This window comes from Microvirga brassicacearum (assembly GCF_008757455.1).
Classification (GTDB): Bacteria; Pseudomonadota; Alphaproteobacteria; order Rhizobiales; family Beijerinckiaceae; genus Microvirga; species Microvirga brassicacearum.
Genome location: NZ_VCMV01000013.1, coordinates 194,908 through 310,250, shown reverse-complemented (window position 1 = coordinate 310,250; position 115,343 = coordinate 194,908). Strand labels below are relative to the sequence as shown.

The following is a 115,343-nucleotide window of genomic DNA, read 5'->3' as shown; positions in this document are numbered from 1 at the left end:
TCCACGACCGAGAGAGACGAGCCGATGGATCGCTTGTATGCGTCGAGTGAGGCAACAAGCAGGATCGCGGTAGCGGCAAGGGCAGACAGAGTCGCAAGGACGACGGTGATGTGAACGATTCCGATCCCGAAAAGCGTTGTATCCGCCCATCCGCGACCGCAGGCGGTTGACGTGACGCCATAGAGGACGGTGAACTGCGCCGCCCATGCAAGAAGACCGCCGAGCATCGCGACAACCTGCAGGGTCCGGCGGCCACTCATCGTCAGCTCCCGCCCGTCAGCCGAGGAAAGCCGTGAACGACGAGAAGCCCCGCGAGGCCCTGACCCGTCGTATAGTACCAAAACAGCATCATGTTATCGAAGGTCGTGCGCCTGACGGGATCGAGCTTCGACGCCAGCCATCGGGCGATCGTGTAGAGGCCCATGATGAACGTGGTCATCACGAAAAACACCTGCAGCGACAGAATAGCATAAACCGCCGCGCCGTAGGCGTGAACCGAAGGGCTCAGGCCCGTTTGCCATAGGGTCAGGAAGTCGACGGCGGAAGCGCCGCAGGTGAGAACCAAGGCCGTCCCTATGAGGATCGGAACGGGGCGTGGTGCCGACCGCGCATCCCCTCGCAGCAGCCGACTTGCGCGCATGATTGCGAACGCACCGGCCGCATAAAGCGTAGCGGCGAGAAAGGGCCAGACGGCCTCCGGCAGCGTGACGTGCGCCGGCGGCCAGGCACCCGGGTTGACGAGCCACAGAAACAAATATGAAAAGATGAGACAGGTGAAGATCATTCCGCAGACGACCATGAGGACGATCATCGCCCACCAGGAATGATTCATCGGGCCGGTGACATAGACCGGCACTGTAAAGCCTCCGCCGATATCAGCGGGTGGACGAACAGGTCCGGGATCGGTTTCCCATAGCCACCAGATCACGCATCCAACGGCGAGGACACCGCAGATGAAGGACGGAAAGATCAACTTCACCGTCAGAAGAAGAAAGAACGCGGCCGTGAACACGGCAGCGAGGACGGGCTGCCACCCGGGACCCGGAATCTGCAGAATGTACTGCGGACGAGCGTCAAATGGACTCGTAACAAGCGCCTCCCGACCGCCTGTCACTGTTCCGGGCAGATAGTAACGGCCCGCCTCAACCTCGCGAGATAGATTCGGTTGGTCCCACAGAGGCTCGCGGCTGTTGACCGCCGGGATGCTGCGCGTCCCGTAATTGCCGTTCGGCAGCCATTCCAGCGTGCTCGCATTCCAGACATTGCCCGCATTGTTTTCCATCGCGAAACGGAAATTGCGCACCATGTCGAAAAGGAAGATCGCAACGCCCGCGGCAATCATGAACGCTCCAACCGTCGAGACGAGATTGAGCGCGTCAAATCCCATTCCGACCGGATAGGTGTAGACGCGCCGCGGCATGCCGATCAGGCCGGTCACGTGCATCGGAAGAAAGGTGATGTTGACCCCGAGGAACATCAGCCCGAATACCCAGCGCCCGAGACGCTCGGACAACGCGCGACTGCTCGCGACCGGAACCCAGTAATAGAAGGCGGCAAAGAGCGGAAACACCATCCCGCCGACGAGCACGTAATGAAGATGGGCGACGATGAAGTAGGTGTCGTGTGCCTGCCAGTCGAACGGTGCCACCGCGACCATGACGCCGGTGAGGCCGCCGAGCGTGAAAATGAACAGGAAGCCAATGACGAAAAGTGATGGCGTCGTCAGCTTCATGCGTCCCGCCGCGATCGTCGTAATCCAGGCGAAGACCTGAATTCCGCTTGGCACCGCGACGGCCGTGCTCGCGGCGGAGAAAAAGCTCAGCGACATCTTCGGCAAGCCGGTCGTGAACATGTGGTGCACCCATAAGCCGAAGGAGAGAAAGCCGGTGGCGATGAGCGCGAGCACCACGAGGCGGTAACCGACGAGCGGTGTCTGCGCCATCGCAGGCACGATCATCGACACCATGCCGGTCGCCGGCAGGAAAATGATGTAGACCTCCGGGTGGCCAAAAAACCAAAACAGGTGCTGCCACAGGAGCGGGTCTCCACCGCGCGCGGCGATAAAGAACGGCCAGTCGAAGGCACGCTCCATCTCGAGCAGGAGCGTGCCCAGAATAATCGCTGGAAATCCCACGACGATCATGGCGGCAAAGACCAACATGGCCCAGGAATAGACCGGCAGTTTGTCGAGGCTCATGCCGACGGCGCGGGTCTTCATCACGCCGACGATGATCTCGATGGCGCCGGCAATCGCCGATATCTCGATAAAGCCGATACCGAGCAACCACCAATCCGCATTGTCGGCGGGGGAATAGGTAGTGCCCGTGAGCGGCGGATACATGAACCAGCCGCCATTCGGCGCGAGGCCGAAAAAGATGGTCGAGAAGAATACAAGCCCACCGACGAAATAAGCCCAGAACGCATAGGCCGATAGCCGCGGAAACGGCAAATCTCGTGCGGCCTGCATGTTCGGCAGCAGATAAACGCTTGCGGCTTCTACCGCCGGAACGGCGAAGAGGAACATCATCACCGTGCCGTGCATGGTGAAAAGCTGGTTGTAGAGATCGTGACCGATGAGCTCGTTTTCGGGCACGGCCAGTTGCGCCCGCATCATCAGCGCCAGAATTCCGGCGAGAACAAAAAAAAGGAACGCCGTGGCAACGTACCACAAGCCCACATAGGTGTTGTTGACTGCCGTAATGAAACTGATGCCGCGCGGTGGATGCCAAGTGTTCTTCAGCGCGTCGAACTCGCCTTCCGGCCGCGGGAGCGGGTTTGGAAAATCGGAAGGGGCGCGCTCGGCGGGTTCCGGAAATTCCAACGCGCTCATTTCAAGCTCTCCACGTATCCGGCGAGAGCCCGCAGATCTTCGCCCGACAGCATGCCGTAGGAAGGCATCCGAACCCCCGGTTTGATATGCTGCGTGTTGGCAATCCACCCCGCGAGCGTTCCGATGTTGTTGGGCAACTGTCCCGCTCCGATGGTGCGGCGACTTCCCACATGAGTCAGGTCCGGTCCGAACGTGCCGCTCGCCTCGATTCCCCGCACGGCGTGGCACGAGCCGCATCCGCCGCTGCGGAAAAGATCGCGACCCCGCTGCAGAAATGGCGTCGGCGGCTCTCTTGCGCCTTCAGCCTGCGCCGCACGCCAAGCGGCAAATCCGGCGGCATCGACGACCAGGACGTCGAAAGCCATCCGGGCGTGCTGGTCGCCGCAAAACTCGGCGCAAACACCCCGATAGCGTCCGGCGCGTTCGGCCGTGAAACTGAGACGGTTCACTCGCCCCGGAATCATGTCGATTTTTCCGCCAAAATTGGGGATCCACAAGCTATGGATCACATCCGTGGCCGTCACCGAGATGGTGATGGGCTGGCCCACCGGAAGCCGTAACTCGTTTGCCGTCACGATTTCCGGCTGCTCCCGCGAAGCCGGATAGCGCACGCGCCACCAGTATTGTTCGCCGATGATCTCGATCTGCAGCGCGTCCTCGGCCGGCGCATCGACATCCCGCATCACCGTCAGTCCGTACGGCAACAGGAGCGAAAGGGTCGCAATCGGGAACGCAAGACCGCCGTACACAATCGTGCGCCGCCCACCGAGCCATGCTCGCCGCGCCGGCGCGGCGAAGATGGCATAGAGAAGAAGCGCCGTGACCCCGACGAAAATGAGCGCGCCGCCAATCGCGAGAATGATGGTGAGCCAATAAATCCGCGCCGCGTCGGCGCCCGCCGGGTCGAGTGCCGACTGGATGCCGCTGCAGCCGGACCCCGTCACGCCGAGCAGCAACCCGCCCCAGTCTCCCGAGCGGGTGCGCAGCCTTCGAACGAGGCGAGACCGAGTCGATTCCACGCCCATGCGCTCTACATCAAGGTTTGCACGTCGAACGGAAAAGCTTGGCCGTGAAGGATAGTTCCCGATGCTGTGGAAAACAGGTTCATGAAAGCCGTCGTTAGGGTGATCGCGTGGACGACGGCCCTCGCGTCCAGCAGTTCCGCCCTCGCCCACGGCATCGCACCCGATGGCTGGCATGATGTCGGGACCCTGTGGTCCAGCGACCCGTTGGTGAGCGTGCCGCTGATTATTTCCGTCTCCCTCTACGCGGCGGGTGCGTTTCGGTTGCGGCATCGCCTAGGGCGGCTTTTGCCCGGTTTCGGCGCCCGCGAAATCGGCTGTTTCCTGACAGGCACGGCGGTGCTCGTCGCCGCGCTCAACTCGCCGTTGGAGGGAGCCGCCAAGGCTCTGCTGTCGGCCCACATGGTGCAGCACATTCTTCTCGTTACCATCGCGCCTCCCCTGCTCGTGCTTGGCAAGCCCGAGGTCGCTTGGCTCTGGAGTTTGCCCGAGGGTTGGCGGCGCGGACTAGCACATCAGGGGAAACTGCGGTCGGTCCTTTCGCCCCTATCGCCCTTGATGAAACCTGTTCCAGCCGCCGCACTCCAAATGGCGGTTCTTTGGATTTGGCACACCCCGGCGCTCTTCGATGCAGCCGCGGCGACCGAGTGGCTTCATTGGATCGAGCACGTCCTCTTCTTTGGGACTGCGCTGCTGTTTTGGCGGGCGGTCATCAAGGCCGCCGCCGGCCGGGAGGCCGCTGCCGCCGCCCTCATCGCATGTTTCATCACCCTGCTGCAGAGCGGCCTCCTCAGCGCCCTTCTCAGTTTTGCGCGCCAACCTTTGTATCGAAATCCTGGTACCGCAGCCTCGGGATTAACGGCACTGCAGGATCAGCAACTCGCAGGCGCAATCATGTCCATCCCCATGTGCGTCGTGTATCTGGTTGCTGGTCTTATGATGGCGGCCCGTATCCTGACGCCGCCCGCCGCCTTACGGGCTGCCCGATCGAGGCTGACCTCGGTAGAAGTGGCGTCGAGAACATGAATTCGCGCCATCTCCTTCAGGTTTGGATGACCCTCGCCCCAATGATGCTGGGAGCGTGCGGCGACACTTCACACCAGAATGTGCCAAACCAGATCGCCGGTGGAGAGCCCGAACGCGGCAAGTCTCTGATTCATGCTTATGGCTGCGGCGCCTGCCATACCATCGCGGGCATCAGGGGCGCGCGCGGCAAGGTCGGCCCTGCTCTCGAAGATTATGCGCAACAGCATCTCCTGGCAGGTTTCCTCCCAAATTCACCCCGCTACCTGATCGCCTGGCTGATGGACCCCGTTGCGTTGAGCCCCCGCACCGCGATGCCGTCGCACGGGCTGAGCGAAGCCGAGGCTCGACACATCGCATCTTACCTCTACACGCTTGGCGCGAGGCGTTCTGACGAAAACGCAACCAAGCCGCCGCTCCCGCTGGAAGAGCATGGCGTCACAATTGAACTTGGTGCCGCGGGGCAAGCGGGCACCGCATCGCGCACACGCCGGATCGTGCCTGCTGCAAACGGTACGCGCTCGCCGCCGGGTTCACTATAGCGGCGCGATCAACGCGTCTTCTCGACGCCAGCGGGACCGCAGCAGAACCATAAAGGCGCCAGTCCAAAGCATCGCTGTCCCAGCAGCAGGAACGAGGCCGAACGACACGGCGGGAGGCTGAAGAATCCAAATCATGTGCAGCCCGTGTTGCAGAAGAACCAATGCGCTTCCGATAATCATTCCGAAGCGGCTGAAACCGGATGGCACCAGAATGACAATGGCGAGGATCATCGTGGCCAATGCGCCTCCTGCCAAGCCAAGACCCGCCTTGCTTGCCCTTGCCAGATACCAAGCTGCTTCGCTGGGTAGATTGGCCATCCAGACGATCAGGAATTGCGCGAACCACGTCCAGAGGGCCAAGAGTGCCAGTGTCAGGAGCGCCCGCTCCAAACTCGCCATCCCCTGTGGCGACCCTCGTTCGCCCTTGAGCAGCGTGATCAGCATAGCGCCAGCGAGCGCAGCCAGTAGCTGGCTAACTGCGAAAGCGAAGCCGAACAGGCTGAACCACCATTGCGGTTCGCGTGAAAGAACCCAATCATAGGCCGCAAATGTCATGATCGGCGCGAGCAGCACCAACCCGATGGCGCTGGTGTGGCGCAAGTTGCGGGTGCGGATCAGCCAGAAAGCGATGCCGCTGCAGACGCCGAGGTAAATGATTGTCCGCACAATAAAGAAGCTCGGGCTCAAAAAACTTGCGCGCTCAGGGGGCAGGTCCGCTCCGCGAGCCCACGGGAAGAGTTGATCGAGGCCAAAGGCGAGCGGAATCCCGATGAACAGAAGCAATGGCGCAGTGAGTCCCGCGGCTTCTGCTTCGGCACGAACCGGAGCGAGCCATTGCTCTTGCATCAGGTGTCCGATCATCAGAAGCGCGATGCTGCCCATGGCGAGACCCGCAAGGCTGATGAACACGACGTATGTGGCATCGAGCGTGCTGGCCTGATGGAAGACGAGCCCTGCACCGAGAATTGCAAGGCCCATGGCAGCAATGATAAGCGGCCACGACCTTGGCGGCGAAAACAAAGCTTGTGCCGACGTGCTCACGGCGTGCGTTGCCGAGGAGGCGGCGAAGGTGTCGGCGTCCGCGCCTGCAGGTCTTTGACGTAATGGGCAATCGCCCAGCGGTCTTCCGGCGGCACGGCATCCGCGAAGGAAAACATCCGGCCCTTGCCTTGAGTGATCACCATGACGATCTGGGCTGGCGACAATGCACGAAGCTGCTCCTCGAAGTACGAAGATGATTGGAGGAAGCCGCGCGATGCCACCGTCCCGTTCCCCCCGCCATCTGCCCCGTGACACGGGGCGCAGAAGACGATGTGCCGCTCCGCGCCGCGCTCAACGAGTTCCGACCCAACCTGGGGGCCCGGCGCCGCGAGAGCTGCGGCCCGGGCTGCCGCGCCTCTCGGGACGACGCCGGTCGGAACGGGGACAAAAGGCCGCTGCACGACCCGCGTCGAGGCGACCTCGGTTCGTTCCTCGGTGCCGGAATCACAACCGGAAAGGAACAGCGCGGCGGCGAGGGTGAAGATCACTCGCATGCCGGCACGTCCGTCACCGTCACGGGAGAGAAGTCATCCAGGAGCCGCCGGGCGGCTTCCTGATCGAACTGAGGGTCGTCGCACAGGATGCACAGGAAGAACCGGTCCTCCGACGCCCGCTCGAAGCCGGGCACGTCGAAAACAGGATGGTGCAGTCTGGGTAGCCGCAGAATGAGCAGGAGACCCAGGAGCGTGGCGACGCCGGCCCAGAGAACGGTGACGATCAGGGTCGAGGGTATGAAAGCCGGCCAACTGTGAAGCGGTCGGCCGCCGATGTTCAGCGGGTAATCGACGGCATTCATCCAGTATTGGGAAACGTATTGCAGGATTGCTCCCGTCGCTCCGGCCGTGAAGGCGATCCACGGGATGGCCTTCGTGCGAACGCCGAGGCATTCCGCGACATCTCGGAGAGGGAACGGGCTGAAGGCATCGAGCCGCGTATAGCCGGCGAGTTTCAAAGCGGTCACGGCCCTCGCCAAACCTTGGGACGTCTCGAACTCCGCCATGATGCCGTAGGGCGCGTATGATGTCATAACTTCTCCAGGTGCTCGTCATGACGGGTCTCAAACATCGATACGACCGGGAGAAAGCGAACGAAGAGAAGCAGGAGAGTAGCGAAGAGCCCAAGCGTACCGAGAAACAGCCCGGTCTCGGGAAGCGTCGGAGCGTAGGTCCGCCAAGTCGACGGCAGGTAGTCGGTCTGGAGGCCGCCGACGATGATCGAGAAGCGGTCGAACCACACGCCTATGCCAATCGACACGCCGACGACGATTCCGGCCAGCACGCTCCGGCGGGCGAGTCTGAGCCAGAGCAATTGCGGGATGAGGACGCTATAGACGATTGCGCTCCAATAGAGACCCGCGTAGTCGCCGGTCATCCGGTTCAGGAGGGCGTCGCGTGTAAGCCGATCCGTAAAAAATGCAGCCGCGATCTCGTCGACGTACAGGTAGCCGGAGACAAGCGCGCTCGCCAGGACCAGCTTGCCGAGCAGTTCCACATCATGATTGTCGATATGACGCTCGAGATGGAGCGCCCATCGGAGCAGAACGGCGACCAGCAGGACGATCGACAGCCCTTGAGCGAGACCTGTGGCGATGAAATGAAGAGGCTGGCGCGTCTCATGCCAGTCAGGGACCAGAGTCACGGCGAACTCGAAGGCGACGACGCTCTGCATGATCAGGATCAGAGGCAGGACAAGAATGGCTACACCGCGATAGGCGCGCTGATGATAAGCCCAATGACGTACGGAGCTTCGCCAGCCGAGGGCAAAGATACCGTAGGCGCGCTTGACCCCGACATGCCGGGCTCGGTCGCGCAGCGTCGCGAGATCCGGGATCAGGCCGACATACCAGAGAAGGCTCGTGAGAATCGCATGAGTGCTGATTGCCCAGAAATCCCACGTCAGTGTGCTGCGGAACTGGGGCCAGACCTCGAAAGTCGCCGGATAGGGAAAGACCCAATAGAATAGCCACGGCCGCCCGAGATGGATGATCGGAAAGATCCCCGCACAAATGACTGCAAAAAAAGCGACCCCCTCGGCAAAACGATTGACCGCCGTACGGAGATCGTGCCGGCGCAGAACCAGAACGGCTGCAAAAAGACTTGCACCGTTGGCGATGCCGATCCACCAGGCGTAATTGATTAGATCGAATCCCCAGACGAAGGGAACGTTCACGCCCCACATCCCGACTCCCACCAGCGCAACCGAGACAAGCGTATAGCCGAGCAGCAGCACGAGCGTTCCGGAGACAATCAGTGCTATCCACCACGCGGCGCCAAACTGCGCCGATAGCGGCACCTCGGCGACAGCGGTCGTGGAAATCTCGGCGCCGCGGGCCATCGGCTATTCCCCGTCAAGTCCATCGGCTGCGGGATCGTCTCGCTGCATCTCGATTCTCGCCAGATAGGTCGTCCTCGGCTTGGTGTTCAACGACCCCAGCAGCGCGTAGTTGCGGGGATTGCGCTTGAGTCGGCTGACGGCACTTTCGGGATCGTTGACATCCCCGAAAACGATGGCTTGGGTCGGGCATGCTTGCTGACAGGCCGTGACCACCTCGCCGTCGTGCAACCGGCGTTCGCCCACCCGGGCATCGGCTCGCGCAGCGCCAATTCGTTGAACGCAGTAGGTGCATTTCTCCATCACTCCGCGTTCGCGAACGGTCACCTGCGGATTCATGGCGTCGAGCGCGGACGCATAGGGAGTGGCTTGGTAATCAAAGAAATTGAAGCGTCTGACCTTGTAGGGACAATTGTTCGAACAAGTCCGCGTACCAATGCACCGATTATAGACCATATCGTTGAGGCCTTCCGACGAATGCACCGTGGCGTTGACGGGGCAGACCACCTCGCACGGCGCCTCCTCGCAATGCATGCAGGGCACAGGTTGGAAGTACGTTGTCGGCTCTGCCGGGTCTCCCGCGTAATAGCGATCGACCCGCAGCCAGTGCATTTCTCGACCTCTCGCCACTTCTTCCGGCCCGACGATCGCGATGTTGTTCTCCGCCTGACAGGCAACGACACAGGCGTTGCAACCGATACAGGCATCAAGGTCGATCGCCATGCCCCAGGCGTAGTTCTCGTAGGGCCATTCGGGATAAAACGAGGGTAGCGCATCCGGCGGCGATTGGACCGGTTGCGCAGGCCCCGTGATGCGCACGACGTCACGCCCTCGAAGCGCATGATGATGCTGGGTCGTTACGATGGGGATCCGCTCGCCGGTCCGTCTAATCTCACCTTCGGCGATCCATGGTTGGGCTGAGTTTCTGGCCGCGTAAGCATTGAAGCCGATGTCATTGCCGATGCGGCCTGCTTCCTTCCGGCCATAGCCGAGGGGAAGCGTGACGGCTCCCGGTGCGTGGCCCGGAAGAATCCAGACCGGCGCGCGCACCACTTGCCCGGCGACCGTCAGATCGATCCCATCGCCGGAGGAGAGCCCGAGCGAAGACGCGGTCTCGGGGGCCATCAAGGCGGCGTTCCCCCAAACCTGCTTCGTCAGCGGTCTGGGAAGTTCCTGGAGCCAGCCGTTATTGGCATACCGGCCATCCCAAACAGATGGATCGGGGGCGAAGACCACATCGAGCGGGCCCGTCGGCGCTCGCTGGGTGCGGCCCTGGTTCCAGTCGGCTCGTGCCGCGATATCGATCGACGGCAGGGCGGAGTTCTCGACGACTCCGTCTTCCAACGTACGGTTCCAGCGTTCGTCGAAGTTTTCCATCCACCGCTCGCGCCAGGTGGCCTGAAGAAGCGCGCGGCCATCTCCCATCCGGCCTGCCAAGAAGCCGAGGAGTTGTTCGGAAGTGAGCCCGGGTTTCAACGGCATCACCGCCGGCTGGCGCAATCCAACAGTGCCGTCGAAGGCCCGCAGGTCCCCCCAACTCTCGAGGGGGTGGCTCTCGGGGACGTGCCACTGGCACGCGGCCGCCGTCTCGTCGCGGTGATAACCGAGATGAAGGGAGGCCGGGACGCGCCGCATGAGAGCGGGGAAATCCAGATCCGCCGGCGCCGAGTAAGCCGGATTGCCGCCCAGCACGATCAGCCGGGAAACATCGCCCCGCGCCATTGCGGCCGCGAGTTCGACGAGAGTCGAAAAACCGCCCAACGAGATTGGCTCGATGGCGCGGATCGTGGTTCCGAAAGCGCCGAGTCGCGCATTGATCGCCAAGGCGAGGGCGTGGACGCGAGGCGGCTGCTCGCGGCCAGCCACCACGAGGCCATTCGGACCGGCCCGCCGCAGTTCGCCAGCGAGGCGGCCCGGTGTCGGATGGGGCGCAGGAGATGAGATGCTCTCTGTTTCCAACGCTGCCGCGAGATCCTCGACAAAAATCTCGATGTCCCGCGGACGGAGCACGACCCGCTCATCCGCGCGCACGCCGACGAGACTTGGGCGCGTCTCGAGCGAAACGAGGCGCGGCAGCGGACGATCCGGGGTTCGCCGCCGCGACTGATGATCGGCCGCATAGCGAAGATGACCGGGCTCCTCCGCGAAGAGGTCACCCCCGAAGGTGACGATGACGTCGGCTCGGCTTAGATCGTAGACCGGTTCGATCTCACGACCAAAGACGGCGCGCGATCCAGCTCGCCGGTTATCGTCGTCGATCGGTGTGAAGACGTGCCATTGCGCGTTCGGAAGGCTCCGTTGCGCCTCGGCTACAAGCCGGATCAGCGTCGGCGATGTCGTCGGCGGTATGAGCACACGGAGTCCCCTGCCCCCATCCTGTGCGAGTTCGGTTTTCATCAGCCCGATGAAATCTGAGAATTCCGCCCAGCTACGCTCGTCGCCACCTCGCAGGGGACTACTCGAGCGGTCGGGATCATAAAGGGACAGGATCTCCGCCTGCGCGAAGGCATCGGTGGCGCCGAGACTCGCCGGGTGCAGCGGATTGCCTTCGATCTTTATGGGCCGCCCTTCCTGAGACTTTACCAGTACGCCCCGGCCATAGCCGTTCAACTCAAGGGAAGTTGCGACCACCAACGGAATTCCGGGTGTGTAACCCGGAGTGTTCCGGCTCTGTGAGACGAGCGGGGCATCCACCACCGCCTGACTGTATTCTTGGCAAGCCGAAAGCCCACCAAGCGCGAAGGAGGCGCTCATCAGCCGAAGCAAGGTGCGGCGGTCGATGACGCCGGATTGCACGATGTCGGGAAATTCCGCCTCCAGATACCGGCGCACTTCAGGCGCGTCGGCGAGTTCCTCAAGACTGCGCCATAGGCGAGGCCCCTGCTCAGTCGCGAGCCTGGCTCTCAGCGTTCCAAGGTCAAGGATATGTGGTTCACTCATCGCCTCTACCGGTGGCACGTGTTGCAACTGGTGAGGCGCTGGAACGCCTCACGATAAAAGACGCGCAGGTCGTCCGGCAGGTCCATGGCGTGAGGGCCGGATCCCATGGCGAGAACGGCTCCGCGTGGTCGAAGTTGCGGCACAGGGTCCCGATGGCAATCGAGACACCATCCCATCGACAGGGTTTCGGTCTTGACCGTCCTCGGCATCCTATCCACGCGGCCGTGACAGGTTTCGCAGGCAACGCCCTTCGTCACGTGCGCAGCGTGATGAAAATACACATAGTCCGGAAGCCGGTGCACGGAGGTCCATATGATTGGTTGAGAGAGTGCGAAGCTCGACCGGACCGGCTCCAGCACGGTCGCACCGATCCACACCTCGGAATGGCACGACATGCAGGTTTGCGCAGAGGGCATGCCAGCATCGGCGGCGCGCTCGACGGTTGAGTGGCAGTAGCGGCAATCGATCTTGAGCAAACCGCTGTGGAGATCATGCCGGAACGGCACGGGTTGGTTCGCCGGCTTGCCGATATTCCAGCTGCTGCCAGCCCTGGTCCAGATATACGCAAGCACCCCGGTCCCTGCCGCCGCCAGCAAAAACAGTACAATTGTAACGCGAAAAGCAGTGGTGGCCGCTGATGTGAAGAGTTGCCCCATCGCCGGTGCCGCACTTCCTTGTAAAACTTAACCCTTGAGCCCGCGATCAAACTTTGCCATTTAGACAATCGACCTACCGCTAGGTTCGTTCCGGGCACACCGCCCGGCCACGTCAACTTCAGCGAGGAACTATTTCGCACCCTTCAGGTTTACGGCTAAGTTGAACCTGTCGGCACACGCTTGCATGGCATCATGAGATCTCAGAAAGCCCTTCTGCTGACTGCCAGCATTGTCGCTCTGGCCGGTTGCGGCGAGACGGCAACTGTTCCCGTCGAGCAGGGATATGGGCCGAAGCCAGTTCTGCCCGAGCCGAACAAGACACTCATTCCAACTGTGAACATTGCCCCCGCCAAGGGTTGGCCCGAAGGATCGAAACCGACTGCTGCGGCCGGGCTCAGCGTAGCGTCCTATGCGACGGGCCTGGATCATCCTCGATGGCTGCATGTGCTCCCCACTGGCGACGTTCTGGTTGCGGAGAGCAATGCGCCGCCGAAGGAAGGCGGCGGGTTTGATATCAAGGGCTGGGTGATGGAACTCGTCATGAAACGGGCGGGGGCCGGCGTTCCCAGCGCAAACCGTATTTCGATCTTGAGAGATGCCGACGGCGATGGCGTGGCGGAACTCCGCCAGCCCTTCCTAGAGGGACTGTTTTCACCCTTCGGCATGGCGCTGATTGGCGATCAGCTATACGTGGCGAACGCAGATGCGGTCGTGAAATTTCCATACAAGACCGGAGATACGAAGATTGCGGCAGCAGCCGTCAAGGTGGCCGATCTGCCGGGCGGTCCAATCAATCATCATTGGACCAAGGACATCATTGCCGGTCGGGACGGCAGCAAGCTGTACGCCACAGTCGGCTCCAACAGCAACGTCGGCGAAAACGGCATGGAGGCGGAGACGGACCGCGCCAGTGTCCTGGAAATCGACCTGGCCACGGGTAACAAGCGCGTATTCGCGTCGGGCCTTCGAAATCCGAATGGATTATCCTGGCAACCGGAGAGCGGGGCACTCTGGGTGGCGGTGAACGAACGCGACGAGATCGGCAGCGATCTCGTGCCCGACTATATGACTTCGGTGAAGGACGGCGGCTTTTATGGCTGGCCCTATAGCTATTACGGCCAGCATGTGGATGCGCGCGTGGGGCCGCAGAGACCCGATTTGGTCGCGAAGGCGATCGTCCCCGATTACGCCCTCGGCCCGCATACCGCCTCACTCGGACTGACTTTTTACCAGGGCAGCCTGTTGCCGCCGGAATATCACGGCGGAGCCATCATTGGCCAACATGGATCGTGGAATCGCAATCCACCGAGCGGGTACAAAGTCGTGTTCGTACCGTTCCAGAACGGAATGCCCGCGGGTCCCCCGAAGGATCTCTTGACCGGCTTCCTGAACGCAAGTGGCGAAGCATTAGGTCGCCCGGTCGGAGTCGCCGTGGACAAGGCGGGTGCGGTTCTTGTGGCCGACGACGTGGGAAACGTCGTTTGGCGGATTACGCCGGCCCCCAAGTAATACTAGTCCCATCGCGCTCCCGGAAGAGCATCGAGCGGGATCCGGAGATACCGTCGCCCGTTCCCTTCCGGCGCAGGTAACCGCCCTGCCGCGATATTCACCTGGAGCGCATGCAGGATCAGTTTTGGCATGGCGAGCTTTGCGTCTCGCGACTGGCGGAGTTCGACGAACTCATGTTCGCTCTGGGCCTGCTGGAGGTGAACGTTCTTTGTCCGTTGTTCGATCACAGAGCTTTCCCAAGCGGGCTCTCGGCCGCCGGGCCTGTAATCATGGCCGGTGAAGAGGCGTGTATCGCCGGGCAAGGACAAGATCCGCTGAAGGCTGTGCCAAAGCTGCCCGGCATCGCCGCCCGGAAAGTCGCATCGGGCAGTACCATAATCGGGCATCAGCAGCGTATCATGAATGAAGGCTGCATTGCCGACGCAGTAGGTGATAGATGCGAGCGTGTGTCCGGGGCAAAATAGAACCTCAATTTCGAGCTCCCCGAGAGCGAAGCGATCGCCATCCGCGAACAAGCAATCCCACTGGGATCCATCGATGCGAAAAGCTTCCGGGAGATTGTAAATCTCCTTCCAGAGCTTCTGAACTTCGACGATTTTCGCGCCGATCCCCGATCGAGCTCCGGTCATCCGCTTGAGGTAGTCGACAGCAGACAAATGATCGGCATGAGGATGGGTGTCGAGAACCCATTTGGGTTTCAATCCTTCGGCGGAAACGTATCGCAGCAGTCCATCGGCAGAATCCGTGGCTATCGACCCCGACTTTTCATCATAATCGAGAACCGGATCGATAAACGCACATTCGCCGGTCGCCGGATCGGAAACCACATACTGGACACTGCAGGTGCGGCGATCGAAGAACGCCGCCACCCGTGGTCGACCTCCGAGGTTACCGTCGGGTGGAAGGGAGCGGACATCCGAACTCATCCGTCGTTCCTCTGCACGCCTGCATCCGGCAGACGCGAGGCAGCGTGTTCATGCCGTAGGCGCTGAGATGCGGCAAACACCCCGTCTCGGCTGTCGTTCGCTAAGATAGCGGATGAGGCACGATGCGAATGTACGGCCGCGGTGCCTCCCATCCCTGCGGATAGATCTTTCGCGCTTCGTCGTCGGTGACCGAGCCCGCGATGATGACGTCCTCGCCCGGTCGCCAATTGACTGGCGTCGCGACCCTGTGCTTCGCCGTGAGCTGGAGCGAGTCGATTACGCGCAGGACTTCATCAAAGTTGCGGCCGGTCGTCATCGGGTAGACGAGTATCAGCTTGATCTTCTTATCCGGGCCGATGACGAATACGTTTCGCACCGTCTGATTGTCGGCAGGCGTGCGCCCTTCGGCGGCGCCGCTCGTGCTGGCGGGAAGCATTCCCCAGAGCTTCGAAATGCTCAGGTCGGGATCACCGATCATGGGAAAGTTCGGCGCCTGCCCCTGCGTTTCCTTGATGTCGTTGGCCCATTTGGAGTGATTGTCGACGGGATCGACGCTAAGTCCGATGATCTTGACGTTGCGCTTCTCGAAATCAGGTTTGATCTTGGCCATATATCCCAGTTCAGTGGTGCAGACCGGGGTAAAGTCCTTCGGGTGGGAGAAGAGCACACACCAGGAATCGCCAATCCAATCATGAAAGCGGATAGGACCTTCCGTGGTGTTCGCCTTGAAATCCGGTGCCACATCGCCGATTTGCAGAGTCATCAGTGTCTCCTGTCAAAAATGCGCCTGTCCCCAGAAAGCAGGCAATATATCACCGAATGCGCGCCAGCGACATTCGCCGACGGAGTAGTTCCGCTAGGGGGACCCCGTTCGCCCGGGTTAAGCCGCACAAAGTAAGCTAGCGACAGCTTGGCAGCGGTCGCGTCGACCCACGGCACAAACGAGGCCCTATCGCGGGGGCGCCACGCTGTCTCTCTTCACTAGGGCGGTCTCGAGTAAAATTCGGTCGGCTGAAGGGCGCCCATTCAGGAGGTCGATCAATACCTTGGCCGCCGCCTGCCCGAGTTCGCGCCGTGGCTGATGGATCGTCGTCAGGGCGGGTTCAGCGGCCGCCGCGAACTCGATGTCGTCAAAGCCCGCCACCGACACCTCGGTGGGCACATTCACGCCCGCCAGCGTCAGGGTGCGGATGAGACCGATGGCCATTTCGTCGCTCGTGCAGAAGACGGCGGTGGGCAGGTTGGCGCGCGCGATCAATTGGCGGCCGGCGGCGACGCCCGTTTCCAGCGTGTAATCGCCAGGGATGACAAGATCCTGCTCGAATGGAAGGTTGGCGGCGCGGAGCGCATCGCGATATCCACGAAAACGCTCTTTCTCCAGGACATTCGCGGCTGGCCCGCTCACATAGGCGATTCGCTTGTGTCCGAGCGAGACGAGGAACTCCGTCATTTTGCGTGCGGCCGCCCGATTGTCGATCCCGATCTGCGGAATATCGGCGCCGGGAATGGCCTCGCAGAGCGCCACTAGAGGCACGGTGATGTTGGCGGGCTTACCTTTGCCATCCCGACTTTGCCCGAACAGATGACCATTGAGAAGGATGGCGCCATCGACGCGGCCGGCGGCGGTGAAGGCGGCAAAATGAGCCTCTTTGGCAGGTGACCCGTCGAGATCGCTGATGATCATCCCATAGCCGGCCGCGAAGAGCGTTTCCTCGATCCCATGCAGGATCTTGGAGAAGAACGTATTGGCGAGATCGGGCAGAACGACCAAGATCATGTTGGTTTTCTGCGACCGGAGCGAGCGTGCTGCCGGATTCGGCACGTAGCCAGTTCGCGCGATCGCGGCGAGAACGCGTGCGCGCGCTTCCTTGGAAACTCGTTCGGGGGTTGCCAGTGCCCGGCTAACGGTCGCAGTCGAAACCTCGGCCAAACGCGCCACGTCCTGGATTCTGGCGGCACGTTCTCCCGCCCGGTTTTTTGATCGGCCTTTGCGGGCCGCAACGTCGTCCATGGATCGGTTCCTTAGTCCCCTGTTTGACAGATGGGAGCATTGCGGTAAAGTTCGTGTAATCGATTACATCACTTTGCTGCCGTCTGCGGCAAGTGTTTGGTTGATTGCCAAGTCCCGTAAGAGGACCATTCACAAACCGGAGGAAACACATGCCAAACCAAAGCCCCTCAGTCTGATCCAGATCCGGCGCAATCGCGTCATTTGAACGTTCCTGGGCAACCGGAAAACGTATCGATGTCCACAAGGGCGATCCGGAGCAATCCATGGCTTCTGTTCTTCGTGCCGACAACCTCTCGAAATCCTTTGGCCCGATCGAGGTCCTGAGCGGCGTCTCGCTCGACCTGAAGACGGGTGAAGTCCATGCGGTGATCGGCGAGAACGGCGCTGGCAAATCCACCCTGATGCGCATTCTCTCGGGACATCTACAGCCGACGTCGGGTGTGATGCACCTGAACGACAAACCGACGGCTTTCGCCAGCCCCGTCGAGGCCGAGCGCGAGGGAATCGTTCTCGTCCACCAGGAAATTCTCCTCGCACCGGATCTCACGGTTGCCCAGAACCTGTTTCTTGGACGTGAATTGCGACGCTTCGGTTTTGTCGACGATGAGGCCATGCGCGAGCGCACCCGCACCGTGCTCGCGGAACTTGGGACCGCGATCGACCCGGATGTCGAGATACGCCACCTTTCCATCGCCGACCGTCAACTGGTCCAGATCGCACGCGCCCTTCTGGTACCCCACAAGATCGTGGCCTTTGACGAGCCGACGGCTGTCCTTACGCCGGTGGAGGCGGAAAGCCTTTTCGACATTGTCCGACGGCTGAGCCAGCAGGGTGTCGCGGTTCTCTACATTTCGCACCGGTTGAACGAGGTGAAGGCGATCGCCGATCGCGTCACCGTCCTTCGCGACGGGCGACTGGTCGCAACGCGCGAGATCGAAAGTCTGGAACCGATCGAAATGGCCCGCCTGATGGTCGGCCGGGACATGTCGAAGCTCTATCCGGAGAAGCCCGACACCGCATCCGCCGACACCATCATGACCGTTCGGCACATGACGGTTCCCGACTACGTCGACAATGTTTCATTCACTCTAAGACGCGGTGAAATTCTCGGTTTCGGCGGGCTCATCGGGGCGGGTCGAACCGAGTTGTTCGAGGGATTGGTGGGTCTCCGGCGCGCCAAGGGCACGATCACGCTCGATGACCGCGACGTTTATTTTCGCGATGCGCGCCACGCGATGGCATCCGGTATCGTCTATCTGTCGGAAGACCGCAAAGGCAAAGGCCTCCTGCTGCAGCAGGATCTTCGCACAAACCTCACGCTGGCCACCCTGGAGCGGTTCACGCGCGGTCCCTTCATCAACGTCGCGGCAGAGGACGCGGCGCTCGACGCCGCAATCGGCGATTTCGACATCCGCACTCGCCGTCGCGATCTGCTCGCTGGCCAGCTCTCCGGCGGAAACCAGCAGAAGCTCCTTCTTGCCAAGATGATGCTGGCGAAGCCACGGATCGTCATCATCGACGAGCCGACCCGAGGCGTTGATATCGGCACCAAGGAGCAGATCTATCGCTTCATCGCGTCTCTGGCCGAACAAGGATGCTCCGTCATCGTGATCTCGTCCGAGATGCAGGAGCTGATCGGCCTCTGCCACCGTGTTCTCGTCATGCGCAACGGCCGCATTGCCGGCGAATTAGCGCAAGCGGATCTTTCGGAAGACGCAATCGTATTTCTGGCCACCGGCGTTCATGAAGAAAGGGCGGCGGAAATCGCCGCGGGTCACGCATGACCGACACCCTGCTACGTACAGCCGCCGCCAAACGAATGTTCAACCCTGACATGCGCGCGCTCTCGCCCTTCATCGCGCTGATCGTCCTTGCCATTCTGGGTGCTGTGATCAATCCGGATTTTCTCACGGCCTCGAACATCCTGAACGTCGTCACGCGCTCCGCCTTCATCGCCATCATCGCGGTGGGAGCCACGTTCGTGATTTCCGGCGGCGGTCTCGATCTTTCCGTCGGCTCCATGGCGGCTCTGGTGGCGGGCTTCACGATCCTGACCTTGAACAACGGCGGGGCCGAGATAAGCACGTTGATGCTCGGTGCCCTTGTGGCGATTGGCCTCGGCGCGGCCTGTGGCCTCGCAAACGGTGTAATTGTGACGTTCGGGCGTATCGAACCGTTCATCGTGACACTCGGGACGATGGGGATTTTTCGATCGCTCATCATCTGGCTTGCGGCAGGCGGCACGATTACGATGCGAAATGCGGACCTGCGGGAACTTTATCGGCCGGTTTATTTCGGCAGCATCGCCGGCATCCCTGTGCCGATCGTCGTATTCCTCGCGGTTGCAGCCATCGGCGCCGTGATCCTCTACAAGACGGCGTTCGGTCGCCACGTCATCGCGCTTGGCTCGAACGAGGATGTGGCTCGCTATTCGGGAGTCCCGATCTGGCGCGTGCGAACGCTGACTTACATCATCCAGGGCATCTGCGTCGGGATCGCCGTTCTGGTTTATGTCCCGCGCCTCGGCTCCGCCACGCCCACCACGGGGCTGCTCTGGGAATTGCAAGCCATAACCGCCGTTGTGATCGGGGGAACGGCCCTGCGCGGCGGAATCGGTCGCATCTGGGGCACGGTCGTCGGCGCGATCATCCTCGAACTCGTTGCCAACATCATGGTGCTGTCGAACTTCGTCTCCGAGTTTCTCGTGGGCGCGGTCCAGGGCGCTATCATCATTATCGCCATGCTCGTGCAGCGCTCACTTCAGCGCGGGCGATGAGACCGGTGAGAGTCCACCGGGACGACAGGGGCTCACGCCAACCCTCAGGGAGGAACACATGAGAGAAACGGCACTGAAACTGGCAGCCGCGGCAAGCCTTCTCGCAGGGCTTACGACGGGTGCGGTCGCGCAGCAGAAAACCGTCACCATCGGCGTCTCCATCCCGGCCGCGACCCACGGCTGGACCGGCGGCGTTGTCTACCACGCTCAGGAAGCGGCCAAACAACTCGAGAAGACCTATCCGGGCCTAAAGGTCGTCGTGAAAACGTCGCCCGATGGGGCCGCTCAGGCGAATGCGCTGGAGGATCTCTCCGCACAGAAGATCGACGCGCTCGTTGTTCTTCCCTTCAACTCCGACGAGCTGACGAATCCGGTTCGTGAAGTCAAGAAGGGGGGTACTTTCGTGACCGTCGTCGATCGCGGCCTGAAGGACACCTCCATTCAGGACATCTATGTTGCGGGTAACAACCCTGAATTTGGCCGGGTCGCGGGCAAATACATGGCCGACACCCTGAAGACTGGAAACGTGGTGATCTTTCGGGGAATCCCGACGGTCATCGACGAAGAGCGCGTGACGAATTTTGAAAAAGCGCTTGAAGGTTCGGGCGTCAAGGTCCTCGACAAGCAATATGCCAACTGGAACCGTGACGACGCCTTCCGGGTGATGCAGGACTACCTCTCCAAACATCCGAAGATCGACGCCGTCTGGGCCTCCGACGACGACATGGCGCTTGGGGTCCTGGAGGCTGTCCGGCAGGCAAAGCGCGACGATATCAAGTTCGTGCTCGGCGGCGCCGGCATGAAAGAGATGATCAAGCGCGTCATGGATGGCGACAAGATGATCCCGGCGGACGTCTCGTACCCGCCTGCGATGATTGCCACTGCGATGACGGTAACGGCGGCGCATTTCTTCACCAACGCGCCGATGCGCGGCACGTATGTGTTGAACGCTCAGTTGATCACCAAAGGGAACGCGAAGGATCACTACTTCCCTGACTCGTCCTTCTGACATTCCCGGCGTCAAACCCCTCCCCGCAATGGGGAGGGGATCTCTGGAGTTGTTCGATGAAGACCATGAAGGGCCCCGGCCTATTTCTCGCGCAGTTTGCGGGCGATCAGGCACCATTCAACTCCCTCGACGCGATCTGCCGATGGGCCGCGTCGCTCGGCTACAAAGGGGTGCAGATCCCGACTTGGGATGATCGCCTATTCGATCTCAGGAAGGCTGCGGAATCGGACGCTTACTGCGATGAAATCCGTGGCGTGGTGCGTAGCCATGGCCTCCAGATCACCGAACTGTCGACTCATCTTCAGGGCCAGCTCGTCGCCGTTCACCCCGCATTCGACGAAGTCTTCGACGGTTTCGCGGCACCGGAAGTGCGTGGCAATCCGACGGCGCGTCAAGCGTGGGCGGTTGAACAGATGATGATGGCGGCGCGTGTTTCGCGTCGTCTCGATCTGACCACGAGCGTGACCTTCTCGGGGGCCCTTGCTTGGCCGTTCGTCTATCCGTGGCCGCAGCGGCCGCCCGGCCTAGTCGAGACGGCGTTCGAGGAGCTGGCACGAAGGTGGCGGCCCATCCTCAACGCGTACGACGAGGCCGGATGCAATGTCGCGTACGAAATTCACCCCAGCGAGGATTTGCATGACGGCGCCTCGTTCGAACGGTTCGTGGATGCCGTCGGCGGTCACAAGCGCGCCTGCATCAACTACGATCCAAGTCATTTTCTGCTGCAACAGCTCGATTATCTGGCCTTCATCGACCTCTACCATGAGCGCATCAAGGCATTCCACGCGAAAGACGCGGAATTCAACCCCAATGGGCGCGTCGGCGTTTATGGCGGATACGAAAGCTGGGTGAATCGCGCCGGGCGTTTCCGATCGCTCGGAGACGGGCAAGTCGATTTCGGTGCCGTGTTTTCGAAACTCGCGCAATACGACTACGAATCCTGGGCCGTACTGGAATGGGAATGCTGCCTGAAACACCCGGAAGATGGCGCCCGTGAAGGTGCTCCGTTCATCGCTGCGCACATCATTCGCGTGACCGACAAGGCCTTTGATGATTTCGCCGGCAGCGGCGCGGATGATGGCGCAAACCGACGCCTGCTCGGGCTGCAACCTGCGGGCAAGGTGGAGTAGAACCATGACCGTTACGGGAGCCAAGGACAGCACCGTCAAGCGGCGTTTGCGACTCGGCATGGTGGGTGGCGGACGCGGCGCCTTCATCGGCGCCGTGCACCGCATGGCCGCCCGCCTTGACGACAGGTGGGAACTGGTAGCGGGCGCCCTCTCTTCAGACCCGGAGCGTGCACTTCATTCCGGCGCGGATCTTCACTTGCGGCCCGATCGTATCTATGCCGATTTCAACGAGATGGCCCGCCGTGAGCCTCGCCTGAAGGACGGTATCGACGCGGTGGCGATCGTCACGCCGAACCACGCACATGTCGCACCCGCGCGGGCGTTCCTTAAGGCGGGCATTCACGTCATCTGCGACAAACCCTTGACGACGACGCGACAGGAAGCCGACGAGTTGTCTCGATTGGCGAAAGAAACCGGCCTGATCTTCGCCGTGACGCACAACTACACTGGTTATCCGCTCGTGCGCCAAGCGCAGGCAATGGTTGCAGCGGGCGATCTCGGCAATATCCGGCTCGTTCAGGTCGAGTACGCGCAGGATTGGCTCGGCACCCGCGCCGAAGATGCCGGCAACAAACAGGCGGAATGGCGCACTGACCCTGCCCGCTCGGGCCCCGCCGGAGCGGTTGGCGATATCGGCACGCATGCCTTCAATCTGGCGGAATTCATCACCGGCGACCAAGTTGCGATGCTCGCGGCCGATCTCAATACCTTCGTTGAGGGCCGCCGCCTCGATGACAATGCCCATATGCTTCTGCGGTTCTCGTCCGGCGCGCAAGGCACGCTTTGGTGCAGCCAGGTTGCGACAGGTCAGGAGAACGCCCTCCGCATTCGTGTGTATGGAGATAAGGCTGGTCTCGTGTGGCAGCAGGAAGATCCCAACGTCCTGACATTCATGCCGCTCGGCGCACCACCTCGCCTGATCCGCCGCAATGGGGCCGGAGCTGACGAGATCTCACGTGCCGCTTCGCGAATTCCCGGCGGGCACCCGGAGGGATATCTTGAGGCCTTTGCACAAATCTACACCGACATCGCCGAACAAATTGCGGCGCGACTCGAGAGCCGCGAACCGGACCCTTTCTCCCTCTTGGTGCCGACGGTCGAGGATGGAGTGCGCGGCGTGCAGTTCATCGACGCGGCGGTACGCTCGTCTCAACGCAACGCGGGTTGGGTCGAAGTCTGAAACAGAACCCGATTGTCATATCGCCGGATCAACCCCGTCCAATGAAAGGCATTCTGGTTGCCATGACGGTAATATTCTGAACGTTCGCCGAGAGAGGCAGCCCGGCCATGTACACCACGGCGTCCGCCACGTGCTTGGGATCAATCGTCGGTTCTGTGGCGATCGATCCGTCAGCCTGCAACACACCGGTCGCCATTTTGGAGGTCATGTCGGTCGCGGCGTTGCCGATGTCGATCTGGCCGCAGGCAATATCGTAGGCTCTGCCATCCAACGCGGTGGATTTGGTCAATCCCGAGATGGCATGCTTCGTGGCGGTGTAGGGAGCCGAATTCGGGCGGGGCGTGTAGGCCGAGACCGACCCATTGTTGATGATCCGCCCGCCACGTGGATCCTGAGTTTTCATCCATCGAAATGCTTCCTGGGTGCAAAGAAAGGCGCCGGTCAGATTAGTGTCGACCACCGTTCGCCATTGATCCCAGGTGATGTCCTCGAGCGGCACCGGCGGAATATTGGTGCCGGCATTGTTCACCAGAAGGTCAAGCCTGCCAAAAGCTTCCTTCGCCTTGGAGAAGAGTGCAGCCACGGATGAAACATCGGTGATGTCGGTCGGAACGGAAAGGGTCGAGCCCCCCGGCGTCGCTATCTCGCGCTCCACCGCTTCGAGTGCATCCTTCCGACGCCCTGCCAGAACGACCGTAAACCCCGCTTGTACAAGAGCTCTGGAAATCGCTTTGCCGACGCCGGACCCCGCCCCTGTGATGACGGCAATCCTGGATTGTTGCACCATATCTCTCCCCGTTCAAACCGTTGTCGTTTTCAGCGCGTCCTGCGGTGATCAATAGGTTGCCCGGCCACCCGAAATATCGAACACGCCGCCCGTCGTGAACGAACATTCGTCGCTGGCGAGCCAACAGATGAGAGACGTCACTTCGTCGATCGTCCCAAAGCGTCCCATCGGGATTTTCGACAGCATGAAATCGATATGGGCCTGGCTCATCTGATCAAAAATCGGCGTGCGCACCGCGGCCGGCGTCACGCAATTGACGGTGATGCCCTTTGCGGCCAATTCCTTGCCGAGCGACTTCGTGAGGCCGATCACCGCAGCCTTCGAGGCGCTGTAGGCTGACGCATTTGGATTGCCTTCCTTGCCAGCCACTGACGCCACATTGACGATCCGCCCATAGCCGCCCGCCAGCATCGAGGGGACGATCGCGCGGTTGCAATAGAACAGACCGTTGAGATTGACGTCGATGACTTGGCGCCACGCGTCAACCGGGTATTCCCAGGCGGTAGTGTTCGGGCCGGTAATGCCGGCGCTCGCAACAAGGACATCGATATTGCCGCCCAAAGCCGAAATGGCATCCTTGCACGCCCGGTTAACGGCTTCAGGGTCCGTAATGTCAAGGCGGGCGGCCACAAGATTCGGCCCGATCCTCTGCCGTGCCGCGGCGAGCGCGTCCTCATTCATGTCCCAGATGACAACTCGCGCGCCCTCTGCTGCAAGTCGAGCGCTGACACCTAGTCCGATGCCGGAGGCGCCTCCCGTGACGACGGCTCGCCGTCCTTCAAATCGCTTGTTGTTGCTCATGCCAGTTCCTTTCCGGGGTTCAAATCAGGCGGCAAACGCGCCGCCGAGCTCGTCCTCGATATGAATGCGGATGACGTCGTCGAAATTCTCCTCCGCCTGGAAACCGAGGCTTTTGGCACGACGGGAATCGAACCGTCGGGGCCAACCCTCCACGATCTTCATGATCGTGGAGTCAGGCTCACGTCGGATACGCGCGACGACTCGATCCCCCGCGATGCGGCGCAGCGCGTCGATCTGCTCGGCGACCGTGACCGACACCCCCGGCATGGTGAGGTTGCGCCGGGCGTCGAGCTTCGCACCGTCGAGGGTCGCGGCATGGATGAGGAAATCCACTGCGGAACGAGGGGACGCGTGAGTGTGCCGCACGTCGTCCGGAACCGGCAACACGGCTTCCTCCCCACTCAGCGGCTCGCGAATGATGCTGGAGAAGAAGCCGGAGGCAGCCATGTTGGGTTTGCCCGGGCGCACGCAGATGGTGGGGAGCCTGATGCCGATCCCGTCAAAAAACCCCCGGCGCGTGTAGTCCGCCAGAAGCAATTCGCCGATCGCTTTTTGCGTGCCGTAACTGGTGAGCGGGGTCAGGAAAAATTCGTCGCCAATCGCCTCCGGAAAGGGCGCTCCGAAGACCGCGATGGAGGACGTGAAGACGAGGCGCGGTCGATAGCCGTCGCCAACGGCGCGAATAGCGTCGAAGAGGCGACGAGTGCCGTCGAGATTGATGCGACTTCCCTTGTCGAAATCTGCCTCGGCCTCGCCGGAAACCACCGCCGCAAGGTGAAAGATCACGTCGGGACGGCTCGCAACAAGCTTCTCGGCCTCCCCGCCGGCAGAAAAATCCGAGGCCAACGTTTCGACGGCGAACGGGGAAAGTTGCGGTGCCAGTGGTTGGGCGATGTCGTGCAGGATCGCGCGCGAAATTTCGCGTCCTCCAAGATTTCCCGCTTCGACCAACCGTTGGATGAGCTTGCGGCCGACCATGCCTGCTGCTCCGAGTATCAGGATTTTCATCACGCGATTCCCCTGCGTTCGGCGTACTCTGACCGTTGGCTTTTGCCTTGGCAACGACATGCGCCAATATCGACGAAAGTATAAAGACGTCAAACTTTGCTTGCTGACTCGGTTGGGCGCGGTGCAGGCTTTGATTTCGTCACCAGGGGCCGAGATCATTTGCGGCATGCCTCTGCCCTGAACGCTTGATCTTGGCCCGATACTTCTAGAATAATGTCGTGCGGTCACCGCGCCAAGCTCGCATCAGACGAGCGATTGAACAAACGGGGGTTGGAGGAAGCGCATGCCGCAATGCCGTCCGATGGAAGCCACGTGCCGTTCGCCGACCGGTCCGGAAGGATCACGAGGGACCGGGATTTCCCTTGAGCCTATCAGTCACATTTTCGCAGATCCGGTGTCTCATGGCATCCGTTGAAATCCGGGACGTGACGAAGGCTTATGGGGCGACGCAGGTCATCCACGGAGTGTCGGTCGATATCGAGGATGGCGAGTTCGTCATTCTGGTCGGTCCCTCGGGCTGCGGCAAGTCAACCCTGCTGCGAATGGTGGCCGGGCTTGAGAACATCACCGGCGGCGAGATCCGTATCGGCCCCCGGGTAGTCAACAACCTGCCGCCCAAAGAGCGCGATATCGCGATGGTGTTCCAAAACTACGCGCTTTATCCGCACATGACGGTGGCCGACAACATGGCCTTCTCGCTCAAGCTGAAGAACGCTCCCAAGAGCGAAATTTCAACCAAGGTCAACCGCGCCGCCGAGATTCTCGGCCTGACCCCGCTTCTCGCGCGCTACCCACGCCAGCTCTCCGGCGGCCAACGCCAGCGGGTTGCCATGGGCCGCGCCATCGTGCGCGACCCGCAAGTCTTCCTGTTCGACGAGCCGCTTTCCAACCTTGACGCCAAGTTGCGCGTCTCCATGCGGGGCGAAATCAAGGCTCTGCACCAGCGCCTTGCGACCACGACCGTGTATGTCACCCACGATCAGATCGAGGCCATGACCATGGCGGACAAGATCGTGGTCATGCATGACGGCATCGTCGAGCAGATAGGCGCGCCGCTCGAGCTCTACGACCGGCCGATCAACCTATTCGTGGCGGGCTTCATCGGTTCCCCCGCGATGAACATACTGGAGGGACGCATTGAGGCAGGCGGCTTCGCGGTGGGCGACCTGCTGCTACCGATCGGCGACGCGCCGGCTGCCGCGGTCGGACGACCGGCCTATTACGGGATCCGACCGGAGCATTTCAAGCTGACCGGAGAAGGTGGGCTGCCTATCGAGGTGATCGTCACTGAACCCACCGGTTCCGAAACCCAAGTGGTGGCAAAGGCTGGCGGGCGGGAAATCATCTGCGTATTTCGCGAGCGCATCACCGCACGGCCGGGAGAGACGATCCACGTAATCCCCGACCCCGCCCTCGTGCACCTCTTCGACAAGGAGACTGGGCACCGGTTGAATTGAGCTCAAGCGCGCGGTCCAACCGGGATGACTGCGCCGCTCTTCATAGATCCCGGGTTTGCGGAGGAATCGACGATGACCCTGTCTAGACGTGATCTGCTGATCGGGACTGCCGGCATTGCCGCCGGAGCTCAGCTTCTTGGAGCTTCGCCGGCTCTCGCACAGGCTGCGGCACCAAGCTACAAACCAGAAGCCGGCGCTACCCTGCGCGTGCTGCGCTGGACTCCCTTCGTGAAGGGGGATGAGGATTCCTGGCTCGCCAACACCAAGAAATTCACCGAGGCGACCGGTGTCGAAGTGCGTGTCGACAAGGAAAGCTGGGAGGACATCCGCCCCAAAGCGGCCGTGGCGGCGAATGTGGGCGCCGGGCCGGATGTCATGCTGGTCTGGTTCGACGATCCGTTCCAGTATCCCGACAAGCTTCTCGACGTGACCGACATCGCGACGAGCTTCGCCAGCCGCTACGGCGGGTATTATCCGGGCCTTGAGGGTTATGCCAAGAAAGACGACAAGTTCATCGCCCTGCCGCTCGCGGCGATCGGCAACGGCATCCTCTATCGCGAGAGCCTGCTCCAGCAAGCTGGCTTCTCAAAATTCCCAGAGAAGACGGACGAGTTCCTGGAGATGTGCAAGGTGCTCAAAGCCAAGAGCAAGCCCGCGGGCTTCGCGATGGGCAAGGCCGTGGGCGACGGCAACAACTTCGCGCATTGGATCGTCTGGAGCCATGGCGGGAAAATGGTGGACGAGAGCGGCAAGGTCGTCATCAATTCTCCTGAGACGATCAAGGCACTCCAATATGCGCGCGAGCTCTACCAGACCTTTATTCCGGGCACCGAGAGCTGGCTCGACATCAACAACAACCGCGTGTTCCTGTCTGGCGACATCTCGGTCACGGCGAATGGGGTATCCCTCTATTACTCGGCCAAGAACGACCCGAAGATGGCCGACATCGCGAAGGATATCCGCTCGACCGTCTTGCCGACGGGGCCGGTCGGCCAGCCCGTGGAATTGCACCAGACGACCTCGGCCGTCATCTTCCGCTATTCCAAGTTCCCGAATGCAGCTCGAGCTTATCTGCAGTTCATGCTCGACAAGCCGCAGATGGACGCCTGGATTTCCGGCTCGAGTGCCTATTGCTGCCCGCCATTGAAGGGGATGATCGACAATCCTATCTGGTCCGCGGATCCGGTGAACGAGCCCTACAAACGTGCATCTTCCACACTTCGACCGAACGGCTATGCCGGACCGCTCGGCTATGCCTCGGCGGCAACGATGGCCGATTACGTGATGGTCGACATGGTGGCGGAAGCGGCCTCCGGACAGCGCACGCCTGAGGAAGCCGCAAAGCGCGCGGAGCAAAGGGCGAACCGTTACTACCGCGTCTGAGCCATTCGGGGCGGCACGCGAGCGCCGCCCTGAATCTCGCCCAAAGGAGGAGGCTCCCATGACCGAAACAACCCTCGCTCGTGCGGATGCGCTTTCTGCCCAGCCATCACCATCGTTGATGCAAAGCAAGGGCATGATCGGCCTGCTCTTCATGCTGCCGGCAGCCATCTTTCTCCTTGCCTTTCTCACCTATCCGCTCGGCCTCGGGGTCTGGCTCGGATTTACCGACACCAGGATCGGCCGCACAGGCGTGTTTGTGGGCTTGGAGAATTATCAATCGCTTTGGGATGACAGCCTGTTCTGGCTCTCCGTGTTCAACACCATCCTCTACACCGTCGCCGCATCGGTGCTCAAATTCGCCCTTGGCCTGTGGCTCGCGCTTCTTCTCAACGAGCACTTGCCGTTCAAAGCCTTCATTCGGGCGATCGTGCTTCTGCCGTGGGTAGTGCCGACGGTGCTCTCCGCCATCGCGTTCTGGTGGATCTACGACGCGCAGTTCTCGATCATCTCCTGGACGCTCATAAAGCTCGGCGTGATCCAGACGCCCATCAACTTCCTGGGGGACACGACCAACGCTCGCATCACGGTGATTCTCACCAATGTGTGGCGAGGCATTCCCTTCGTGGCCATCACATTGCTGGCAGGCCTGCAGACGATCTCGCCTTCGCTGCACGAAGCGGCCACTCTCGACGGCGCGACTTCGTGGCAGCGCTTCCGTTTCATCACGCTTCCCATGCTGTCGCCGCTGATCGCGGTAGTCATGACGTTTTCGGTGTTGTTCACCTTCACGGATTTCCAACTCATCTATGTGCTGACCCGGGGTGGGCCGCTGAATGCCACCCATCTCATGGCAACCCTGAGCTTTCAGCGAGCCATTCCGGGCGGGCAGCTTGCGGAAGGCGCCGCGATCGCGATCGCCATGGTGCCGTTCCTGCTGGCCGCAATTCTGTTCAGCTATTTCGGGTTGCAGCGCCGCCGCTGGCAACAGGGAGGGACGGACGAATGACCTCCACAGTCAAGCCACTGGGTCACACGGTCGCCGACGAGAGTGTCGGCATGAGCTATCTGAATCAGGCGCCACGCCGACTTGTGACCATTTATCTGCCTCTCTTGGTCTTTGTGTTCGTTCTCCTGTTCCCATTCTACTGGATGACGATTACAGCGCTGAAACCCAATCACGAACTCACCAACTTCAGTGACTTCAATCCGCTTTGGCCCGACAGTCCGACGCTCCAGCACATTCGATACCTTCTGTTTGAGACCTCGTACCCAAGTTGGCTACTCAACACGATGCTGGTGTCCATAGGGTCGACGATCATCTCGCTTGTGGCATCCATTCTTGCAGCCTACGCCATCGAGCGCGTTCGGTTCGCCGGTTCGCGCTGGACCGGGCTGGCGATCTTCCTCGCCTATCTGGTTCCTCCTTCGATCCTCTTCATCCCGCTCGCGGTGTTGATTTTCAAGTTCGGGATCTACGACACCAAGCTGGCGCTGATATTCACCTATCCGACGTTCCTCATCCCATTCTGCACTTGGTTGCTAATGGGGTATTTCCGGTCAATCCCATACGAGTTGGAGGAATGCGCGCTCGTCGACGGGGCATCCAGATGGCAGATCCTCACCCGGATCATGCTTCCGCTATCGATCCCCGGCCTCATCTCGGCTGGCATCTTCGCCTTCACCCTTTCCTGGAACGAGTTCATCTATGCTCTCACCTTCATCCAGTCGTCTGAGAACAAGACTGTTCCCGTCGGCGTGCTGACGGAGTTGGTGCGCGGCGACGTTTACGAATGGGGAGCGTTGATGGCGGGTGCTCTCCTGGGCTCGCTGCCGGTCGTGCTGCTCTACTCGTTCTTCGTTGACTACTACGTGTCGTCGATGACGGGTGCGGTGAAGGAATAGCTGGCGGATCGATCCCGACGGAATACGTCGGAGTTTTTTGATCAGATCGATTGACTAAGGATCTGTGGGGTCCTTGCGTATGACTGCTGTCACGGCAATCGCTTCGCATGTTGCAATTCGGCCGGTTCGGGTTTGATCCGTTCGGCCAGCCGGGCGTAAAAAGCACGAACCATCGGAAAGTATTGCTCGGCCAACCTAAGGCACTCCGCATAGCGTGCTCGGGCAATGGCAGGATTATTCATGTTTGCGATGAGCTCGGAGTGGCAATCCCTCAAGGCGATGAATTCCGGACTGCACGCTGTTTCTGCATCCCCGACCAGAACGAACAACCGTTCCTTTTCTTGCTTGCCGCGCAAGTCGAGAGCGCCCGCTTCGAGATAGGCGCATTCGCGCGCCGCTAGAGTGACGCTCTCAGCTACAACGGCGTCGACTGCCAGCGACTTCGCCTGTCCCTCGATGCGGGAAGCCACGTTCACCGTATCCCCGACCACCGAGTAATTGAACCGGCTTTCCGAGCCCATATTGCCTACGAGCGCTTGTCCGATATTGATTCCTATGCCGATGGCAACGTCCGGAAGGAAGTCTGATCGACTCCGAAAGCGAAATGCGTCGCTCTCATTGAGCTCTCGAAGCGTGCTGCGCATCCGCAACGCCGCCCGACACGCGCGGGAAGCATGGTCGGAGACGATGATTGGCGCGTTCCAAAACGCCATGATCGAATCGCCGATATACTTGTCGATCGTCCCACCCTCGGTGAGAATGTCCGCGCTCAGCCGTCCGAACAAGACATTTAGGAACTCTACGACTTCGGTCGGAGACAGCTTCTCGCTAAGGGTTGTGAAGCTTCGGATATCGACGAAAAGAATCGTCATCTGGCGCTCGTCTCCTCCGAGCCTGAGGCTCGCGGGATTTTTTTCTATCTCGTCGAGATACGATTGCGCGATATATCGGGAAAATGCCCGGCGTACGAACCGCCTGTCGCGATCCGAGACGAAGTAGCGGAACGAGATCATCGCCACATAGAGAAGAAGACCAGCTGCGCAAGAAAATGTCGGGTCGAGCAGAACGCCGCCCTGGCTGAACGCGATCCACGCTCCGAGATAAGTCACCGCGGCCATCGCTCCGCCATAGGCGAGCGCGGTGATCGGCGCGCACAAAACAGCGACGAGTGTCGTCAGGCCCGCGAGCAACAGCAACCATGCCCATTCAAGAGGATCTGCCCAATCAGGACGCACCAGATGATCGCCGCTGAGGATCTGCTCGAGCGCCTGCGCGTGGACAAGGACACCCGGAACCGTCTCGCCGAGCGGTGTGACCCGATGATCATAAAGCCCGGTTGCCGAAGTTCCGATCAACACCACATGACCTGCGATCATTTCTTGCAGGTCGGACGTTTCATCACCCGACAACAATCTCGCCGCTGAAATGACCCTCGCGGCTACCTCGTGACCAAACCTGATCCGCAATTCGCCCGAGGAGGTTGTCGGCACATCGAACTGTCCGATTCTGATGCCCGTGACCGCGAATGGCGCCGCGTCCCTGCTGTGGACGAGCAGGGTCGATTCCGTCTGCATCACACGAAGAAGTTCGATGACAAGACTCGGATAGATACGTTCGCCGCCATTCCAGAGCAGCGGGATCTGACGGACTATCCCGTGAGTATCGAGTGGGCTTACGGTGATCGCGCCGACGCCTTTCGCCGCGCGATCGAATTCCGGCAGGTTAAGGGTCGCGGCTGCAAATGAGGGAAGCGCGGCCCGCGGATCCTTTCCTGTAAAGGCCAATCCTGCCTTCAAAGGGGGCCGGCGGCCGTCTGCTCCGGGAATGGCCGCGAAACCAAGAACAACCGGCTTGCCTTGTATCGATTCTGCAAAAGACCGGTCGTAGTCCGGAACGCGCGAGGCGATGTCTCGAGGACCGGTTGCGCCGAAGGCTACCTGCAGATCCGGCTGCTTCACCAGCAGCGAAGGCGACAGCCGGTCGGGTTCCGGAAACACGATGTCGAAGCCGATCGCGGACGCACCGAGTTCGCCCAGCCGGTCGACCAAGCGGGAGAGCGTATTGCGTGGCCAAGGCCACTGGCCGATCTTCGCAAGAGACGCCTCATCAATGTCGATGACGCGGACGGGAACAGCCCGGTAGGGCCGAGGAAGAGCGCGCTGGAACGCATCAAAAGCCAGCTCACGCACGAGTCTCAGGTCGTATGGATCTGCGATGCGCAGGGCCGCGCACAGCAGGACGAGACTCAACCCAAGTATCAGCGCGATGCTCTGCGCCCGAGTGAGCGCGCGAAGCGTGGACTGCTTACCGAGCAGCCGCACTGCCCAGCTCATCGACTGTTGTCTCCCCTTTCTCCGTTTCTTTCATCAGCGCCCCAACTGTCTCGCGACACATCTTGTTGACTGTGTCCGCCGTCTTTCCCCCCGCGTCGTCCGCCATCCCGCGAACCTCGATCGCCGCGATGATCGTGTCCGCCCCGATCGCGGCCATCGTTCCGGTTTCCCCATCCATCTCCACCACGGCCGCCACCATGGAAACCGCCGTGACCGTCTTTCCCCCCTTTGTCACCCTTCCCATGTCCACGGTTATTCAGGCTTCGACTTGGCTCTGGCGGGCTTGGTGTGGTGTCGATGCGGGAAGGCTGAGCGGGCGCTGCCGGGGCCACCGGGTCCGGCCTCGAAGGCTGCGCCGGAGGCGCTGGATCAGGACGGGAAGGAGGAGCCGAAGGGGGATTCGGCGTCGGGGCCGGCGGCGCGGACGCAGATGGACCGGCCGGGTCCTTCGCGTCTGGTCCTGGATTCGCAGCGGCGATGTTTCCGCACGTGCGCACATCCGTCCTGAATTCCGGCCTCAGACTGGCGTTTCGCGCAAGAATATAAGGAAAGTTGGCACGGAGCCTCGTGTTGCGCTCCTCCCGATCAAGCAGGGAGCGCATCGGACCGGACGAAGGAATGGAAATCGCGTTGCAGGATCCGCGCACCATCGTGCAGTTCCCGGAGCGGTCGCAGACCTGCGCCTGACCTTTGAAGAGAACAAATTCCGTACCGCCATCCGGCAACACGGCGAAGTCGAATTCCGTTCCTCGAACACCGATGGTCGCGGTCGGGGTGCGGATCGCATAGGCAGGTTTTGGGCTCGAGCCGCTGATGAACCGGAAGGTTCCGCGCAGGGCGCTGACGACGAAACTGCTCATCGTCTTGCGATTGCGCATGACGGAACTGTCGATCAGCAGAGATGAGGCCGGCCCCACGACGAGGCGTGTGCTGTCGATGAAATCGATTTGCGCCTCGCCGCTGGCGCCCGTCTGGATCCTGTCTCCCATATAGACAGGTTGCTGAAGCGCGAGGGGTTGTCGACCCGCGGATCGGAGTGCAGAGGCGTCGGGGATGACACCCACAGCTCGACCAGAGGGCTGTTGCGCAAGCGCGGGGCCCCAGAAATCGACATGGAGGAATAGAAACGAAAAGGCGGTCACCCATACGCTAAAACGACGAGGCATCTGTGCCTCCAGTCCGGTCAGGGGTTTCGACCCGGACGATACGCTTTGCAAAGCTCCTCGGCAACGAATGTGCCCCGGAAGAGTGGTTTAGCGCCGCTTATCCAGAATAGTGCTTGCTCGAAAGGGGTACGACTGATCGCTTCGCACCAACGGGTTCCCCGCGTACCATTCAAAGGATCACGTGGTCCGCTTTGCGTTTCGCGCCGTCGCTGCCAGACATAGGATTTCAAACAGCATCTGCGCTCCGGCTTGAGCTGTGTTCGTGGTCGCATCGTATTGCGGCGCGACCTCGACCACGTCGCCCCCGATAACATTCAGCCCCGCAAGGCCGCGGAGAATTTCGAGAACCTCGCGTGGCATCAATCCGCCGATCTCGGGCGTCCCCGTTCCGGGAGCAAAGGCCGGATCAAGACTGTCGATATCGAACGAAACGTAGACCGGCCCGTCTCCGACAACCTCTCGTGCCCTCTGGATAATTGCCGCAATGCCAAGCTTCGCCACTTCGTCGGCGTGGATCACCGTCATGCCAGAGACGTAGGAGAACTCCCAGAGATATTCAGCGCCGCCACGAATGCCGATTTGGATGGTGCGCTCCGCGTCGAGCACTCCATCGAGGACGGCCTGACGGAAAGGCCCGCCATGGTGAAATTTCGAGCCTTCATATTCGCCGGCCGTATCACAATGTGCATCGATATGGATCATTCCCACCGGCCTGTCGCGTCCGACCGCACGCAAGATTGCGCGGGTCATGGAGTGATCACCGCCGACAGCCAGCGGAACGACCCCTGCGCCAACCACCTTGGAAAAAAAATCCTCGATGTCTTCATGGCAACTTTCAAGGCTGAACCTGCTTCGAAACGGCACGTCGCCGATATCGGCGACCTTGCACTCGGCCATGGGCGTCATCCGCAGAACGTGTTCGTAAGGCCCGATCCGTTCGATCCCTCGCACTGCACGCGGTCCGAGCCGCGCGCCCGCCCGGTTCGTCACGCCGAGGTCCATGGGAACACCGATCAGCGCAATGTCGATGCCGCCCAGATCTGCCGACTCCATGGCTGTGGGATGGAAGGGCGCATCAAGGAATGTTGCGGGATCAGCAAAGGGCCACTTTCTCCGGTCGCTGCCCGAAAACTGCAAGCTGGCGGCCTTGCGAAAATCCGCGTCGTCGATATCGGCACCGCTCGCATTGCGGTAGCGCGCGCGAAGCGCCTCCAGTTTTACCGGGTCCATCGAAGCGTTCTCCTGTTTTTCTTGTGGCGCTCTCGCCTGAATTCGGCTGGCTTATTCTGCCGCCTGGCAGTCGCGTTCACAACGTTCGTAATGCGCTGCAATTTCCTGCCCGGTGGCGAGCCAGACATCGTCATAGCGGCGCACATAGGTCAGAAATTCGTCCAGGATCCGATACCGCATCGGCCGCCCGGTCACTTGCGGGTGCATGATCATCGTCGTGACACCGCCCCATTCCCGCATCTGATCGAACTCGTCGCGCCAGATCGAAAGGACCTCCTCACGTCCGAACAGCGCGCGGGAGCCCGAGCGATGCGTCATCCCGAAGTTCCAATCGTCGAAACTGTAATTGACCGGAATTTCAATCGGTCCAGGTCCATTGGGAAGAACGTGCCGATAAGGCCTGATGTCATCGCGCCAAGAGCTTGAATATTGAATGCCTCGATCGGTCAGCAGTTGCAGCAATCCGGTCGAGCTTTCGCCGGAGGGAGCGCGGTATCCTTTCGGTTTGACGCCAAGGACGCGCATCATTGCGTCAAACCCGCGATCGACCTCCTCTACCATCACATCCTCCTGCCCTGGCTCCGGTCGCAGGTGGAGATACCCGTGGTGCGCGACCTCGTGTCCGTGTGCAAGAATCGCCTCGCACATAGCGGGATGGGCCATAATCGTCCAGCCGGTGATGAAGAACGTCGCTTTGACTTCGTGGCGCGCAAGCAGCTTGAGGATCTTCGGAACGCCGACGCGGGCTTCATAGCCACCATAGGACATCGTCACCAAGCGATCGACATTCCGTTGATCCATGCCGATCCATACGGATTCCGCATCGACATCGAAGCCCGGAAAAAGAACGCAGCGAGCACCGCCCGGCCAAGGAAAGGACGGAGCGGGCGGTGCGGGATTTGCTGGATGCGGTTCACGATCGAACATGATGGTCTCTTTTCGAAATTGGCTTATCTCAGTTCAAAACCGCAGGGCGCGACCTTTTGGCTGACAACGCTTCGCCGAGCCAGCGCATATCCGTATCGCCCCACAGTTGCAGCACGCCGGTCACAAGTCGTTCCGTTTGCACTCCGTCGAGAGATAAGCCGGCAAGGCTACGGATCTTTGCGAAATAGAGTTCATCAGAAATTGGGTTAGCGGGAGATCCCAGAGGCGCCGTGACCCTTGTCTCGTGACTACGCCCATCTCTCATCATGACACGCACATAGGGTTCATCGGTGGCTGCGATCCTCGGATCGACGGCGAGCGTAATCTTTTCCATTGCCGCATGCAGGGCAGGATCCTGCCGACGTTCCGCCCGATAGGCGGCAAGATCCGCACGACCGGTCACAAGGCGCGCCGCAAGTGCATAAGGAAGACTCATCTGTGCAAAAGGCAGCGTCGAGATATCGCGCCCGCCGCACATGTCGAACAGGAACTGACTCAATCGAATATCGATTCGCTCGACTTGCTCCAGTCCGACGGCGTTACCATCGATCAACTCGCCCAACGCATCTATGGCCGAATGCGTGCCCCGGCAGGAAGCGTAAGGCTTCAAGGACACGCGTTCGAGGCGCCATTGTCCACCAAGACCCACCGTAAGCGCCTCGGGGTTCGCGGATTGGGGAGCGAACGTGGAAAGAAACCCGCCCCAGCGGTCCTCGAACACGGTTGAAGGCCCCGTGATGCCCGCGCGCGCGAGCATCGCGGCAAAAAGGCCACCCTCCGCCGCACGACCCGCGTGGATGCGTTTGGTCTGGCTGCCGTCGTGGATGAATCCCCAGAGCCCACCGCTGAAACTCGCCGCATGCCCGAGCGCGTGTGCCACCTCCGCCGCATCAAGCTGAAGAATTCGCGCCGCCGCTGATGCGGCGCCGAATGTGCCGCACGTGGCCGTCGAATGCCAGCCGGCTTGGTTATGCGGCTCATATCCGCCGCACGCTTCAAGAACGCGGCGGGCGACTTCGTAGCCCAACACCACCGCGAGAAGGAATTCCGAACCGGAGACCGGCCGGTCAACCAGCGCCACGGCTGCGAGCGCGGCGGGGAGGACGACGGCGCCGGAATGGTCGCAACCCCCGGTATCGTCGAGTTCGAACGCATGGCACGCTATGCCGTTTATGAGGGCTGCCGAACGGGGGGCGAGCGCGTGAGCGGTGCCCCAGACGGCGACGCTCCCACTCTGCTCCGTCGTGAGGGCAAGATCGAGGCAGGCCTGTGCTTCTTGAGACGCGGCGCCCGCAACGCCGCACGCCAAGGTGTCAAGCGTATGCCGAGCCACCTTCTGCCGGATCAGTTCGGGCAGATCGGTAGGTCTGGCAGAGGTTACAAAGCGCGCAACCGCCGCCACTCCCGTCGTCTCAACATTATCAGCCATGACTAGACTCTTCCGAGGTGCAATCTGGAGGCGGGCCAGCGCTACCGCCGGCCCGCTAAGGGTGCGGTCGATGTTTACTGCGTTTTGGCCGGCTCGCCGTTGATCATCAGCTTGTCAACCTTCGCGGAGGAAAGCTCCCACTTCTTGAGGACCTCCGCATAAGAGCCGTCAGTCATCATGCCGCTGAGGGCCTTGGCGATCGCGTCACGAAGCTGCGTGTCGTTCTTGGCGATGCCAATGCCTTGATAGACCGAGGTGAAAGGCTCGCCAAGGATGACGTATGTGTTGGGCTCGAGATTGAGCAGGTAGGGCAAGGTCTCGCTGCCTTGGACAGCGGCATCGAGGCGCTTCTGGCGCAATTGCGTCCGCGCGTCGGCGGAGCCTTCAGTGCCGACGATTTTCAAAGGCGGTTTGCCGGCGCCCTCGCAAGCGGTCTTGCTCCAAGTTTCCATTTCCTTCGGAAACGATGTCCGCCGACTTGCCCCCACCGTCTTACCGCAGAGATCAGTCAGGGTCTTGTACTCGTCCTTGCGATCTGCCGTCGTGTAGAATTGAGCGCCCGATTTTAGGTAGTCGACAAAATTAAGCGTGTCGCGTCGACCCGGAAGGTCGCTCATACCACTCAGGATGATGTCCGCACGGCCAGTGGTGAGGGCGCTCACCATCTGCTCAAAGCTGATTTCTTCCCATTTAATTTCGATGCCGAGTTTTTTGGCGAGAGCATTGCCAAGATCGATATCGAGTCCTGTCAGCGTCGCGGTCTTCGGGTCCTTGAATTCCAGCGGCGGATAGTTCGGGACGTTGGCAACGACGATGACCTTCTTCGACGCAATACGTTCCGGCAGTTCCTGGGCGACACTGACACCGGCTGCGGTCAGAAGGGCGACGAACGAGCAGAGTATTGTGGCGGTCTTCATCTCATCTCTCCATTTCTCTGGTATGTAGGTCTTTTGATCGACTTATTTGTGCACGGCCGAGATGAACTCCCGGGTGCGCGCCTGTTGCGGATCGGCCAGCACTGATCGGGAATCTCCAATCTCCACCAGTTGTCCTTGATCCATGAACGCCACACGATGGCTGACCTCGCGTGCAAAACCAAGTTCGTGCGTGACGACAATCATCGTCATGCCACTCTGCGCCAGATCACGCATTACGTTGAGCACTTCACCTACCAACTCCGGATCGAGAGCGGATGTAGGTTCGTCAAAAAGCAGAAGCTGCGGCCGCATCGCGAGCGCGCGCGCGATGGCCACGCGCTGCTGTTGCCCCCCTGAAAGATGAGCCGGATAGGCGTTCCGCTTGTCGCTCAGTCCCACCTGCTCCAGGAGCGCGTGTGCGCGTTCCTGCGCTTCAGCCGGCTTTTCGCCGAGAACCTGGATCGGACCCTCGGTCACGTTCTGCGTCACGGTGAGATGCGGGAAGAGATTGAACCGTTGGAACACCATGCCGATCGAGCGGCGCTGCCGCGCGATCTGCACGTCGTCAAGTTCATAGAGATTGTCACCCTCACGACGAAAGCCGACGAGCTCTCCGCCCACCCAAATAGCACCGGCATCGATACGTTCAAGCTGGTTGATGCAGCGCAGGAATGTGCTTTTTCCGGAACCGGATGGGCCGATAATGCACAAAACCTCGCCTTGCGGGACTTTGACGTTGATGCCTTTCAGCACTTCCAGCGTGCCAAAACGCTTGCGCACATCGGCAGTGACGACGATAGGCGCATTCGGAGAAAGGTTCTGCGTGTCCATGTCCTTCACCTCCGTCACTTCGCATTCGCCGGTGAAGCAACGCCCTTTGAGTAATATTTCTCGACGCGACCTTGAATAAGGCTGAGAATTGTAACCACCAGGAGATACCAGATCGATGCGACGATCAGCAGTTCTATGACCCGCGAATTGGCGTAGTAGATATTCTGAGCGCTGTGCAGGATCTCGGCGTATTGGATGACACTTGCGAGCGATGTCAGTTTCACCATGCCGATGAACTCGTTGCCGACTGGTGGGACGATCACACGCATGGCCTGCGGCATGATGATCCGCCGCAGCATCTTGAGACGCGTCATCCCGATCGTCTGCGCCGCTTCGTATTGTCCCTGATCGACGGAGAGAAGACCGGCGCGCACCACTTCGGCCGTGAACGCGCCCTGCTGAATGCCAAGTCCCAGAAGCGCGGCGACAAACGGCGTCATCACGGCAACCGTCGGCACGGAGAAAATTCCGGGGATGCTGATTGTTGGAAAGACCAGCGCGAGGTTGAACCACAGAAGCAGCTGCAACAGTGCCGGGATCGCACGAAAGAGCCACACATACCCGAGTGCCGTCACTGACAGGACGGGATTGTGGGACAATCTCATGATCGCAAAGATGACGCCGAGTACGATACCCAGAACCATCGCCAAAAGCGCCATGACGACCGTGTTGACGAGACCGCTCATGATCGCCGGGACAGTGAGGAACTCCGCCACATAGTTCCATTCGATCTGACCGACCGCAAAGGCGTGCACAATGGCGGCAAGTGCCGCGCAGACGAACGCCGCTCCGATCATCCTCCCGTAATGGCGGCGCGGGACGAGCGTGAGATGGCTGACTTGATAGACAGTATCGGTCATCGGCTGTGCCTCCCTCGGGTCTTCTTCTGAACCAGTCTCATCGTTTCACGCTTATGAGGATTTTTCCAATGTGCCGCCCGTCTTCCATATATCGATGGGCGTTGGCCATCTGCGAGAGGCCAAAGGTCTTGTCGACCGCTGGCAAAATCCGGCCCGCCTCAAGGTGAGGCCACAGATCGCGGTTGACGCCGGCAACGATCCGCGCCTTCGCGGCCGCCGGCCGATCGCGCAGGGAGGTCGTGAACAAGGATCCGCGTTTGCCCATCATGCGGCCCAGCGGGATCTGCCCCTCGCGCCCGCTTTGAAGCCCGATCATTGCGATCCGCCCGTCTGGTGCAAGCGCATCGATGTTCCGGGCAAGATATGAGGCACCCATATTGTCGAGGATCACGTCGGCCCCGCGGCCGGCTGTTTCCTCGTGCATCACAGCGACGAAATCCTCCGTCCGGTAGGAAATCGCCCGCTCCGCGCCAAGTTCAAGGCAACGCTCGAGCTTGTCGGCACTGCCGGCGGTTGCAAAAACCCGAGCGCCCATCGTCCGCCCCGTCTGCGTCGCGAAGGTGCCGATGCCGCCTGCCCCACCATGGACGAGAAGGACATCCCCGGCCGCAAGGCCGGAAATGTCGATAAGATTCGACCACACCGTGCACGCGGCCTCGGGCAAAGCGGCCGCCGTCATCAGGTCGATGCCACGGGGTCTCCGTAGGAGCTGCGTAGCCGGGACGGCCACGCGTTCCGCGTAGGCTCCACCCGAGGTCAGCGCGCAGACCTCGTCGCCCACCGCCCAACCTTCCACATCTGGCCCGATCTCCAATATCGTTCCGGAGCATTCGATCCCGAGGATGCTGGGGAGTTCCGCCGGAGTTCCATAGGTCCCGCGACGCTGGAGAAGGTCCGCGAAGTTCAATGCTGTCGCATGAACGTCGATGACGACGTGGCCGGTCGCCGGCCGAGGATCAGGCACCTCGGCCAGAGAAAGAGCGTCCGGCCCGCCGACGTGAGTGAGGATCACGGCGCGCATATTGGTCTCCGCTGATGAGTGTCGGTGCTCAGGTGCCGGCGTCGATCGTCACGTCAGTGATCGCCTGTCGCTCGAGACCGTATTTCTGCAGCACCTGCTTGTAGGCTCCGCTCTTCATGGTCGCTGTCAAGGCAGTGGCAACCGCGTCGCGCAAGGCTGTCTCGTTCTTGTTGAACGCAAACCCGAACAACGTCTTGATCAACGGCTCGCCCGCCAGCGCGTACACGCCCGGCTCATCCGCCATCAGATAGGCGACGTATTCCGGCCCGAGAACGGCAGCGTCGAGTCGGCCCTGCTTGAGATCAAGGCGCGTTGCGGTGGCGCCTGCCGTGCCGTTGACGGTCGCCGCCGTCTTGCCGGCGCCGACGCAGTTTTTATCGCTCCAGGCGATCGCCACCGGATAGTAATTGGTGGTGCGGGGTGCACCTACTGTCTTGCCACAAAGATCGGCCTCGGTCTTGATGCTGTCTTTCTTGCCGCTCGTCGTGAATGGCTGAGCGCCGGTTACCAGGTAATCGACGAAGGTGAGCTTCTCGCGGCGCGACGGTAGATCGCTGATCGCAGTGCCGATCATATCGATGCGTCCTGTCGTGAGAGAGGTCATGAGCTGTTCGAAGCTCATCTCTTCCCATTTCACCGAAACGCCGAGTTCCTTGGCAAGTTTTTCGACGAGGTCCACGTTAACGCCGATGCGCTCGTTGGACTTCGGATCCTTATAAGCCATGGGCGGATATGTGGATTCGATTCCGACGACGATAGAGCCAGAGGTCTTGATCTTCTCAGGCAAGGCCGCTGCCGCCGTCTGCGCGGAAGCCGCCAGAGGAATCGACATCACGAGAGCAGTTCCAAGACCGATCGAGAGCGACCGGACCGCGCCAAGCGAATAGCATGTCATCATCGTAGTTCCCTTTGGTTTGAATGAAGGTCGCGGTTGGGCCGCAACTCTGTTGTTGGTCTTGTCGAAGGGTCTCTCTGCGCTAGCCAGTCACCCACTGGCGCTGCCGAGCAAGCGTTTCTTTCAGCCGGGCGATCTGCTCGGCCACTCGTTCTGGTGCTGTCCCGCCGTATCCCCTGCGGGCTGCTACCGCCGCTTCCGCGGTCAGGCATGGCAGCACGTCGGCTGTCAAACGGGCATCAACCGCGGCCAGATCTGCCGGCGAAAGCGCCGACAGGTCGAGGCCCTTTTCTTCGCAATAGCGGACGAGTGAACCGGTGATCTCGTGAGCCTCGCTAAACGGGACGCCGGTTCGCGAGAGCCAATCCGCGACCTCGGTCGCGAGCGTAAAGCCGTCGGTCGATTGCAGCTTCAGCCGGTCGCGGTCGACCGTCATCGTTGCGATCATTCCGGACATCGCCGGCAAGACGAGATCGAGCGTATCAATGGCTTCGAAAGCCGCCCATTTATCTTCCGAGAGGTCGCGATTATACGCGAAGGGAAGACCTTTCAGGGCGGCGAGCATTGCGTTCAGCCCGCCGATCAGCCGCGCCGCGCGGCCGCGCGTAAGCTCGGCAATATCCGCGTTCTTCTTCTGCGGCATGATCGACGAGCCGGTGGCGTAGCCATCGTCGAGCACGACCCATCGGAATTGCTTGGACGACCAGAGGAAGATCTCTTCTGCCAACCGAGACAGATTGACGCCGAGCATGGCGGCGACGAACAGAAATTCCGCCACGTGGTCTCTGCTGCCGACCGCGTCGATCGAATTCTCACACGGCGCATCATAGCCAAGTTCCCGTGCGGACAATTCCGGGTGCAGCGCGATGGCCGAGCCGGCCAAAGCAGCGGCACCGAGCGGCGAACGCGCTGAGCGGCGATCCCAATCCTGCATCCGCTCGACGTCGCGGGAGAAACCCTGCGCATGGGCTAGAAGTTGATGCGCAAACGAGATCGGTTGCGCAGGTTGCAGATGCGTAAAGCCTGGAGCGAGCGTCGTCTGATGCTCGCTCGCCTGCGCGATCAGGGCGTCCTGCAGAGCAAGTACGGCCTCAACGATCCGGCGTGCCGCACCGCGGAGGTGAAGCTTGAGATCGTTTGCAGCCTGGTCATTGCGCGAGCGCCCGGCGCGCAGCTTGCCGCCAATGGTCCCAAGCCGTTCTGTCAGGACCCGCTCAAGGAACGTATGAATATCTTCGTCGGCCTGAGAAGGCGCGATCTTACCAGCCGCGAAATCCTCGCCAATCGCAGCCAACACTTCTGCAATCTTGTTTCCTTCGCCCTCCGTCAGAATCCCCGCCCGCACCAGTTCACGCGCGTGGGCGATCGAAGATTTGATGTCCTCGGGCACAAGGCGAAAATAGCTCTCCGGGGCGCGGGAGAGCCGCATCAGTGCCGGCGAGGGCGGTGTGCGGAACCGGGCTCCCCAAAGGCGGACGGGCTGGGTCATTTGCATTTCTCCTGATGTTCAAATGCTTGCACCGGCATCAGATGTGGACAATTGAATTGATTTCCTCGAAGGTAGTCCGAAATGGAATAGCCGCATTGCGGCCTCCCCTCTCGGTCGAGGCGGACACAATGACGAGAACACATCTTCCGACCACGGTTGCACTGCGCGTGGTCGTTTCCCTCGCGCAGCATGGAACGGTTTCGTCTGCGGCGCAGGCGCTGCACCTCACGCAGAGTGCCGTGAGCAAGCAACTCAAGAGCATCGAAGAGCTCGCGGGCATGTGCCTCTTCACGCGCACCAGCCGCGGCCTTGCGCCCACCGAAGCGGGGGTCATCTACATCGAGCAGGCGCGCCTCGCGCTCGGCGCGCTGGAAACAGCCGCAGTGCGCTTGGCGGGATTGCGTTCGTCGCAGCCCACCATTCGCCTGCATGTGCTACCTATTCTTGGAGACCGGTGGTTCATGCCGCGGTTTTCGCGGTTCGCGGAACTCCATCCGAGAATCGATATTCAATTCACCACCTTCGCGCCGAGCGACACCCTGGAGGAAGCCGATGCGGTGTTCCGTTTCGGAGATGGCACGTGGCCCGGCTGGGATGCGAACTACGTTCTCGGGCGCGACGTCGTCCTCGCCAGCTCCCCGCATCTCATCGCGCGGAACGGCGGACTGAACGCTGCCGACGACGTTCGCAATTTTCCGGTTCTCGACCATTTACAGACACCTTTGCGCTGGAGCGATTTCGGCGCAGCCTGTGGATTTTCGGACTTCAGGCCGCCTCGCGTCATCCGATTTGGCTACTACGCGCTGGTCATTCGCGCGGCAATCAGTGGCCAAGGACTTGCGCTCGTCCCTCGCAGCTTGATTCTCGACGAGCTTGCGAGCGGTCAACTCGTCAACCCTCTCGGCCTCGGCTTCTCGAGCAAGAATGGCTATTGGCTGACGACTCCCGCTTCCCGCCCGTTGCACGCAGACCTCGCCATCTTGCGCGACTGGATCTTGAGCGAAGCCCGCCAATCTGAAGGCCGCGTTTAGCGAACGCGCTAAAAATCCGCCGACGGGCCGCCGTCTGCGAGACGTCGCAATGCATCGACGGGAAGAGTATAATAGACCTTCTCCTGGACGACGGCGCCGAGGGATGCATAGAGGCGTTGCGCCGCGAGATTGGCGCGGTCCGTCGTAAAATCCATGCGTGCAATCCCGTTTTGCGTCGCGAAACGCGCGAGAAATCGCAGGAGCCGGCTTCCGACTCCCTGTCCGCGCGCCTCGGCAACGACAAAGAGATCCTTCAGGTACAGCAATCCCTTCAAATCTCGGCCGGGACGCATGATCGTGATGCATGCTAGTCCGACGGGTCGATTGTCAGGCGCTCGTGCCAGGAGAAAGCGGGTTCCCTCCTGCTGTTCCAGCGTCTGCGCCACCATGGCCGCGTAATCTGTCTCCGGCAGCAGGTCCTCACCGGGTCGGTAGTATCGATCCATCGTTCTTATCAACGCGCCGACGATTGCGGCCTCGGACGCACGGGCGAATTCAATATTGTTATCCGACATCACGTGGTTCGTTTGAGTTTCTCGTGCCGCGGAAGGTACCCAATCATTTCCGGAAAGGAAACGGATGTGACGGGCACGATCCTCGCGCATTTCCAATGCACGAGATTGCCAGCGCGTGCCGCACCGCCGGTGCTCGCCCGTCGCAATTTCGGCACCTCGGAAATTCAGGCCACCGGCGGCTTTCCGCGCTTCATTGTTTCCAAGACTGCTGCATGCCACCCTGATGTAGTGGCCACCAGAAGCAGATCCATGTTGATTTGCGCGACGACTTGTATACTAGAGTACATGCCAAAAAGCACGGCTTCCGCTCAAGCTCCGAGCCGATTGGCGTCAAGCCAGTCTGCCGCGTCCAGCCATCAAAGAAGATAGGGAATAACGCTCATGCCGTTTTCACGAACAACTCGTCTCTTTGCCTCCGCCGTCCTCGGTCTCGGAGTGGCGATGGGGGCCGCGCACGCGCAGGACGTGCCCGCCCCGGGATCGAGCGCGCGGATCGACGCGATCAAAAAGGCCGGTCAGTTGCGCGTGGGCGTATTGTCAAACCCGCCGTGGCTGATTGAAGATACCAAAGGGTCGGGCGAAGCATGGGCCGGGCCAGCATGGACACTGTCGAAAGAATACGCCAAGCGCCTCGGCGTGAAACTCGTCGCCGTTCCAGTCTCCCATGAGACCAAGGTTCCGGTTCTGGCGTCCAATCAGGTCGATCTCACCATCTCGCCGCTCTCCGTCACGAAGGAGCGCCAGAACGTGGTGGATTTCGTTACCTACTCCAAGACCAGCCTGTGCGTCTTTGGGCGTGCGGACAATCCCAAGGTGGCGAATGCGAAGTCGGTGGACGATTTCAACAGCCCAGACGTCACGATTGCGTATTTCACTGGTGGCGGTGAGGAGAATTGGGTGAAGCAGCGTTTCCCAAAGGCAGTTCTGCGTGGCGTCTCGAGCGCCGGCACCGCGGCACCCGTCGAGGAAATCATGGCCCGCCGTTCCGATGTCACGCCCATCAACCGCATTCCGTGGATCGCGTTGAACAAGAAGGTGAAGGGTCTCGCGGCTCTCCCGCATGGCAACAATTGCCAAGACAGCACGGAAGCCGCCAACGAGATCGGTCTCGCGCTCGATAAGAACCAGCCGGAATTCCTCAAATGGCTGAAATCCATCTCCGAGCCGATGCTGCCGGCCCTCCAGAAGGAAGAAGAGCACATCGTCGAAACGATGTAATTCGCGGCCGCGCAATCGATCAGCCGATGCCGGGCAATACGTCCGGCATCGTCGCCTTCTCGCCGGTCCTGTCTCGGTCTCTGAAGCGGTTCCTCTCATGGACTTCAACTACGATCCCGTCCTGCAAAGCTGGCGCTTCCTGCTCGACGGTCTGCAGGTTACGCTGCTGCTTTCCGGCGGCGTTGCGGCGTGCAGTCTTATCCTTGGGACGCTGGTGGGGCTCGCGCGGCGCTATGGGCCACAGTGGCTCCGCGTTGTGCTTGTCTTCTACATCGATTCGATGCGCGCCATCCCGGTGCTCGTCGTCTTGGTGTGGATCTATTTTGCCCTCCCTGCCATCACGGGTTGGAACCTGCCCCCATTCTGGTCGGCGCTTTTCGCATTGTCGTTCCACCTCGCCGCCTACGTGGCCGAAGTCATCCGTGCCGGTATAGAATCGGTCCGTCCCGGCCAAGTCCGCGCGGGCCTCGCACTCGGGATGTCGGGGCCGCAAATCGTCCGCAAGATCGTGTTGCCGCAAGCGATCGTCCGCATGATGCCGGCCTTTGGATCCCTGCTGTCGCTCGCCATCAAGGACACCGCCATCGCGGCCGTCATCGCCGTGCCGGAACTGATGCGCCGTGCCGATGCGGTGGCGGGCCAGTCTTATGCGCCTGTCGAGGTCTTCTCGACTGTGATGATCATCTATTTTCTCATCATCTTCCCCGTCACTCGCGCCGTCGACATGGTCTACAAGCGCATCGCGTTCCTGGGGCGGTCATGAACCTGGATTGGACGATCATTCCCGCTAGCGCAGGCGCGCTCGCTCGCGGTGCGCTCATCACCATTGCGCTCACCGTCCTGACGATGGCGATTGCGGTCCCATGCGGTATCGGCGTTGCGATGCTGCGCGAGTCGCGCCTTCGGCCGGTGGCGCTTCTCGCCACTTGCTTCGTGGAACTCTTCCGCAATCTGCCGATCATTCTCGTGGTCTATTGGGCATTCTACGTGATGCCGGTTGTATTCGGCATCGCCTTTTCGCCATTCATCACCGGCCTCGTGGCCTTGTCGCTGAACAACACCGCCTACAATTCCGAAACCTTTCGTTCCGGCATCAAGTCGATCCGCAAGGGACAAACCGAGGCAGCGCTCGCGCTGGGAATGAGCGAAGCCCAAGCCTTTCGCAAGATCGTTCTTCCCCAGGCGTGGCGACGTGTGCTGCCGGTACTGGCGACGACCTGGGTGACGTTGTTCAAGGACACATCATTGGTTTCCGTTATCGCCGTGGGCGACCTCGCCCACACCGCCATGCAGATCCGGTCACAATCGTTCCGCGTGATCGAAATGCTGACCGCCATGGCCGCCATCTACTGGTTGCTGGGATACCCGCAGGCCAAGATCGCGGATTGGATTCACAAAAAGTTCGGGGTCACAGAATGACAGCCGCCACCTTAGCGATGCAGCCCGCTCCTCGAGTCGTCCTGCAATACCGCGACGTTCGTAAACTCTATGGTGACTTCGTGGCCCTGTCGGGCGTTTCGATGGAGGTAGAGAGAGGTCAGGTCGTTTGCCTCATCGGCCCCTCCGGCTCCGGGAAGTCGACTCTCCTGCGTTGCACGAACGCGCTGGAAACGCTGGATGGCGGCGAGTTGCTGTTCGATGGCGTTCCCTTGCCAAGAGATCCCGCGTCCATCCGCAAAGTGCGCCAGCGCATGGGCATGGTGTTTCAGAATTTCGAGTTGTTCCCGCACAAGACGGCGATCCAGAACGTCATGATGGGACCATCGACCGTCCTCGGGCTGTCAGAGCAACAATCGCGAGCGCGGGCAGAAGCTTTGCTGGTCAAGGTCGGATTGTCCGACAAGGCCGGCAACTACCCGGCCAATCTTTCTGGCGGCCAGCAGCAACGTGTCGCCATCGCGCGCGCATTGGCGATGGAGCCTGAAGTCATGCTGTTCGATGAGCCGACCTCCGCGCTCGATCCAGAGACCATCGGGGAAGTGCTCAACGTGATGAAGGCTCTCGCGGACGACGGCATGACCATGGTGGTGGTTACTCACGAGATGACCTTTGCCCGTCGGGTCGCCGATCATGTGGTGGTCTTCGAAAGCGGCCAGATTATCGAACAGGGGCCGCCTGCGCAGATTTTCGATGCACCGATTCAGGCCCGGACACGCGATTTCCTCGGCCATCTGGGCTGGGATGCATGAGAGAGGTTCCCGCCGTCGTGCCCGAACTGCCGCCGGAAAACGCCCCGACTCCGAAGCGTGCCGGGGCGGACGTGGCGCGGCCTATGTCGGCTCCTTTGAGTGTCGCCACGATCCACGCCACCATTCGGCAGGACATCATCCTGCTGCGCCTTCGGCCTGGCACGCGGGTCTCCGAGAATGAGCTTGCTCGCCGCTTCGGGACAAGCCGGACCCCCGTGAGGGAAGCGCTTTTGCGGCTCGTGGAGGAAGGTCTGATCGAGGTCTGGCCTCAGCGTGGCACCTTTATCACCCCCATTTCCCTGCAGGCCGTACGCCGCGCGCGCTTTGTGCGCGAAGCGATGGAAGTCGCGATTCTGCGACGAGCCGCGGAACAGGGACTTTCCGCCGAAAGCCGGAAGGATGTGGACAGGGCGATCGCCGAGCAGGAGGCGGCGCGCGACGAACCTGAGCGCTTCACCCGCGCCGATGATGCGTTCCATCGGGCATTCGCCGACGGTATCGACGTGGGCAACATTTGGGCGGTGCTGGAACGGGAGAAGGCGCAGTTCGATCGTTTGCGCTTTCTCAGCCTGCCGGACGTGACACCTGTCTCAACCCTCATATCCCAGCACAAGGCGATGCTCGTCGCCGTTAGCAAGGGCGATGTGGCTGCGGCCGAACATGCGGCGCGAGAGCATCTCTCTGAGGTGCTGAAAGTGTCTGATACGCTTGCGGCCACGCACCCTGAGCTCATCGTCGACGATACCTGAGGCATTCGACACGGGCCGACTGAACGACCCAGGGTTTTTTGCCTCTTCTGATGAAATTGCGACAAGCCCCTTGCGGCGACGGTGTCAGACCGGCGATGCTGACGAGAATTTTTGGAAGTGGAAGGAGCAACTCGCTCATGGAACAGACTTGGCGTTGGTGGGGACCGGACGATATCATCAGCCTCGCTCATGTGCGGCAGACCGGTGCCACGGGCATCGTGACAGCGCTGCACGAGGTTCCCGCAGGGGTCGTATGGATGCGCGACGCAATCGAAGCGCGCAAGCGCTTCATTGAACGCGATCGCGGGCTCGGCTTGCGGTGGAGCGTGGTCGAGAGCTTGCCGGTGGTCGAAGCCATCAAAATTGGCGATGGCGACCTCGAACCGCTCTTCGAGAATTACCGGATTTCGCTCCGTAATCTCGCGAGCTGCGGCATCCGGACCGTCTGTTACAATTTCATGCCGGTTCTAGACTGGACCCGGACTGACTTGCGCGCACCTGTCACCGGCGGCGGCCGGGCTCTGCGTTTCAATGCGCATGAATATGCGGCCTTCGACTGTTTCATGCTCGAACGCTCAGGCGCGCAGAACGACCATGCGCCGGAGGTACTCGAACGGGCACGCGCCTGGTTCAAGGCTTCCACGCCGGACAATCGTGAAAAGCTTCTGGCCAATATCATGGCTGGACTTCCCGGCGCTTTCGACCGCTATGACCTTCCGGGCCTGCGCACGATGCTCGCGCGCTTCAAGAACGTTTCGTCGGACCGGCTGCGGGAGAATCTTGGTCGGTTCCTCCGCGCGGTCATTCCGACCGCCGAAGAGGTCGGCATTCGCATGGGGATTCACCCCGACGACCCGCCGCGCCCGCTGCTCGGATTGCCGCGGATCGTCAGCTCGGAGGAGCACCTTGCAGCCATTCTCGCCCTTCATCCCTCGCACAGCAACGGGCTCACGTTCTGCACCGGCTCGCTCGGCGCACGGCCGGGGAACGACCTTCCGGCCATGGCAAGGCGCTTCGCTGATCGCATTCATTTCGCTCACCTTCGAAATGTGACCAAGGATCCCGATGGATCTTTCGAGGAAGCCGATCATCTCGGCGGCGACGTGGATATGGTAGCGGTTGTGCGTGTGCTGTTGCAGGAGCAGAAGCGTCGGCGCGATGCGGGAGCCGAAGACTGGCGAATTCCGTTCCGGCCCGACCATGGACGGGAACTGCTCGACGACGTGGGCAAGCCGACGCATCCCGGTTACCCGGCCATCGGTCGCCTCCGCGGTCTTGCCGAAATTCGCGGCGTCATGATGGCAATCGCACAACTCGAAGGGCTTCCGACCGAGCCCTGATACCGGAACGTGGATTTTGAGCTGATCTGCTTGAATTTGGCTGGAGGAACGATGAGCACCGAAGCCCTGAAGACGGAAGTGGCGCGTCAATTCGGAACACCCGCTGTCGTGATCGACCTTGACATCGTGGAGCGCAACATCGCCCGGGTGCAGGCGCTCTGCGACGCGGCCGGAACTGCAAACCGCCCTCACATCAAAACCCACAAAAGCCCTGTTCTCGCCAGCATGCAGCGCGATGCTGGCGCGCGCGGCATCACCTGCCAGAAAATCGGCGAAGCCGAGGTCATGGCCGATGGCGGGCACGACGACATCTTGATCTCCTACAACATCCTCGGGGAGCAGAAACTCGATCGCCTCGGTGCGTTGCTGTCGCGGGCAAAAATTACGGTCGCGGCGGATAATCCGACGGTCATTGCGGGGCTTCCGCGCGCCGCAGAAATTGCAGGCCGCGATCTCGACGTGCTGGTGGAATGCGACACGGGCCGCAAGCGCGCCGGCGTGACGAGCGTCACCGAGGCGGTTGCGCTCGCGAGGGATATCGCCTCTCGACCCGGGCTCTCGTTCGCGGGATTCATGTTCTACGCTCCCGAGGATGCGGTTACCGGCACACAAGCCTTTCTCGATTCCGCGCTTGCGGGAATTCACGAGGCCGGCCTGACTGCCAGAATAGTGTCAACCGGCGGAACTCCGAGCCTCGTCAACCTCGGAAAGATCAAGGGCACGACAGAACATCGCGCCGGAACCTACATCTTCAACGACCGGATGATGCTGGCGGCCGGGATGGCGACCCTCGCGGATTGTGCCTTGACCGTTTACGCCACTGTCGTTAGCCGCGCAGAATCCGACCGCGGCATCCTCGATTCCGGATCAAAAACCCTGACCAGCGATACCGGTGGGCTCGAGGGTCATGGCCTTATCATTGAGCATCCGGAAGCCAAAATAGCGCGCTTTGCGGAGGAGCACGGCTTTCTCGACCTCGCAGCATGCAACCTACGCCCCAATGTCGGCGATATCGTGCGTATCGTGCCCAACCATGTTTGCGTGGTGGTGAACATGGTCGATCGTCTTATCACCGTCAGAGGGGGTGAAATCGTCGGAGAACTGCCAGTTGCAGCGCGCGGGCGATTGACCTGACCGACGTGCCGACCTCCAACCGCGCGGTGACGCTTTCACCGCGCGCCTCGCCGCTCAGCCGATCATCATCAGGCTGGCGTTCCCGCCAGCTGCTGCCGTGTTGATGCTCGTGGACGTTTCTTCGATCAACCAATCGAGGCAATAATCTTCTGCGCCGGATGCCAGGCCGGCACTGGATGCTCCTTGCACGACGACGATCCGACCCTCCAGTGCAGCAACACGGCGGTTGATGTCGAGCAGGGGTTCCTGGTCGCCCTCAACCAGCACTGCAGCGATTGGATAGGCCCTCCCCCAATCGGCGATCCTCAGGATTCGATCGGCAAGGTCTGCGGGCATCTCACGCAACACACCGAAAAGGGCATCGGAGGCATCAATCGCAATGTCGTTGCCGGTTGCAAGCGCAGCGCCGACCTGGAGGAGCAGTCCGGTCTCCGTTTCGGGTACGAGCAGGACCCGCCCACGCCTGCGCAGCGCATAGATGTTGCGCTCGCCCACAGGCCCGGGAAGTTCCATGCTCGCGCCAACAAGCGAACGATCGAGGTAATCGCGAACGCGGGCGGCTTCCGTTTTGCGGCCATTGCGGACAAGCCACTCGCAATACGCTCGCGCGGGGACCTGATTCGCCTCTGGGGAGTCCAGTTCCAGCGCGATCTTCGGCCGGACGCTCAAGAGGCGCAGCAGATAGAGCGGCCCTCCCGCCTTGGGCCCCGTACCGGAGAGGCCGCAGCCGCCGAAGGGCTGGACGCCGACGATGGCCCCGATAATATTGCGATTGATATAAATGTTGCCGACCTCGATGCGGTTAGAGACACGTGCCATCGTGTCGTCAATCCGCGTGTGAAGACCGAAAGTCAGACCGTAACCGGTAGCGTTGATGTCATCGATAAGCTGATCCAGGTTCTCGCGCTTATAGCGAATCACGTGAAGGACGGGACCAAACACCTCGCGCTCCAGCTCATCGAGGCTCTCGATCTCGATGAAGGTCGGCGCCACGAACGTGCCGTGCCGTGCCTCTTCGGGCAGGGGCACCGCCTCGATGCTGCGGCCGCGCGCTGCCATCGCTTGAACATGCTGGCCGATCGTGCGGCGTGCTTCCTCGCTGATCACAGGCCCCACATCCGTCGCTAGGCGATCGGGATTGCCGACGCGCAGTTCACGCACCGCGCCTTTCAGCATCGCAAGGGTGCGATCTGCAATTTCTTCTTGAAGGCACAAGACCCGCAACGCGGAGCAGCGCTGACCGGCGCTGTCGAAGGCCGACGCGATGACATCGCCTACGACTTGCTCTGCCAAAGCTGAGGAATCGACAATCATCGCGTTCTGGCCCCCGGTTTCGGCAATGAGGGGGATGGTTTGCCCGTCCGGGGAAAGGCGCTCCGCCAACTGGCGCTGGATCAGGCGTGCCACCTCTGTCGAGCCGGTGAACATCACGCCGCGCGTGGCGGCATTGCCCACCAGGGCGGCACCCACCTCGCCTGCGCCCGCCAGCAACTGCAATACGCCTGCCGGAACACCGGCCTGACGGAGGATGCGCACGCCTTCGGCGGCGATCAGGCATGTCTCTTCGGCGGGCTTGGCAAGCACTGGATTGCCCGCCGCCAGGGCCGCTGCAACTTGACCGGTGAAGATCGCAAGTGGGAAGTTCCAGGGGCTGATGCAGACCACCGGGCCGAGCGGCCGGTGGGTCGAGATATCGAATCCCTCGCGAACCTGCCCTGCGTAGTAACGCAGGAAGTCGATGGCTTCGCGCACCTCGGCGATGGCGTTGGGAATCGATTTTCCCGCCTCGCGCACGATCAAGCCGAGCAGTGTCGGCATGCGATCTTGCATCAGATCGGCCGCGCGCATCAGGCAGGCCGCCCTGTCTGTCGCTGGCGTCGCGGCCCAACCGGACGCGGCTGCGATCGCATGTCCGAACGCTGCTTCGATCGCCTCAGGAGAGGCCTCCACGACGGTGCCGACCTGATCGCGATGGTCGGCCGGATTGAGCACCGGCTGCGGCTCTCCTGCGCCCTCCCCATCACCCAGCAACGGAACAGCCGTCCAGGCGATCTCAGTGCTTGCGAGCAGCATCTCCGAAAGCGCGGCAAGCTCCTGTTCGTTGGAAAGATCGATGCCGGAGGAATTTTTCCGCGAGACGCCATAGAGATCCCGCGGCAGCGATATTCTCGGGTGCGGAGCGCCCAAAGGCTTGATGCTATTTGCGATCGTCACTGGATCGGCCACGAGTTCACTGATGGGAATGTTCTTGTCGGCGATCTGGTTCACGAACGAGCTGTTGGCGCCATTCTCCAGCAGGCGGCGCACCAAGTAGGCAAGCAGCGTCTCGTGAGTGCCAACCGGGGCATAGATGCGGCAGGGGCGGTTCAGTTTGGCGGGGCCCACGACCTCCTCGTAGAGAGGCTCGCCCATGCCATGCAAACATTGGAACTCGTATTGCCCCGCATGGTAGTCGTCGCCTGCCATCTTGAAAATGGTCGCGAGAGTCTGAGCGTTGTGGGTGGCAAATTGCGGGAACACCGCATCGGGCGCGTCAAGGAGCCTGCGGGCACACGCGATGTAGGACACGTCCGTGTAGATCTTGCGGGTATAGACAGGAAAATCGTCGAGACCATCGACTTGAGCTCGCTTGATTTCGGCGTCCCAATAGGCGCCCTTCACCAGCCGGACCATCAGCCTATGGTTGCTTCGCCGAGCGAGGTCCACCAGGAAGTCGATTGCCGCGGGGCAGCGCTTGCCGTAAGCCTGCACGACAAAGCCGATGCCGTTCCAGCCGGCGAGTTCCGGGACAAAGCACAGTTCTTCCATCAGATCGAGGGAGATCTCGAGACGATCCGCTTCCTCGGCGTCGATGTTGAGCCCAATGTCGTAGCGACGCGCGAGGATCGCCAGCGCCTTCACTTTCGGCAGCAATTCTCCCATGACGCGGTCGGCCTGCGAACGCGCGTAGCGCGGATGAAGTGCCGACAGCTTGATCGAGATGCCCGGCCCCTCATGGATGCCGCGTCCGGCCGAAGCCTTGCCGATGGCATGGATGGCCTGCTCGTAATCGGTATAGTAGCGCGCCGCGTCCTCGGCCGTGGTCGCCGCCTCTCCCAGCATGTCATAGGAATACCGGAAACCCGCCGCTTCAAGTTTACGGCTGTTCTCGATCGCCTCCTCGATGGTCTGGCCCTTCACGAACTCCTCGCCCATCATGCGCATGGCGACATCGACGCCTTTGCGAATGACCGGCTCGCCGCAGCGCGCCACCAGGCGCGTGAGGGCGGATGAGAGGTCCTGTTCGCTCGTGGCCGATGTCAGTTTACCGGTGACGACAAGCCCCCACGTGGCGGCGTTCACGAACAGCGAGGGGCTGTTGCCCACATGGGAATGCCAGTCCCCAGGGGCGATCTTGTCGCGGATGAGCGCATCGCGGGTGGCTCGATCCGGGATGCGCAACAATGCCTCCGCGAGACACATGAGGGCGACGCCCTCCTGGGTCGAGAGAGAGTATTCGTGAACGAGGCCCTGGACGCCGCCGCCGCGATGCTTGGCCCGCAACCTTTTGACGAGCTTTGCCGCGACCTTCCCGGCTGCCTCGACAGTCATCGCCGGCAACGTGGCCTCGGCGATGAGACCGGGCAGGATTTCAGGCTCGGGACGACGGTAGGCACGGGTGATTCTCGCTCTCAAATCGCCTTGCTGACGGATCGGCGGCGCAAACTGCGAGAACGGACCTCTCTCCGGCCCGGCAGCAGGCCACTCGGCGATCGACGAGTCATGGGGAAAATTGTCGGCTTTTGCGATGCTCATACGTGTTCTCTGTGGTGCGTTCCCATCCCCAGCATCTGTGCGGTCCCGCGTGGGAATCGAGCACGCTGCGGCCATTCCTATCGGTGGGGATGAAGTGAAGCTACGCTCGACAGGACCGAATTTCGATAGTCGATTTCGGCGGCCTCCCCGCGTATAATCCGCTTTTTGCGCGGGAAACTGGATTTATGACAGAAATCGACAGAATTGACCGCCGCATCCTCTCCGTGCTGCAGGTGGACGGTCGGATCGCCAACAACGAGTTGGCAGACCGGATCGGGCTCTCCCCGACGGCGACGAGCGATCGCGTCAAGCGCCTTCAGAAGGAAGGCTACATCCTTGGGTTCAGTGCCCGACTTGATCCTCACCGCCTGGGATTCGGTCTCCTGGTGTTTGTCGAGGTTCTACTCGACAAGACAACGCCCGACGTTTTCGACAAATTCGCCCAGGCCGTCCGTCGTGCACCGGAGGTGTTGGAGTGTCACATGGTGGCGGGTGGTTTTGATTACCTCATCAAGACGCGGCTCGCCGACATGGCGACATATCGGCGGTTTTTGGGCGAAGTCCTGCTGTCACTCCCCGGGGTCAAGGAAACACGGACTTATGCGGCGATGGAGGAGGTCAAGAACGACGGGCCTCTGCCGATCTGAGCCCATCCGCAGCAATCACGTCATCTTGCGGTGGCGGATTGCAGGATCGTCGGCAGCGAGGATAATGCCCAACGCTTGGGTGGCATCGTGTCCGATATGATCGACTTACATCTTGGCCAATTCGTGCGGGGTCGGTTTGGCCGCGACGTTACAAACCCCGTGTCCGGCCGGATACCCGAAGAACGACCTTCTGTCTCGAAATCGGGTACGATTAGAAGAATTGCGCGGTTTTGCGCCTCGTTCGGCTGTTTGCTCTTCAGCATCGCCGCAGCAGTGGCCTCGCCCTCTACGGAAACAGTCGAGCAGGCGCTCTGCCGCTTGATCGAAGATAGCGCGCGATCGCACGAAATCCCTATCGAGTTTCTCACCAGGCTTATCTGGCAGGAAAGTTCGTTTCGAACCGGCGTCACGAGTCGCGCCGGCGCACAGGGCGTCGCGCAGTTCATGCCTGGCACCGCACACGAGCGCGGCTTGGCAGACCCGTTCGATCCCGAGCAGGCGATCCCCAAGGCGGCGGAGTTTATCGCAGAACTGACAACGCGCTTTGGCAATCGCGGTCTAGCGGCGGCGGCCTATAACGGCGGCCCTGCCCGCGTGACGGACTGGCTCGCAGCCCAGCGAAGCCTCGCCCCTGAGACGCTGGATTATGTGTACGCGGTGACAGGACAATCGGCCGAGGATTGGGCAGCGATCCGCAAGGGCGAGGGGCAGAAGCAGCCCGATCCGTCGGAGGAACCGTCACTTTCATGCCTGCAGGTGACGGCGCTTCTGCGTCGCCCAAGCCAGGATGGTCCGGAGGAGGCACCGTTTGCGCCGTGGGGCGTGCAGCTTGCCGGAAATTTCTCGAAGGACCGCGCATTGCGCGCCTTCTCTCGGGCGAGCCGAAGCTATGCGGCAGCGCTCGGCGACGTGCAACCGATGGTGATCGGCACGCGCCTGCGAAGTCGAGGAACCCGAACATTCTATCGCGTTCGGGTACCCGCGGCTTCGCGAGAGATTGCTGATCGGTTGTGCGGGAAGATTCGTTCTCTTGGCGGTAGCTGCATCGTGCTGCCAAGCTGAAGCGAGATCGCTAGCCGATCAGCCAAAAATTCGATCGCCCTGCTCGTCGACGATCTGCTTGCCTTTCGCCAGCGCAAACGACACCGCATCCTCCATAGTGGAATGGGTTTCGGCTCGGACGAACCGGTGCTCTTTGCGACCGGACTCGAAATCTTTCTCGATCAGCCCGGCCGTCTGATATTGGCCCTTAGCCGGATAGGGAGCAGGGGTGATAAGATAGCCCTTATACTCGGTCGGCTCGACGGATGGCGGGGCCTTTGCCGCATTGCCCTCCCCACTGCCGAAGAGGCGGGTCATGAATGATCTGAATGTCGTGGCCATGAATGACTACCGCCCGAAAGAGTTGATTCGCCCCTCATTATACGCTGCCCTGCCATCCCACGTAGATGGTCATGTCTAGCAGGAGGTGCCATCCGGACCCGATTGTCAGTTCGGGAAGGGCATGGAATGAATATCGACATGAGCCTTCATGACGACATCACCGACCTCGAAACAGAAATCGACAGGCTGGCGGAGGCCGCCGAACGATGTCGGAAAATCATGGTTGTGGCGAGAGGCGCGATGGCGACAGGCTCGGTTGTTCTCGCGGCCCTGGTTCTTGGCCTGTTGCGATCCGACGCGCTGATTCTCCTGACTAGCGTCACAGCTATTCTGGCGGGGATCGCTGTATTCGGATCGCACCGGAGCACGCTCCAGGAACTCAAGGCCAAGATTGCCGCCCAGGAGGCGCGCCGCAGCGGGTTGATCGACGCGATGGATCTTCACGTCGTGAAAGAGGCATGAGATCGCAGTGGCGCGGGGCGGGAAATCTTTCCTTGCGCCGATTGAGTTTCAACAGGGCCGACGAGCCTTCGCCAGTCGGATCTCCGCCGATGCCCATGCGACTTAAGGATGAAGCCTTGCTGCCGTCCGGGTGACTGAAACCGCCTTTAGCTTCCTTGACCGTCGCCGCTCGTAGTTTCACGATGCGGACCTAACAGTCGGGCTGGTTCAACTTTCGATAACAACAGGGAGAAAAGCCTATGAAAGTTCTCAAGAAGCTATTGTTCGTCCTGAGTTGCAGCGTCCTGGCACAATCCGCCTACGCGCAGCAGGCATCGGACGGCGTGGTCAAGATCGGAATTTTGAACGACCAATCCGGCGTCTACGCGGATTTCGGCGGCAAATGGTCCGCTGAAGCAGCCCGAATGGCCGTCCAGGACTTTGGGGGCAAAGTGCTCGGGGTTCCCATCGAGATCGTAAGCGCCGATCACCAGAACAAGCCTGACGTCGCCTCCGGCATCGCGCGCCAATGGTACGACACCGAGAAGGTGGATGCCATCATGGAACTGACCACCTCTTCGGTGGCGCTGGCCGTACAGGGCCTGTCGAAGGAGAAAAAGAAGATCACGATGGTCACCGGCGCGGCAACCACGGACCTGACCGGAAAGCAATGCTCCCCCTACGGGTTCCACTGGGCCTACGATACCCACGCGCTGGCAGTGGGAACGGGCGGGGCGCTTGTCGAGAACGGCGGGAACAAATGGTTTTTCCTCACCGCCGATTATGCATTCGGTTATTCGCTCGAAGGCGAAACATCGAAGTTCGTGAAATCGAAGGGTGGCCAAGTTCTCGGCGCGGTCCGTCACCCGCTCGCCGCCAACGATTTCTCATCGTTCCTGCTGCAAGCGCAGAGCTCGGGTGCCAATGTGATCGGCTTTGCCAACGCAGGCCTTGATACAGCGAACGCCATCAAGCAGGCTTCCGAGTTCGGCATTACCCAAGGCGGCACGCGCCTCGCCGCACTTCTCTTCACCTTGGCCGAGGTCAAGGGACTCGGCCTCAAGGCCGCACAAGGCCTGACGCTGACCGAGGGCTGGTATTGGGATCAGAATGATGAGAACCGCGCATTTGGCAAACGGTACATGGAAAAGACCGGCCGCATGCCGAACATGATCCACGTTGGCACCTATTCGACGGTCCTGCAGTATCTCAAGGCGATCCAGAAAGCCGGAACGGATGCAACCGAGCCTGTCGCGAAACTGCTGCACGAAATGCCGGTCGAGGACGTCTTCGCAAAAAAGGGCAAGGTGCTTCCGAACGGCCGCATGGTCTACGACATGTATCTTTTCCAGGTGAAGAAACCGGAAGAAAGCAAAGGCGAATGGGACATGTACAAGCAACTCGCCAAGGTGCCCGGCGATGAAGCATTCCTGTCCGTTGCGGATAGCGGCTGTCAGGTAACACAGTAAGTCTCGGCGGAAGCGGGAATGGTTCACCGTTCCCCGTTCGCGACGCTTCGATAGTCCCTCGAAATCCGACGGGCATGCACCACCATCCGGCGTGCCCGCCTGCTCATTACCCGAGATTGACGAGCGCATGATGGTCAATTCCCAACCGATCCTGAGTGCGACGGGTCTCTCGATGGAATTCCGCGGCTTTCTCGCCGTGAAGGACGTGACGCTGTCGGTGAACGAGGGGACGGTTCATGCGCTGATCGGACCAAATGGCGCCGGCAAGACGACGGTTTTCAACCTCCTCACCAAGTTCCTGACGCCGACTCGAGGTCGGATTATGTTTCGTGGAGCTGACATCACGCGTTTAAAACCCGCGGAAGTCGCCCGCCTCGGTCTCGTCCGGTCCTTTCAGATTTCGGCCGTGTTTCCCCACCTGAGCGTCCGTGACAACCTGCGCGTGGCCCTGCAGCGCCCGTCCAATCTCGCGACGCAATTCTGGCGCTCATCGAACGTACTGTCCAAGGTCGACGATCAGGCAATGTCGCTCATCGACGCCGTGGGGCTTTCTCGCTATGAGCATCTGCCGGCGGTCGAATTGTCCTATGGGCGCAAGCGTGCCCTCGAAATCGCCACCACCCTCGCGTTGGATCCGACAGTCCTGCTTCTCGACGAACCGATGGCCGGGATGGGACACGAGGACATCGGCCGGATTTCCGAACTCATCCGTCGCATCGCCAAGCAGCGAACTGTTCTGATGGTTGAACACAATCTCAATGTGGTTGCCGACCTCTGTGACCGCGTCACCGTCCTGGCTCGTGGAGAAATTCTGGCCGATGGCGCTTACGACGTCGTGAGTGCGGATCCGCGGGTGCGCGAAGCCTATATGGGAACCGAGCATGAGTGATGCACCGCTCCTCGATGTTCGCGGACTTCAAGCTTGGTACGGGGAAAGTCATGTCCTCCACGGCGTCGACCTCGCTATCCGCGAGGGCGAAACGGTGACGCTGCTCGGGCGCAACGGCGCCGGCAAGACCACCACGCTTCGCGCGATCATGGGCATTCTGGGAAGGCGCCAGGGTGTCGTCAACCTGCGAGGGCACGATCTTCTCAGGCTGCCGCTCCATCGGGTTGCCCAGGCCGGCTTGGGATATGTACCCGAAGAGCGCGGCATCTTTGCCAGCCTGAACGTCGAGGAAAACCTCATGCTTCCGCCAAAGGTCGCCGAGGGTGGCATGAGCGTGGCTGAGATTTACGAGCTCTTTCCCAATTTGCTCGAGCGGCGATGGAGCCAGGGCACGAAACTCTCTGGTGGCGAACAACAGATGCTCGCGATTGCGCGCGTCCTGCGGACCGGCGCGAAAATTCTGCTTCTGGATGAGCCGACCGAAGGGCTTGCGCCGGTCATCATCCAGCGGATTGGCGATGTGCTTGTGACGTTGAAGGCACGCGGGATGACGATCCTGCTCGTCGAGCAGAATTTCCGGTTTGCCCGCAAGGTCGCCGATCGTTTCTATCTGATGGAGGACGGCCGGATCGTCAATTCCTTCGCCGGACACGAACTCGATTCGCATACGAGCCAGTTGCATGACGTTCTCGGGGTTTAAGATCGCATGAGCACCATCTTCGGCATCCCGACCCCCGCCCTCTACGGGCAAATTCTCATCGGCTTGATAAACGGCTCGTTCTACGCGTTGTTGAGTCTTGGATTGGCCGTCATCTTCGGCTTGCTCCGGGTCATCAATTTCGCCCACGGCGCACAATATATGCTGGGCGCGTTCGCAGCTTATCTGCTGCTCGAATACGCGGGCATCGGCTATTGGCCCGCCCTCATCGCCGCTCCTCTGATCGTCGGTGCTTCGGCCATCGTTGTCGAACGCACGATGTTGCGCCGTCTCTACGGGCTTGATCCGCTCTATGGGCTCCTGCTGACGTTCGGGCTCGCCCTCATTTTCGAAGGCGCGTTCCGATATTGGTTCGGGGCAGCCGGCAAGCCCTTTTCGCCGCCATCCCAACTTGCCGGAGGCGTCAATCTCGGATTCATGTTCCTGCCGATCTATCGCGGATGGGTTGTCATCGCATCCCTCGTGATCTGCGTGGGGACATGGCTTCTCATCGAAAAGACCCGTCTTGGGGCCTACCTGCGCGCCGCCACCGAGAACGCCACATTGGTGCAGGCTTTCGGCGTAAACGTGCCGCAACTTCTGACGCTCACTTACGGATTGGGCGCCGCACTTGCCGGGCTCGCAGGGGTGCTCGCTGCGCCTGTCTATCAGGTAAGCCCGCTCATGGGGAGCAACCTCATCATCATCGTCTTCGCGGTGGTGGTTGTCGGAGGCATGGGCTCAATTCTTGGCGCCATCATCACCGGGTATATGCTCGGGGTGCTAGAAGGCTTGACAAAAGTGTTCTACCCAGAGGCCTCAAGCATCGTGATTTTTGTCGTGATGGCCATCGTTCTGCTCGTCAGGCCGGCAGGTCTCTTCGGTCGGGAGGAATGACATCATGACTGTTGAAACCGGCCTCTTAACATCCCAATCCAAACTGCGAACCTCGACGGCGCTCCTCGGCGCCATCGTTCTGGCGCTGCTTTTGGCAGCTCCTTTTTTCCTTTACCCGATTTTCCTGATGAGCGTTCTGTGCTTCGCGCTCTTCGCGTGCGCGTTCAACCTGCTGATCGGCTATGTGGGGCTACTCTCGTTCGGCCACGCGACATTCTTCGGCGGCGCTGCCTACATTACTGCGCACGCCGTCAAGGTGTGGGGATGGGAGCCTCTTTCCGGCATCCTTCTTGGCGCTACCGGCGCGGCAATCCTCGGCGTCTTCGTCGGATTCCTGGCGATCCGGCGCCAAGGCATCTATTTCGCCATGATCACGCTCGCACTCGGACAAATGTTCGCGTTCATCTGCCTGCAGGTGCCTTTCACTCATGGCGAAGATGGCATTCAGGGTGTCCCACGCGGCCATCTTCTCGGGCTTCTCGATCTCAATCACCCGTTGCCGATGTACTATGTCACGCTGGCGATTTTTCTGGCCGGCTTTTTCGCAATCTGGCGCATCGTGAACTCGCCCTTCGGGAATATTCTCAAAGCCATTCGGGAAAACGAGAAGCGGGCGGTATCGCTGGGTTATCGTGTTGATCGCTACAAGCTTGGCGCCTTCGTGATGTCGGCGGCATTGGCAGGTTTGGCAGGAGGCACGAAGGCGATCGTCTTTCAGTTCGCGACCCTTACCGACGTACAGTGGCAAATGTCCGGTGAGGTCATTTTGATGACGTTGTTGGGGGGCATCGGAACGCTGATCGGGCCAGTTGTCGGTGCTGGACTCGTGATTGCCCTGCAGAATTATCTGGCGGCTTCCGATTTTCCCGTGACCGTGTTGATCGGCATCATCTTCGTGATCTGCGTGCTGCTGTTCCGACGCGGTATCGCGGGCGAGGTCATGGAACTCCTGAAGAGGAAAGCGCCGCAATAAGTTCGACGTGGGAGCGGCGAGAACCGCAACGCGGCGGTCCAATTATCGAGGTTACCCATGCCGATGAATGAAACGTTCGACTACGTCGTCGTTGGTGCGGGCTCTGCCGGGTGCGTTCTGGCGAACCGATTGTCGGTCAGTCCACGTGATTCAGTGTGCCTGCTGGAGGCTGGCGGCAAAGACAACTGGATCTGGTTTCACATCCCAGTGGGATACCTTTTTGCCATCGGCAACCCGCGCGCCGACTGGATGTATAAGACCGAGAGCGAGCCGGGCCTCAACGATCGCGTCCTCAACTACCCGCGCGGCAAGGTCCTTGGCGGCTCGTCCGCCATCAATGCGATGATCTATATGCGCGGTCAGCGGGAGGATTATGATGGCTGGCGTCAGCTGGGGCTCACCGGCTGGGGCTGGGATGACGTCAAACCGATCTTCCGGCGGCAGGTGGACCATTATCTCGGTCAGGGCGAGCATCATGGTGTTGGCGGCGAGTGGCGCGTTGAGGCGCCGCGTGTGCGTTGGGACATCCTCGATGCATTCGTCGAAGCCGCGGTCGAGGCGGGCTTTCCGCGAACGGATGATTTCAACACTGGAAGCAACGAAGGCGTAGCCTATTTTCACGTCAACCAGAAGAGCGGACGCCGCTGGTCCTCCGCTCGAGGTTTTCTGAGACCCGCTTTATCGCGCCCGAACCTGAAAGTTGAGACGCACGCGCATGCGACCCGGATTCTCTTCGATGGCAAACGCGCGGTTGGCGTGGAGTTTCGGCAGAATGGCGGTGTGAGACGCGTGATGGCGCGGCGGGAAGTCATCGTATCGACAGGTGCCGTCGCAACGCCTCAACTCCTGCAGCTTTCGGGGCTGGGCAACGGCGCTCTTCTCCAGCAGCGCGGCATTGCGGTGATCCGGCATCTGCCGGGCATCGGCGAAAACCTGCAGGACCACCTGCAACTCCGCCCCATTTTCCGCGTCTCGGGAGTGCGGACGCTGAACGAGGAGTATCGCTCGCTCATCAGGAAGGGCCACATGGCGCTCGAATACGCGCTCTTCCGCCGCGGTCCTCTCACCATGGCGCCGTCCCAACTGGGTGCCTTCGCACGCTCGTCACCGCGCTACGCGACCCCGAACCTGCAGTTTCACATTCAGCCCCTCTCGCTCGACAAGTTTGGGGATGCTCCCCACCCGTTCCCGGCCTTCACGGCGAGCGTCTGCAACTTGCGGCCAACCAGCCGCGGATCCATTCATATCACCAGCGACGATCCTGCCACGCCTCCGGCGATCCGGCTTAATGCGTTGTCGACCGTGGAAGACCAGGAGGTAGCCGTCGAGTCGCTCCGGCTGGTACGGCGGATCGTGTCGATGCCCGCACTGAAAAAGTATCATCCCGAAGAGTACAAGCCGGGTCCCGAGCTCCAAACGGATGAGGAACTTCTCGCTGGCGCGCGGGACATCGGTACGACGATCTTCCACCCGGTTGGCACCGCCAGGATGGGGATTTCTGAGGATCCATTGGCCGTGACGGACGCCCGGTTACGCGTCCGGGGGGTCGAAAATCTCCGCGTCATCGATGCATCGATCATGCCCGCGATCACGAGTGGGAACACCAATTCCCCAACACTGATGATTGCCGAGAAAGGCGCCGAAATGATCCTTGAGGATCATCGCAGCTGATCGGCATCCTGATAGCGGATGAGAGGCATTTTCGGTTATGGGGAACTGATTGGCTTCTAATTCGGAACCAACTCCGATCCATGTGACGTCGCAAGATCTTCGATGGACCGTCCTCCCGTCTCTCGGCCGGCCTCTCGTTCACGAGTTCCAAAACGAGCCGCATGTTGAGAAACCGGGAGAAATTCGGGCGCATTTCGCGCTCGTCATTAAATGTCGTTGCGCGACGCCGAGGTGCGTCGAAATAGGTTTCGACATCGGGGCAAGGCACCATCGCCCGGCGGAAGCAACTGCTTGCTTGGGCGGCAGTCGACATACCACCACTCGCGGCATTCTCGGCATACATCTGATCTGCTGTTAGAGCCTCGTCCGGAGGATCCGGCATCTGCCAAAATCGTGCGGCAAACCCAAACGGTAGAGCTGGATTCGGGAGGGCGGAAATCCAATTCCGAACCAGTTACGACAAGATCCCCCTCGGCTTTCGCTGAGGGGGATCCTTGGTCTTGCCTCAACTAGATGAAGAAGAAGTCCTTGTAGGTCAGTGTCGTCGACTCGCCCTTCTGCAACTTGATGGTGGCGATCTCGAGCATTCCCTTCGATCCCGAGCCATCGACGTCCCAGTATAGCTTGCCCTTGGCTTTATTGAAGATGAGGAAGTCGTCCTTGTCCAAGGCCTTGTCGCCGACCTTGAAGAAACTGCTCTTGAATTTCAGTTTCTTATCAAGGGAAACACCCTTTCCTTTCGCATATTTTGCGATTGTCTTGTTGGTGAATGCGGCGTCGTCGAGGTAGATCGAGTCGTATTTCGGCCCGAAGTCGTAGATCACGTCCTTGTGCTTGTTCGCCACCGACTTGCTGGTGAGCTTGGTGTCGAAGACGAAGGCATCTTTGCTCGCCGATCCCTTGAAGCCATAGAGCTTGTCCTTCCCGTCTCCGCCACCGATGACGTCGTTGCCGCGCTCGCCCTTCACAATGTCGTTGCCGGCGCCGCCATAGAGCCGATCGTTGCCGAAATTGCCTGAGAGCCGATCGTTGGCTGCGCCGCCGTAGAACACGTCGTCGCCGACCGTGCCGAGGGTGAACTCTGGATTCACATCGCCGACATTGATCGTGAGGTTCTTCGTAAAGGTCAGCCCAGTCGCGTCCTTAACCTGGACGGCGACCTGATGCGACCGAGCCTGCTCGAAGTCGAGTTTGAAGCCGTTCTTCACAAGGAGGCGGCTGCCGACGATCTCGAACCGGTCATCCGTGAGCAAGAAGGTGAAAGCTCCCGCTCCGTCTGGGTCTGTCGCAGTCAATGTGCCGATTTCCGTTCCCGTGGCAGCATACTCCAAGGCCGTCGTGCCGCTGAGCTGGATATCGTTCGGAGGTTGAGCTGGCTGATGGCCCACGGGATTGACCGTGACATCAACCTGTTCGGTATGTGACGCACCAGTCCCGCCCATATCGGTGATCTTGACATAAACTGGGATCACCGTCTGGACCGCTACATTGGGAAGTCCGCCAACGCCGACCTTGATCTCGCCGGTCGTATCATTGATCGTGAAGCTATTACCAATGTAATTGGTGCCGTCAGCATTGACCAAGCTGTAGCGGAAGTTGCGGTTTGCCTCCACCGTGTCGGGATCTGTCACTGTCGGAGCAACCGCAATGGTTGTTCCAACAATGGCGTTTTCGATGATCGCGTTCGGCGTATAAGTCGCATCGGTCGGTCCCTCGTTCAAATCGTCGAGGTAGACCTTCACCGTCGTGTTGCCCGAGGTTAGGCCGCCGCCGCTCTCCACGGCGCGTACCACAACGTTGAAGTACTTGCGTTCGTTCGGCTGACCGGCATTCTCGGTCTGGAGTCCGATGGTGGACGACTCGTAGTTGGCACCGCCCGCGAACGAGATCACCCCCGCATTGTTGATCGTGAAAAGGTTGCCGGGATTGGTGACGATCTCGTATTGGAGCGTCGTGCCGCCAAAGTTGTCGTCGCTTGACGCCACCGTCGCCACCGAGGCAACAGCCGTCCCGTTCTCTGTCAGATCTACCGCTGCTACCGAAATCGTCGGCGCGGTTGGGGGAGAATTTACGCTTGCGGGGTTGACGGTGACGTCAACCTGCTCGGTGTAGGAGAAGCCGGTACCACCCATGTCTATGATCTTCACATAGACCGGGACGACCGTTTGGACGGCTACGCTGGGTAGCCCCCCAGCACCGACCGAAATCGCGCCCGTTGTAGAATTGATGGTGAAGCTGTTACCGCTGTAGTTGGTGTCGTCAGCATTGACCAGGTAGAAGCGGAAGTTACGGTTCGCCGCCGCCGTGTCTGGGTCGACTACAGTCGGAGCCGCAGCGACGGGCGTTCCCGAAGGAGCGCTTTCGCTCATCACATTCGGCGTATAGGTCGCGTCGCTCGGCCCCTCGTTGAGGTCGTTGAGATAGACCTTCACCGTCGTGTTGCCCGAGGTGAGGCCGCCGCCGCTCTCCACGGCGCGTACTACAACGTTGAAGTACTTGCGTTCGTTCGGCTGACCCGCATTCTCGGTCTGGAGTCCAACGGTGGTCGACTCGTAGTTCGCGTTGGCAGCGAACGAGATCACGCCCGCATTGTTGATCGTGAACAGGTTACCCGGATTGGTGACGATCTCGTATTGGAGCGTCGTGCCGCCAAAGTTGTCGTCGGTCGACGCGACCGTCGCCACCGAGGCAACCGCCGCCCCGTTCTCCGCCAGGTCCACCGCCGCAACCGTAATCGTCGGATTGGTCGGAGGCGTGTTAATCGGGTTGACGGTGACATCAACCTGCTCGGTGTGGGAAAAGCCGGCGCCGCCCTTGTCGGTGATCTTCACATAGACCGGGATGACCGTCTGGGAAGACACATTGGGAAGTCCGCCCGCGCCGACCGAGATCGCGCCCGTGGTGGCGTTGATGGCAAAGGCAGTTCCGCTGTAATTGCTGCCGTCGGCATTGACCAGGCTGTAGCGGAAGTCCCGGTTTGCCGCCACCGTGTCTGGGTCGACGACGCTCGGTGCCGCCGCAACGCTTGTCCCGGCTGCCGCGTTCTCGCTCATCACATTCGGCGCATAGGTTGCGTCGGTCAGCGCCTCGTTCAGGTCGTTGAGATAGACCTTCACCGTCGTGTTGCCCGAGGTGAGGCCGCCGCCGCTCTCCACGGCGCGTACCACGACGTTGAAGTACTTGCGCTCGTTCGGCTGACCCGCATTCTCGGTCTGGAGTCCAACGGTGGACGACTCGTAGTTTGCACCGCCCGCAAACGAGATCACGCCCGCATTGTTGATCGTGAACAGGTTGCCCGGATTGGTGACGATCTCGTATTGGAGCGTCGTGCCGCCAAAGTTGTCGTCGGTCGACATAACCGTCGCCACCGAGGCAACCGCCGCCCCGTTCTCCGCCAGATCGACCGCTGCAACCGTAATCGTCGGATTCGTCGGAGGCGCGTTGTCGTCGTTGTCGATCTGGCCCGACGCGGTGCTGTTCGTGGCGAGCACCGTGGCATTGCCGCCGGTTGTGAGAGGCGTCAGCGTGACGGTGAACTGCTCGTCCGGCTCAACCGCGGTGTCGCCCGTTACCGTGACATTGAACGTCGTCGTCAAATCGCTGCCAAAGAAGGTCGCCGTTCCGGATGGGAACGCGCCGCCAAAATCCGCCGTCGTCGCCGCGTTGGCGCCGGTCGCCGATACCGTCCAGTTGACCGTCGAGGAACCACCCGTGGCGCTGTCCCGCGAGAGCGTGTAGGTGTAGGTGACGGCGCCCGAATTGCCTTCGTCATGCGTCACTGTCGGCGCAGCTGTGCTGAACTGCACCACCGGAACCGCTTCACTGGCGTTAGTGACAAAAACTCGAACTATCGTTTCGGAATTGGCGCTCGTGCTGGAATCGAGCTGATTTCCGTCGATGTCATATCCACCACCATCTGTGGCCTTGATTTTCACTTCATAGTAACGTTCCAAAGTGACCGGATCGACCTTAGCGGTCTCATAATCGAGCTTCTTGTTCGCCTTCAGCTTAAGAGACCTGTTGTTGGTTCCTGTCAGTTCAAAAAAATCGCTGTCCAGGCCGGTGACAATTGAGTACACGATAGGATTGGTGCCACCCCAGTAATCGTCGTCTTCATCAAAAGAACTCAGGTCACCGATCGACAGATTTACTTGTTCTTCAACGATCGTATTGTTTGATAATGCAACATTTTTCGGCCCCTCGTTCAGATCGGCCATTGGAAGACCGAAGCCTACATTGTACGTGTCCAGAGCCGTATATCCTGGAGCCGAGGTGGAAGAATATTTGATTGCGTTGATGTAATCGTTGGCAGTTTCGTAGCTGGTTTTCGTCGCATCATCGATGACCACGACCAGGTCGCCTGCGGCGTACCCGACCCCTCCAGATGTTGCCTGAATAATTTTATATCGGCCTGAATCGCTTCCCGGCTGGCCAGACGCCGTGAGCGGATTCCACACCAATTTGGATAGATCTTCGCCGGCGACGAAACCTACCAGCTTTCCTAATACGGTTCCGGCAGCCAAATTCTCGGGAATTTCGACGCTCAGCAAATTGGCCTGAGTAAAACCATTGCAGGCTTGGAATGTGAGGTTTCTTGGCATACTGGCCTCCTGAAAAAAGTTAGAAAACTGTGAAAATGCGTAATGTAACGTAGCATCATAACACTACATTCGCAACTCGGAAAAATGCGCAAAAAAAACGCCTGCCGCTTTTCAGCTGACAGGCGTCTTTGCATTTCAATAGGCCGAGTTCGCCCCTTTCGAGATGGGGACGTCAGATCACCAAGAAATCACTGAAAGTTAGATCGGGTTTAATCGTCGTGAAGGATGCGATCTCGACCCGTTCCCCAGCCAGATTTCCATCCCGATCATAGTACAGCTTCGCGGTTGTTCCGGTCTTCTCGTAAATGATGCGCGTCGTGGCCTTAAAGGTCGTGCCATCGGCTCCATTGTAGAAGGTTGCGTCATTCAACGCTTGGCCCTTCAGCGAATTCAGCCTGAAGATCGACCCCAAGAGGTGGATTTTATCTTCTCCCACATGGAAGTCGGTGACCGTGTCGCGGTTTGCCGAAGTGGGGTTCTTGTCAAATACAAAAGCATCGTTTCCACCGTTGCCGGTTAACGTGTCACGACCAAGCCCTCCGGACATGATCTCGTCACCATCGCCACCCACAAACTTGTCGTTGCCGTAATTGGCCATGATCACGTTGTCGGACGTGTTGCCGAAAACGGATTCACCAATCAGGTCGATAACGTCGATGTGGAACGACTGCTCCGTGTACGAAGAGCCATCTCTCGCGCGGATGACGACATCGTGGAAGAAACCGTGCTCGTAATCGAGCTTGAGGCCGTCAGCTACCTGAAGCTGATTGTTGACGATTTTGAACCGGCCGTCATTGGCGACTTCGTTGCCGTTCGAATCGACAATCCAGTAAGTTAAGGGATCAGCATCGTTGGCAGAGAGTTGCCCGACAAAGTCATTGGTCGATGCAAGCTCCATGACCCAAAGCTGCGACAATGTGAGATTCGTTGGCGGAGTGTTCGTCCCCTCCGGCGTCACATCGATCACGAAGTTCTGATCCAGGTAGCCGCCATGGCCGTCCCATACCCGCACTGTCACCGTATGCTGCGGTGTTGAGACATCGAGGCTTTCGGTGGCTATTACCTTCAACACCCCGTTTACCACTTCGAACTTTCCGCTCGGATCATTGATGAGCCGGTAGGTCAGCAATCCGGTATCATTCGCGTCCGGATCGGTGCCGAGCAAGGTTCCAATCGTGGCACCAAGCACGCCCTCGACAGAATCCGCCTGCGTCGTCGTGTCGGTGAATGTCAGGCTGCCCGGATTGTTGTTGGGCGGATCGACGGGATCGTTCGACACGTTGATGGTGAAGATCTGATCGAAGTGGGCTCCTTGGGTGTCCGTCACCCGCACCTTGACGGTGTAGAACTTCGCGCCGTCCGGCAGGGTATCGTAGTCAAGAGCCACGCCGTCGATCAATTTCAACACGCCGCCGACAACCTCAAACCGATGGCTCGGATCGCCGTTCTCGGGTGAGATCGCGTATTGCAAGCTCGATGCCGGATCGGTCGCATCGGGATCGCTGCCCAGCAATATGCCAAGCTGCTCACCCCGCAGGTTTTCGGCGACGGTGACCGCTGTGAGGCCGTTGTCGAAGGTCAAGGTGTCGGGCGCCTTGTTGATATGGTCGATCGAGATGACCACCGACGCCGAGGCCGTACCGCCCCGTCCATCGGAGGCCACGATCACATAGGGGATATCGGTGTCTTGCGAGACCTGGATTGCATCCTGGCTGGCAACCCGGATCTCGTACTTGCCGGATGTGGTGTTGAGCACGATTTTGAACGCGCCGTCGTGGCTGGTCGCCGATCCCGAATCCGCGAAGGTGAACGTCACCACGTCGGAGTCGATATCGGACGCGTTCAGCTCGCCCACATAATCGTTTAGAGCCGCTGTTTCGGCGATTGCGCCGTCCGTCAGCGTCGGCGCCGACGGAGCATTGTTGTCCGTCGGGTCGTCGGTCACGTAGACGATGAGGGTCTGTTCGTTCGAGGTCCCGTTCGGATGGCCATCGGACGCGGTGACCTTCACCTCGTACCAGCGAACGCCATTGGGAACCCCGTCGCCATGCGGCGCGGTTTCATAGTCGAGCTGGGCTTCCACCATAAGCTGATAGACGCCGGTGACCTGATCGAAGTCGAGCCGGAAGTGGCCGCCGGCATCGTCCGTCAACGCGAAGGTGAAGACGGTGTCACCCTGGTTCGTATCCGTCGCGCCGAGAACGCCGACAGGTGTTCCCTGGCCATTGCTTTCATTGATCGAATTCGCCGACAGGGAAATGTTGGTCGGCAGGCGGTTTGCAGCCTCGGATGTGACTGTCACGGTGGAGATCGCGAAAGTACGCGCGTCGAAGACCGTAACCTCGAAATGGGTGACAACCGGGTCATGATAGGGCGCGTTGGCCCGATCATCGGGGTCAAACGTCAGGGCGTTGACCGCATCCGTCACGAGATCGGCAGCGCCGGTTACCCAATAATAGCCGCTCAGATCATCGTATCCGTACGTGACACCATTCGCCAGAAAGTTATCCAGCACACCAGAGCTTGGAATATCAAGCTGGATGGTGACCGTGATGTCTCCGCCATCCTGGTCGGTGAATGTGAGTTCCGAGAAAGGTGAGGCGATCGCCGTATCCTCGATCGTCCAGTCGGTCTGACCTTCCTCGATGACCGGCGCGCGGTTGTCGGGATTGACGTCCGTGACGAAGACTTTCACGAGCTCAGGCGGAGAGGTGAGGGCTCCGTCGGACGCCGTGATCAATACCTCATACCAGCGGTTGCCATTCGGGATGCCATCGCCATGAGGTGCAGTCTCGTAATCGAGCAGCCCGTTGACCACAAGCACCGGACCCCCGTTTATTATGTCGATGCGGAAGAGGTTGCCGGGGTTGGCATTGGGATCATTGGCGAAGTCAAAAGTGATCGTGTCGCCCCCGTTCTCGTCGGTCGCCGTCAAGTCTCCGATCGAGACCCCTACACCGGTATCCTCGAAGAGCGGTCCTGCATTCAGCATGATATTGGTCGGCATCCGGTTGGCTGTCGTGGACGTCACGACGACGGGCACCTGCGCGGTCAAACCACCAGAATCCGTAACCGTAACGGTGAAGTCGGTATCCACCGCCGTGCCGACGGGATCGTTTGGACGATCCTCCGGATCAAACTTGAGCGCCTGCAGAATAAGGGAGACGTCCTGGGCGCTGCCTTCGATGAAGAACTGCGTGTCGCCGGGTGCATAGGAGCCGATGATCGCGTTGGGGAAATCGGTGGACAGGGGAATGTTTGCAAGATTCCCCGCACCACCCGTCCAGGCAACCCACACCGACAGAATGCCGTCATCGATGATGTTGATCCCGGCGAACAGCGACGCCAGCTCGTTATCCGGCGTCGTAACCCCGTTCACGATGCCTGTGATGGTCGGGTTCATGTTCAGTGGATCTGCAATGGTGAAGGTGTGGCTCTCGGTGTATACGAGTGCGCCGTTGCCTTCGTCATACGCTTCCACGCTCAACGTCTTGCTGCCCACATCCGCAGCCGTGATGGCATCGTTGGTCGTGATCTGGCCAGTGGTGGCGTGGATCGTGAACTTGCCATCGATCTGCGTCCCGTTGGCGAACCGGTACAGGTTGTTCGTGAACGCCGTATTGAGGATGTCCGGGTCGGACGCCGTGGCCAACGCGACATTCTCACCGGCACCCGTTACGCCTGCTTTGATTGTCTGCTGGCCGGTGAAGGCAAGATCCGCCGCGGCCTCGTTGACGTCGCTGAGAGTGATGGTGATGGTCCGTGGCGCAGAGGACAGGCCTGTCCCGTTCGCATCCGTCGCCGTGACATCAACGCTATAGGTCTGCGTCCCCCCTTCGTAGCTCAGATTGGCCGTGCCCTTGACAAAGATCTGGCCCGTGGTGGCGTCGATGTCGAAATTCGCATTGCTCGCAATGGAGTAGCGAAGCCCTGCCGCACCGCCGTTGTCGTCAGCCGTGACCGTGCCCACGACCGTGGAGTTTTCGGCCACCGTCACCGCGGCGCCGCCCGTCGTCAGGCGCACGTTGGTCGGCGCAGTGTCGGCTGACACGGTGAACGTGACGGGCACCGTACTGGATCCTGGCGTGTTCGGATCGTACGCCACGACCTGAAGCGTGACCAATCCTGCATCCGCTGCCGTGAGCGGCACATCCGTCGTGATCTGGCCAGTATCGGCATGGATCCTGAAATGTCCGGAGACCTGCAGCCCATTGGAGAACATGAACTTGTTGGTCGCAAACCCGCTCCAGGTCGAATCCGGATCGACGGCCGTCGCCAACACTACGTTGACGCCCGCACCTGTTGTCCCTGCCCGCAGAGTCGTGTTGACGGTGCCGAAGGTCACGCCGGTTGGAGCTTCGTTGACGTTGGTGATGTAGGCGGAGAGATTGGTGGCGAGCGACCGCAGGCCGGAGATGCTTTCCAGAGCATAGACCTTGATGGGGAAATACTTTGTCTCCCCCGCCGTTCCAGACCCGGTGGTGATCACGCCGGTGGCGCTCTCGTAACTCACTCCCGCCGCCAGCCTGATCTCGCCGGTTGCAGAATCAATCGTGACCTGGCCGTTGAAATCGTCCACGAGTTGATAGCTGATATCGCCGCCATTGCCGTCGTCCGTCGACCGCACCGTGGCGAACTTGTCCGTTTGATTTTCGGCAACGGCAGACATCACGCCCTGCACGACAGGAGCGTCCGGACGGGTATTGGCCAGCGGATTGACGGTGATCTTGACGGTCTGAACGTGGAAAAGGCTGCTATCGCCGCTATCCATGACCCTCACCTGGATCGTGTATTCGGTCGGCGTTTCGATGTTCGGCAGTCGGGCCGTACCAACCTTGATAGTGCCGGTGAGCGAGTCAACGGCGAACATGCCTTTCCCGTCGAGGATATTGTCCGGAGCGCCGACGAGAGCATAGCGGAAGTCGCGGAACGCCGGGGGTGTATCAGGATCGGACACGCTCAGGACCGAGGCAATTTGCTGCCCTTCCGGTCCGCCCTCGACGATCTGGGTGGGCGAATAAGTGATGCCGGTTGGCTTCTCGTTGATGTTCGTGATGAAGACCTGAACGGTGCCGTTGGGCGACTGGAGGCCCCCGACTTCGGTCTCCACAGCGTAGACCTGGAGGTTGAAGTATTTCTTCTCGGTCGACTTACCTGCGTCGATGACGATGAGGTTGGGGTCGGTCTCGTAGTTGACTGCAGCCTGCAAAGCGATCTTGCCGGTCGTCTTGTCGATGGCAAACTTGCCGCCAAAATCGTTCACCAAGTAGTATTCCAGAGCGCCGCCGTTGCCGTCGAGGTTCGTGGACACAACCGTGCAGACGGGCCCACCGAAATTCTCGTTGATGGGCAGCAGGGCGCCCTTCACGACGGGTGCGTCGGGCGGGAAGTTGATGCTGGCGTCGGGTCCGACCAGAACGATGTTTTCGATATTCGCCAGTTTACGGCCGTCGAAATTCTTGACGGACACATACGCAGTGTCGGTTCCGCCACCGGTGCCGTTCAGTTCGGTCGCGAAATCGCCGAGGTTATCGATGTAGAAGATATCGTCGCCGTTGCCGCCGGTCATGATGTCGGCACCGACACCGCCATTAAGCCTGTCATTGCCATTGCCGCCGACCAATACGTCCGCGCCGTCGCCGCCGTCGAGCGTGTCGCTGCCGTCACCACTGGTGAGGTGATTGACCGAATCGTTGCCGGTGATGGTGACGCCTGCGGAACCACCCACGATGGCATGCTCGATGAAGGAGCCCAGCGAATAACTGATGGTGGTATGGACCGTGTCGATGCCGTTCTCGGCCAGGTCTTCTTTTACGACGTCGCCCACATTGTTGATGTAATAGACGTCGTCCTCAGTGCCACCCTCCATCGTATCCGCGCCGATGCCGCCGTCGAGCGTGTCGTTGCCGGTGCTTCCGTAGAGTTTGTCGTCTCCCATGCCGCCGATGATGCTGTCGTTGCCGGCATCGCCATGAAGCTGGTCGTTGAGTTCCAAGCCTTCGATGGTATCGTTACCCCAGCGGCCGTTGATGTAGCTGCCGCCATCGATGTTGGCGCCGATGATGTGGTCGTCGAAGTTCGACCCATCCACATCCTTGATACTGTAGAAGGTATCGGTGCCGTTCCCCAGTTTGACGGCCGTTCCGGCGACGAGGTTTACCTCGACGGAATTATTGAGACCGGTGTAATCGAGGCTTCCGCGATTTTCGCCAGCATCGATGACATCATTGCCGGCCGTGGCGTGGAACACGTCATAGCCTGAGCCACCGACCAGCGTATCGTTTCCAGATCCGCCCCAGAAGTTGTCATCCCCCCCGCCGCCGTTGAAATAGGCTCCGGTGGTGCCGGCGATGAAGGTGTCGGCACCGTTTCCGGTTTGAGCCCAGAACACGCCCTGAAGGATGTCGACCCCAGAGGCGTGATAAGCCCGAGAGGTCGAGAGGTTGACCGTGACGGGCGTCGTGAAATCGTAGAGGATGTGGCCGCCGATCAGCGTGTTGCTGCCGTTGCCGCCTGTCAGATAATCTTCCGCGGAGCCTTCGAGGGTATCGTTGCCGTTGTCACCGTAGAGCTGATCAATGGTGCCATCGGAAGCGGCCCCTTGCGACGCATAGATGCGATCACCACCCTCACCGCCGTATATCGAGTCCGCGCCATTACCACCATCGAGCGTGTCGCCCTCAAGAACATACTCTCCGCCGGTGATTATATCGTCGCCCCCACCGCCAAAAAAAGCGAACGTGCGGCTGCCATTGCCCGATGCATAAATGTTGTCACCGAACGAGGTGCCGAGCACGCCCTCTACACCGTCGAGCGTATCAATATGTCCCCAGGTATCAACAGCTCCATTCGACGCCAAAGAATAGGGATCTCCGCCAGTCATAACGACTTGCTGAGACCAAGGGGTGAAATTGACGAATACCGCACCCTGCCAGAAGCCGGTACCATTACCCGTGCCCTTTTCCTGGGCGTAGGATATGTAGTCGAACCCGTTGCCTCCGTCGAACGTGTCGTTCCCCTTTCCGCCAACCAGCGTGTCGTTGCCTTCGTTGCCGAGGAGTTCGTCGCCGTAGTTTGAGCCGCGGATGAAGTCGTGTCCCGCGAGCCCATCATATATATTATGGCCGAAAAATGGGGGCTGGGAATCGTTGGACCCGTCCAGGGTATCGTTGTTGATTGTACCTTCGTGCCTCGAGTTCGCCAGCTGCTCCATGCCGCCGCTGGTCTGCATTGCCGTGGCGTCTGGTTCGAGCGTGGAGAAACCGCTTTCCGAGTTTGATTCGACAAACGGGGGAGCGATGGCCGCGGTGCCGGTGTGCAAATTTGTGGACGGGCTATACGCCGGCGCCACTGTTTTCTTCGTCAAGAAGTTCTGCTGCGAATCTGACTTGACCGGATCCTGAGCGCCCTTGGCGGTTGCTGCGGTTGCCATCTCGCCACCTGTGAGAGCAGCGGCCTCGGCTGTGCGGAACGCGTCCAGGGAGCGCCGTCCGTCTCGCGCGTCTGCGAGGAGATCGAGCCCGATTGCATTCGCGTTCGGACGCTCTTCGGCCGGATGGGGATATCCGATTGGCAGTTGTACTGCAGTGGATATACTGCGATCAGACGTTGTAAAGTCATCATGCTCACGCGCCACGTTGTTGGCTTCTGAATTCTCATAATCAGATGATGTTGCCATCGCGACTTCCTCCACAGATTGCACAGCCGAGCCTGGAGACTCTTAAGCTCCTATTAAATGTTGTAACATTCCTTGGTTCCGCACGCAATACGGTTTCTGCCGCAAAGACAACCGTCCTATCGGCGGGCGCGCATGTGGTTAATCCCGTTGCGGCACCTGCAGCGGTGCTCGGCCGCGATGCGGAGCCGGAAGGAACATTGTCGCCTGCCAGCGCTCGGACACAGCCGCGGAACCTTGTGGTGACCCGGCTGAGTGTGCGCCGCGCGGCCCTCTGGCGACCCGGTACTCTGCTCCGCGAAGCAGCTCTGGCGGGACCGCGAGTGCGCACAGCGAAGATTCCAGGGCGGAGAAAGTGGCAGATGCCCAGCCTGCGGTTGAAATCCTTCGTCTTCACCTTCGCTCGGAGACCAGCCTCAACCCGGAGCGGCCGCCGGCCACCTCTGGCCGCGTGATCGCCGGCTGCATGGCTCGCGAGCCCTCGTTCGCAGGAGAGACTCGCCAGCACCTCGATCTGGCTCTCACGCTCGCGAAACCAGACCGCATTTTCGAGAAACCAACCAAAAAAGCGCGCCCGGAATCGCGGACGCGCTTTCTCGATGAGGTCGATTTTCTAGCACGAGCTCTACGGCCGTCAGATGACGAAGAACTCAGCTGCCGTCATCTTGAGGTTCTTCTTCATGGTGGCGATCTCGACCTTCGCCTTGCCGCCCGAACCATCGCTGTCGTAGTAGAGCACGCCCTTCGACTTGCTGTAGATGATGTAGTCGTTTTTGTCCTTTGCCGCCTCGCCGACGGTGAAGAAGGCCTTGTTGAGCTTACGTGGCGCGGTGGGCGCGCCCTTGCCGATCTTGCTCGAGAACGCAGCGTTATCGAGCCAGATGCTGTCATCCCTCACGACGTAATCGGCGATCTTGTCGAGGTTCGTCCTTTTGTTGGACCGTGAATCGAACACGAACACATCCTTGCCCGAGCCGCCATATAGCGTATCCTTGCCGGTGCTGCCATAGATGGTGTCGTTGCCGGTTCCGCCGTTGAGCCGGTCGTTGCCGCCGAGGCCCATGATGATATCGTTGCCGCCGAAGCCATTGAGCACGTTCGCGGCGTTGTTTCCGGTGAGCGTGTTTGCAAGCTCGCTTCCGTCGAGGCTGAACGCGCCCGTCGAAGACAAAATGACGTTCTCCACATTGGTGAAGTTGGCCAATGAAATGCTTGCCGCCAGCACGACGGTATCAATACCCGACGAGTCGACGATCACGTCGCCGGCATTGTCGACGTAGTAGATGTCGTTGCCGCCGCCGCCCGCCATGATGTCGGCGCCGCCGCCGCCATTGATGACGTTGTCGGCATCGTTGCCGGTGATCGAGTTGGCAAGGTCGTTGCCGGTCAGCGAGATGGCGCCTGATCCGGTTCCGACGAGGTTTTCAACAAAGGCTGACAGAGTGTAGGTGGCACTGGTATTGACAGTGTCGATCCCGCCGCTCGCCGCCTCGGCGACGTAGTCGCCGGTGTCCTGGACGAAATAGATGTCGTTGCCGGCACCGCCGGAGAGGACGTTGATGGCACTGTTTCCGGTAAGCGTATCGTTGCCGTCGGTTCCAATGACATTCTCGAAGTTTTGCAGCACGTCGCCGTCAGGTCCCGTTCCCGCCGCGAGATCGACGGTTACGCCCGGCGCGTGGCCGGCGTACGAAACGGTATCGCTGCCGCCGCCTCCATTGAAAATGTTGGCGTTGTTGTCGCCGATGAACAGATCACCATAGTTCGACCCGAGGAACCCTTCGATGCTGAGATAGGTGTCACCTTGTGCATCGCCAGTGTTGAGGGTTCCATCGAGCAGGTTTATCGTCACGCCGGCGCCCGCGTCCTGGTACGAGGCTAGATCGGTATCGCCCCCCCCGTTCAAAACGTCCGCGCCGGCTCCGCCGAGGAGCGTGTCGTTGCCTGCATCGCCATTGAGAGTGTCTGCGCCGTCTTGGCCGTAGAGACTGTCATCGTCTGCGCCCGCATTCAGGGTGTCGTTGTCGGCACCGCCGTACATGGCATCATTTCCGGTTCCACCGAGGAGTGTATCCGAACCTGCTTCGCCGAAGAGCGTGTCGTTGTCCGCGCCGCCATCGAGCGAGTCGCCTCCAAGGCCCCCATAAAGAACATCGCCGCCGGCAAAGCCGTTGAGCACGTCGCCGGAGTATTCGGAGCCATAAAACTCATCGGCGTGGCCCGTTCCGTTGACAGTCACTGCGCTCGTGCGCGCATCGACGATCGTGGTCGAGATATTGCTGCCGTTGCCCGCGCTCCCCGTCCCATCATACCAGGAAACCGCCGAACGGCCGTCCGCCATTTCAACGATGGATGAGGTATGCTGCGCGCCGATACCGTCCACATCACCAGCGCGGGCATTGATCCTGACCGCAGTGACATTGGCTTCAATGTCACCCGGATGATAAGCTTTGAAGTAGATGTCTCCGGCGTCATTCCTGCTAGGACCGTCTACGGTCTGGGCGGTGTAAGTCACCGCGAACCCGCCGTCACGGAGCGCGGACACGCTTACGAAATCGCCAGTGCTCGGCCTTACGTCAGTGGAAATCGAGAATGTTCTTATTTGTGCACCGGACGAATCGAATTCGTATGCTCTCAGCGCATGAGCATTGCTGCCGTCGTCGGTAACGATGACGAACTTGCCGTTTGGTGTCCCGTCAACATTCTTCAAAGCAACGACGTCCGCAATAGTACCGATCATAGTTCCCGAAGCAGGGAAGGTTGCGACTGTCGTGCCGGTGACAATGCTATACTTGACGGTGCCGCCCGCGCCCGTATACGCGATGACGTGCTTGGACAACCCGCTCGATTGTCCGAGATAAGCCATGTCGAGACCGGGCGTCGCCGCGCCCGTCGCCACGGGAACGGTGCTCGTCACACCGGCTTCGGTGTAGTGAGAGAGAGAGATCGTTGTGCCATCCACGTGGGCGACGGCCCATCCGTTGGCGTCCTGGCTCGTGGCTGCCCCGTGCTTTGCAGTGGTGCTTCCAACCACAATCTTGGCATCGCCCAGAGGCTCGCCGGTAAAGTTGTAGGCTCGCGTGTAGGTGGTCTTGACGACATTCGGACTTTGACCACTCTCCTGGCTCCAGGTGACGGAGAAGTTACCCTCCGAGCCAAACGCTTGAATCTCAGTCGCTGAGTTCGCGTGGAGCGCGTTTGTGACGTACTGTGATCCGCCGATCTTGGCGCCGTGACTGGTGTAAAGCTGGAAGCCAAGGTTTCCGTTGCCCTCTGCCCACGTCACCACATAGCGGCCATCCGGGAGAGTCGTGAGGGACGGTCTCGCCACCGTGATGTTTGGGATGGTTTTTACGACGTCTTCGGTGCCCCAGATCTTATTCGTCATCGGTTGTCTCCCGGGAGTAAGGCGGCGGCATCCAAGCGCGCCAAGGGTTTGTCAGTAGGCGGAATTCATTGGTAAAGGCGCTGAGTGCGCCGTCGCGAAAACGGCACGACAGTTCCCTGCGTCGGCGCCCGAACATCCAAGCGAATCCGCAAGTGCACGTTGGGTCAAGCGATGTACATTTGCGGAAATCAGCCCACAACTCTCCATTCATGTAGGAGAGACGCAATCAAGATGGGCAATGCTGCTTTGGAAGGCATCTTGGAGCCGACATGACCTTACAGCGTGCGCTGCCGCACTCGTCCCGCAGCAAGCCTTCCGGCACCTTGGTGCCGCTCTGAGCCGAGCCGACTGGCGATTCGTCTCAATGAGTCGGTTACGCTGTCACAGCGTCAAAAGTTGAATGCCGTCGCGGCTATCGCGGGCTGGCCTGCCCCATCGCCATATCCCGCACCGAGGCAGCGATCTCGCGCATTTCTGGGGGAACAGCAGGATACATCGCCGCCAGCTCATTCAAATTGGCGATCTCCGCATCGGCCGGAATAACGCCCGGCCATTCGGCGCTGTCGCCCAGGAACCAGCGGCCGTTGCCGAGCAGGCGCGCGGTGTGGGATGTGCTGCCGGGGTTCAGCAATTGCACCCGGTGACCGTTCCGCGGGTCGGCCCCATGATGGCGCGCTCCCTGGTGCCGCCGCCGCGCAGCATGAGCATCTCGAGCGAATAGACACACGCGAGGGCACAAAAAAAACCTGCGGCGAGCCGGAGGCCGCCGCAGGCCATTCGTGGTGAATGAACTGGATGCCGAGCGGATCGTCTAGACGACCCGAACCTCAAGCCTGCCCACGCCCTCGACAAAACCTTCGAGCACGTCGCCCTTGACGATGGCGCCGACGCCTGCCGGCGTGCCCGACATGATGATGTCGCCGGGCTGCAGGGTGAAAAGCCTGGACAGATAGGAGATCATCTCAGGCACCTTCCAGATCATCTGGTTGAGGTCGCCCTCCTGGCGGAGATCGCCATTGACCTTCAGCGATACCGCACCCGAGGCCGGGTGGCCGATTTCGCTCGCAGGCACCAGCGGCGTGCAGGGCGCGGAGGCCTCGAAGGCCTTGCCGACTTCCCAAGGGCGACCGAGTTTTTTGGCTTCGCCCTGGAGATCGCGGCGGGTCATATCGAGCCCCACGCCATAGCCGAAGACATGGTCGAGCGCCTTGTCGACCGGGATGTCGACGCCGCCCTTGGCCAGCGCCACCACCATCTCGATCTCGAAATGCACATCCGACGTCATGGTCGGATAAGGGAATTGGCCGTCCGTGACGACGTTGTCCGGGTTCTTCTGAAAAAAGAACGGCGGCTCCTTGGATGGGTCGTGTCCCATCTCGATCGCATGTTCGGCATAGTTGCGCCCGACGCAATAGATGCGGTGAACCGGGAACAGCTTGTCGCTGCCCTTCACCGGCAAACTCGGGATCGGCAACGGCTCAACAACATAGCCAGCCGTAGAGATAGGCGCATTCATCATCTTACTCCTGCGTAATAATCGACTTTTTTCTCAACGTGTTCGATGGCCGCCGACATCAGCATCGCCGCAGCGAAGAGGATGATGGTCAACGCCCAGAAGTTCTCCATGTCGAAGCTGCGCGAATAAAGCTCGAACAGTTCGCCATATCCGATGATCGAAACCAGAAGCTGGCCGATCACCACGCCCTTTACGCCACGGACCAACCCCAGCCTAATCCCCGCGAGGATTTCCGGGAGCGCCGCAAGGAGAACGATCTTGCTGTAAAGAGCGAAGGTGGTGGCGCCGTAGCTGCGCCCCATTTCGATCAGTGAATTGGGCACGTGCTGGATGCCGGCCCGCGTGTCGAGCACAATGATCCAGACGGCGAAGAGGAACACCGTGACGATCACGGTGGTTTCGCCGATCCCGAAGAGGATCATCAGCACCGGCACGAGCGCAGATAACGGCGCGCTGACGAAGATGTTGACCCAGATGCCGAACAGGTCGTCCACGGCCTTGAACCGCCCCATCAGCACGCCCAGTGTGACGCCGACGACGATGGCGAGCACCATGCCGACGACGAAGCTGTGCAGCGTGATGAGAGCAGCGGCTTGCCACGTCCCGGTCTGTACCAGGGCGGCGGCCGCGACCAGCACGCTCGAGAGCGGCGGGATGAGAAATATCAAGCCGGCCTGGCCGACCAGTTCCCAGATCACGCACCAGACCATGAGCGAGGCCATCATCGGCACCCGATATCCGAAAATCATCATGGTCGCCTCCTCAATCCACGTAATGCTTGAGGCCCTGCCAGATCTCCTCGACCGTGTCGAGATAGCCCTGGTCGCGGCGGATGGCGTCGGGAGATGCCGTGCGATCGATCTTCGGTTCGATGATCTGCGAGACGCGGCCGGGGCGGCGCGAGAGAAGCACGATGCGATCGGACACGTAGACGGCTTCTTCGATGCTGTGCGTCACGAAGATGAACGTCTTCCGCTCCTTGTCCACCAGCCGCAGCAAGTCTTCCTGAAATTTGCGGCGGTTCTGCTCATCCACCGCGGAGAATGGCTCGTCGAGGAGCAGCACCTCCGCGTTGACGGCAAAAGCCCGCGCGAGGCCGACGCGCTGGCGCATGCCGCCGGAGAGTTCGTGCGGATACTTGTCCTCAAAGCCGGTGAGCCCGACCTCCGCGATGTAATTGCGTGCGATGGACTGGCGCTCGGCCTTAGCCATGCCCTGGAGTTCCAACCCGAAGGCAACGTTGCGCATCACCGTCGCCCATGGCATCAGCGCGAAATCTTGGAACACGAATGCGCGCTCCGGCCCGGGCCCGGTGACGGTCCTGCCATTCACCCGCACCTCTCCGGATGTCGCCTGGATGAGCCCGGCGATGATCTTGAGCAGCGTGGTCTTGCCGCAGCCGGATGGTCCGAGCAGCGTCGTCAGCTTGCCGCGCGGAAAATCGAGGTCGATGAGACGCAGGGCCTCGACTTCGCTGTATTTCTTGCAGATGCCCCGGACCTCGACGACCGTCTCGGACGTGGGGTGCAAGGTTTGAACGGCGGCGGGAATAGTCACGTCAGCCCCTCCTTTTCTCTGGACGCAGGACACGCATCTCGAAAGCCTCGAGTGCCGCGAGCGTCAGGGTGGAGACAAGAATGATCGACACCACGGCAGCATACATCTCCGCGTAATTGGCGACCGAACGATGATAGGTGATGAGATCGCCGATGCCGGTCGGCGTGATGAGAAGCTCGGCGAGGATGACGCCGATGAACCCGGCTGCAAGCCCAAGGCGCAAACCTGCAAAGATCACCGGGCTGGCATCGGGGATGATGATCTTGGCGATCTGCTGGAGTTTCGTTCCCTGAAAGGAGCGGCACATCGCGACAAGTGACGGGTTGGCGTTCCGCACGGCCTTGTAGCCGTTCAGCACGATCACCGGCAGAGCAAGCATGATGACCGCCAGCGTCTTTGCCACCAGGCCGATCCCATAGACGAACGTGATGAGCGGGATGAGAGCCGCCATCGGGGCTGCCTGCAGCACGATGAAGAGCGGCGCCACAAGCCACTCGGCGGAACGCGACAGCCCCATCACGATGCCGAGCACGATTCCGATCACGCCCGAAATTGCAATGCCGATGATCAGCGGCTGAAGAGTTTCTCCGTAGGCCGCAAACAGACTTCCGTCGAACAGCATGGAAAGGAACGCCGCAAATGTCGCGGAGAAGGTCGGGAACGCATAGCTGATCGGCACGCGCCCGGCGATTTCCCACGCGAGAAAGAAAAGCGCCAATGATGCCATTCGCCAGAAAGCCGGATATTGCCGCAGGCTGAAGCCGCCCTCGACTGGCGGGTGAACGGCCCTCACGGGACCGTCCACTTGAGTGGGAGCCATCATGTCGGCTGCCTCACTTGGTGCCGAGCTTGGCGAGCGCCCGATCGAGCGAACGCGTATCCCAGAAATCTTCGACCTTGAGGCTTGCAGGATCGCCGGTGAGCTGGCCCGAAAGCGTATAGAAGGCGAAGTCGTCCTTCGCCGCCGCCGCGCCGCCGCCATTGAGCGGGAACGCCTTGCCTTGTGCGAGCTCTTGGAAATAGGGGACGATCTCGGCCACCTGCGCTGCAGGAAGATCAGGCAGCAATTTGTACTTGGCACGCAGGTCCGTCACGACCGCCGGGTTGGCCGTGACTTCGCGCCATGTGGTGATGATCGCCTCGACGATCTTGTCCACGTCGGCTGCGTTCTTCTCAAGAAACGCCGTGTTGGCAAAAAGCGCTTCGTCGGTTGCGCTCACGCCTTCGAGCGGCAGGATGACGAACTTGCCGGGGGCCTGCGTCTCAAGCAGTCGGCGACCGGCAGAATCCACGATCGTCGCCTTGACGTTGCCCTGCAGCAGCGCGCCCGTTCGGACTTCAGAACCGGGAATGTAGCTGATCTTCGAGAACTTGATGCCTTGGCGGTCTTCCATCAGTTTCATGATGGCTTCGGTGCCGGAGCCCCGCGAATGCACCGCGATTTCCTGCCCGTCCAGATCCTTCCACGTTTTGTAGAATTGCGCGTTCACCGCGGGGTAGAAGCGCAAGGTCGAGAGTTGGAGGAACATGCGAATGGGCGCCTTGACCTTCTGCACGAGCGCATAAGGGCCGCCGACGCCGATATCCGCCTGTCCGCCGACAACGGCCTGCGCGGCGATGTCCTCCGATTTCAGATACGTGACCTCGATATCGACGCCCTGCTCCTTCGCTCGCTCGAATGCCGCGAGGAGATGAAGGGACTCCACGCTGGCGATATCGCCGAACGCCACGCGGACCTTTGCGGCCTCCGCCGCTCCGGACACAACCAGCGCCGCGCCCACGGCGAGCGCGGCTGCGCTCGCCTTTAGACCTGAGAACATCTTGAACATTTCCATCTCCCGAGGTTCCGGCGGTTGCTCCGCCCTATCGCTGAAGGTCCGCGTTATTCACGACCAATTCCATAATGGTTACAATTGGGTCGGCAAACTTGTCAAGGAACTTCGCTCTTGACTGGCCGTGCACAGTGTTTCATACAGCAACCAATTTGTAATTGGTTGGATCAGATGTCGACTTTTGATGAAATGACGGTGGAGCGCGGCGTGGTCACGCAACTCCGCGCCTATCTGGCTCAAGCCGAACTGCCGGAGGACGGACGGCTACCGCCGGAGCGGGAATTGTCGGATGCGCTGGGGGTCTCACGCACCGAACTGCGCAAAGCACTCGCGTCGCTCGAATCGGAAGGGCAGCTCTGGCGCCATGTCGGCAAGGGAACCTTCATCGGAAGCCGTCCCATCGACACCTTCGCCGATATCGCCGCATTGGCCAGACGAACCAATCCAGCCGAGGTCATGCGCGTGCGGCTGATCATGGAGCCGGAAATTGCCAGGGCGGCCGCTCTGACGGCGACACCGGTGCACCTCAGCGAGATGCGGACATGCGTCGTGCGGATGCGCGATGCCGGCAGCTGGCGGCAATACGAGAGTTGGGATAATCGGCTGCACCGAACCATCGCGGAGGCAACCCAGAACAGCTTGTTGGTCGGCTTGTTCGATACCATCAACGCCGTTCGCCGCGCGGTGACGTGGGGGCGGCTGCGGACGACGCCGCTAAAACCAAGCAGCGACCATCATAGCTTTGCGGAGCACGATATCATCGTCGAAGCGATCGCAAATCGCGACATGAGCGGCGCCGCCTCCGCAATGCGCGCCCATCTGCAGACCGTGGAGCGCAAGCTGCTGGAGCGCCAATCGGACGCTGGAAGTTAGATGCAGGTCATCGAGGACCGCAGGCTCTAGCAGAAGGGTGATCGCGCCCTTGCTGTGTGCTCCTTCAGCGTCGCTCCCGTGGAAGGATCGATCTCCTTCAAAACGATGCCATAGCCCCAAAGATCCGCCAGGTGCTGCAGAACCTGTTCGGCCTCGTCCGGCTGCAGGAGGATTCCGTTGAACACGTTGTGGTGAAGCTCGAGGCGCCGGTCTCCGGCGAGGTCCACGTCGACGACCTGGATATCGGGATCAAGCCAGGCCATGTCGTAGTGTCGGGCGAGTGATTGCCGAACGCGCCTGTAGCCTTGCTCATTGTGAATGGCCCCGACGCGAAGCGCCGGTTCGTCGGGGTTGTCCACCAGGTGAAACATGCGCCACTCCCGCATCAGGCGGGGGCTGAGGAACTGCAGCATGAAGCTCTCATCGCGATAGTTTGCCCACACGTCCTTGAGGACGCCCATGGGATCCTTGCTTCCCGCGATTTCGGGAAACCATTGACGGTCTTCATCCTCCGGTTGGCGGCAGATCCGCTCGATATCCCGCATCATGGCAAAACCCAGCGCATAGGGATTGATCTCGCCGTAATGGGGATCATCGAACTCGGGCTGCCGGACCACATTGGTGTGGGATTGGAGAAATTCGAGAAACGACCCGTCGGTGATCCGACGTTGATCGTGAAGGCGGGTCATGATGGCGTAGTGGCAATAGGTGGCGCACCCCTCGTTCATCACCTTGGTCTGCCGCTGCGGATAGAAATACTGCGCGATGTGCCGCACGAGCCGCAGGATCTCGCGCTGCCATGGCTTCAGACGGGGCGCGGTCTTTTCCAGAAAATACAAAAGATTTTCCTGTGGCAATTCCAGCAGGGCCCGCAGATGCTCCTCGTCCGTCTTCTTGTTGTGACCGCGTTTCTTGCCCGGAACGGTTTTCCAGAGATCGTTGTAGGTTTGCTCCTGATGCAATTGCCGCTCCCGCTCGCGGCGTTCTTCCGAGCGAAGATCAGGACGCTTCTTGCGAGGATAGCGGTGGACGCCGTGGGACATCAGCGCGTGAGCGGCATCCAGAAGACGCTCGACTGCGGCCTGTCCATAACGCTCTTCGCAACGCGCCACATAGTTTTTTGCAAATGCGAGATAGTCGAGGATGCCGTCGGCGTCGGTCCATTGACGAAACAAGTGGTTGTTCTTGAAAAAATGATTATGGCCAAACGCCGCATGCGCAATCACGAGCGTCTGCATCGTCGCGGTGTTTCCCTCCATGATGTAGGAAACACACGGGTTGGAGTTGATCACGATCTCATAGGCCAACCCCATGAAGCCTTTCCGATAGACAGAATCGTGCGCCGCGAAGTGCTTTCCAAACGACCAGTGGCGATAAAGCAGGGGCATGCCGGTTGAGGCATACGCGTCGAGCATCTGCTCCGCGGTGATCACCTCCACCTGGTTCTGATACACGTCGAGGCCCAGATCGCCGCTCGCGACCTCTTCGACGGCATCATAAATGCGCTGGATCGTCGCGAAATCCCAATCGGGTCCGTCGAACAACACGCCCTCGCGTTGCCGCCTCATCATGAGGCACCTTGCTCGACGGGATCGCTTCGGCGGCGAAACAGTTCGCGGAAGACAGGGTAAATCTCCCGGCGATGGTTGACCTTGCGCATTGCGATCTCGCTTCCGGCCTCCACGAGAGCCTCGTAGGTCTGCCAAAGCGCGGTCTTATGCGTCGCGAATCCAATCCGATGACCCTCATCCTCCGCGCCGACTTCGAGATAGGCAAAATATTGGCACAGGGGCAGGATGGCGTCGCGCAGCAGCACCGTGCATGTGCCTCGATCGGCACTGGAATTGTCGCCATCCGAGGCCTGCGCCGCATAGATATTCCAGTTCCCGGGGGGATATCTCTCCGCAACGATCCGCTTCATCTCGACAAGCGCTGACGACACCAGCGTACCACCGGTCTCCGGGCTGTTGAAAAACGTGTCCTCATCAACCTCCTTGGCTTCGTGCGTGTGCCTCACGAAGACAATCTCCACGTGGCGGTAGCGCCGCTTCAGGAAAACGTAGAGCAGCATGTAGAAGCGCTTGGCGAGATCCTTCATGTGCTCCGTCATGGAGCCGGAGACATCCATGAGGCAGAACATGACGGCCTGGGTCACCGGGCGGGGAACCGGCTCAAACCGGCGATACCGCAGATCGATCGGATCGATATAGGGAATCTGGCGGCTGCGGCGGTCCATCTCTTCGAGACGCCGGCGCAAAGAGGTCAGTTTCTCGGCACTTTCCGGAGGGCCATTTTCAAGCTCTTCGATCTTCTCCTTCAACTGCGCCAACTCGGTTGCGCTGGGGCGCCGCATGGCGATGCGCCGAGACAAGGAATTGCGCATCGTCCGCGTCAGCGCGAGGTTGGGCGGCGACCCTGTCACGGAATAACCGGCGCGCCTGATTCCAAACGCCTCGCTGGTCATGAGCCGCCGCTTTGCCAGATTGGGAAGATCAAGGTCGTCGAGGAAAAGCTGAAGGAATTCCTCGCGGGAAAGGACAAACCTGAATTCGTCTTCGCCCTCCCCGTCGCCGGCATCCGAGCCCCTCCCCGAGGCGCCCGGTGGCCGCTCTAGAGTGTCGCCTTCGACGAACTTCTTGTTTCCCGGCAGGACATAGTCCCGCAGCCCGCCCGAGTTTGCGCGTCGCAGCCGAGGCTCACCGACCCCGCCTCTCGGGATCGCCACTTCGGCGGACGCGTCGATGTCGGTGATGTCGCGCTCGGCTGCCTTATCGGCGACGGCGCGCTGCACAAGCGCCTTGGCGCGACGGAGAAACCGCTGGCGGTTGGGAAGGCTTTTTCCTCCAGCATTGAGGCGTCGGTCAATGATGTACATGCCACGCTACTCCTGACCGACCGAACGTTAATCCGATTGCTTCATTCTCATGTACCATTCGACCAAGCGACGAACCTGCCGCTCAGTATATCCACGGGCCAGCATCCGCTCCACGAATTCTCCGTGCTTCTTCTCAGTCTCGGTATCCTTCTTCGATCCGAAGCTGATGACTGGCAGCAATTCCTCCACCTGCGAAAACATGCGGCGTTCGATGACTTCGCGGAGCTTCTCATAGCTGGTCCAGGATGGATTGCGGCCATGGTTCGCAGCCCGCGCTCGCAGCGCAAACTTGACGACCTCGTTGCGGAAATCCTTCGGATTGGCGATCCCGGCCGCCTTCTCGGTTTTGCTGAGTTCCTGATTGAGGAGTTCGCGATTCAGCAATTGCCCCGTATCCGCATCTTTGAAATCCTGGTCCTCAATCCAGGCGTCGGCATAGTCCACGTAGCGGTCGAACAGGTTCTGGCCGTAATCGTGATAAGATTCGAGATAGGCCTTCTGGATCTCGTGCCCGATGAACTCCGCGTAACGCGGAGCAAGCTCAGCCTTGATGAACTCGAGGTAGCGCTTCTCGGTTTCGGGCGGCAGCTGTTCCCTGTGGAGGGCCTGCTGCAACACATACATCAGATGGACCGGATCGGCCGATACCTCGACCGTGTCGTGATTGAAGGTCGCGGCCAGGACCTTGAAGGCGAAGCGCGTGGAGATTCCATCCATTCCCTCGTCGACACCTGCCGCGTCCTTGTACTCCTGCAGGCTGCGCGCACGCGGATCGACCTCCCGAATGCTCTCGCCATCGTAGACCCGCATCTTCGAGAACAGGTTGGAATTTTCGTGTTCACGAAGCCGTGAGAGCACCGAAAACTGCGCCAGCATCTCCAATGTGGCGGGGGCACAGGGTGCCGTGGCCAATTCGGAGGAACGGATCAGCTTTTCGTAAATTTGCTGCTCTTCGGTCGCACGAAGGCAGTATGGGACTTTGATCACATAAATGCGATCAATGAATGCCTCGTTGTTCTTGTTGGCCTTGAAACTCTGCCACTCCGCCTCGTTGGAATGCGCCATAACGATACCGGAGAACGGGATAGCGCCGATATTCTCCGTCCCGACATAGTTTCCTTCCTGGGTCGCCGTCAGCAACGGGTGGAGCATCTTGATCGGCGCCTTGAACATCTCGACAAATTCGAGGATGCCCTGGTTGGCGCGATTCAAGCCTCCCGAGTAACTGTAGGCATCGGGGTCCGCTTGCGAGAGCGTCTCCAGTTTGCGGATGTCGACCTTTCCGACCAAGGACGAGATATCCTGATTGTTCTCGTCGCCGGGTTCGGTTTTGGTCACTGCAATCTGCCGCAGCCGCGACGGATTGATCCGCGACACCCGAAAGCGAGATATGTCGCCGCCGAACTCGTCCAGCCGCTTCAGGCACCAGGGACTCATGACGGTGGTCAGCCGCCGAGACGGGATGCCATAGCGGTCCTCGAGGACCGGACCCATCTGGGCCGGATCGAAGAGACCCAGCGGGCTCTCGAAGACCGGGCTGAGGTCGTCGCCGGCTTTGAGAACGTAGATCGGTTGAAGCTCGACCAGGGCCTTGAGCCGTTCCGCCAGCGAGGACTTGCCGCCGCCAACCGGGCCGAGCAAATACAAGATCTGCTTGCGCTCTTCCAGGCCCTGCGCAGCGTGTCGGAAGAAACTCACGATCCGCTCGATCGTCTCCTCCATGCCGTAGAACTCGGCGAAGGCCGGATACGTCCGGATGGTTCGGTTCATGAAGATGCGGCCGAGGCGCGCATCCTTTGCCGTGTCGACAAGTTCGGCGTCGCCGATGGCGGCGAGAACGCGCTCGGGCGTGCTCGCATACATCATCGGGTCGTCGCGACACCCTTCCAGATACTCGGCAAGAGACATCTCGCTATCGCGGCGTGTCTCATACGATCTTGCGTAATTCGCGAAGAGGTCACTGTGAGGAAGCATCGGCACCTACCGAATCTACATCGTCAACATAATAACTTAAATCCACCGCTGAGGTTGCCGAAACTTATGGGTTTAGGCAGCTCTACAAATGGGCAGAGGATTTTTTCCTCTCATCGTAATGAGCAGAAGTGCTTCGCCGGGGTCAAATAATCGTCGGAGCGACCGAAATGGCAACCCAAAGGGGGACGTCGAACCGTTACCGGACAATTTTGTGCACCACCTTCGTTTAACCGGAGTTACCATTTGCCGAATGTGGCCGCGTGCCGCCGATTTGTGCGACCATGTGCCTCGCTATTCTGGAGCGACTGCCTCGTCGCGCGTTTGCTGTCACGCGCAGGCAACGTCAGGCGGTCGCTCGCAGCTCGGCGGCCGGTAACGCGTAAGCCGTCGTGGATTTGACCCGTTGCATGGCGAAACGCGAGGTTACGTTTCTCAGCGGGATGGCCTCGATCAAACGTTTATAAAAGCGGTCGTAGGCCGCCATATCCGCAACCACGACGCGGAGCATGTAGTCGACGTCGCCGGCCATACGGTAGAACTCCATCACCTCCGGCATGGCGGAAACGAACTCGGCAAAGCGTTCGAGCCAAAGGCCGGAATGATCAGACGTTTCGATCGACACGAAAACCGTCAATCCCAGGCCAATTTTCTCGGGATTCACGAGGGCGACGCGCTTCTCGATCACGCCTTTCGCTTCGAGGCGCTGGATCCGCTTCCAGCAGGGGGTCTGCGACAGGCCGACCTTCTGTGCCAACTCCGCGATCGAGATGGAGGTATCCTCTTGCAGCAGCGTTAAAATCTTGGTGTCGATCGCGTCCATCTTTAGTTTTCCATCCCGCGCAAATTTTTTCTTCCACCCGGCGCAACCGTAGAACAATATTCTAAATCAAATGATCGACCTTGCCTCTGGCAGAAGATTTATTCTAATCTTCGCCGATCTCCCGTCAATAGCAACGCTTAACCGCGTTATGCTCGGGGGTTGGCTTTGATGAGGGGAGATCCATCTGGTTCGCAAAGACCGAGTCGCAACTTTATCCGGGGTTCTCATGCCAGCAGCAATCAAAGCCATCGGACTGGGCGTCGCTTCGCTGGCCTTCATGATCGCGGGGACGATGCTCGGTCCGCGACCAGCCGTGGCGCAGACCAGCTTTCTGAACGTGTCCTATGATCCCACCCGGGAACTCTATCGCGCGATCAACCAGAAATTCGAGGAAGAGACGCGGCCGCAAGGCAAGAAGATCAATATCCGCATGTCGCATGGCGGTTCCGGCAGTCAGGCTCGCGCGGTCATCGATGGGCTTGACGCCGATGTGGTCACGCTGGCGCTCGCGGCCGACATCGATGAAATCGCCCGCCGCACCAACAGAATCCCGTCCGACTGGCAGAAACGCCTTCCGAACAATTCGGCACCCTACACCTCCACCATCGTGTTCCTCGTGCGGAAGGGAAACCCCAAGGGGATCCGCGACTGGGACGATCTGATAAAGCCCGGCATTCAGGTCATCACGCCCAATCCCAAGACATCGGGCGGCGCGCGCTGGAACTATCTGGCTGCCTACGCCTACGGGGTCGAACGGCGCGGTGGCGACCAGCAAGCGCAGGCTTTCGTGGCGCAGATCTTCAAGAATGCGCCCGTGCTGGATACCGGAGCCAGGGGTTCGACCAACACGTTCGCGCGGCGGGGTATCGGGGACGTTCTGTTGGCCTGGGAAAACGAAGCGTTTCTGGCCCTCGACGAGCTTGGCGCGGATAAGTTCGAGATTGTCGTGCCCTCGATCTCCATCCTGGCGGAGCCGCCGGTCACGCTCGTCGACGGCAACGTCGACCGCAAGGGCACCCGCGCGATCGCACAGGCCTATCTGGAATTTCTCTATTCCCCCACCGCCCAGGCGGTCATTGCCAAACACTATTATCGTCCGATGAAGCCCGATGCGGCAGCACCTCAGGACGTCGCCCGTTTCCCAGACATCAAGCTCGTCACCATCGATCAGTTTTTTGGCGGCTGGGACGAGGCCCAGCGGAAACATTTTGCGGATGGCGGCATCTTCGATGCTATTCTGAAATCGAACCGCTAGAATGGGGACATTCGCCGCGATGTCGGTGCGTGGGAAAAGCCAGACGCGCTCACGCTTCCGGCGACCTAGCGCGATTCCCGGGTTCCCCCTGGCGTTCGGTTATACGCTCACGTATCTCGGCTTGATTGTTCTGATCCCGCTCGGAGCCCTTGTGTTGCGCGCGTCTTCGCTGGGGATGATGGGATTATCGGGCGTCATCAGCGACGAGCGTGTGCTGTCCGCGCTTCGCATCAGCTTCGGCTTGTCCTTCGCCGCTGCCCTTCTCAATGCAATTTTCGGTCTCGTCGTCGCCTGGGTTCTGGTGCGTTACGATTTTCCAGGCCGGAAGCTAGTCCACGCGGCAGTCGATCTGCCCTTTGCTCTGCCAACGGCGGTCGCCGGGATTGCGCTTGCGGCGCTCTACGCACCGAACGGCTGGATCGGACAACCCCTTGCGGCCTGGGGGATCAAGGCCGCCTATACGCCGCTGGGAATTTTCATCGCGCTTGTATTCGTCGGATTGCCCTTCGCGGTGAGGACGGTCGAACCGCTGATCGTCGAAATCGATCGTGAAATCGAGGAGGTTTCGGCGACGCTCGGTGCCACCCGCGCTCAGACCTTATGGCGCGTCGTGCTGCCTCCGCTGACTCCCGCCATCCTGACCGGGTTTGCACTCGCGTTCGCCCGCGCGGTCGGTGAATACGGGTCGGTCATCTTCATTGCCGGCAACATCCCTTACGTATCCGAAATTGCACCCATTCTGATCGTCATCCGGCTCGAGGAATTCAACTACGCAGGCGCCACCGGCATCGCCGTCGTCATGCTGGCAATCTCCTTTGCAACCCTGCTGGTCATCAACCTGATTCAATCGTGGAGCCGCAGGAGGTTCGGCTATGTCTGAGGCTCCGAAACCTCATCGGCCGACCACGGAGGCGCGGTGGGTGCGGGTAACGACGACACTCGTCTCCCTGGTCTTTCTCGGATTGTTCCTGGTGCTCCCCCTGATCGCCGTGTTCGTGGAGGCTTTCCGAAGCGGCGTCGGGGCCTATTTTGCGTCCTTTCAGGATCCCGACGCCCTGGCGGCCATCCGGCTGACGCTGATGGTCGCCGCCATCGCCGTCCCGCTCAATCTTGTCTTCGGCATCGCCGCCTCCTGGGCAATTGCAAAATTTCACTTCAAGGGCAAGAGTCTCCTGATCACTCTGATCGACCTGCCATTCTCCGTTTCTCCGGTTGTCGCGGGGCTCGTGTTCATTCTTCTGTTCGGAGCTCAGGGGCTGCTCGGACCATGGTTGAGAGCCCATGACGTCGAGATCATTTTCGCATTGCCGGGCATCGTCCTCGCCACGGTTTTCGTCACCTTCCCGTTCGTCGCCCGCGAATTGATCCCCCTGATGCAGGACCAAGGCACCGCCGACGAAGAGGCGGCTCTCTCGCTGGGCGCGAGCGGATTCAAGGCGTTCTGGACTGTGACACTGCCTAACGTCCGCTGGGCCCTGCTCTATGGCGTCCTGCTCTGCAACGCGCGCGCCATGGGGGAATTCGGGGCGGTCGCCGTGGTGTCGGGGCATATTCGCGGCGAGACCAACACGATGCCGCTGCACGTCGAGATTCTCTACAACGAGTATAATTTCGTTGCGGCCTTCGCCGTTGCATCGCTGCTGGCGTTGCTGGCTCTTCTGACACTCGCCGCCAAATCGTTTCTCGAGTGGCGCTATGGCGACGCAATTGCCGCGCGGGCAGCGCATTAGGAGAGAGAATGGACATTCGCGTCGATCACCTCTCGAAGGGCTTTGCCGACACGGCCGCGCTGAAGGATGTCTGCCTGTCCGTGCGTTCGGGAGAATTGATGGCCCTGCTGGGTCCCTCTGGCTCCGGCAAAACGACCCTCCTTCGGGTCATCGCCGGGTTGGAGATGCCGGACGAGGGGCGCGTCTTCTTCGGTGAGGAAGATGCAACTCATGTGCCGGTGCAAAAGCGCGGCGTGGGCTTCGTCTTTCAGCATTACGCCTTGTTCCGGCACATGACCGTGGCCCAGAATATCGGGTACGGGCTGCGCGTGCGCACGCGCTCCAAGAGACCCCCGTCGTCCGATATCGAGGCTCGCATTCGCAATCTGCTGGCCCTCGTTCAACTGGAGGATCTGGGCGCCCGGTATCCGGGTCAATTGTCGGGCGGCCAACGCCAACGGGTAGCCCTGGCCAGGGCCCTCGCGGTGGAGCCGCGCGTTCTCCTGTTGGACGAGCCCTTCGGCGCCCTCGACGCGAAGGTAAGAAAAGACCTCCGGCGGTGGCTGCGCGAAATCCACGAGCACACCGGCCAGACCACCATCTTCGTCACGCACGATCAGGATGAAGCCCTGGAGTTGGCGGACCGGGTCACGATCTTGAAGGAGGGGGGAGTGGAGCAGACCGGGACGCCGGAGGAGGTTCACGAAGACCCCGCGACGCCGTTTGTGATGAGTTTCATCGGCGACACCACATGTCTCCCCGTAAGCACTCGGGATGGCGCGCTCTGGTACGACGGGACCCGCCTGTCGGTCGCAGCGCCTGCGGGAGACGTGCAGGTCACCGAGCTTTATGTGCGCCCATGGGATCTCGCATTCGTGAAAGAGGGCGAGCCGGACGCGCTGGCGGGAACCGTCGCGGCGATCAGGCGGTCGGCGGGTGGAAGGCGCGCATCGGTCAGATTGTCGTCAGGACAAATGCTCGAGGCCGAGATTTCCACCGACTCGCTTTTGAACGCGCAGGACATCGTGTTTTTGCGAATCCTTCGCGGAAAAGTGTTCCGCGATACCTGACGTCTTGCGGAGTCAGAGAAACCCAGGATCGATAGCCGATTTCCTCTCCAACCAAGCGGGGACGGGAAGCCCGCGCTGCCGCAGGAAATCCGGGTTGAAGAGCTTGGACTGGTAGCGCGAGCCTGAATCGCAAAGGACCGTCACGATGGTGTGGCCGGGCCCGAGATGTCGCGCGAGGCGAATGGCGCCCGCCACGTTGATGCCCGAGGATCCGCCAAGGCAGAGGCCTTCGTGCTCGAGAAGATCGAAAATGATCGGCACCGCCTCTTCGTCGGGAATCTGGAACGCCACATCGACGGGCGCCCCTTCGATATTCTTCGTGATCCGGCCCTGCCCGATACCTTCGGTGATCGAGGATCCGGACGATGCCAGTTCGCCGGTTGTGAAGAAGCTGTAGAGCGCCGCTCCCATCGGATCGGCGAGAGCGATCTGCACTCGCGGATTTCTCTCCTTGAGCGCCATCCCCACGCCCGCGAGCGTTCCGCCGGTACCGACCGCACAGACGAAGCCATCGACCGTTCTATCCGTCTGTTCCCAGATTTCGCGACCGGTTGTTTCGAAATGGCCCTGCCGATTGGCCACGTTGTCGAACTGATTGGCCCAGATCGCGCCGTTCGGTTCGGATTGAGCAAGCCGCTCCGCCAGGCGCCCCGATACCTTCACGTAGTTATTGGGGTTGGCGTAGGGCACAGCCGGGACCTCGAGCAACTCCGCGCCCGTCAGCCGCAGCGTGTCCTTCTTCTCCTGGCTCTGCGTTTCGGGGATGACGATGAGCGTCCGAAAGCCGAGGACGCTCGCCACAAGCGCCAGGCCAATCCCGGTATTGCCCGCCGTTCCTTCCACAATGATCCCGCCGGGCCGCAACAGGCCGCGCCTCACCGCATCCTCGACGATGAACAACGCTGCCCGGTCCTTGACGGATTGACCCGGATTCATGAACTCGGCTTTACCCAGAATGGTGCAGCCCGTCTCTTCCGACGCGCGACGCAGCTTGATGAGCGGGGTGTTGCCGATGGCGGCAAGGACGTCTGGCTTGGTATCCATGGGGGACCCGATGACAGGAGTTGCGGTCAGAACGCCCAGTTTGGCCGCATACGAAACCCGTTTCAACGCTGTTCGTCGTGAGCCAAGTCAGGCCGGAACGAGCCAAGCTGGACAGAAGCAAGCCGGCTGACCAAGATGCGCAGCGAGATTCTCCTCTTCGACAGGTTCCGCCCGATGACCACCCTACCGCACGATTGCGGTCGCCCTTCGCACGCGGCTCCTGACCAGTATGACCGGGCGCGGCCGTTTCCATGACCCTCATCGGCAGCATCTCGTGGGCGACCGTCTATCTGGCATCCGAATGGATCGTCAGAATTGTCATGTTGATCGTGGTCCCTTTCCGACGATCGCCCGACGCTGCGAAAGGCTGGTTGCTTTTCGTGTTCTTCCTGCCCTGGCCGGCCATGGTGGTCTACTTTCTCATTGGCCGCCCCGGATATCCCGAATGGCGTCAACGGCGCTTCGCCAGACTTCCCATCGTGTTCAGGTCAGTCGATGAGCGGCTGACGGAAGTGACCGACGAACAGAAGCCCGACCTGCCGGCAAATCTCAGGCAGGCCGCCACACTGATCCAGAACCTGGGCCGCTTCGGCAGCGTCAGTGGCAACACCGCGGAACTTCTTTCGCAATACGACGCGACCATCGACCGGCTGGTGGAGGATATCGACGGCGCCCGCTTGCACGTGCATTTGCTGTTCTACATTTTTGCCGATGACGCGACCGGGCAGAAAGTCATTGACGCGCTGGGCCGCGCGGTTTCCCGCCAGGTGCCATGCCGCGTCCTGATCGACGCCCTGGGCTCACGCCCTTGGGCCGCCCGCACGATCGCGGCGCTCAAATCGGTGGGCGTCGAAGTCCATCTGGTTCTACCCTTGGGACTCTTGCGACGGAAATCGGCCCGGGCGGATCTACGCAACCACCGCAAGATCGCGGTCATTGACGGCAAGATCGGTTACGTCGGCTCTCAAAACCTCGTCAATCGCGATTTCAAGCCGGGTATCGTCAATCAGGAACTCGTCGTCCGCACGACCGGCCCGGTGGTCCTGCAGCTCCAGGGCGTGTTCGTCACCGACTGGTTTCTGGAAACCGAACAGGTTCTCGACGACCCGGCAATTTGTCCGCAACCAGCCGATACCGGGGCGACCATCGCGCAGGTGCTGCCATCCGGACCGGACCATCCCGGCGCCGGGGTCGAACGCCTGATCGAGGCTCTGATCTACGGCGCGCGAACGCGGGTCGTCATCACGACGCCGTATTTCATTCCCAACGAAGCGCTGCTTCACGCGCTGGAAACGGCGGTTCTTCGCGGCGTGGACGTTCACCTCGTGCTCTCGAAACCGGTCGATCAGGTGCTCGTCAACCTGGCACAACGCTCCTATTATTCCGGCCTGCTCGCTTCGGGGGTCAAAATCCACCTCTACCGGGACAAGCTCCTGCACGCCAAGCATCTCAGCGTTGACGACGACGTCTGCCTGATCGGCTCCAGCAACATCGACCTGCGGTCGTTCATTCTCAATTCGGAGATCAGCCTGGTTCTGTTCGATCCTGAGGTCACCCAGCACCTTCACGAGGAGCAGGAGCGCTATTTTGCCGCCAGCGAGCTTCTGCAGCTCGACCGGTGGAACCAGCGGTCGCTCGCATCCAAGATCATCGAAAATATCGCCCGGCTGATGAGCCCCCTGCTGTGATTTCCCAATTCTGAGCGAGCCCTTCCAAAATTGCCGTTCGGGCTAGCAATGCGGCCCCCGTCACCTTATATCGGGGAGGTCAGGGCAACCTGGCTATGATCGTAGAGGCAGAGTGGAATAAGCGTTTAGGACGCGGGTTCGATTCCCGCCGCCTCCACCATGAAAGCATGACCGCCGTCGTTCGCAGACGGCAAAGGTGCTTTCCTGATGGGGGCGACATGGGTTCGACTAGGCGTGGTAAAGGCTAGGCTGCGATTAGGCTGAGCTACGGCCTTAACAGTGCAAATTCACAAATGCCAACGACAACGTTGACATGGGTGCGGTTCGCCTCGCGGCGTAACCATCCGGGGCTCGGGAAAGCCTAGCAACAGAAACGGCACCTCCGGGTGCCGTTCCCATTTTTATTCCTGGTGTTTGGCAAGCCGCCGCACCGGCTTCCCGGCGGGCCTGTCGGCCGGCGTGATCTCAAGGGGTTCGCCGAGAGCCGTCGCGACCGCCTGCCGCCCAGCCTCACCGACTTTCTCAGCTCTGCGGACCCGTTCCGTCTTGTCCATTTTCTCAAGCAACGGATCGAACGCCACCGGGACCATGGGATCGCCCAGGTATTTCGGCTTATCCCCTGCCTCATGATACTGAGCTCTCAGCTTCTGGCCGAGATGCTCCTGCACCGGCCGCGGCAGCGGCGGAAGATTGCTCCGTCGTGTTGTGGGTTTTTCACCGCTTGGGGACATCGCCTAACTCGCTCAGCATGAGGGCACAGGGCAACGCTAGCGTAGCTATGAAGTTCCGTCAGCGCAAAATTACGCCCTTCCCTCGCCCCGCGGCAGTTCCGCATAGACGTCGCCCGAATTGGCCTCATGCGGCAGCGCATTCAGGAATTCCTTCATGGCTGCTGCGGATACGGCCTCGGCGAATTGCAGGCTGTGGGTTTCTCCCAACGCAACATTGAAACGATAGGGACCGAGTCGCTCCAGCTGTCCGATGCAGGCGTGTGCGATCTCGCGCGCGATGGTCGTGAACTCGAAGGACAGGGCCGGCACCTGCTGCGTGAGCCCGGCCAGGACCTGATCCTCGAACCCCTCCACGTCGATCTTGATGAAGCTGGGCAGACCATGCTCCGCAATCAGCGCGTCGAGGGTGGTGACAGGCACCGTGAGCGAGCCGTCCCATTCCTGGCCGTCCCATCCTTTGGCGCCTCTTGCGGCAGAAACGAACGCACTCGACAGGGTCGACACCGTCGGGTTGCGGGAATTCACCCGCAGCGTCAGTTGCCCAGGCTTGGCTCCCGCCGCCAAACGAAGGCAGGTCACCAAAGGGTCGCGGCCGTGGATCAGGCGAATGATGCGCGCCGGACCGGGTTGGGGCTCGAGCGCAATCACGCGCGCACCAAGCCGGCGGAACGACGAAACCCGATCTCCCACATGAGAGCCGATATCGAATGCAAGGTCCCCCGAGCCGAGATATCGTTTGTACAACGCATCCATCCGCCGATGCCGCTGTCGGTCGCCATGATAGACGAGGATCGAACGGGCAAGGGCGAGGCAGCACCGCGATCCAGCGATCATGCGGCTTCCGTCTCGATGACCTCACAGTGCGCCACGGGAGGCGCGCCGAGTGCCGCGATTTCCCACGGCCTCTCGTCCTCCTCGGGAATGGCACACAGGCCGGTTTCGACAAGAAATCTCCCGACGGCGGGCCTCGAGGTCCATACGGCGAACGGGATTGCCACCAGATAGCCGAGGGTGAGCGGCAGGGACCAAAGGACGAGCGCCGGGGCAACGATCGTCAGCGCGCCGATCACCGTCATCCCGAAGAGAAATTGCGGCCAGAGCCCCGACACGGCGCTGCGCCAGCTCAACGCGTGCACATCACGTTCCTGCCCATTCCAGGTCGCGGATCTTCCAAATGGAAGCCCGAGCATGAAAAGGGTGATCCGCAGGGTCGTGGCCGCTCCGACAAGAAAGGAGAAGACCAACTCGACAGCGGCACCCGCGAGGAAAAGCCCCGCGCCGCCATATCGGCCGCTTTCGCGCTTTGTCGCAAGGACATCGGCGAAGCCTGCGAGCTTCGGCGAAAGGTACATCATCAGAAAGGTCAGATAGAGGGCCGCCGCCGAAGCGGCCGGGAACAGCGCCGACGACTCGCCGTCCAAGACCTTGAACGGCAGAAGGGCAATCAGCAGCGTCCATGCGGGGATGCCGAGAAACATCAGGATCGCAAAGGCAAGTTGAAACCGGCTCATCGGCAACAGGCCAGGCAAGCCTAGCAGCTTCATATATTGCAGGTTGCCCTGGCACCACCGCACATCCCGGCGGGAAAAATCCGCCAGCGTTGGCGGGTTCTCCTCCCAGCTTCCGCATTCTTCCGGCCACACGCGAACCTCGTATCCGGCGCGGCGCATCAGAGCGGCCTCAACCTGGTCGTGCGACAACACATGGCCTCCGAGAGGGCCGTTTCCAGGCAAGACCGGCAGATCGCAATCCTCGATGAACGGCTTGACGCGCACCAGGGCGTTGTGGCCCCAGAACGGTCCGCAATCCGCCATCCACCAGGCGGAGCCCATCGTGTAAGGGCGCATGCCGTGACGCATGCCGAACTGGAAGATTCTGGCAAAACCGCTTTTCGACGGCATACCCGTCACAAGGCTCTGCAAGATGCCGAGCTTCGGGTAGGCCTGCATCATCCGGACCATCCGCACGATGGTATCGCCCGTCATCAGACTGTCAGCGTCGAGTGGCAGCATCAGTTCGAAAGATCCGCCCCATCGCGTGCAAAAATCTCGCACGTTGCCGGCTTTGAAGCCCTCATTGTCCGTGCGACGGCGATACACCACGCGATGCGGCGCGCCGGTTTCGAGCGCCCATGCGTGCGCCATCGCCTCTTCCTCGATCGCCACCACGGCATCATTGGTGTCGCTGAGAATGAAATAGGAAAACCGATCGCCGGCGCCGGTTGCATCGATACTCTGCTTGACGATCCGCAACCGCTTGAGCGCGCGCGCGGGATCCTCGTTACGGAGCGTCAGCAGGATTGCTGTATCCACCCGCAGTGGATCCTCACTGCCTCCCGCGGCAACACAAGGCGCCACCTGCAGGATCGGGTCCTTCGTTGCGCGGAGAAGCCACAGACCGATCACCGCGTTCCAGAACCCGAGAACAGCCCAAGGGGTGCCTGCAAGGAAGCACCCAAACAGCGCCACGTCGACCGCCGACCATCCTTGTGCGCCCAGGATCGAGCCAAGCCAGAACGCCAGGCCCAGATAGGTTATCGTGTTGAGGGCAAGCACCAGCGAGCGCCGCCGGGATATTTCAGCCGTGGACTGAATGCCCGCAGGCGTCGTAGAGACGGCCAGGACATTCTGCCGAATTGGGAAGCTGACGGGATCGGATGTGTCGGTCACGGAGCGCTCGATTAGAGGCGAATGTCAGTCATACAAGGATCGTAAAAGTCATGCCAGATCCGGCGAGCGGCAACAAAGGTCAGGTTTTGGCCCTTTGGATCACCGGATGCGGCCAGTCAGAATTGAGACCGGCCCCTGAACCGCAACTGAATGCCGGCGAGGTGCTGGTCCGGACGCTCTGGTCGGGCATCAGCCGTGGAACCGAGCGGCTCGTCTATGAAGGCCGCGTTCCCCCGGCGGAGGCCGGGCGGATGGCGAGCCCGCTTCAGGAAGGTTCGTTCCCCTTCCCGGTCAAGTATGGCTATTGCGCTGTCGGAGTCGTGGAGGACGGCTCTCCCGATCTTCTGGGCCGAACGGTGTTTGCCCTTCATCCGCATCAGAACCGTTTCATCGCTCCGGTCGAGATGATCGCCCCTGTGCCGGAGGCAATTCCCCCGCGTCGAGGGGTGTTGGCGGCCAACATGGAGACTGCTCTGAACGCCTTGTGGGACGCAGGCTGCGGCCCGGCAGACAAGATCGTGGTGGTCGGCGGAGGCATTGTCGGGCTCCTTGTAGCGTATCTCTCGGCCCGGCTTCCCGGCACCGACGTGACGCTCGTGGACATCCGTTCTGATCGTCGCGCCATGGCGGAAGCATTGGGGGTCCGCTTCGCTCCGGCGGGCGATGCGCCGCAGGAGGCCGACATGGTATTCCACGCCAGCGCTTCCGCGGAGGGGCTTGATCTGGCGCTCTCCTGCGGCGGGTTCGAGGCGTCGGTCGTGGAGATGAGTTGGTACGGCGATCGGGAGGTGAAGCTTTCCCTGGGCGGTGCGTTCCACAGCAAGCGATTGAGGCTCGTCTCCTCCCAAGTCGGCCAGGTCGCTCCATCTCGTCGACCGCGCTGGACACATGCTCGGCGGCTGCAAGCCGCGATAGCCCTTCTCGACGACCCGCGCCTCGATGTGCTGGTTGCGAGCGAAGTTAAGTTTGAAGATCTGCCGCAAAAGCTGGCCTCGATCCTTTCGCCGGACGCCGACGGTCTGCCGCCGGTCGTCCGTTACACGTGACCCCATCTGTTGGAGGAGAACCCGCATATGTACGCCGTCGAGGTGCGTGAGCACATCATGATCGCTCATAGTTTCAAGGGCGAGCTATTCGGGCCGGCGCAGAAGCTCCACGGAGCGACATTCGTCGTTGATGTGGCGTTCTTTCGCGAAGAGCTGACGGTGGATTCGGTGGTCGTCGACATCGGCCGCGCGCACGATGCGCTGAAGGCGACGTTGGCGCCGCTGAACTATCAGAACCTCGACGCGCTTCCGCGTTTCGCCGGACGCAATACCACCACCGAGTTCCTGTGCCGTTACATCTTCGACGAGATGGCGCAGGCGGCGCAAAAGGGCGCATTGGGTCCGGGCTCGGATCGGCTGGCGAAAATTCGCGTGGTTCTGCACGAATCCCATGTCGCCAAAGCGTGGTTCGAGGGGCCGATTGCACATGACTGACGTGGCGTTCGCGATCCCTGGCGATCTCCTCACGCCAACGGGCGGATACGCTTACGACCGGCAGGTCCTGGCGCGGCTCGCGGAGCATGGCATAAAGGCTCTCCACCTCGCGCTGCCAGGATCGTTTCCAAAGCCCACGCGGGGCGATCTGGACGAAACCTTGCGCCTTATCAACAGCCTGCCCGAGGGTACGGTGGTGTTGTTCGACGGCCTTGCCTACGGGGCCCTGCCCCCCGACGTTGTCGCGCGGATAGACCGACCAGTCGTTGCCCTCATCCATCACCCGCTCGGGCTGGAAACCGGTCTTTCGGCCGTGGAGGCGGCACGTTTGGTGGAGAATGAAAAAGCCGCGCTCGGTCACGCCGCTGCCGTGATCGTCACAAGCCCCACCACGGCGCAACTGCTGACGGCTGATTTTGCTGTGCCGTCCGATCGCATCCATGTGGCGGAGCCCGGGACAGAGCCCGCGTTGCGCGCTTCGGGCAACGGCGGGACCATGCGGCTTTTAGCGGTCGGCTCGATTGTGCCGAGGAAGGCCTACGACGTATTGATCGAGGCGCTGTCCGGCTTAGCCGAAGTATCATGGAGCCTGACCATCGTCGGTGCCGACGATCGTGCGCCCGGCTACACGGCAGAAATCCGGCGTCTGATTTCCGAGAGCGGTGTGGGCGAGCGCATCGTGGTGACGGGGGCAGTCGATGACGCCACGCGGGATGCCCATTATGCAAATGCGGATATCTTCGTTCTTGCGTCGCTTTTCGAAGGATTCGGAATCGTGTTGACGGAGGCTCTCGCGCGCGGCCTGCCGATCGTCACGACGACAGGTGGGGCAGCAGCCGCAACGGTCTCCGGCGACGTGGCCGTCAGGGTTCCGCCAGGAGACGCCACAGCCTTGAGGCAAGGCCTGAAGCATCTCATCGAAAACCCCGTCGCGCGGCGCGAACTGGCGGAGGCTGCCTGGAACGAAGCGCAAACACTGACGCGATGGGACGACACTGCGAGAATTGTCGCCGCCGTGTTGAAGGAAAACGGCGCGTGACGGGGTTCAGCCCGGAATGGCTGGCCTTGCGCGAGCCGGCCGACGGCGCAGCGCGAAACCGCGACGTGCTATCGGCAACATCCCGGCTGTTTGAAAACAAGGACGCGATCAACGTCCTTGATCTTGGATCAGGATCGGGATCGAACCTGCGCGCCCTTGCGGCGCACCTGCCGCTCCACCAGAAATGGGCACTCGTCGATTACGATTGCGATTTGATCAAGGCCGCAAGGACCGCACTTTCGGGCTGGGCGAATGAGGCTGCCTATGTGGGCGAGAGCCTGTCTTTGCAAAAGGATGGTCGTGTCATCGACGTCGCGTTCTTGCAGGCAGACCTGTCGGCCAATTTAAACGAGGTGCTCGATGGGCCCGCCGACCTGGTGACGGCGGCGGCATTCTTCGATCTGGTCTCGACCGACTGGATCGAGCGCTTCGTCCGCGGCCTCGCCGCACGAAAGCTGCCGCTCTACGCCGTGTTGACCTACAACGGCGAGGAAAGCTGGAAGCCCGCGCATCCTTCCGACGCCACCGTCAACGCCGCTTTCAATCTCCATCAGCGAACCGACAAGGGCTTTGGTCCTGCCGCGGGTCCCGCTGCAGCCGGGGTTCTCGCCGCCGCATTGCGGGAGAATGGTTACGAGGTCGTTCTTGGCGACAGCCCCTGGCGGCTGACCTCTGCGGATCACTTGCTGTTCGAGCCGCTGGTGGCGGGTATCGCAGCGGCTGCGGGCCAGACCGGAAAGGTGGCGCCGGAGGTTCTTCAGGCCTGGCGGAACGCCCACCGCTCGCCCACGGCCTGTGTCATCGGTCACACCGACCTGTTGGCCATCCCTCCCCGATGATCACCGCCGCCCGTAGAGCATCCGCTCGAGCACGCCGTCTCGTCTGACGAAACCGTGCCAGATGGCCGCCGCCACATGCAGGCACAGGATCGCTCCCATCAGGAGGACGGCGCCCTTGTGCCAGGTCAGCACCGTTTCGCCCCGTTCCATGCCGCCTGAGAATTCCAGCGGGATAGGAATGAGCCAGAAATAATTGACCGGCGAACAACACATGGAGGCACCGACAAAGCCCAGCGCCGGAACCAGGAAGATCAACACATAGAGCGCGAGGTGCGTGCTTCTGGCGGCGATAGCCTGCCATGGGGGAAGCGATGACGGCAGGGGCGGAAACCCTTCCACCGCGCGGATCGCCACGCGAATGACCGCCAGGGCGAAGATGGTCATGCCGAAAGATTTGTGGAGCTCGTAAAGGGTGTTCTTGGGCTCCCCGTCGGGAAGGTTGACCATGATCAGCCCGACGGGGATCATGACCAAGAGGATCAGGAACGCCATGGCCCAGTGAACGAACCGGGAAGGACCGCTATACGGTTGGGGTTCGACGGTCATGATTGTTGCTCGCGGCTGGTTCGCATGTCGCAGTCGAACAGGACATCGCCGTCGGGAAAGACATGGACCTCGACGACCGGTCTGATGGCCTCTTCCAACCCGTCGATCGGGGGCAGCATCATTCCGGGCATTCCGGAACCGATGATCAGCGGGGCGACGAGCACATGCAACCGATCGAGGCAGCCGGCGGCAACGAATGAGGAGATGGTGCGCGCCCCGCCTTCGACCAGGATCTTGCGCAATCCGCGCTGGAAAAGCGCCTCGGCGATCGCACCGGGCGGGATGATTCCATCAACGGCCGATACAACGATCTCTTCCATCGACCGGTTCGCCGGACCGGATTTCGCGCGGATCACGTATCGATCGGCGCAATCCGAGGCCACGCATTTGGCGTCGGCGGGCAGGCGCCCGTTGGGATCGATGAAAACGCGCGCCGGGTTGGGGCCCTCGACCCGCCTGACGGTCAGCGCCGGGTCGTCAGCGATGACCGTGCCAACGCCCACCACCACCGCATCCACATGGGCGCGCAGCCGATGAAGATGATCGAGCGCGCAGGTACCGTTGATATAGCGGGACGCGCCGGTCGGGGTTGCAATCCGGCCGTCCAGGGACTGGCCAAGCTGTGCCACCACGAAAGGCCGGTCGGCGGGTGCGTCCCGGATATGAGACAATGGATCGGCGGCCATGCGGCTCATTGACATCGGTATCATTAAAGACCGAGCGTTTTCATGGCGTTGGGCCTGTGCCGCGTTCACTTGAACGTGTTATATGGGGCAATTGGCTGGAAACGTCGATGCCTGTACCTACTTCCTACCAAGCTTAACAAACTCCGGGACACGTAACCTTGATGAGTACCGTTCCTACGGGCTTGAATCTAGTTGAAGACCGCGCCTCGGCAGCAGCCGAGCGGGCAATCGCCGAGTTCCGCGCAGCGCGACCCGTCGTCCTTTGCGGCGGCGACCAGGCGTTGGTGGCGGTCGGGGTCGAAGGACTGGAGGCTGGCCTGGCAGAGCGTCTGGACCGTTTGGCCGGGGACCCTGCCCGATTGATCCTACCTGCGGCACGCCTGCGTCACCTGGGGTTGGATCGTCTCGTGTCCGGCATCGTGGCACTTCCCACCGTCGACCTCGGCCGTATCGAGACCCTTGCGCTCAAGGTCGATGCTCGCATCGACGCTCCGGTCGGTCCGACATCGACGCTCGACGATGTCGCCTTGGAGCTTGCACATCTAGCGCTTGTTTTTCCGGCTGTGGTCGCCGTTCAGATCGATCCTGCCCTGGCATCCGATCTCGGGGTTCTCGTCGTCGACGCCAATGACGTTCGTTCGTTCAAGCGGCGCAAGGTCGACGACCTGCATGTCGTCAGCCGCGCGCCGGTTCCCCTCGACGGCGCACCCGAGACCGAGTTTGTCATTTTTCGCGGTGGCGAAGGCTTGCGCGATCAGGTGGCGATCATCATCGGCAAGCCGGATCTCTCCGGCGTCGTCGACGTTCGGTTGCATTCGGCCTGCCTGACCGGCGATCTTTTCGGTAGCCTGAAATGCGATTGCGGCGACCAGCTTCGTAACACCGTTGCGTCGATGGCAAAGGGACAAGGGGGAATTCTTCTCTATCTCGACCAGGAGGGCCGCGGTAACGGCATCGCCAACAAGATGAAGGCGTATCGGCTTCAGTCCCAAGGCTATGACACCTATGATGCGGACGAGGTCCTGGGTTTCGATCTTGACCAGCGCCGCTTCGAATTTGCAGCAGCGATGCTGAGTCAGCTTGGCGTTTCCTCGGTCCGGCTGATCACCAATAATCCCGTCAAGATCGCCGCGCTGCGGGAGGCCGGTTTAACGGTCGCGGAGCAGCGCGTCCTAGGGCGGGCGACGGCCGAAAACGTGCGCTATCTCGCCTCCAAGCGTGACCGGGCGGGCCATAAGATCGATTTTGATGCACTCGCGGCCTTCGCCGCACCGAACGACTGACCGGCAACCGGCCAGATCACAATGCGCACACCACGGGGCTCGGCTGCCAACTTCAAGCCTTGGCCCGTATGGCCCTATATGCTGGTTCTGCTCCTGGCCTGGGTCTCACTTGGCTGGCCATGGCTGTCTGGCCGGGCCACGATTCCCTGGGACGCGAAAGCCCATTTCTATCCACAGCTGCAGTTTCTGGCGCAATCGATCCATCGCGGCGAATGGCCGTTCTGGAATCCCTATATTTTCGCCGGCCACCCACAGATCGCTGATCCTCAATCGCTGATCTTCTCGCCGCCCTTTCTGGCTCTGGCAGCCGTCACGCCGGATCCCAGCTTTCGCGCCGCAGATGCGACCGTCCTGGCAATGTTGCTGCTGGGCGCGATCGCGATCCTGCTCCTGGCGCGCGACCGAGGCTGGCATCCAGCAGCAGCGCTCGTGGCGGCGATCGTTTTCGCCTATGGGGGCTCGTCCGCCTGGCGGATTCAACATGTCGGGCAGATCCTGAGCCTGTCCTATTGGCCAATCGCCTGGCTGTTCCTGAGTCGCGCGGTGGATCGATCATCGCTCGCCTACGGGCTGGCCGCAGGCATCGTTGCCGGGCTCATGGTCCTTGGACGCGATCAGGTCGCTTATCTGGCAATCTGGCTTCTCGCGGGCGTTGTCCTCTGCCACGTCGCATTTGCCCCGTCGCCGAAGGCAGCAATGCGGCGAGCGGTGGGCCCATTGACGCTGGGTCTTTTTGGCGGGCTGCTCGTTGCCGCCCTGCCGCTCTTATTGACGTTTTTGCTGAACGCCGATTCGAACCGGTTCGTGATCGACCAGGATGGCGCCGGTCGCGGATCGTTTCATCCGGCCCTCCTCCTGACAGCGGCAGTGCCACAGCTCTTCGGGGCCGCCGGGCCGCTGGAACAGCATTGGGGTCCGCCCAGTCCCGCCTGGGGACCCGTCGATCTCTACCTTGCGCGCAATATGGGCCAGACCTATTTCGGCGCGCTGCCCTTGGCGGCGCTGTTCGCGCTCGGCTGGCGGCGCGGGTTGTTTCGACGGCCCGAGGTCAAGGGTATCGCGTGGGCGACCGTTGCGATCCTGATCTACGCCCTCGGGCGCTACACACCCTTGCTAGGGATCGCCTTCGATTTTGTCCCCGGCCTCTCGCTATTCAGGCGGCCGGCGGATGCGACATTCCTGCTGACGCCCTTGGCTGGCCTATGCGCGGCCTACCTGCTCCACCGGTGGCTCACAGATGCAGGATCCACGGGCGGGCACTGGCCTCTTCTGCGCACCATCGTGGGCTTCTCCGCTGTGTTCGGGGTTGCGGCCATCACGGCCGATTCGAAGGGTCGGCTTGATGATGCACTCTGGCCTTTGGCTCAGGGCGCGATCTTCGCCCTTGGGGCGACGTTGATCCTCTTCGCCGCACGACCTCTCGCCCGCTGGAACACGTTCGCGGCGGCCTTGCTCGTGGCCGGATACATGGTTTTGGATCTCGGGTGGAACAACGGCCCGAGTGAGTCGACCGCGCTTCCGCCCTCCTCCTTTCGCGCGCTTGATCCCGAAGGCAACGACCCAACGATCAAGCTTTTGCAGGAGCGCGTGGCTGCCACGCACTCGCCGACACGACGCGACCGGGTCGAATTGGTCGGCATCGATTTCCACTGGCCCAATGCCAGCATCACGCATCGTCTCGAACAGACATTGGGCTACAACCCGGTGCGGTTGCGCTGGTACAGCGAGGCCACGGGCGCTGGCGATCACGTCGCGCTGCCGAGCCAGCGGCAATTTTCTCCACTCTTCCCGTCTTACCAGTCACGGCTGGCGAACCTTTTGGGCTTGCGTTACATCGCTTCGCGGGCGCCGCTGGAGGAGGTCGACACGCGTCTCGCGCGTGGTGCCCTGCCAATTGTCGGTACGACCACCGAAGCTGCTCTGTACGAAAACTCGGATGCCCGGCCCCGCGTGATGTTCGCCCCCCAATGGCAGGAGGCCGATTTCGGGCGCATGATCAAAACCGGAATGTGGCCGACATCGTCCGACGAGATTGTTCTGCTGGAACGCCCACCCCGGACCGTCGCTGGCTTCCAAAGCTCATCCCCTGCCGACATTCGCATCGAGTCGTATCGCAACACGGAAGTCGCAATCAGCGTTTCTTCGAGCACGGGCGGCTTCGTCGTTCTGAACGACGTCTGGCATCCGTGGTGGTTTGCCTTCGTAGACGATTGGCCGGTCGAACTGCTGCGCGCCAATGTGATCTTCCGCGCTGTTCACGTCCCGGCTGGACGCCATCAAGTGCGATTCGTATTCCGACCCTTCCGGGGGGCTCTCGATCAGATCAGGCAGCGTCTCGGCATTTGATCCCGCGAGCGCTTCCATGATGCCCACGGCCTCGACGGGCGCCTGACAGCGGGTTATCTCTCCCTAGGGCGCGGCATCCGTTGCGCCAGCTGACATTTCCCCGATGGTCCATATGCTGCGCTCCTCGCTTGCGTTTTTCGGATTTCTCTGCCTTGCAACAACCGCATCGGCGGCCTCGCTCGATGGCATCGCGGTCGACGTGACGAACACGAGCGAGCCAGTGCTCTGTGCCGAAAAAGACAACGTCACGATCAATTTTGCGTCTCCAACCGTGCGGAATTTTCGCATTGAGGCCGCCCACCCGACCTACGTGGGGATGCTTCGTGACGACAAATGGGAGCCCGACTGGACGGCCTGCGGTGCGCTCACGGCTGAATCCTCGGCGGCCCCGCCTGTCCATAAGGTCACGTTCTATGAGAGCGTCGACCTCTGGTTGACGGGCTTCACGTTCCCGAATTTCTGGCGTCAGAGCGAGGTGACGATGCGTGTCGGCGATCGTGTCGAAAGCAACCTCCACCTGATCCAGCTCTGGGTCCGGAAGGATGACCGCGCCGAGGAAGTGCTCGTCCTCTATCCTACGGACGGCTATTGGCGCATCCGTCCGCTGCCGCCGGCACATCTGGGATGGAGCGCCTACGGCTCGTCCTTCATGCTGGGGCCAGTGGAGGTCAACGGGCGACCGATGGTGCGCCTGAAGGATGTGGTTTTTGATCCGAAAGCCATGACGTTCACGGTTACCTTTGCAAAGGGTGGCAAGGCGACAATCGCGATCAGGAACCTGGATCGAGATCGCATCACGCTCGATGTCAATTTCGATCGCCCCGTCGAGAGCGGATCGTTCGCGGCGTTGCGTTCCATGTACGTGACGGAATTTAACGCGGACGTAGCGCGCATCGCGGCCCGCGAGGAAGGCGCTCCGGCCTGGACAGAGGGTCCCATCATGAAATTCCGTGACACGAAGGCCACTGACGTCTGGATGGGCCGCCTCGTCCCCTCGCGCCACAACACAAGCGCGCCCGACATGATGTTCAATCGCTTCAGCGACGGCAACAAAACCGTCCCCTAAGCCGGCTGTCGGTTACATCCCGGAATCGAACGAGTAGGACGCCGTCAGGCCGAGACCGAGCTGGTTTTCCGAGCCGAAGCGCTTCACGATCGGACTGTCGGCTGCGTCTCCGACGAGGCGCTTGTAGGATACAAAGCCCGTCGTGGACCATTGATCCGACCAATCATAGGTGAGGCCGGATGTCACGCCAACCGATGTGAGGCCGCCTGATGGCCTGTAGGCCGTGACCTGACCGTTGACGAGGGCCTCATAGGGCGTCACGCCGAAATACGTTCTGGTGAAGGAGCTGTCGCCGAGCGCGAGGCGCGGTCCGACGGAAACGGTGAAGGCTCCATAGCGCTGAACGATGTCCAGCCCGAGATCGGCGACGAAGCCGTCATGACCGTTGATGCCGTGCCGGATCTCGGCACGGGCGCGCAGGAATTCCACCGGCCAGTATTCCAGGAACAATCCAGGCTCGATCGCCCAGTTGATCTTCTCGAGGCCGAAAAGGCGGCGATCGTTCTTGAGGTAGCGACCGCCTTGGAAACGCCCAACGAAGCCAATGGTCAGAGCCGATTGTTCAACGAACGAGAAACTCAGGCCGTCATCGGGCGCCCCATAACGTTCGGGCGTCCCCGCGCGGCGAAAGCTGATCGATGGGAACGCCACGAAATCCATATCGTCCGCGCCCGGATAGGAGGGCCCCACCTGAAAGGTGCCTTTGACGGTCGCGACCCAGCCGGCCGGGTTGGTGGGAAGTGCCGTGAAGACAGGGTCGGCCGCCTGGGCGGGAATTGCCGATACCGCAGCCGCAGCGAAGGCGGCCAGCGTGAGAGACCTGGTAAAACGCATGACAATTCCCGTTTCAGTTTCCGCACTACGTCCTGAGGGCATTCGGAAACAGCGTCAAGCAAAGATGAGAACAAAAGCAACGCAAGGTTACCCGAAGCTGCCTCAGCGGAAACCGTCAGGGTGTTCATGTGCCACCGTAAGGGCCTCGAGTCCGCCCCCGACTTCCGCTGGTTCGACGCGATCTCCTTCCAGGACTCGCCGCCCTAGGCTGCCTATCGACGTTGCGGCCGAAGCGACCGGGCGAGTTCACGGATCACGTTGTCTTCGATGTTGAGGTTCAGCCCATCCTGGTCTTCGTCAGATTGCTCGCTTTCGCTCGCGGAAGCCTGCTCGGCCTTCGGAGGCGTCGGGGCTTGCCGGGCGGGTCGCTCGGACGCCGGAACGCCACTGCGCCGTTGCTCGGCAGACTCGCCGCTGTCGCGCATGTTCTTCTGCGGCGCATAGGACCGATTGGCACCGAGGCGGCCTTCGAGCGTGTCAAGAAGCGTGTTAAGCGCCGCATTTGAAAGCGGAACATCCAGGGACGGGGGAAGGCCCTCGAGGGCGATCGCACGATTCTGATAGCCGGCCTCGCCCGTCACCTCAGGCCCGAACCACGGCAGGGCGCGAAAATCCCTGGAATCGTCTTCCTTGTCGAAATCGACAGAGATCAGGTCGAGCGGACCAGGTGTCACGAATCGATCGACTCGCACTTCCCGCGGACCGATGGAAAGCGTGGAGCGCACGTAGTCGACTTTGCCGGGCGTGACATCGAGAAGAGCTTCAGCATGCGTACGAGGGACGTCGGTCCTCTCCTCCACAGGGGTGCCGCCGCCGGACGTGACGAGGACGAGGCTTCCCTTATCGCCGTCGATGACGACGAAGGAACTGCGGTCCGCCTGATTGGGGAAATGTCCTTCAGTCAGACGATTTCCGCCGCGCTCTTTGCGAATTAGACGCGCTAGCGACGAAGCAATGAGATAACGTCTGGTAGTAATCATTTCAGTCTCTCTCTTATCAGCAAGTCTAAATACGCTAATTCGAGAAAATTTCCAGACGCTTATCAGTATTTACAACATTGTTACAGTTAACAAGAGTCTCGTGCTGCTACCGTTGCCTTTGTGTATTCGGAAGTTTCTCCTATTAACCAAGAAAAAGCATAATTATAAAGATGGACGAGCGGAAGGTCCGAGGGAGCTCGACCGCTGTGCGAACGGCCCCCTTGTCCGCGGCTTCAAAAACCCTTGGCAGATGCGCGCCCGGTCAAGCCGCGACCGCAATCGCGATGCGGCCCTCGTGAACCGCATGGCACGCAACGCCATCCAGAAGCGGCGGCACCTCGCTGCGGCAGCGGTCATTGGCGAAGGGGCAGCGCGGGTTGAATGTGCACCCGCTTGGCGGATTGATGGGGTTCGGGATCTCGCCGCTGATGGGAACGCGCTCCTCACCGGCCATGTTCATATCGGGAACCGCATCGAGAAGCATCCGCGTGTAGGGGTGCTTTGGCGCGGCGAAAAGCTCTCGCCCGCCGGATATCTCGACGATGCGGCCGAGATACATGACGCCGATCCGGGTTGCCATATGCCGCACGACCGCGAGGTTATGGCTGATGAATAGATAAGTCAGTCCAAACTGGTCTTGCAGATCGCGCATCAGATTCAGAATCTGCGCTTGAACCGATACGTCGAGGGCGGATGTCGGCTCGTCACAGACGATGAACTCCGCGTTCGACGCCAATGCGCGCGCAATGGCCACACGCTGGCGCTGTCCACCCGAGAATTCGTGCGGGAATTTGATTCCGTCGGCTGGGTGCAAGCCGACCAGGGTGAGAAGTTCGCCGACCCGTTCGCGGATCGCCTTGTCGCCATCCAAAAGCCGGAAGGCGCGGATCGGCTCTGCGACGATATCCTCGACCTTCCAGCGTGGATTCAGGCTCGCATAAGGGTCCTGGAATATCATCTGGATCCGGCGACGCAGGCGCTGCCGATCCTGGCTCGAGGCACGTCCCACCATGGGAACGCCGTCGATCGTCACATCGCCGCCGCTCGGCGGCAGCAGGCCAACGACCATGCGGGCCACAGTCGATTTGCCGGACCCCGACTCGCCCACCAACGCAAAAGTCTCGCCACGGGCGATGTCGAACGAAACTCCGTCGACGGCTTTCAGATACTGTTTCTCGCCGCCCTCGATGACACGATTGAGCCATGGCTTCGAGATGTCGAAGGTCCGACGCAGATTGTTGATCTGGGCGTAAGGCTTTTCCATCACGCGACGGACTCCGTTCTGGCCGGTGCTTCATCGTAAAGGTGGCACGCGACGGGGTGCAGATCGCGTGCGATCGGCTCGGGGCGTTCGACGCGGCAACGATCGAAGACGAACGGGCACCGTGGATTAAACGCACAACCTGGCGGAATCGCCGAAAGGCGCGGCATGCTGCCAGGAATTTGCGTCAAACGGTGGGTGTCTCCCTTAAGCGACGGAATCGCCCCCATAAGGCCCTTGGCATAGGGATGCAGCGGGTTCTGCACGACCTGGCGCACAGGGCCAATCTCTGCAATGCGACCCGCATACATGACAGCGACGCGGTCCGCCGTCTCGGCGATCACGCCCATGTCGTGAGTGACCAGCATGATCGCGGTGCCATGGTCCCGTCCGAGGCGCTTGAGCAGGGCGATGATCTGCGCCTGAACCGAAACATCCAGCGCCGTCGTGGGTTCATCCGCGATGATCAGTTCCGGCTCCGCGCAAAGCGCAAGTGCGATGACCACGCGCTGACGCATGCCGCCGGAGAATTCGTGCGGATAGCTGTCGATCCGCCGGTCAGGCGCCGGAATGCCGACTTCTGCCAGAAGGTCGATGGCGCGCTTGCGCGCCCCCGATGCGGAAAGGTTCGTATGCGTTCTGATCGTCTCGGTCAGCTGGTCGCCCACCCGGTAGAGCGGGTTGAGGCTCGTCAGCGGGTCCTGAAAAATCATCCCGATGCGCTTGCCACGCACCTTGCGCATTTGCTCGGGCGGCAGATTGTCGATGCGGTAGCCGGAGAGCAGAATCTCTCCCCCGGTGATCCGCCCCGGCGGATCGATCAAGCCGGTGACGGCCGAACCGGTCACGGATTTCCCGGCGCCGGATTCCCCCACGACGCCGAGCACCTCCCCACGGGCAATATCAAACGAGACGCCGTCGATCGCCTTGAGCGCTCCGCGCCTCGTGACGAATTCGACGCGCAAATCGCGCACGGAAAGAACAGGCTCTGCCATTGATGTCACTGTCCCTCTTAACGCAGCTTCGGATTGAGCGCGTCGCGCAGCCAATCCCCCAGAAGATTGATGGCGAGAACCAGAGCCGCCAGCGCAATCCCCGGAAATGCGACGATCCACCACTCCCCGGAGAACAGGTAGTTGTTGCCGATCCGGATGAGGGTCCCCAGCGACGGCATCGTCTCCGGCATGCCGGTGCCGAGGAACGACAGGGTGGCCTCGGTGATGACCGCCAGCGCGAGATTGATGGTGGCGATGACGAGGACCGGTCCGGTCACATTCGGCAGAATGTGCTTGATCATGATGGCGG

95 protein-coding genes, 1 other RNA gene and 1 pseudogene (2 of these 97 only partly in view) are annotated in these 115,343 nt (G+C 60.8%); 43 read left to right on the top strand and 54 right to left on the bottom strand.

Going from position 1 to position 115,343, the window contains the following annotated elements; translation table 11 throughout:
• The 3 genes in view from FEZ63_RS08980 to coxB are tightly spaced (at most 2 nt apart) and all read right to left on the bottom strand, a layout consistent with a single transcriptional unit that may run on beyond the window.
• Positions 1–260, bottom strand: partial view of a hypothetical protein gene (locus tag FEZ63_RS08980; RefSeq protein WP_150943476.1) — the 5' portion only. Its footprint begins 100 nt before the window's first position; 260 of the gene's 360 nt are visible here — the first part of the coding sequence; the start codon lies at positions 258–260; its stop codon lies beyond the left edge, outside the window.
• Between the two features lie 2 nt (positions 261–262).
• Positions 263–2,830 carry a cbb3-type cytochrome c oxidase subunit I gene (locus FEZ63_RS08975; protein WP_150943474.1) on the bottom strand — a complete coding sequence of 856 codons (2,568 nt, stop codon included), beginning with the start codon at positions 2,828–2,830 and terminating at the stop codon, positions 263–265.
• On the bottom strand, positions 2,827–3,849 hold the full coding sequence (gene coxB, locus FEZ63_RS08970; RefSeq protein ID WP_162419710.1) for a cytochrome c oxidase subunit II: 1,023 nt from the start codon (positions 3,847–3,849) through the stop codon (positions 2,827–2,829). The genes FEZ63_RS08975 and coxB overlap by 4 nt, the downstream gene beginning before the upstream one ends.
• A gap of 87 nt (positions 3,850–3,936) precedes the next feature.
• Between coxB and FEZ63_RS08965 the strand changes: the two genes are divergently transcribed.
• The gene (locus FEZ63_RS08965) at positions 3,937–4,878 is read left to right on the top strand and encodes a cytochrome c oxidase assembly protein (RefSeq protein ID WP_150943470.1); all 942 of its coding nucleotides are present in this window, start codon (positions 3,937–3,939) and stop codon (positions 4,876–4,878) included.
• A gap of 26 nt (positions 4,879–4,904) precedes the next feature.
• Positions 4,905–5,417 carry a c-type cytochrome gene (locus tag FEZ63_RS08960; protein ID WP_150943468.1) on the top strand — a complete coding sequence of 171 codons (513 nt, stop codon included), beginning with the start codon at positions 4,905–4,907 and terminating at the stop codon, positions 5,415–5,417.
• On the opposite strand, the gene FEZ63_RS08955 is transcribed toward FEZ63_RS08960, so the two are convergent.
• The 6 genes from FEZ63_RS08955 to FEZ63_RS08930 are packed head-to-tail and all read right to left on the bottom strand — an operon-like array spanning position 5,412 to position 12,301.
• A complete protein-coding gene (locus tag FEZ63_RS08955; RefSeq protein ID WP_150943466.1) occupies positions 5,412–6,395 on the bottom strand; it encodes a hypothetical protein in 984 nt (327 codons plus the stop codon). The genes FEZ63_RS08960 and FEZ63_RS08955 overlap by 6 nt on opposite strands.
• Positions 6,396–6,454: 59 nt before the next feature.
• Complete coding sequence (locus FEZ63_RS08950) at positions 6,455–6,952, bottom strand: c-type cytochrome (protein WP_150943464.1); 498 nt, start codon at positions 6,950–6,952, stop codon at positions 6,455–6,457.
• Positions 6,943–7,485 carry a DUF3341 domain-containing protein gene (locus FEZ63_RS08945; RefSeq protein WP_150943462.1) on the bottom strand — a complete coding sequence of 181 codons (543 nt, stop codon included), beginning with the start codon at positions 7,483–7,485 and terminating at the stop codon, positions 6,943–6,945. The genes FEZ63_RS08950 and FEZ63_RS08945 overlap by 10 nt, the downstream gene beginning before the upstream one ends.
• Positions 7,482–8,792, bottom strand: a complete 1,311-nt coding sequence (gene nrfD / locus FEZ63_RS08940; protein WP_150943460.1) for an NrfD/PsrC family molybdoenzyme membrane anchor subunit — start codon at positions 8,790–8,792, stop codon at positions 7,482–7,484. Before nrfD ends, FEZ63_RS08945 begins: the two co-directional genes overlap by 4 nt.
• 3 nt (positions 8,793–8,795) lie before the next feature.
• Positions 8,796–11,729 (bottom strand): TAT-variant-translocated molybdopterin oxidoreductase, encoded by a 2,934-nt coding sequence (locus FEZ63_RS08935; protein ID WP_150943458.1) that lies wholly within the window; start codon positions 11,727–11,729, stop codon positions 8,796–8,798.
• A 5-nt stretch (positions 11,730–11,734) separates the two neighbouring features.
• Positions 11,735–12,301 carry a cytochrome c3 family protein gene (locus FEZ63_RS08930; RefSeq protein ID WP_244622714.1) on the bottom strand — a complete coding sequence of 189 codons (567 nt, stop codon included), beginning with the start codon at positions 12,299–12,301 and terminating at the stop codon, positions 11,735–11,737.
• Positions 12,302–12,577: 276 nt separating this feature from the next.
• On the opposite strand from FEZ63_RS08930, the gene FEZ63_RS08925 reads away from it, so the two are divergent.
• The gene (locus tag FEZ63_RS08925) at positions 12,578–13,894 is read left to right on the top strand and encodes a PQQ-dependent sugar dehydrogenase (RefSeq protein ID WP_201274122.1); all 1,317 of its coding nucleotides are present in this window, start codon (positions 12,578–12,580) and stop codon (positions 13,892–13,894) included.
• A 2-nt stretch (positions 13,895–13,896) separates the two neighbouring features.
• Here FEZ63_RS08925 and FEZ63_RS08920 read toward each other — a convergent pair whose 3' ends face one another.
• From FEZ63_RS08920 to FEZ63_RS08910, 3 genes are all read right to left on the bottom strand, one after another.
• Positions 13,897–14,820, bottom strand: a complete 924-nt coding sequence (locus tag FEZ63_RS08920) for an MBL fold metallo-hydrolase (protein WP_150943455.1) — start codon at positions 14,818–14,820, stop codon at positions 13,897–13,899.
• A gap of 100 nt (positions 14,821–14,920) precedes the next feature.
• Entirely contained in the window at positions 14,921–15,583 is a 663-nt protein-coding gene (locus FEZ63_RS08915; RefSeq protein ID WP_150943453.1) for a peroxiredoxin, read from the bottom strand.
• Positions 15,584–15,769: 186 nt separating this feature from the next.
• Positions 15,770–16,831: a LacI family DNA-binding transcriptional regulator gene (locus FEZ63_RS08910; RefSeq protein ID WP_150943451.1), complete on the bottom strand. Its 1,062-nt coding sequence runs from the start codon at positions 16,829–16,831 to the stop codon at positions 15,770–15,772.
• A 263-nt stretch (positions 16,832–17,094) separates the two neighbouring features.
• Here FEZ63_RS08910 and FEZ63_RS08905 point away from each other — a divergent pair, with 263 nt between their 5' ends.
• Genes FEZ63_RS08905 through FEZ63_RS08885 form a run of 5 tightly spaced genes read left to right on the top strand, consistent with a single transcriptional unit; the run spans position 17,095 to position 22,926 of the window.
• Positions 17,095–18,615, top strand: a complete 1,521-nt coding sequence (locus tag FEZ63_RS08905; protein WP_150943449.1) for a sugar ABC transporter ATP-binding protein — start codon at positions 17,095–17,097, stop codon at positions 18,613–18,615.
• Positions 18,612–19,607: an ABC transporter permease gene (locus FEZ63_RS08900; protein ID WP_150943446.1), complete on the top strand. Its 996-nt coding sequence runs from the start codon at positions 18,612–18,614 to the stop codon at positions 19,605–19,607. The genes FEZ63_RS08905 and FEZ63_RS08900 overlap by 4 nt, the downstream gene beginning before the upstream one ends.
• Before the next feature lie 58 nt (positions 19,608–19,665).
• Positions 19,666–20,616, top strand: coding sequence for an ABC transporter substrate-binding protein (locus FEZ63_RS08895; protein WP_150943444.1), 951 nt, complete (start codon positions 19,666–19,668; stop codon positions 20,614–20,616).
• A 56-nt stretch (positions 20,617–20,672) separates the two neighbouring features.
• Complete coding sequence (locus FEZ63_RS08890; protein WP_150943442.1) at positions 20,673–21,746, top strand: sugar phosphate isomerase/epimerase family protein; 1,074 nt, start codon at positions 20,673–20,675, stop codon at positions 21,744–21,746.
• A gap of 4 nt (positions 21,747–21,750) precedes the next feature.
• The gene (locus tag FEZ63_RS08885; protein WP_150943440.1) at positions 21,751–22,926 is read left to right on the top strand and encodes a Gfo/Idh/MocA family protein; all 1,176 of its coding nucleotides are present in this window, start codon (positions 21,751–21,753) and stop codon (positions 22,924–22,926) included.
• A gap of 28 nt (positions 22,927–22,954) precedes the next feature.
• Here FEZ63_RS08885 and FEZ63_RS08880 read toward each other — a convergent pair whose 3' ends face one another.
• The 3 genes from FEZ63_RS08880 to denD are packed head-to-tail and all read right to left on the bottom strand — an operon-like array spanning position 22,955 to position 25,522.
• Positions 22,955–23,713 (bottom strand): SDR family oxidoreductase, encoded by a 759-nt coding sequence (locus FEZ63_RS08880; protein WP_150943438.1) that lies wholly within the window; start codon positions 23,711–23,713, stop codon positions 22,955–22,957.
• A gap of 48 nt (positions 23,714–23,761) precedes the next feature.
• Positions 23,762–24,514 carry an SDR family NAD(P)-dependent oxidoreductase gene (locus tag FEZ63_RS08875; protein ID WP_150943436.1) on the bottom strand — a complete coding sequence of 251 codons (753 nt, stop codon included), beginning with the start codon at positions 24,512–24,514 and terminating at the stop codon, positions 23,762–23,764.
• Positions 24,515–24,538: 24 nt separating this feature from the next.
• Positions 24,539–25,522 carry a D-erythronate dehydrogenase gene (denD, locus tag FEZ63_RS08870; protein WP_150943435.1) on the bottom strand — a complete coding sequence of 328 codons (984 nt, stop codon included), beginning with the start codon at positions 25,520–25,522 and terminating at the stop codon, positions 24,539–24,541.
• Between the two features lie 401 nt (positions 25,523–25,923).
• Between denD and FEZ63_RS08865 the strand changes: the two genes are divergently transcribed.
• The 4 genes from FEZ63_RS08865 (at position 25,924) to FEZ63_RS08850 (ending at position 30,264) form a co-directional block, all read left to right on the top strand.
• Positions 25,924–26,979, top strand: a complete 1,056-nt coding sequence (locus tag FEZ63_RS08865; RefSeq protein WP_150943433.1) for an ABC transporter ATP-binding protein — start codon at positions 25,924–25,926, stop codon at positions 26,977–26,979.
• Between the two features lie 72 nt (positions 26,980–27,051).
• The gene (locus FEZ63_RS08860; protein ID WP_150943431.1) at positions 27,052–28,362 is read left to right on the top strand and encodes an ABC transporter substrate-binding protein; all 1,311 of its coding nucleotides are present in this window, start codon (positions 27,052–27,054) and stop codon (positions 28,360–28,362) included.
• Between the two features lie 58 nt (positions 28,363–28,420).
• Entirely contained in the window at positions 28,421–29,368 is a 948-nt protein-coding gene (locus tag FEZ63_RS08855; RefSeq protein WP_150943429.1) for a carbohydrate ABC transporter permease, read from the top strand.
• Positions 29,365–30,264, top strand: coding sequence for a carbohydrate ABC transporter permease (locus FEZ63_RS08850; RefSeq protein ID WP_150943427.1), 900 nt, complete (start codon positions 29,365–29,367; stop codon positions 30,262–30,264). Before FEZ63_RS08855 ends, FEZ63_RS08850 begins: the two co-directional genes overlap by 4 nt.
• Before the next feature lie 89 nt (positions 30,265–30,353).
• Here FEZ63_RS08850 and FEZ63_RS08845 read toward each other — a convergent pair whose 3' ends face one another.
• The 12 genes and pseudogenes from FEZ63_RS08845 to argH form a co-directional block, all read right to left on the bottom strand.
• Entirely contained in the window at positions 30,354–32,597 is a 2,244-nt protein-coding gene (locus FEZ63_RS08845; RefSeq protein ID WP_150943425.1) for a CHASE2 domain-containing protein, read from the bottom strand.
• Positions 32,569–32,832 (bottom strand): hypothetical protein, encoded by a 264-nt coding sequence (locus tag FEZ63_RS25590; RefSeq protein WP_244622713.1) that lies wholly within the window; start codon positions 32,830–32,832, stop codon positions 32,569–32,571. Before FEZ63_RS25590 ends, FEZ63_RS08845 begins: the two co-directional genes overlap by 29 nt.
• A gap of 505 nt (positions 32,833–33,337) precedes the next feature.
• A pseudogene (locus FEZ63_RS26195) lies at positions 33,338–33,586 on the bottom strand (FecR domain-containing protein); the annotation flags it as partial.
• A 354-nt stretch (positions 33,587–33,940) separates the two neighbouring features.
• Entirely contained in the window at positions 33,941–34,993 is a 1,053-nt protein-coding gene (gene speB, locus FEZ63_RS08835; protein ID WP_150943420.1) for an agmatinase, read from the bottom strand.
• 51 nt (positions 34,994–35,044) lie between these two features.
• Entirely contained in the window at positions 35,045–35,923 is an 879-nt protein-coding gene (locus tag FEZ63_RS08830) for a polysaccharide deacetylase family protein (protein WP_201274142.1), read from the bottom strand.
• Positions 35,924–35,948: 25 nt separating this feature from the next.
• Positions 35,949–37,349: an MmgE/PrpD family protein gene (locus FEZ63_RS08825; RefSeq protein WP_150943417.1), complete on the bottom strand. Its 1,401-nt coding sequence runs from the start codon at positions 37,347–37,349 to the stop codon at positions 35,949–35,951.
• A 74-nt stretch (positions 37,350–37,423) separates the two neighbouring features.
• The gene (locus FEZ63_RS08820) at positions 37,424–38,266 is read right to left on the bottom strand and encodes an ABC transporter substrate-binding protein (protein WP_150943414.1); all 843 of its coding nucleotides are present in this window, start codon (positions 38,264–38,266) and stop codon (positions 37,424–37,426) included.
• 42 nt (positions 38,267–38,308) lie between these two features.
• Positions 38,309–39,097 carry an amino acid ABC transporter ATP-binding protein gene (locus tag FEZ63_RS08815; protein WP_150943412.1) on the bottom strand — a complete coding sequence of 263 codons (789 nt, stop codon included), beginning with the start codon at positions 39,095–39,097 and terminating at the stop codon, positions 38,309–38,311.
• A gap of 14 nt (positions 39,098–39,111) precedes the next feature.
• On the bottom strand, positions 39,112–39,957 hold the full coding sequence (locus FEZ63_RS08810) for an amino acid ABC transporter permease (protein ID WP_150943411.1): 846 nt from the start codon (positions 39,955–39,957) through the stop codon (positions 39,112–39,114).
• Between the two features lie 37 nt (positions 39,958–39,994).
• Entirely contained in the window at positions 39,995–40,978 is a 984-nt protein-coding gene (locus FEZ63_RS08805; RefSeq protein ID WP_150943409.1) for an NAD(P)H-quinone oxidoreductase, read from the bottom strand.
• A 28-nt stretch (positions 40,979–41,006) separates the two neighbouring features.
• Positions 41,007–41,876, bottom strand: coding sequence for an ABC transporter substrate-binding protein (locus FEZ63_RS08800; RefSeq protein ID WP_150943407.1), 870 nt, complete (start codon positions 41,874–41,876; stop codon positions 41,007–41,009).
• A 79-nt stretch (positions 41,877–41,955) separates the two neighbouring features.
• Positions 41,956–43,362 (bottom strand): argininosuccinate lyase, encoded by a 1,407-nt coding sequence (argH, locus tag FEZ63_RS08795; protein WP_150943405.1) that lies wholly within the window; start codon positions 43,360–43,362, stop codon positions 41,956–41,958.
• A gap of 128 nt (positions 43,363–43,490) precedes the next feature.
• Here argH and FEZ63_RS08790 point away from each other — a divergent pair, with 128 nt between their 5' ends.
• Positions 43,491–44,393 carry a LysR substrate-binding domain-containing protein gene (locus tag FEZ63_RS08790; protein WP_150943404.1) on the top strand — a complete coding sequence of 301 codons (903 nt, stop codon included), beginning with the start codon at positions 43,491–43,493 and terminating at the stop codon, positions 44,391–44,393.
• Positions 44,394–44,401: 8 nt separating this feature from the next.
• On the opposite strand, the gene FEZ63_RS08785 is transcribed toward FEZ63_RS08790, so the two are convergent.
• Complete coding sequence (locus tag FEZ63_RS08785) at positions 44,402–44,908, bottom strand: GNAT family N-acetyltransferase (RefSeq protein ID WP_150943402.1); 507 nt, start codon at positions 44,906–44,908, stop codon at positions 44,402–44,404.
• Positions 44,909–45,289: 381 nt separating this feature from the next.
• Between FEZ63_RS08785 and FEZ63_RS08780 the strand changes: the two genes are divergently transcribed.
• From FEZ63_RS08780 to FEZ63_RS08750, 7 genes are all read left to right on the top strand, one after another.
• Entirely contained in the window at positions 45,290–46,126 is an 837-nt protein-coding gene (locus tag FEZ63_RS08780) for a substrate-binding periplasmic protein (RefSeq protein ID WP_150943400.1), read from the top strand.
• A 97-nt stretch (positions 46,127–46,223) separates the two neighbouring features.
• Positions 46,224–46,889: an amino acid ABC transporter permease gene (locus FEZ63_RS08775; RefSeq protein WP_150943398.1), complete on the top strand. Its 666-nt coding sequence runs from the start codon at positions 46,224–46,226 to the stop codon at positions 46,887–46,889.
• Positions 46,886–47,545, top strand: a complete 660-nt coding sequence (locus tag FEZ63_RS08770) for an amino acid ABC transporter permease (protein ID WP_150943396.1) — start codon at positions 46,886–46,888, stop codon at positions 47,543–47,545. Before FEZ63_RS08775 ends, FEZ63_RS08770 begins: the two co-directional genes overlap by 4 nt.
• The gene (locus FEZ63_RS08765; protein WP_150943393.1) at positions 47,542–48,315 is read left to right on the top strand and encodes an amino acid ABC transporter ATP-binding protein; all 774 of its coding nucleotides are present in this window, start codon (positions 47,542–47,544) and stop codon (positions 48,313–48,315) included. The genes FEZ63_RS08770 and FEZ63_RS08765 overlap by 4 nt, the downstream gene beginning before the upstream one ends.
• Positions 48,312–49,064: a GntR family transcriptional regulator gene (locus tag FEZ63_RS08760; RefSeq protein WP_150943391.1), complete on the top strand. Its 753-nt coding sequence runs from the start codon at positions 48,312–48,314 to the stop codon at positions 49,062–49,064. Before FEZ63_RS08765 ends, FEZ63_RS08760 begins: the two co-directional genes overlap by 4 nt.
• Positions 49,065–49,201: 137 nt before the next feature.
• The gene (gene uxuA, locus FEZ63_RS08755) at positions 49,202–50,404 is read left to right on the top strand and encodes a mannonate dehydratase (RefSeq protein WP_150943389.1); all 1,203 of its coding nucleotides are present in this window, start codon (positions 49,202–49,204) and stop codon (positions 50,402–50,404) included.
• 51 nt (positions 50,405–50,455) lie between these two features.
• On the top strand, positions 50,456–51,538 hold the full coding sequence (locus tag FEZ63_RS08750) for a D-TA family PLP-dependent enzyme (RefSeq protein ID WP_150943387.1): 1,083 nt from the start codon (positions 50,456–50,458) through the stop codon (positions 51,536–51,538).
• A gap of 54 nt (positions 51,539–51,592) precedes the next feature.
• Here FEZ63_RS08750 and putA read toward each other — a convergent pair whose 3' ends face one another.
• A complete protein-coding gene (gene putA, locus FEZ63_RS08745; protein ID WP_150943385.1) occupies positions 51,593–55,333 on the bottom strand; it encodes a trifunctional transcriptional regulator/proline dehydrogenase/L-glutamate gamma-semialdehyde dehydrogenase in 3,741 nt (1,246 codons plus the stop codon).
• A 185-nt stretch (positions 55,334–55,518) separates the two neighbouring features.
• On the opposite strand from putA, the gene FEZ63_RS08740 reads away from it, so the two are divergent.
• Both FEZ63_RS08740 and FEZ63_RS08735 read left to right on the top strand, forming a co-directional pair.
• On the top strand, positions 55,519–55,980 hold the full coding sequence (locus FEZ63_RS08740) for an Lrp/AsnC ligand binding domain-containing protein (RefSeq protein ID WP_150943383.1): 462 nt from the start codon (positions 55,519–55,521) through the stop codon (positions 55,978–55,980).
• Between the two features lie 210 nt (positions 55,981–56,190).
• Positions 56,191–57,042, top strand: coding sequence for a transglycosylase SLT domain-containing protein (locus FEZ63_RS08735; protein WP_420846272.1), 852 nt, complete (start codon positions 56,191–56,193; stop codon positions 57,040–57,042).
• Between the two features lie 18 nt (positions 57,043–57,060).
• On the opposite strand, the gene FEZ63_RS08730 is transcribed toward FEZ63_RS08735, so the two are convergent.
• Positions 57,061–57,363: an HlyU family transcriptional regulator gene (locus FEZ63_RS08730; protein WP_244622710.1), complete on the bottom strand. Its 303-nt coding sequence runs from the start codon at positions 57,361–57,363 to the stop codon at positions 57,061–57,063.
• Positions 57,364–57,489: 126 nt separating this feature from the next.
• Between FEZ63_RS08730 and FEZ63_RS08725 the strand changes: the two genes are divergently transcribed.
• The 7 genes from FEZ63_RS08725 to FEZ63_RS08695 all read left to right on the top strand — a co-directional run bounded on the left by FEZ63_RS08725 (position 57,490) and on the right by FEZ63_RS08695 (position 64,400).
• Positions 57,490–57,825, top strand: coding sequence for a hypothetical protein (locus tag FEZ63_RS08725; protein ID WP_150943382.1), 336 nt, complete (start codon positions 57,490–57,492; stop codon positions 57,823–57,825).
• Between the two features lie 239 nt (positions 57,826–58,064).
• Positions 58,065–59,273 (top strand): ABC transporter substrate-binding protein, encoded by a 1,209-nt coding sequence (locus tag FEZ63_RS08720; RefSeq protein ID WP_150943380.1) that lies wholly within the window; start codon positions 58,065–58,067, stop codon positions 59,271–59,273.
• Positions 59,274–59,403: 130 nt separating this feature from the next.
• Entirely contained in the window at positions 59,404–60,162 is a 759-nt protein-coding gene (locus FEZ63_RS08715) for an ABC transporter ATP-binding protein (protein WP_150944133.1), read from the top strand.
• On the top strand, positions 60,155–60,862 hold the full coding sequence (locus FEZ63_RS08710) for an ABC transporter ATP-binding protein (protein WP_150943378.1): 708 nt from the start codon (positions 60,155–60,157) through the stop codon (positions 60,860–60,862). The genes FEZ63_RS08715 and FEZ63_RS08710 overlap by 8 nt, the downstream gene beginning before the upstream one ends.
• A 6-nt stretch (positions 60,863–60,868) precedes the next feature.
• Positions 60,869–61,756 carry a branched-chain amino acid ABC transporter permease gene (locus FEZ63_RS08705; protein ID WP_150943376.1) on the top strand — a complete coding sequence of 296 codons (888 nt, stop codon included), beginning with the start codon at positions 60,869–60,871 and terminating at the stop codon, positions 61,754–61,756.
• A 4-nt stretch (positions 61,757–61,760) separates the two neighbouring features.
• Positions 61,761–62,729: a branched-chain amino acid ABC transporter permease gene (locus FEZ63_RS08700; protein WP_150943374.1), complete on the top strand. Its 969-nt coding sequence runs from the start codon at positions 61,761–61,763 to the stop codon at positions 62,727–62,729.
• A 57-nt stretch (positions 62,730–62,786) separates the two neighbouring features.
• Entirely contained in the window at positions 62,787–64,400 is a 1,614-nt protein-coding gene (locus FEZ63_RS08695; protein WP_150943372.1) for a GMC family oxidoreductase, read from the top strand.
• 509 nt (positions 64,401–64,909) lie between these two features.
• Here the strand turns inward: FEZ63_RS08695 and FEZ63_RS08690 are convergent.
• From FEZ63_RS08690 to FEZ63_RS08650, 9 genes are all read right to left on the bottom strand, one after another.
• Positions 64,910–69,001, bottom strand: a complete 4,092-nt coding sequence (locus tag FEZ63_RS08690; RefSeq protein ID WP_150943370.1) for a hypothetical protein — start codon at positions 68,999–69,001, stop codon at positions 64,910–64,912.
• Between the two features lie 172 nt (positions 69,002–69,173).
• Positions 69,174–76,679, bottom strand: coding sequence for a cadherin domain-containing protein (locus FEZ63_RS25925; protein WP_150943368.1), 7,506 nt, complete (start codon positions 76,677–76,679; stop codon positions 69,174–69,176).
• Between the two features lie 631 nt (positions 76,680–77,310).
• A complete protein-coding gene (locus tag FEZ63_RS25920) occupies positions 77,311–80,064 on the bottom strand; it encodes a calcium-binding protein (RefSeq protein WP_150943366.1) in 2,754 nt (917 codons plus the stop codon).
• A gap of 412 nt (positions 80,065–80,476) precedes the next feature.
• The gene (locus FEZ63_RS08675; RefSeq protein WP_150943364.1) at positions 80,477–80,701 is read right to left on the bottom strand and encodes a cupin domain-containing protein; all 225 of its coding nucleotides are present in this window, start codon (positions 80,699–80,701) and stop codon (positions 80,477–80,479) included.
• A gap of 174 nt (positions 80,702–80,875) precedes the next feature.
• Positions 80,876–81,580 carry a fumarylacetoacetate hydrolase family protein gene (locus FEZ63_RS08670; protein WP_150944131.1) on the bottom strand — a complete coding sequence of 235 codons (705 nt, stop codon included), beginning with the start codon at positions 81,578–81,580 and terminating at the stop codon, positions 80,876–80,878.
• Positions 81,580–82,332 carry an ABC transporter permease gene (locus FEZ63_RS08665; protein WP_150943362.1) on the bottom strand — a complete coding sequence of 251 codons (753 nt, stop codon included), beginning with the start codon at positions 82,330–82,332 and terminating at the stop codon, positions 81,580–81,582. Before FEZ63_RS08665 ends, FEZ63_RS08670 begins: the two co-directional genes overlap by 1 nt.
• A 10-nt stretch (positions 82,333–82,342) precedes the next feature.
• Positions 82,343–83,137 (bottom strand): ABC transporter ATP-binding protein, encoded by a 795-nt coding sequence (locus FEZ63_RS08660; RefSeq protein WP_150943360.1) that lies wholly within the window; start codon positions 83,135–83,137, stop codon positions 82,343–82,345.
• 1 nt (position 83,138) lies between these two features.
• A complete protein-coding gene (locus FEZ63_RS08655; RefSeq protein ID WP_420846271.1) occupies positions 83,139–83,957 on the bottom strand; it encodes an ABC transporter permease in 819 nt (272 codons plus the stop codon).
• A 13-nt stretch (positions 83,958–83,970) separates the two neighbouring features.
• The gene (locus tag FEZ63_RS08650; protein ID WP_150943356.1) at positions 83,971–84,966 is read right to left on the bottom strand and encodes an ABC transporter substrate-binding protein; all 996 of its coding nucleotides are present in this window, start codon (positions 84,964–84,966) and stop codon (positions 83,971–83,973) included.
• 174 nt (positions 84,967–85,140) lie between these two features.
• On the opposite strand from FEZ63_RS08650, the gene FEZ63_RS08645 reads away from it, so the two are divergent.
• Positions 85,141–85,842, top strand: coding sequence for a FadR/GntR family transcriptional regulator (locus FEZ63_RS08645; RefSeq protein WP_150943354.1), 702 nt, complete (start codon positions 85,141–85,143; stop codon positions 85,840–85,842).
• 26 nt (positions 85,843–85,868) lie between these two features.
• On the opposite strand, the gene FEZ63_RS08640 is transcribed toward FEZ63_RS08645, so the two are convergent.
• From FEZ63_RS08640 to FEZ63_RS08625, 4 genes are all read right to left on the bottom strand, one after another.
• The gene (locus FEZ63_RS08640; protein WP_150943352.1) at positions 85,869–87,413 is read right to left on the bottom strand and encodes a SpoVR family protein; all 1,545 of its coding nucleotides are present in this window, start codon (positions 87,411–87,413) and stop codon (positions 85,869–85,871) included.
• Entirely contained in the window at positions 87,410–88,717 is a 1,308-nt protein-coding gene (locus tag FEZ63_RS08635; RefSeq protein WP_150943350.1) for a YeaH/YhbH family protein, read from the bottom strand. The genes FEZ63_RS08640 and FEZ63_RS08635 overlap by 4 nt, the downstream gene beginning before the upstream one ends.
• A gap of 27 nt (positions 88,718–88,744) precedes the next feature.
• The gene (locus FEZ63_RS08630) at positions 88,745–90,691 is read right to left on the bottom strand and encodes a PrkA family serine protein kinase (protein WP_150943348.1); all 1,947 of its coding nucleotides are present in this window, start codon (positions 90,689–90,691) and stop codon (positions 88,745–88,747) included.
• Between the two features lie 343 nt (positions 90,692–91,034).
• The gene (locus FEZ63_RS08625) at positions 91,035–91,511 is read right to left on the bottom strand and encodes an Lrp/AsnC family transcriptional regulator (protein WP_150943346.1); all 477 of its coding nucleotides are present in this window, start codon (positions 91,509–91,511) and stop codon (positions 91,035–91,037) included.
• Between the two features lie 226 nt (positions 91,512–91,737).
• Here FEZ63_RS08625 and FEZ63_RS08620 point away from each other — a divergent pair, with 226 nt between their 5' ends.
• From FEZ63_RS08620 to FEZ63_RS08605, 4 genes are read left to right on the top strand one after another with little or no spacing between them, the layout of a single operon-like run.
• A complete protein-coding gene (locus FEZ63_RS08620) occupies positions 91,738–92,766 on the top strand; it encodes a sulfate ABC transporter substrate-binding protein (protein WP_150943344.1) in 1,029 nt (342 codons plus the stop codon).
• 19 nt (positions 92,767–92,785) lie between these two features.
• On the top strand, positions 92,786–93,646 hold the full coding sequence (gene cysT / locus FEZ63_RS08615) for a sulfate ABC transporter permease subunit CysT (RefSeq protein WP_420846270.1): 861 nt from the start codon (positions 92,786–92,788) through the stop codon (positions 93,644–93,646).
• A complete protein-coding gene (gene cysW, locus FEZ63_RS08610) occupies positions 93,639–94,496 on the top strand; it encodes a sulfate ABC transporter permease subunit CysW (RefSeq protein WP_150943341.1) in 858 nt (285 codons plus the stop codon). Before cysT ends, cysW begins: the two co-directional genes overlap by 8 nt.
• Before the next feature lie 8 nt (positions 94,497–94,504).
• The gene (locus FEZ63_RS08605) at positions 94,505–95,545 is read left to right on the top strand and encodes a sulfate/molybdate ABC transporter ATP-binding protein (protein ID WP_150943338.1); all 1,041 of its coding nucleotides are present in this window, start codon (positions 94,505–94,507) and stop codon (positions 95,543–95,545) included.
• Positions 95,546–95,557: 12 nt separating this feature from the next.
• On the opposite strand, the gene FEZ63_RS08600 is transcribed toward FEZ63_RS08605, so the two are convergent.
• A complete protein-coding gene (locus tag FEZ63_RS08600) occupies positions 95,558–96,589 on the bottom strand; it encodes a cysteine synthase A (protein WP_150943336.1) in 1,032 nt (343 codons plus the stop codon).
• Between the two features lie 251 nt (positions 96,590–96,840).
• Here FEZ63_RS08600 and cls point away from each other — a divergent pair, with 251 nt between their 5' ends.
• Positions 96,841–98,277, top strand: a complete 1,437-nt coding sequence (cls, locus tag FEZ63_RS08595) for a cardiolipin synthase (protein ID WP_150943334.1) — start codon at positions 96,841–96,843, stop codon at positions 98,275–98,277.
• A gap of 39 nt (positions 98,278–98,316) precedes the next feature.
• Positions 98,317–98,659, top strand: a transfer-messenger RNA (tmRNA) gene (gene ssrA / locus FEZ63_RS08590).
• A gap of 19 nt (positions 98,660–98,678) precedes the next feature.
• Here ssrA and FEZ63_RS08585 read toward each other — a convergent pair.
• The 3 genes from FEZ63_RS08585 to mdoH all read right to left on the bottom strand — a co-directional run bounded on the left by FEZ63_RS08585 (position 98,679) and on the right by mdoH (position 101,677).
• Positions 98,679–99,008 carry a hypothetical protein gene (locus tag FEZ63_RS08585; RefSeq protein ID WP_150943332.1) on the bottom strand — a complete coding sequence of 110 codons (330 nt, stop codon included), beginning with the start codon at positions 99,006–99,008 and terminating at the stop codon, positions 98,679–98,681.
• A 69-nt stretch (positions 99,009–99,077) separates the two neighbouring features.
• On the bottom strand, positions 99,078–99,842 hold the full coding sequence (locus tag FEZ63_RS08580; protein ID WP_150943330.1) for an FkbM family methyltransferase: 765 nt from the start codon (positions 99,840–99,842) through the stop codon (positions 99,078–99,080).
• The gene (gene mdoH / locus FEZ63_RS08575; protein WP_244622709.1) at positions 99,839–101,677 is read right to left on the bottom strand and encodes a glucans biosynthesis glucosyltransferase MdoH; all 1,839 of its coding nucleotides are present in this window, start codon (positions 101,675–101,677) and stop codon (positions 99,839–99,841) included. The genes FEZ63_RS08580 and mdoH overlap by 4 nt, the downstream gene beginning before the upstream one ends.
• A 50-nt stretch (positions 101,678–101,727) precedes the next feature.
• Between mdoH and FEZ63_RS08570 the strand changes: the two genes are divergently transcribed.
• Genes FEZ63_RS08570 through FEZ63_RS08555 form a run of 4 tightly spaced genes read left to right on the top strand, consistent with a single transcriptional unit; the run spans position 101,728 to position 105,036 of the window.
• Positions 101,728–102,723, top strand: coding sequence for a zinc-dependent alcohol dehydrogenase (locus FEZ63_RS08570; protein WP_201274121.1), 996 nt, complete (start codon positions 101,728–101,730; stop codon positions 102,721–102,723).
• Positions 102,724–102,750: 27 nt separating this feature from the next.
• The gene (locus FEZ63_RS08565; protein WP_150943328.1) at positions 102,751–103,158 is read left to right on the top strand and encodes a 6-pyruvoyl trahydropterin synthase family protein; all 408 of its coding nucleotides are present in this window, start codon (positions 102,751–102,753) and stop codon (positions 103,156–103,158) included.
• Positions 103,151–104,197, top strand: coding sequence for a glycosyltransferase family 4 protein (locus FEZ63_RS08560; RefSeq protein ID WP_150943326.1), 1,047 nt, complete (start codon positions 103,151–103,153; stop codon positions 104,195–104,197). The genes FEZ63_RS08565 and FEZ63_RS08560 overlap by 8 nt, the downstream gene beginning before the upstream one ends.
• Positions 104,194–105,036, top strand: coding sequence for a class I SAM-dependent methyltransferase (locus tag FEZ63_RS08555; protein ID WP_150943324.1), 843 nt, complete (start codon positions 104,194–104,196; stop codon positions 105,034–105,036). Before FEZ63_RS08560 ends, FEZ63_RS08555 begins: the two co-directional genes overlap by 4 nt.
• Here FEZ63_RS08555 and FEZ63_RS08550 read toward each other — a convergent pair whose 3' ends face one another.
• Together FEZ63_RS08550 and FEZ63_RS08545 are read right to left on the bottom strand one after the other, a co-directional pair.
• Positions 105,037–105,582, bottom strand: coding sequence for a cytochrome b (locus tag FEZ63_RS08550; protein ID WP_150943322.1), 546 nt, complete (start codon positions 105,580–105,582; stop codon positions 105,037–105,039).
• Positions 105,579–106,277: a RibD family protein gene (locus FEZ63_RS08545; protein ID WP_150943320.1), complete on the bottom strand. Its 699-nt coding sequence runs from the start codon at positions 106,275–106,277 to the stop codon at positions 105,579–105,581. The genes FEZ63_RS08550 and FEZ63_RS08545 overlap by 4 nt, the downstream gene beginning before the upstream one ends.
• A 152-nt stretch (positions 106,278–106,429) precedes the next feature.
• On the opposite strand from FEZ63_RS08545, the gene ribA reads away from it, so the two are divergent.
• The 3 genes from ribA to FEZ63_RS08530 all read left to right on the top strand — a co-directional run bounded on the left by ribA (position 106,430) and on the right by FEZ63_RS08530 (position 110,963).
• The gene (ribA, locus tag FEZ63_RS08540) at positions 106,430–107,551 is read left to right on the top strand and encodes a GTP cyclohydrolase II RibA (protein WP_150943318.1); all 1,122 of its coding nucleotides are present in this window, start codon (positions 106,430–106,432) and stop codon (positions 107,549–107,551) included.
• 21 nt (positions 107,552–107,572) lie between these two features.
• Positions 107,573–109,897 carry a hypothetical protein gene (locus tag FEZ63_RS08535; protein ID WP_150943316.1) on the top strand — a complete coding sequence of 775 codons (2,325 nt, stop codon included), beginning with the start codon at positions 107,573–107,575 and terminating at the stop codon, positions 109,895–109,897.
• A 103-nt stretch (positions 109,898–110,000) separates the two neighbouring features.
• Positions 110,001–110,963 carry a hypothetical protein gene (locus tag FEZ63_RS08530; RefSeq protein ID WP_150943314.1) on the top strand — a complete coding sequence of 321 codons (963 nt, stop codon included), beginning with the start codon at positions 110,001–110,003 and terminating at the stop codon, positions 110,961–110,963.
• A gap of 12 nt (positions 110,964–110,975) precedes the next feature.
• Here the strand turns inward: FEZ63_RS08530 and FEZ63_RS08525 are convergent, their stop codons facing one another.
• From FEZ63_RS08525 to FEZ63_RS08505, 5 genes are all read right to left on the bottom strand, one after another.
• Complete coding sequence (locus tag FEZ63_RS08525) at positions 110,976–111,797, bottom strand: MipA/OmpV family protein (RefSeq protein WP_150943312.1); 822 nt, start codon at positions 111,795–111,797, stop codon at positions 110,976–110,978.
• Between the two features lie 212 nt (positions 111,798–112,009).
• The gene (locus tag FEZ63_RS08520) at positions 112,010–112,777 is read right to left on the bottom strand and encodes a hypothetical protein (protein WP_150943310.1); all 768 of its coding nucleotides are present in this window, start codon (positions 112,775–112,777) and stop codon (positions 112,010–112,012) included.
• Between the two features lie 262 nt (positions 112,778–113,039).
• Positions 113,040–114,041, bottom strand: coding sequence for an ABC transporter ATP-binding protein (locus FEZ63_RS08515; RefSeq protein ID WP_150943308.1), 1,002 nt, complete (start codon positions 114,039–114,041; stop codon positions 113,040–113,042).
• On the bottom strand, positions 114,041–115,033 hold the full coding sequence (locus FEZ63_RS08510) for an ABC transporter ATP-binding protein (RefSeq protein ID WP_150943306.1): 993 nt from the start codon (positions 115,031–115,033) through the stop codon (positions 114,041–114,043). The genes FEZ63_RS08515 and FEZ63_RS08510 overlap by 1 nt, the downstream gene beginning before the upstream one ends.
• A gap of 17 nt (positions 115,034–115,050) precedes the next feature.
• On the bottom strand, positions 115,051–115,343 hold the 3' portion of the coding sequence (locus FEZ63_RS08505; protein ID WP_150943304.1) for an ABC transporter permease. It continues 664 nt past the right edge of the window; the window shows 293 of its 957 coding nt (coding positions 665–957); its start codon lies beyond the right edge, outside the window; its stop codon occupies positions 115,051–115,053.

Bases quoted from the DNA above. Each gene is read 5' to 3' on its own strand.
- FEZ63_RS08565 (WP_150943328.1), top strand. From the start codon at position 102,751: ATGTACGCCGTCGAGGTGCGTGAGCACATCATGATCGCTCATAGTTTC.
- FEZ63_RS08775 (WP_150943398.1), top strand. From the start codon at position 46,224: ATGGACTTCAACTACGATCCCGTCCTGCAAAGCTGGCGCTTCCTGCTC.
- FEZ63_RS08670 (WP_150944131.1), bottom strand. From the start codon at position 81,580: ATGAATGCGCCTATCTCTACGGCTGGCTATGTTGTTGAGCCGTTGCCG.
- FEZ63_RS08655 (WP_420846271.1), bottom strand. From the start codon at position 83,957: ATGGCTCCCACTCAAGTGGACGGTCCCGTGAGGGCCGTTCACCCGCCA.
- FEZ63_RS08915 (WP_150943453.1), bottom strand. From the start codon at position 15,583: ATGACTCTGCAAATCGGCGATGTGGCACCGGATTTCAAGGCGAACACC.
- FEZ63_RS08525 (WP_150943312.1), bottom strand. From the start codon at position 111,797: ATGCGTTTTACCAGGTCTCTCACGCTGGCCGCCTTCGCTGCGGCTGCG.
- FEZ63_RS08725 (WP_150943382.1), top strand. From the start codon at position 57,490: ATGAATATCGACATGAGCCTTCATGACGACATCACCGACCTCGAAACA.
- FEZ63_RS08620 (WP_150943344.1), top strand. From the start codon at position 91,738: ATGCCAGCAGCAATCAAAGCCATCGGACTGGGCGTCGCTTCGCTGGCC.
- FEZ63_RS08815 (WP_150943412.1), bottom strand. From the start codon at position 39,097: ATGGACACGCAGAACCTTTCTCCGAATGCGCCTATCGTCGTCACTGCC.
- FEZ63_RS08535 (WP_150943316.1), top strand. From the start codon at position 107,573: ATGCGCACACCACGGGGCTCGGCTGCCAACTTCAAGCCTTGGCCCGTA.
- FEZ63_RS08885 (WP_150943440.1), top strand. From the start codon at position 21,751: ATGACCGTTACGGGAGCCAAGGACAGCACCGTCAAGCGGCGTTTGCGA.
- FEZ63_RS08935 (WP_150943458.1), bottom strand. From the start codon at position 11,729: ATGAGTGAACCACATATCCTTGACCTTGGAACGCTGAGAGCCAGGCTC.
- FEZ63_RS08780 (WP_150943400.1), top strand. From the start codon at position 45,290: ATGCCGTTTTCACGAACAACTCGTCTCTTTGCCTCCGCCGTCCTCGGT.
- FEZ63_RS08695 (WP_150943372.1), top strand. From the start codon at position 62,787: ATGCCGATGAATGAAACGTTCGACTACGTCGTCGTTGGTGCGGGCTCT.
- FEZ63_RS08690 (WP_150943370.1), bottom strand. From the start codon at position 69,001: ATGCCAAGAAACCTCACATTCCAAGCCTGCAATGGTTTTACTCAGGCC.
- FEZ63_RS08705 (WP_150943376.1), top strand. From the start codon at position 60,869: ATGAGCACCATCTTCGGCATCCCGACCCCCGCCCTCTACGGGCAAATT.
- FEZ63_RS08530 (WP_150943314.1), top strand. From the start codon at position 110,001: ATGGTCCATATGCTGCGCTCCTCGCTTGCGTTTTTCGGATTTCTCTGC.
- FEZ63_RS08765 (WP_150943393.1), top strand. From the start codon at position 47,542: ATGACAGCCGCCACCTTAGCGATGCAGCCCGCTCCTCGAGTCGTCCTG.
- uxuA (WP_150943389.1), top strand. From the start codon at position 49,202: ATGGAACAGACTTGGCGTTGGTGGGGACCGGACGATATCATCAGCCTC.
- FEZ63_RS08665 (WP_150943362.1), bottom strand. From the start codon at position 82,332: ATGATGATTTTCGGATATCGGGTGCCGATGATGGCCTCGCTCATGGTC.
- FEZ63_RS08520 (WP_150943310.1), bottom strand. From the start codon at position 112,777: ATGATTACTACCAGACGTTATCTCATTGCTTCGTCGCTAGCGCGTCTA.
- FEZ63_RS25925 (WP_150943368.1), bottom strand. From the start codon at position 76,679: ATGGCAACATCATCTGATTATGAGAATTCAGAAGCCAACAACGTGGCG.
- FEZ63_RS08810 (WP_150943411.1), bottom strand. From the start codon at position 39,957: ATGACCGATACTGTCTATCAAGTCAGCCATCTCACGCTCGTCCCGCGC.
- FEZ63_RS08805 (WP_150943409.1), bottom strand. From the start codon at position 40,978: ATGCGCGCCGTGATCCTCACTCACGTCGGCGGGCCGGACGCTCTTTCT.
- FEZ63_RS08585 (WP_150943332.1), bottom strand. From the start codon at position 99,008: ATGTCCCCAAGCGGTGAAAAACCCACAACACGACGGAGCAATCTTCCG.
- FEZ63_RS08975 (WP_150943474.1), bottom strand. From the start codon at position 2,830: ATGAGCGCGTTGGAATTTCCGGAACCCGCCGAGCGCGCCCCTTCCGAT.
- FEZ63_RS08825 (WP_150943417.1), bottom strand. From the start codon at position 37,349: ATGGCTGATAATGTTGAGACGACGGGAGTGGCGGCGGTTGCGCGCTTT.
- FEZ63_RS08855 (WP_150943429.1), top strand. From the start codon at position 28,421: ATGACCGAAACAACCCTCGCTCGTGCGGATGCGCTTTCTGCCCAGCCA.
- FEZ63_RS08650 (WP_150943356.1), bottom strand. From the start codon at position 84,966: ATGTTCAAGATGTTCTCAGGTCTAAAGGCGAGCGCAGCCGCGCTCGCC.
- FEZ63_RS08715 (WP_150944133.1), top strand. From the start codon at position 59,404: ATGGTCAATTCCCAACCGATCCTGAGTGCGACGGGTCTCTCGATGGAA.
- FEZ63_RS08860 (WP_150943431.1), top strand. From the start codon at position 27,052: ATGACCCTGTCTAGACGTGATCTGCTGATCGGGACTGCCGGCATTGCC.
- cysW (WP_150943341.1), top strand. From the start codon at position 93,639: ATGTCTGAGGCTCCGAAACCTCATCGGCCGACCACGGAGGCGCGGTGG.
- FEZ63_RS08645 (WP_150943354.1), top strand. From the start codon at position 85,141: ATGTCGACTTTTGATGAAATGACGGTGGAGCGCGGCGTGGTCACGCAA.
- FEZ63_RS08785 (WP_150943402.1), bottom strand. From the start codon at position 44,908: ATGTCGGATAACAATATTGAATTCGCCCGTGCGTCCGAGGCCGCAATC.
- FEZ63_RS08800 (WP_150943407.1), bottom strand. From the start codon at position 41,876: ATGATGACATGCTATTCGCTTGGCGCGGTCCGGTCGCTCTCGATCGGT.
- FEZ63_RS08845 (WP_150943425.1), bottom strand. From the start codon at position 32,597: ATGAGCTGGGCAGTGCGGCTGCTCGGTAAGCAGTCCACGCTTCGCGCG.
- FEZ63_RS08950 (WP_150943464.1), bottom strand. From the start codon at position 6,952: ATGCGAGTGATCTTCACCCTCGCCGCCGCGCTGTTCCTTTCCGGTTGT.
- FEZ63_RS08875 (WP_150943436.1), bottom strand. From the start codon at position 24,514: ATGAGCAACAACAAGCGATTTGAAGGACGGCGAGCCGTCGTCACGGGA.
- FEZ63_RS08945 (WP_150943462.1), bottom strand. From the start codon at position 7,485: ATGACATCATACGCGCCCTACGGCATCATGGCGGAGTTCGAGACGTCC.
- FEZ63_RS08550 (WP_150943322.1), bottom strand. From the start codon at position 105,582: ATGACCGTCGAACCCCAACCGTATAGCGGTCCTTCCCGGTTCGTTCAC.
- FEZ63_RS08955 (WP_150943466.1), bottom strand. From the start codon at position 6,395: ATGGGCCTTGCAATTCTCGGTGCAGGGCTCGTCTTCCATCAGGCCAGC.
- FEZ63_RS08700 (WP_150943374.1), top strand. From the start codon at position 61,761: ATGACTGTTGAAACCGGCCTCTTAACATCCCAATCCAAACTGCGAACC.
- FEZ63_RS08790 (WP_150943404.1), top strand. From the start codon at position 43,491: ATGACGAGAACACATCTTCCGACCACGGTTGCACTGCGCGTGGTCGTT.
- cls (WP_150943334.1), top strand. From the start codon at position 96,841: ATGACCCTCATCGGCAGCATCTCGTGGGCGACCGTCTATCTGGCATCC.
- FEZ63_RS08510 (WP_150943306.1), bottom strand. From the start codon at position 115,033: ATGGCAGAGCCTGTTCTTTCCGTGCGCGATTTGCGCGTCGAATTCGTC.
- FEZ63_RS08770 (WP_150943396.1), top strand. From the start codon at position 46,886: ATGAACCTGGATTGGACGATCATTCCCGCTAGCGCAGGCGCGCTCGCT.
- FEZ63_RS08570 (WP_201274121.1), top strand. From the start codon at position 101,728: ATGCCAGATCCGGCGAGCGGCAACAAAGGTCAGGTTTTGGCCCTTTGG.
- speB (WP_150943420.1), bottom strand. From the start codon at position 34,993: ATGGACCCGGTAAAACTGGAGGCGCTTCGCGCGCGCTACCGCAATGCG.
- FEZ63_RS08710 (WP_150943378.1), top strand. From the start codon at position 60,155: ATGAGTGATGCACCGCTCCTCGATGTTCGCGGACTTCAAGCTTGGTAC.
- FEZ63_RS08750 (WP_150943387.1), top strand. From the start codon at position 50,456: ATGAGCACCGAAGCCCTGAAGACGGAAGTGGCGCGTCAATTCGGAACA.
- FEZ63_RS08605 (WP_150943338.1), top strand. From the start codon at position 94,505: ATGGACATTCGCGTCGATCACCTCTCGAAGGGCTTTGCCGACACGGCC.
- FEZ63_RS08600 (WP_150943336.1), bottom strand. From the start codon at position 96,589: ATGGATACCAAGCCAGACGTCCTTGCCGCCATCGGCAACACCCCGCTC.
- FEZ63_RS25920 (WP_150943366.1), bottom strand. From the start codon at position 80,064: ATGACGAATAAGATCTGGGGCACCGAAGACGTCGTAAAAACCATCCCA.
- FEZ63_RS08900 (WP_150943446.1), top strand. From the start codon at position 18,612: ATGACCGACACCCTGCTACGTACAGCCGCCGCCAAACGAATGTTCAAC.
- FEZ63_RS08545 (WP_150943320.1), bottom strand. From the start codon at position 106,277: ATGAGCCGCATGGCCGCCGATCCATTGTCTCATATCCGGGACGCACCC.
- FEZ63_RS08880 (WP_150943438.1), bottom strand. From the start codon at position 23,713: ATGGTGCAACAATCCAGGATTGCCGTCATCACAGGGGCGGGGTCCGGC.
- FEZ63_RS08820 (WP_150943414.1), bottom strand. From the start codon at position 38,266: ATGAAGACCGCCACAATACTCTGCTCGTTCGTCGCCCTTCTGACCGCA.
- FEZ63_RS08640 (WP_150943352.1), bottom strand. From the start codon at position 87,413: ATGATGAGGCGGCAACGCGAGGGCGTGTTGTTCGACGGACCCGATTGG.
- FEZ63_RS08630 (WP_150943348.1), bottom strand. From the start codon at position 90,691: ATGCTTCCTCACAGTGACCTCTTCGCGAATTACGCAAGATCGTATGAG.
- nrfD (WP_150943460.1), bottom strand. From the start codon at position 8,792: ATGGCCCGCGGCGCCGAGATTTCCACGACCGCTGTCGCCGAGGTGCCG.
- denD (WP_150943435.1), bottom strand. From the start codon at position 25,522: ATGAAAATCCTGATACTCGGAGCAGCAGGCATGGTCGGCCGCAAGCTC.
- cysT (WP_420846270.1), top strand. From the start codon at position 92,786: ATGTCGGTGCGTGGGAAAAGCCAGACGCGCTCACGCTTCCGGCGACCT.
- FEZ63_RS08515 (WP_150943308.1), bottom strand. From the start codon at position 114,041: ATGGAAAAGCCTTACGCCCAGATCAACAATCTGCGTCGGACCTTCGAC.
- FEZ63_RS08895 (WP_150943444.1), top strand. From the start codon at position 19,666: ATGAGAGAAACGGCACTGAAACTGGCAGCCGCGGCAAGCCTTCTCGCA.
- argH (WP_150943405.1), bottom strand. From the start codon at position 43,362: ATGACCCAGCCCGTCCGCCTTTGGGGAGCCCGGTTCCGCACACCGCCC.
- FEZ63_RS08850 (WP_150943427.1), top strand. From the start codon at position 29,365: ATGACCTCCACAGTCAAGCCACTGGGTCACACGGTCGCCGACGAGAGT.
- FEZ63_RS08760 (WP_150943391.1), top strand. From the start codon at position 48,312: ATGAGAGAGGTTCCCGCCGTCGTGCCCGAACTGCCGCCGGAAAACGCC.
- FEZ63_RS08920 (WP_150943455.1), bottom strand. From the start codon at position 14,820: ATGAGTTCGGATGTCCGCTCCCTTCCACCCGACGGTAACCTCGGAGGT.
- FEZ63_RS08740 (WP_150943383.1), top strand. From the start codon at position 55,519: ATGACAGAAATCGACAGAATTGACCGCCGCATCCTCTCCGTGCTGCAG.
- FEZ63_RS08635 (WP_150943350.1), bottom strand. From the start codon at position 88,717: ATGTACATCATTGACCGACGCCTCAATGCTGGAGGAAAAAGCCTTCCC.
- FEZ63_RS08625 (WP_150943346.1), bottom strand. From the start codon at position 91,511: ATGGACGCGATCGACACCAAGATTTTAACGCTGCTGCAAGAGGATACC.
- FEZ63_RS08890 (WP_150943442.1), top strand. From the start codon at position 20,673: ATGAAGACCATGAAGGGCCCCGGCCTATTTCTCGCGCAGTTTGCGGGC.
- FEZ63_RS08865 (WP_150943433.1), top strand. From the start codon at position 25,924: ATGGCATCCGTTGAAATCCGGGACGTGACGAAGGCTTATGGGGCGACG.
- FEZ63_RS08720 (WP_150943380.1), top strand. From the start codon at position 58,065: ATGAAAGTTCTCAAGAAGCTATTGTTCGTCCTGAGTTGCAGCGTCCTG.
- FEZ63_RS08580 (WP_150943330.1), bottom strand. From the start codon at position 99,842: ATGATCGCTGGATCGCGGTGCTGCCTCGCCCTTGCCCGTTCGATCCTC.
- ribA (WP_150943318.1), top strand. From the start codon at position 106,430: ATGAGTACCGTTCCTACGGGCTTGAATCTAGTTGAAGACCGCGCCTCG.
- FEZ63_RS08965 (WP_150943470.1), top strand. From the start codon at position 3,937: ATGAAAGCCGTCGTTAGGGTGATCGCGTGGACGACGGCCCTCGCGTCC.
- FEZ63_RS08560 (WP_150943326.1), top strand. From the start codon at position 103,151: ATGACTGACGTGGCGTTCGCGATCCCTGGCGATCTCCTCACGCCAACG.
- FEZ63_RS08905 (WP_150943449.1), top strand. From the start codon at position 17,095: ATGGCTTCTGTTCTTCGTGCCGACAACCTCTCGAAATCCTTTGGCCCG.
- FEZ63_RS08925 (WP_201274122.1), top strand. From the start codon at position 12,578: ATGAGATCTCAGAAAGCCCTTCTGCTGACTGCCAGCATTGTCGCTCTG.
- FEZ63_RS08730 (WP_244622710.1), bottom strand. From the start codon at position 57,363: ATGGCCACGACATTCAGATCATTCATGACCCGCCTCTTCGGCAGTGGG.
- FEZ63_RS08960 (WP_150943468.1), top strand. From the start codon at position 4,905: ATGACCCTCGCCCCAATGATGCTGGGAGCGTGCGGCGACACTTCACAC.
- FEZ63_RS08910 (WP_150943451.1), bottom strand. From the start codon at position 16,831: ATGGACGACGTTGCGGCCCGCAAAGGCCGATCAAAAAACCGGGCGGGA.
- putA (WP_150943385.1), bottom strand. From the start codon at position 55,333: ATGAGCATCGCAAAAGCCGACAATTTTCCCCATGACTCGTCGATCGCC.